The organism is Kineococcus sp. GCM10028916, from assembly GCF_042674865.1.
GTDB lineage: Bacteria > Actinomycetota > Actinomycetes > Actinomycetales > Kineococcaceae > Kineococcus.
Map to the genome: position 1 here is coordinate 1 of NZ_JBHTFM010000009.1, position 114,364 is coordinate 114,364.

General features: G+C 72.8%; 115 protein-coding genes and 2 tRNA genes. 52 read left to right on the forward strand and 65 right to left on the reverse strand.

Features of this window, described 5'->3' with window-relative positions:
• Positions 1-1,369 precede the first annotated feature (1,369 nt).
• Positions 1,370-1,768, reverse strand: coding sequence for an Lsr2 family protein (locus ACFQ46_RS10655; RefSeq protein WP_380259478.1), 399 nt, complete (start codon positions 1,766-1,768; stop codon positions 1,370-1,372).
• Between the two features lie 360 nt (positions 1,769-2,128).
• On the opposite strand from ACFQ46_RS10655, the gene ACFQ46_RS10660 reads away from it, so the two are divergent.
• Together ACFQ46_RS10660 and ACFQ46_RS10665 are read left to right on the forward strand one after the other, a co-directional pair.
• A complete protein-coding gene (locus ACFQ46_RS10660) occupies positions 2,129-2,527 on the forward strand; it encodes a hypothetical protein (protein WP_380259479.1) in 399 nt (132 codons plus the stop codon).
• A gap of 22 nt (positions 2,528-2,549) precedes the next feature.
• Positions 2,550-3,128: a hypothetical protein gene (locus ACFQ46_RS10665; RefSeq protein WP_380259480.1), complete on the forward strand. Its 579-nt coding sequence runs from the start codon at positions 2,550-2,552 to the stop codon at positions 3,126-3,128.
• A 1,354-nt stretch (positions 3,129-4,482) separates the two neighbouring features.
• On the opposite strand, the gene ACFQ46_RS10670 is transcribed toward ACFQ46_RS10665, so the two are convergent.
• A complete protein-coding gene (locus ACFQ46_RS10670) occupies positions 4,483-4,977 on the reverse strand; it encodes a hypothetical protein (protein WP_380259481.1) in 495 nt (164 codons plus the stop codon).
• On the reverse strand, positions 4,977-6,059 hold the full coding sequence (locus ACFQ46_RS10675; protein ID WP_380259482.1) for a hypothetical protein: 1,083 nt from the start codon (positions 6,057-6,059) through the stop codon (positions 4,977-4,979). Before ACFQ46_RS10675 ends, ACFQ46_RS10670 begins: the two co-directional genes overlap by 1 nt.
• A 224-nt stretch (positions 6,060-6,283) precedes the next feature.
• On the opposite strand from ACFQ46_RS10675, the gene ACFQ46_RS10680 reads away from it, so the two are divergent.
• From ACFQ46_RS10680 to ACFQ46_RS10690, 3 genes are read left to right on the forward strand one after another with little or no spacing between them, the layout of a single operon-like run.
• Positions 6,284-6,565: a hypothetical protein gene (locus ACFQ46_RS10680; RefSeq protein ID WP_380259483.1), complete on the forward strand. Its 282-nt coding sequence runs from the start codon at positions 6,284-6,286 to the stop codon at positions 6,563-6,565.
• Positions 6,562-7,947 carry a hypothetical protein gene (locus ACFQ46_RS10685; protein ID WP_380259484.1) on the forward strand — a complete coding sequence of 462 codons (1,386 nt, stop codon included), beginning with the start codon at positions 6,562-6,564 and terminating at the stop codon, positions 7,945-7,947. Before ACFQ46_RS10680 ends, ACFQ46_RS10685 begins: the two co-directional genes overlap by 4 nt.
• Positions 7,944-8,594, forward strand: a complete 651-nt coding sequence (locus ACFQ46_RS10690; RefSeq protein ID WP_380259485.1) for a hypothetical protein — start codon at positions 7,944-7,946, stop codon at positions 8,592-8,594. Before ACFQ46_RS10685 ends, ACFQ46_RS10690 begins: the two co-directional genes overlap by 4 nt.
• Before the next feature lie 4 nt (positions 8,595-8,598).
• Here the strand turns inward: ACFQ46_RS10690 and ACFQ46_RS10695 are convergent, their stop codons facing one another.
• From ACFQ46_RS10695 to ACFQ46_RS10705, 3 genes are all read right to left on the reverse strand, one after another.
• Positions 8,599-9,069 carry a hypothetical protein gene (locus tag ACFQ46_RS10695; RefSeq protein ID WP_380259486.1) on the reverse strand — a complete coding sequence of 157 codons (471 nt, stop codon included), beginning with the start codon at positions 9,067-9,069 and terminating at the stop codon, positions 8,599-8,601.
• 153 nt (positions 9,070-9,222) lie between these two features.
• Positions 9,223-10,350: a glycosyltransferase gene (locus ACFQ46_RS10700; RefSeq protein WP_380259487.1), complete on the reverse strand. Its 1,128-nt coding sequence runs from the start codon at positions 10,348-10,350 to the stop codon at positions 9,223-9,225.
• Positions 10,347-11,741 (reverse strand): sugar transferase, encoded by a 1,395-nt coding sequence (locus ACFQ46_RS10705; protein ID WP_380259488.1) that lies wholly within the window; start codon positions 11,739-11,741, stop codon positions 10,347-10,349. The genes ACFQ46_RS10700 and ACFQ46_RS10705 overlap by 4 nt, the downstream gene beginning before the upstream one ends.
• A 179-nt stretch (positions 11,742-11,920) precedes the next feature.
• Here ACFQ46_RS10705 and ACFQ46_RS10710 point away from each other — a divergent pair, with 179 nt between their 5' ends.
• Genes ACFQ46_RS10710 through ACFQ46_RS10720 form a run of 3 tightly spaced genes read left to right on the forward strand, consistent with a single transcriptional unit; the run spans position 11,921 to position 14,483 of the window.
• Positions 11,921-13,312 (forward strand): polysaccharide biosynthesis tyrosine autokinase, encoded by a 1,392-nt coding sequence (locus ACFQ46_RS10710; protein WP_380259489.1) that lies wholly within the window; start codon positions 11,921-11,923, stop codon positions 13,310-13,312.
• A 22-nt stretch (positions 13,313-13,334) separates the two neighbouring features.
• On the forward strand, positions 13,335-13,943 hold the full coding sequence (locus ACFQ46_RS10715; RefSeq protein WP_380259490.1) for a flavin reductase family protein: 609 nt from the start codon (positions 13,335-13,337) through the stop codon (positions 13,941-13,943).
• 3 nt (positions 13,944-13,946) lie between these two features.
• Entirely contained in the window at positions 13,947-14,483 is a 537-nt protein-coding gene (locus ACFQ46_RS10720; protein WP_380259491.1) for an SET domain-containing protein, read from the forward strand.
• Here the strand turns inward: ACFQ46_RS10720 and ACFQ46_RS10725 are convergent.
• From ACFQ46_RS10725 to ACFQ46_RS10745, 5 genes are all read right to left on the reverse strand, one after another.
• Entirely contained in the window at positions 14,480-15,418 is a 939-nt protein-coding gene (locus ACFQ46_RS10725) for a hypothetical protein (protein WP_380259492.1), read from the reverse strand. The two genes, ACFQ46_RS10720 and ACFQ46_RS10725, sit on opposite strands and share 4 nt — an antisense overlap.
• Before the next feature lie 49 nt (positions 15,419-15,467).
• Entirely contained in the window at positions 15,468-16,304 is an 837-nt protein-coding gene (locus ACFQ46_RS10730; protein ID WP_380259493.1) for a DUF4097 family beta strand repeat-containing protein, read from the reverse strand.
• Positions 16,301-16,969 carry a response regulator gene (locus tag ACFQ46_RS10735; protein ID WP_380259585.1) on the reverse strand — a complete coding sequence of 223 codons (669 nt, stop codon included), beginning with the start codon at positions 16,967-16,969 and terminating at the stop codon, positions 16,301-16,303. Before ACFQ46_RS10735 ends, ACFQ46_RS10730 begins: the two co-directional genes overlap by 4 nt.
• Positions 16,970-16,974: 5 nt before the next feature.
• Positions 16,975-18,270, reverse strand: a complete 1,296-nt coding sequence (locus ACFQ46_RS10740; protein WP_380259494.1) for a histidine kinase — start codon at positions 18,268-18,270, stop codon at positions 16,975-16,977.
• A gap of 131 nt (positions 18,271-18,401) precedes the next feature.
• On the reverse strand, positions 18,402-18,704 hold the full coding sequence (locus ACFQ46_RS10745) for an SdpI family protein (protein ID WP_380259586.1): 303 nt from the start codon (positions 18,702-18,704) through the stop codon (positions 18,402-18,404).
• 152 nt (positions 18,705-18,856) lie between these two features.
• Here ACFQ46_RS10745 and ACFQ46_RS10750 point away from each other — a divergent pair, with 152 nt between their 5' ends.
• From ACFQ46_RS10750 to ACFQ46_RS10780, 7 genes are all read left to right on the forward strand, one after another.
• Positions 18,857-19,474: a CGNR zinc finger domain-containing protein gene (locus tag ACFQ46_RS10750; RefSeq protein ID WP_380259495.1), complete on the forward strand. Its 618-nt coding sequence runs from the start codon at positions 18,857-18,859 to the stop codon at positions 19,472-19,474.
• A 126-nt stretch (positions 19,475-19,600) separates the two neighbouring features.
• On the forward strand, positions 19,601-20,236 hold the full coding sequence (locus tag ACFQ46_RS10755; protein WP_380259496.1) for an isochorismatase family protein: 636 nt from the start codon (positions 19,601-19,603) through the stop codon (positions 20,234-20,236).
• A gap of 151 nt (positions 20,237-20,387) precedes the next feature.
• Complete coding sequence (locus tag ACFQ46_RS10760) at positions 20,388-21,302, forward strand: ABC transporter ATP-binding protein (protein ID WP_380259497.1); 915 nt, start codon at positions 20,388-20,390, stop codon at positions 21,300-21,302.
• Positions 21,299-22,153, forward strand: a complete 855-nt coding sequence (locus ACFQ46_RS10765) for a hypothetical protein (protein WP_380259498.1) — start codon at positions 21,299-21,301, stop codon at positions 22,151-22,153. The genes ACFQ46_RS10760 and ACFQ46_RS10765 overlap by 4 nt, the downstream gene beginning before the upstream one ends.
• On the forward strand, positions 22,140-22,901 hold the full coding sequence (locus ACFQ46_RS10770) for a hypothetical protein (protein WP_380259499.1): 762 nt from the start codon (positions 22,140-22,142) through the stop codon (positions 22,899-22,901). The genes ACFQ46_RS10765 and ACFQ46_RS10770 overlap by 14 nt, the downstream gene beginning before the upstream one ends.
• A 53-nt stretch (positions 22,902-22,954) precedes the next feature.
• Positions 22,955-24,301 carry a sensor histidine kinase gene (locus ACFQ46_RS10775; protein ID WP_380259500.1) on the forward strand — a complete coding sequence of 449 codons (1,347 nt, stop codon included), beginning with the start codon at positions 22,955-22,957 and terminating at the stop codon, positions 24,299-24,301.
• A complete protein-coding gene (locus tag ACFQ46_RS10780; RefSeq protein WP_380259501.1) occupies positions 24,298-24,984 on the forward strand; it encodes a response regulator in 687 nt (228 codons plus the stop codon). Before ACFQ46_RS10775 ends, ACFQ46_RS10780 begins: the two co-directional genes overlap by 4 nt.
• An 8-nt stretch (positions 24,985-24,992) precedes the next feature.
• Here ACFQ46_RS10780 and ACFQ46_RS10785 read toward each other — a convergent pair whose 3' ends face one another.
• From ACFQ46_RS10785 to dnaA, 12 genes are all read right to left on the reverse strand, one after another.
• Complete coding sequence (locus ACFQ46_RS10785; protein WP_380259502.1) at positions 24,993-25,592, reverse strand: hypothetical protein; 600 nt, start codon at positions 25,590-25,592, stop codon at positions 24,993-24,995.
• A gap of 7 nt (positions 25,593-25,599) precedes the next feature.
• Positions 25,600-26,601, reverse strand: coding sequence for an ATP-binding protein (locus tag ACFQ46_RS10790; protein WP_328293693.1), 1,002 nt, complete (start codon positions 26,599-26,601; stop codon positions 25,600-25,602).
• 58 nt (positions 26,602-26,659) lie between these two features.
• Entirely contained in the window at positions 26,660-27,061 is a 402-nt protein-coding gene (locus ACFQ46_RS10795; protein ID WP_380259503.1) for a VOC family protein, read from the reverse strand.
• A 74-nt stretch (positions 27,062-27,135) separates the two neighbouring features.
• A tRNA-Ile gene (locus ACFQ46_RS10800) sits at positions 27,136-27,209 on the reverse strand.
• A gap of 71 nt (positions 27,210-27,280) precedes the next feature.
• Positions 27,281-27,643 carry a DUF3566 domain-containing protein gene (locus ACFQ46_RS10805; protein ID WP_380259504.1) on the reverse strand — a complete coding sequence of 121 codons (363 nt, stop codon included), beginning with the start codon at positions 27,641-27,643 and terminating at the stop codon, positions 27,281-27,283.
• A 146-nt stretch (positions 27,644-27,789) separates the two neighbouring features.
• A complete protein-coding gene (gyrA, locus tag ACFQ46_RS10810) occupies positions 27,790-30,528 on the reverse strand; it encodes a DNA gyrase subunit A (protein ID WP_380259505.1) in 2,739 nt (912 codons plus the stop codon).
• Positions 30,529-30,594: 66 nt separating this feature from the next.
• Positions 30,595-32,670 carry a DNA topoisomerase subunit B gene (locus ACFQ46_RS10815; protein WP_380259506.1) on the reverse strand — a complete coding sequence of 692 codons (2,076 nt, stop codon included), beginning with the start codon at positions 32,668-32,670 and terminating at the stop codon, positions 30,595-30,597.
• Between the two features lie 265 nt (positions 32,671-32,935).
• Positions 32,936-33,541: a DUF721 domain-containing protein gene (locus tag ACFQ46_RS10820; RefSeq protein ID WP_380259507.1), complete on the reverse strand. Its 606-nt coding sequence runs from the start codon at positions 33,539-33,541 to the stop codon at positions 32,936-32,938.
• Positions 33,534-34,709, reverse strand: coding sequence for a DNA replication/repair protein RecF (recF, locus tag ACFQ46_RS10825; protein ID WP_380259508.1), 1,176 nt, complete (start codon positions 34,707-34,709; stop codon positions 33,534-33,536). The genes ACFQ46_RS10820 and recF overlap by 8 nt, the downstream gene beginning before the upstream one ends.
• A 7-nt stretch (positions 34,710-34,716) precedes the next feature.
• On the reverse strand, positions 34,717-35,664 hold the full coding sequence (gene gnd / locus ACFQ46_RS10830) for a phosphogluconate dehydrogenase (NAD(+)-dependent, decarboxylating) (RefSeq protein ID WP_328293686.1): 948 nt from the start codon (positions 35,662-35,664) through the stop codon (positions 34,717-34,719).
• A gap of 26 nt (positions 35,665-35,690) precedes the next feature.
• Positions 35,691-36,818, reverse strand: coding sequence for a DNA polymerase III subunit beta (dnaN, locus tag ACFQ46_RS10835; protein WP_328293685.1), 1,128 nt, complete (start codon positions 36,816-36,818; stop codon positions 35,691-35,693).
• A gap of 964 nt (positions 36,819-37,782) precedes the next feature.
• Complete coding sequence (gene dnaA / locus ACFQ46_RS10840; protein WP_380259509.1) at positions 37,783-39,357, reverse strand: chromosomal replication initiator protein DnaA; 1,575 nt, start codon at positions 39,355-39,357, stop codon at positions 37,783-37,785.
• 525 nt (positions 39,358-39,882) lie between these two features.
• Here dnaA and rpmH point away from each other — a divergent pair.
• The 8 genes from rpmH to ACFQ46_RS10880 are packed head-to-tail and all read left to right on the forward strand — an operon-like array spanning position 39,883 to position 45,695.
• Positions 39,883-40,020, forward strand: a complete 138-nt coding sequence (rpmH, locus tag ACFQ46_RS10845; protein ID WP_012085693.1) for a 50S ribosomal protein L34 — start codon at positions 39,883-39,885, stop codon at positions 40,018-40,020.
• A gap of 19 nt (positions 40,021-40,039) precedes the next feature.
• A complete protein-coding gene (rnpA, locus tag ACFQ46_RS10850; RefSeq protein WP_380259510.1) occupies positions 40,040-40,405 on the forward strand; it encodes a ribonuclease P protein component in 366 nt (121 codons plus the stop codon).
• A complete protein-coding gene (gene yidD / locus ACFQ46_RS10855) occupies positions 40,398-40,673 on the forward strand; it encodes a membrane protein insertion efficiency factor YidD (RefSeq protein WP_380259511.1) in 276 nt (91 codons plus the stop codon). Before rnpA ends, yidD begins: the two co-directional genes overlap by 8 nt.
• 31 nt (positions 40,674-40,704) lie before the next feature.
• Complete coding sequence (yidC, locus tag ACFQ46_RS10860) at positions 40,705-41,721, forward strand: membrane protein insertase YidC (RefSeq protein ID WP_380259512.1); 1,017 nt, start codon at positions 40,705-40,707, stop codon at positions 41,719-41,721.
• 41 nt (positions 41,722-41,762) lie between these two features.
• A complete protein-coding gene (locus ACFQ46_RS10865; protein WP_380259513.1) occupies positions 41,763-42,359 on the forward strand; it encodes a protein jag in 597 nt (198 codons plus the stop codon).
• Positions 42,360-42,406: 47 nt separating this feature from the next.
• Entirely contained in the window at positions 42,407-43,171 is a 765-nt protein-coding gene (rsmG, locus tag ACFQ46_RS10870) for a 16S rRNA (guanine(527)-N(7))-methyltransferase RsmG (RefSeq protein ID WP_380259587.1), read from the forward strand.
• 20 nt (positions 43,172-43,191) lie between these two features.
• The gene (locus ACFQ46_RS10875) at positions 43,192-44,511 is read left to right on the forward strand and encodes a ParA family protein (RefSeq protein WP_380259514.1); all 1,320 of its coding nucleotides are present in this window, start codon (positions 43,192-43,194) and stop codon (positions 44,509-44,511) included.
• Entirely contained in the window at positions 44,508-45,695 is a 1,188-nt protein-coding gene (locus ACFQ46_RS10880; RefSeq protein WP_380259515.1) for a ParB/RepB/Spo0J family partition protein, read from the forward strand. The genes ACFQ46_RS10875 and ACFQ46_RS10880 overlap by 4 nt, the downstream gene beginning before the upstream one ends.
• Positions 45,696-45,755: 60 nt before the next feature.
• Here the strand turns inward: ACFQ46_RS10880 and ACFQ46_RS10885 are convergent, their stop codons facing one another.
• On the reverse strand, positions 45,756-46,703 hold the full coding sequence (locus ACFQ46_RS10885; RefSeq protein ID WP_380259516.1) for a D-alanine--D-alanine ligase: 948 nt from the start codon (positions 46,701-46,703) through the stop codon (positions 45,756-45,758).
• Complete coding sequence (locus ACFQ46_RS10890) at positions 46,700-48,067, reverse strand: PLP-dependent aminotransferase family protein (protein WP_380259517.1); 1,368 nt, start codon at positions 48,065-48,067, stop codon at positions 46,700-46,702. Before ACFQ46_RS10890 ends, ACFQ46_RS10885 begins: the two co-directional genes overlap by 4 nt.
• 141 nt (positions 48,068-48,208) lie before the next feature.
• Here ACFQ46_RS10890 and ACFQ46_RS10895 point away from each other — a divergent pair, with 141 nt between their 5' ends.
• Entirely contained in the window at positions 48,209-48,871 is a 663-nt protein-coding gene (locus ACFQ46_RS10895; protein ID WP_380259518.1) for a GNAT family N-acetyltransferase, read from the forward strand.
• Between the two features lie 52 nt (positions 48,872-48,923).
• Here ACFQ46_RS10895 and trxA read toward each other — a convergent pair whose 3' ends face one another.
• The 5 genes from trxA to ACFQ46_RS10920 form a co-directional block, all read right to left on the reverse strand.
• The gene (gene trxA, locus ACFQ46_RS10900) at positions 48,924-49,247 is read right to left on the reverse strand and encodes a thioredoxin (RefSeq protein ID WP_328293673.1); all 324 of its coding nucleotides are present in this window, start codon (positions 49,245-49,247) and stop codon (positions 48,924-48,926) included.
• Between the two features lie 36 nt (positions 49,248-49,283).
• Positions 49,284-50,324 carry a thioredoxin-disulfide reductase gene (gene trxB, locus ACFQ46_RS10905; RefSeq protein WP_380259519.1) on the reverse strand — a complete coding sequence of 347 codons (1,041 nt, stop codon included), beginning with the start codon at positions 50,322-50,324 and terminating at the stop codon, positions 49,284-49,286.
• A gap of 119 nt (positions 50,325-50,443) precedes the next feature.
• A complete protein-coding gene (locus tag ACFQ46_RS10910) occupies positions 50,444-51,205 on the reverse strand; it encodes a hypothetical protein (protein WP_380259520.1) in 762 nt (253 codons plus the stop codon).
• Between the two features lie 72 nt (positions 51,206-51,277).
• On the reverse strand, positions 51,278-51,874 hold the full coding sequence (gene sigM / locus ACFQ46_RS10915; RefSeq protein WP_380259521.1) for an RNA polymerase sigma factor SigM: 597 nt from the start codon (positions 51,872-51,874) through the stop codon (positions 51,278-51,280).
• A complete protein-coding gene (locus ACFQ46_RS10920) occupies positions 51,871-53,448 on the reverse strand; it encodes a hypothetical protein (RefSeq protein WP_380259522.1) in 1,578 nt (525 codons plus the stop codon). The genes sigM and ACFQ46_RS10920 overlap by 4 nt, the downstream gene beginning before the upstream one ends.
• Positions 53,449-53,612: 164 nt before the next feature.
• Between ACFQ46_RS10920 and ACFQ46_RS10925 the strand changes: the two genes are divergently transcribed.
• Positions 53,613-54,548: a hypothetical protein gene (locus ACFQ46_RS10925; RefSeq protein ID WP_380259523.1), complete on the forward strand. Its 936-nt coding sequence runs from the start codon at positions 53,613-53,615 to the stop codon at positions 54,546-54,548.
• 1 nt (position 54,549) lies between these two features.
• Here the strand turns inward: ACFQ46_RS10925 and ACFQ46_RS10930 are convergent, their stop codons facing one another.
• On the reverse strand, positions 54,550-55,701 hold the full coding sequence (locus ACFQ46_RS10930; protein ID WP_380259524.1) for a C40 family peptidase: 1,152 nt from the start codon (positions 55,699-55,701) through the stop codon (positions 54,550-54,552).
• A 92-nt stretch (positions 55,702-55,793) separates the two neighbouring features.
• Between ACFQ46_RS10930 and murJ the strand changes: the two genes are divergently transcribed.
• Entirely contained in the window at positions 55,794-57,473 is a 1,680-nt protein-coding gene (gene murJ / locus ACFQ46_RS10935; RefSeq protein WP_380259525.1) for a murein biosynthesis integral membrane protein MurJ, read from the forward strand.
• Here murJ and ACFQ46_RS10940 read toward each other — a convergent pair.
• Positions 57,450-59,618, reverse strand: coding sequence for a DUF6049 family protein (locus ACFQ46_RS10940; protein ID WP_380259526.1), 2,169 nt, complete (start codon positions 59,616-59,618; stop codon positions 57,450-57,452). The two genes, murJ and ACFQ46_RS10940, sit on opposite strands and share 24 nt — an antisense overlap.
• Positions 59,619-59,625: 7 nt before the next feature.
• Positions 59,626-60,102 (reverse strand): NUDIX hydrolase, encoded by a 477-nt coding sequence (locus tag ACFQ46_RS10945; RefSeq protein ID WP_380259527.1) that lies wholly within the window; start codon positions 60,100-60,102, stop codon positions 59,626-59,628.
• A gap of 124 nt (positions 60,103-60,226) precedes the next feature.
• Here ACFQ46_RS10945 and ACFQ46_RS10950 point away from each other — a divergent pair, with 124 nt between their 5' ends.
• The 3 genes from ACFQ46_RS10950 to ACFQ46_RS10960 all read left to right on the forward strand — a co-directional run bounded on the left by ACFQ46_RS10950 (position 60,227) and on the right by ACFQ46_RS10960 (position 63,967).
• Complete coding sequence (locus ACFQ46_RS10950; RefSeq protein ID WP_380259588.1) at positions 60,227-61,672, forward strand: CCA tRNA nucleotidyltransferase; 1,446 nt, start codon at positions 60,227-60,229, stop codon at positions 61,670-61,672.
• Between the two features lie 99 nt (positions 61,673-61,771).
• Positions 61,772-62,893 carry a class I SAM-dependent methyltransferase gene (locus ACFQ46_RS10955; protein WP_380259589.1) on the forward strand — a complete coding sequence of 374 codons (1,122 nt, stop codon included), beginning with the start codon at positions 61,772-61,774 and terminating at the stop codon, positions 62,891-62,893.
• Positions 62,894-62,920: 27 nt separating this feature from the next.
• Entirely contained in the window at positions 62,921-63,967 is a 1,047-nt protein-coding gene (locus tag ACFQ46_RS10960) for a diguanylate cyclase domain-containing protein (RefSeq protein WP_380259528.1), read from the forward strand.
• Here the strand turns inward: ACFQ46_RS10960 and ACFQ46_RS10965 are convergent.
• From ACFQ46_RS10965 to ACFQ46_RS10985, 5 genes are all read right to left on the reverse strand, one after another.
• A complete protein-coding gene (locus tag ACFQ46_RS10965) occupies positions 63,913-64,572 on the reverse strand; it encodes a class I SAM-dependent methyltransferase (protein WP_380259529.1) in 660 nt (219 codons plus the stop codon). The two genes, ACFQ46_RS10960 and ACFQ46_RS10965, sit on opposite strands and share 55 nt — an antisense overlap.
• A gap of 28 nt (positions 64,573-64,600) precedes the next feature.
• Positions 64,601-64,912: an AzlD domain-containing protein gene (locus ACFQ46_RS10970; protein ID WP_328293657.1), complete on the reverse strand. Its 312-nt coding sequence runs from the start codon at positions 64,910-64,912 to the stop codon at positions 64,601-64,603.
• Complete coding sequence (locus ACFQ46_RS10975) at positions 64,909-65,601, reverse strand: AzlC family ABC transporter permease (protein ID WP_328293656.1); 693 nt, start codon at positions 65,599-65,601, stop codon at positions 64,909-64,911. The genes ACFQ46_RS10970 and ACFQ46_RS10975 overlap by 4 nt, the downstream gene beginning before the upstream one ends.
• A 110-nt stretch (positions 65,602-65,711) precedes the next feature.
• The gene (locus ACFQ46_RS10980) at positions 65,712-66,323 is read right to left on the reverse strand and encodes a PilZ domain-containing protein (RefSeq protein ID WP_380259530.1); all 612 of its coding nucleotides are present in this window, start codon (positions 66,321-66,323) and stop codon (positions 65,712-65,714) included.
• 164 nt (positions 66,324-66,487) lie between these two features.
• A complete protein-coding gene (locus ACFQ46_RS10985; RefSeq protein ID WP_380259531.1) occupies positions 66,488-67,096 on the reverse strand; it encodes a VOC family protein in 609 nt (202 codons plus the stop codon).
• Between the two features lie 18 nt (positions 67,097-67,114).
• Here ACFQ46_RS10985 and ACFQ46_RS10990 point away from each other — a divergent pair, with 18 nt between their 5' ends.
• Positions 67,115-67,699, forward strand: a complete 585-nt coding sequence (locus ACFQ46_RS10990) for a hypothetical protein (protein WP_380259532.1) — start codon at positions 67,115-67,117, stop codon at positions 67,697-67,699.
• Between the two features lie 24 nt (positions 67,700-67,723).
• Here the strand turns inward: ACFQ46_RS10990 and ACFQ46_RS10995 are convergent, their stop codons facing one another.
• The gene (locus ACFQ46_RS10995) at positions 67,724-68,149 is read right to left on the reverse strand and encodes a ChaB family protein (protein WP_380259533.1); all 426 of its coding nucleotides are present in this window, start codon (positions 68,147-68,149) and stop codon (positions 67,724-67,726) included.
• Positions 68,150-68,210: 61 nt separating this feature from the next.
• Positions 68,211-69,794, reverse strand: coding sequence for an MFS transporter (locus ACFQ46_RS11000; protein WP_380259534.1), 1,584 nt, complete (start codon positions 69,792-69,794; stop codon positions 68,211-68,213).
• 78 nt (positions 69,795-69,872) lie between these two features.
• On the opposite strand from ACFQ46_RS11000, the gene ACFQ46_RS11005 reads away from it, so the two are divergent.
• Both ACFQ46_RS11005 and ACFQ46_RS11010 read left to right on the forward strand, forming a co-directional pair.
• Positions 69,873-70,445 carry a TetR/AcrR family transcriptional regulator gene (locus ACFQ46_RS11005; protein ID WP_380259535.1) on the forward strand — a complete coding sequence of 191 codons (573 nt, stop codon included), beginning with the start codon at positions 69,873-69,875 and terminating at the stop codon, positions 70,443-70,445.
• Positions 70,446-70,565: 120 nt separating this feature from the next.
• A complete protein-coding gene (locus ACFQ46_RS11010; RefSeq protein WP_380259536.1) occupies positions 70,566-71,777 on the forward strand; it encodes a diguanylate cyclase domain-containing protein in 1,212 nt (403 codons plus the stop codon).
• 55 nt (positions 71,778-71,832) lie between these two features.
• Here the strand turns inward: ACFQ46_RS11010 and ACFQ46_RS11015 are convergent, their stop codons facing one another.
• Together ACFQ46_RS11015 and ACFQ46_RS11020 are read right to left on the reverse strand one after the other, a co-directional pair.
• Entirely contained in the window at positions 71,833-72,498 is a 666-nt protein-coding gene (locus tag ACFQ46_RS11015) for a DJ-1/PfpI family protein (protein ID WP_380259590.1), read from the reverse strand.
• A 184-nt stretch (positions 72,499-72,682) separates the two neighbouring features.
• Positions 72,683-74,503 carry an ABC transporter ATP-binding protein gene (locus tag ACFQ46_RS11020; protein WP_380259537.1) on the reverse strand — a complete coding sequence of 607 codons (1,821 nt, stop codon included), beginning with the start codon at positions 74,501-74,503 and terminating at the stop codon, positions 72,683-72,685.
• Between the two features lie 71 nt (positions 74,504-74,574).
• Here ACFQ46_RS11020 and ACFQ46_RS11025 point away from each other — a divergent pair, with 71 nt between their 5' ends.
• The 3 genes from ACFQ46_RS11025 to ACFQ46_RS11035 all read left to right on the forward strand — a co-directional run bounded on the left by ACFQ46_RS11025 (position 74,575) and on the right by ACFQ46_RS11035 (position 77,589).
• Entirely contained in the window at positions 74,575-75,018 is a 444-nt protein-coding gene (locus ACFQ46_RS11025) for a MarR family transcriptional regulator (RefSeq protein WP_328293644.1), read from the forward strand.
• Between the two features lie 72 nt (positions 75,019-75,090).
• Entirely contained in the window at positions 75,091-77,085 is a 1,995-nt protein-coding gene (locus ACFQ46_RS11030; protein WP_380259538.1) for a SpoIIE family protein phosphatase, read from the forward strand.
• Between the two features lie 3 nt (positions 77,086-77,088).
• Positions 77,089-77,589 (forward strand): GNAT family N-acetyltransferase, encoded by a 501-nt coding sequence (locus ACFQ46_RS11035; RefSeq protein WP_380259539.1) that lies wholly within the window; start codon positions 77,089-77,091, stop codon positions 77,587-77,589.
• Between the two features lie 40 nt (positions 77,590-77,629).
• Here the strand turns inward: ACFQ46_RS11035 and ACFQ46_RS11040 are convergent, their stop codons facing one another.
• The 3 genes from ACFQ46_RS11040 to ACFQ46_RS11050 form a co-directional block, all read right to left on the reverse strand.
• Positions 77,630-78,442 (reverse strand): PHP domain-containing protein, encoded by an 813-nt coding sequence (locus ACFQ46_RS11040; protein WP_380259591.1) that lies wholly within the window; start codon positions 78,440-78,442, stop codon positions 77,630-77,632.
• A gap of 34 nt (positions 78,443-78,476) precedes the next feature.
• Positions 78,477-79,700: an MFS transporter gene (locus ACFQ46_RS11045; RefSeq protein ID WP_380259540.1), complete on the reverse strand. Its 1,224-nt coding sequence runs from the start codon at positions 79,698-79,700 to the stop codon at positions 78,477-78,479.
• Between the two features lie 251 nt (positions 79,701-79,951).
• Positions 79,952-81,046, reverse strand: coding sequence for a PucR family transcriptional regulator (locus ACFQ46_RS11050; RefSeq protein WP_380259541.1), 1,095 nt, complete (start codon positions 81,044-81,046; stop codon positions 79,952-79,954).
• An 89-nt stretch (positions 81,047-81,135) separates the two neighbouring features.
• On the opposite strand from ACFQ46_RS11050, the gene ACFQ46_RS11055 reads away from it, so the two are divergent.
• From ACFQ46_RS11055 to ACFQ46_RS11070, 4 genes are read left to right on the forward strand one after another with little or no spacing between them, the layout of a single operon-like run.
• Complete coding sequence (locus ACFQ46_RS11055) at positions 81,136-82,056, forward strand: proline dehydrogenase family protein (RefSeq protein ID WP_380259542.1); 921 nt, start codon at positions 81,136-81,138, stop codon at positions 82,054-82,056.
• A gap of 24 nt (positions 82,057-82,080) precedes the next feature.
• The gene (pruA, locus tag ACFQ46_RS11060) at positions 82,081-83,715 is read left to right on the forward strand and encodes an L-glutamate gamma-semialdehyde dehydrogenase (RefSeq protein ID WP_380259543.1); all 1,635 of its coding nucleotides are present in this window, start codon (positions 82,081-82,083) and stop codon (positions 83,713-83,715) included.
• Between the two features lie 46 nt (positions 83,716-83,761).
• Entirely contained in the window at positions 83,762-84,268 is a 507-nt protein-coding gene (locus tag ACFQ46_RS11065) for a phage holin family protein (RefSeq protein ID WP_380259544.1), read from the forward strand.
• On the forward strand, positions 84,265-84,588 hold the full coding sequence (locus ACFQ46_RS11070) for a DUF3618 domain-containing protein (protein WP_380259545.1): 324 nt from the start codon (positions 84,265-84,267) through the stop codon (positions 84,586-84,588). Before ACFQ46_RS11065 ends, ACFQ46_RS11070 begins: the two co-directional genes overlap by 4 nt.
• A 46-nt stretch (positions 84,589-84,634) precedes the next feature.
• Here ACFQ46_RS11070 and ACFQ46_RS11075 read toward each other — a convergent pair whose 3' ends face one another.
• The gene (locus ACFQ46_RS11075; RefSeq protein ID WP_380259546.1) at positions 84,635-85,675 is read right to left on the reverse strand and encodes an LLM class flavin-dependent oxidoreductase; all 1,041 of its coding nucleotides are present in this window, start codon (positions 85,673-85,675) and stop codon (positions 84,635-84,637) included.
• A 29-nt stretch (positions 85,676-85,704) separates the two neighbouring features.
• Positions 85,705-86,382, reverse strand: a complete 678-nt coding sequence (locus ACFQ46_RS11080; RefSeq protein WP_380259547.1) for a VOC family protein — start codon at positions 86,380-86,382, stop codon at positions 85,705-85,707.
• Positions 86,383-86,444: 62 nt separating this feature from the next.
• Between ACFQ46_RS11080 and soxR the strand changes: the two genes are divergently transcribed.
• Together soxR and ACFQ46_RS11090 are read left to right on the forward strand one after the other, a co-directional pair.
• Positions 86,445-86,930 carry a redox-sensitive transcriptional activator SoxR gene (gene soxR / locus ACFQ46_RS11085; RefSeq protein ID WP_380259548.1) on the forward strand — a complete coding sequence of 162 codons (486 nt, stop codon included), beginning with the start codon at positions 86,445-86,447 and terminating at the stop codon, positions 86,928-86,930.
• A gap of 20 nt (positions 86,931-86,950) precedes the next feature.
• The gene (locus tag ACFQ46_RS11090) at positions 86,951-89,011 is read left to right on the forward strand and encodes a SpoIIE family protein phosphatase (protein ID WP_380259549.1); all 2,061 of its coding nucleotides are present in this window, start codon (positions 86,951-86,953) and stop codon (positions 89,009-89,011) included.
• Here ACFQ46_RS11090 and ACFQ46_RS11095 read toward each other — a convergent pair.
• The 9 genes from ACFQ46_RS11095 to ACFQ46_RS11135 form a co-directional block, all read right to left on the reverse strand.
• Positions 88,998-89,411 carry a hypothetical protein gene (locus ACFQ46_RS11095; RefSeq protein WP_380259550.1) on the reverse strand — a complete coding sequence of 138 codons (414 nt, stop codon included), beginning with the start codon at positions 89,409-89,411 and terminating at the stop codon, positions 88,998-89,000. The genes ACFQ46_RS11090 and ACFQ46_RS11095 overlap by 14 nt on opposite strands.
• Before the next feature lie 31 nt (positions 89,412-89,442).
• Positions 89,443-89,515: transfer RNA gene (locus ACFQ46_RS11100), tRNA-Gly, on the reverse strand.
• A 17-nt stretch (positions 89,516-89,532) separates the two neighbouring features.
• Positions 89,533-90,504 (reverse strand): glycoside hydrolase family 6 protein, encoded by a 972-nt coding sequence (locus tag ACFQ46_RS11105; RefSeq protein ID WP_380259551.1) that lies wholly within the window; start codon positions 90,502-90,504, stop codon positions 89,533-89,535.
• A 127-nt stretch (positions 90,505-90,631) separates the two neighbouring features.
• Positions 90,632-91,195 carry a hypothetical protein gene (locus ACFQ46_RS11110; RefSeq protein ID WP_380259552.1) on the reverse strand — a complete coding sequence of 188 codons (564 nt, stop codon included), beginning with the start codon at positions 91,193-91,195 and terminating at the stop codon, positions 90,632-90,634.
• Positions 91,192-91,731, reverse strand: a complete 540-nt coding sequence (locus ACFQ46_RS11115) for a DUF6286 domain-containing protein (RefSeq protein ID WP_380259553.1) — start codon at positions 91,729-91,731, stop codon at positions 91,192-91,194. Before ACFQ46_RS11115 ends, ACFQ46_RS11110 begins: the two co-directional genes overlap by 4 nt.
• On the reverse strand, positions 91,728-92,138 hold the full coding sequence (locus tag ACFQ46_RS11120; protein WP_380259554.1) for an Asp23/Gls24 family envelope stress response protein: 411 nt from the start codon (positions 92,136-92,138) through the stop codon (positions 91,728-91,730). The genes ACFQ46_RS11115 and ACFQ46_RS11120 overlap by 4 nt, the downstream gene beginning before the upstream one ends.
• The gene (locus ACFQ46_RS11125; RefSeq protein ID WP_380259555.1) at positions 92,131-92,307 is read right to left on the reverse strand and encodes a DUF2273 domain-containing protein; all 177 of its coding nucleotides are present in this window, start codon (positions 92,305-92,307) and stop codon (positions 92,131-92,133) included. Before ACFQ46_RS11125 ends, ACFQ46_RS11120 begins: the two co-directional genes overlap by 8 nt.
• A gap of 32 nt (positions 92,308-92,339) precedes the next feature.
• Positions 92,340-92,648, reverse strand: a complete 309-nt coding sequence (locus tag ACFQ46_RS11130) for a hypothetical protein (protein ID WP_328293623.1) — start codon at positions 92,646-92,648, stop codon at positions 92,340-92,342.
• Entirely contained in the window at positions 92,645-93,127 is a 483-nt protein-coding gene (locus ACFQ46_RS11135) for an Asp23/Gls24 family envelope stress response protein (RefSeq protein WP_380259556.1), read from the reverse strand. The genes ACFQ46_RS11130 and ACFQ46_RS11135 overlap by 4 nt, the downstream gene beginning before the upstream one ends.
• A gap of 173 nt (positions 93,128-93,300) precedes the next feature.
• Between ACFQ46_RS11135 and ACFQ46_RS11140 the strand changes: the two genes are divergently transcribed.
• Positions 93,301-93,873, forward strand: a complete 573-nt coding sequence (locus tag ACFQ46_RS11140) for an RNA polymerase sigma factor (RefSeq protein WP_380259557.1) — start codon at positions 93,301-93,303, stop codon at positions 93,871-93,873.
• On the forward strand, positions 93,864-94,340 hold the full coding sequence (locus ACFQ46_RS11145) for a hypothetical protein (protein WP_380259558.1): 477 nt from the start codon (positions 93,864-93,866) through the stop codon (positions 94,338-94,340). Before ACFQ46_RS11140 ends, ACFQ46_RS11145 begins: the two co-directional genes overlap by 10 nt.
• On the opposite strand, the gene ACFQ46_RS11150 is transcribed toward ACFQ46_RS11145, so the two are convergent.
• From ACFQ46_RS11150 to ACFQ46_RS11165, 4 genes are all read right to left on the reverse strand, one after another.
• The gene (locus ACFQ46_RS11150; RefSeq protein ID WP_380259559.1) at positions 94,318-95,463 is read right to left on the reverse strand and encodes an RNA polymerase sigma factor; all 1,146 of its coding nucleotides are present in this window, start codon (positions 95,461-95,463) and stop codon (positions 94,318-94,320) included. The genes ACFQ46_RS11145 and ACFQ46_RS11150 overlap by 23 nt on opposite strands.
• A gap of 8 nt (positions 95,464-95,471) precedes the next feature.
• Positions 95,472-95,879 (reverse strand): YciI family protein, encoded by a 408-nt coding sequence (locus ACFQ46_RS11155; protein ID WP_380259560.1) that lies wholly within the window; start codon positions 95,877-95,879, stop codon positions 95,472-95,474.
• A 104-nt stretch (positions 95,880-95,983) separates the two neighbouring features.
• Entirely contained in the window at positions 95,984-96,997 is a 1,014-nt protein-coding gene (locus ACFQ46_RS11160; RefSeq protein WP_380259561.1) for a carbon-nitrogen hydrolase family protein, read from the reverse strand.
• Positions 96,998-97,177: 180 nt separating this feature from the next.
• Positions 97,178-97,711, reverse strand: a complete 534-nt coding sequence (locus tag ACFQ46_RS11165; protein WP_380259562.1) for a TetR/AcrR family transcriptional regulator — start codon at positions 97,709-97,711, stop codon at positions 97,178-97,180.
• A 131-nt stretch (positions 97,712-97,842) separates the two neighbouring features.
• Here ACFQ46_RS11165 and ACFQ46_RS11170 point away from each other — a divergent pair, with 131 nt between their 5' ends.
• Entirely contained in the window at positions 97,843-98,667 is an 825-nt protein-coding gene (locus ACFQ46_RS11170; protein ID WP_380259563.1) for an SDR family NAD(P)-dependent oxidoreductase, read from the forward strand.
• Positions 98,668-98,687: 20 nt separating this feature from the next.
• On the opposite strand, the gene ACFQ46_RS11175 is transcribed toward ACFQ46_RS11170, so the two are convergent.
• Together ACFQ46_RS11175 and ACFQ46_RS11180 are read right to left on the reverse strand one after the other, a co-directional pair.
• Complete coding sequence (locus ACFQ46_RS11175; protein ID WP_328293614.1) at positions 98,688-99,215, reverse strand: FBP domain-containing protein; 528 nt, start codon at positions 99,213-99,215, stop codon at positions 98,688-98,690.
• Positions 99,216-99,257: 42 nt separating this feature from the next.
• Entirely contained in the window at positions 99,258-101,969 is a 2,712-nt protein-coding gene (locus tag ACFQ46_RS11180) for a putative bifunctional diguanylate cyclase/phosphodiesterase (protein ID WP_380259564.1), read from the reverse strand.
• A 276-nt stretch (positions 101,970-102,245) separates the two neighbouring features.
• Here ACFQ46_RS11180 and ACFQ46_RS11185 point away from each other — a divergent pair, with 276 nt between their 5' ends.
• From ACFQ46_RS11185 to ACFQ46_RS11195, 3 genes are all read left to right on the forward strand, one after another.
• On the forward strand, positions 102,246-103,916 hold the full coding sequence (locus ACFQ46_RS11185) for an EAL domain-containing protein (RefSeq protein WP_380259592.1): 1,671 nt from the start codon (positions 102,246-102,248) through the stop codon (positions 103,914-103,916).
• An 86-nt stretch (positions 103,917-104,002) separates the two neighbouring features.
• The gene (locus ACFQ46_RS11190; RefSeq protein ID WP_380259565.1) at positions 104,003-105,085 is read left to right on the forward strand and encodes a spore photoproduct lyase family protein; all 1,083 of its coding nucleotides are present in this window, start codon (positions 104,003-104,005) and stop codon (positions 105,083-105,085) included.
• Between the two features lie 277 nt (positions 105,086-105,362).
• Positions 105,363-105,866, forward strand: coding sequence for a hypothetical protein (locus ACFQ46_RS11195; protein ID WP_380259566.1), 504 nt, complete (start codon positions 105,363-105,365; stop codon positions 105,864-105,866).
• 86 nt (positions 105,867-105,952) lie between these two features.
• On the opposite strand, the gene ACFQ46_RS11200 is transcribed toward ACFQ46_RS11195, so the two are convergent.
• Both ACFQ46_RS11200 and ACFQ46_RS11205 read right to left on the reverse strand, forming a co-directional pair.
• Complete coding sequence (locus ACFQ46_RS11200; protein WP_380259567.1) at positions 105,953-106,519, reverse strand: dihydrofolate reductase family protein; 567 nt, start codon at positions 106,517-106,519, stop codon at positions 105,953-105,955.
• A 98-nt stretch (positions 106,520-106,617) separates the two neighbouring features.
• Positions 106,618-107,325 (reverse strand): IclR family transcriptional regulator, encoded by a 708-nt coding sequence (locus ACFQ46_RS11205; RefSeq protein WP_380259593.1) that lies wholly within the window; start codon positions 107,323-107,325, stop codon positions 106,618-106,620.
• Between the two features lie 129 nt (positions 107,326-107,454).
• Here ACFQ46_RS11205 and hutH point away from each other — a divergent pair, with 129 nt between their 5' ends.
• From hutH to ACFQ46_RS11230, 5 genes are read left to right on the forward strand one after another with little or no spacing between them, the layout of a single operon-like run.
• On the forward strand, positions 107,455-108,999 hold the full coding sequence (gene hutH / locus ACFQ46_RS11210) for a histidine ammonia-lyase (RefSeq protein ID WP_380259568.1): 1,545 nt from the start codon (positions 107,455-107,457) through the stop codon (positions 108,997-108,999).
• A 20-nt stretch (positions 109,000-109,019) separates the two neighbouring features.
• The gene (gene hutU, locus ACFQ46_RS11215; protein ID WP_380259594.1) at positions 109,020-110,669 is read left to right on the forward strand and encodes a urocanate hydratase; all 1,650 of its coding nucleotides are present in this window, start codon (positions 109,020-109,022) and stop codon (positions 110,667-110,669) included.
• Positions 110,666-111,982 (forward strand): formimidoylglutamate deiminase, encoded by a 1,317-nt coding sequence (locus tag ACFQ46_RS11220; RefSeq protein WP_380259569.1) that lies wholly within the window; start codon positions 110,666-110,668, stop codon positions 111,980-111,982. The genes hutU and ACFQ46_RS11220 overlap by 4 nt, the downstream gene beginning before the upstream one ends.
• A complete protein-coding gene (gene hutI / locus ACFQ46_RS11225; RefSeq protein WP_380259570.1) occupies positions 111,979-113,151 on the forward strand; it encodes an imidazolonepropionase in 1,173 nt (390 codons plus the stop codon). Before ACFQ46_RS11220 ends, hutI begins: the two co-directional genes overlap by 4 nt.
• 50 nt (positions 113,152-113,201) lie before the next feature.
• Positions 113,202-113,816 (forward strand): hypothetical protein, encoded by a 615-nt coding sequence (locus ACFQ46_RS11230; protein WP_380259571.1) that lies wholly within the window; start codon positions 113,202-113,204, stop codon positions 113,814-113,816.
• A 1-nt stretch (position 113,817) separates the two neighbouring features.
• On the opposite strand, the gene ACFQ46_RS11235 is transcribed toward ACFQ46_RS11230, so the two are convergent.
• Positions 113,818-114,276, reverse strand: a complete 459-nt coding sequence (locus tag ACFQ46_RS11235) for a hypothetical protein (protein ID WP_380259572.1) — start codon at positions 114,274-114,276, stop codon at positions 113,818-113,820.
• Positions 114,277-114,364 lie beyond the last annotated feature (88 nt).

The following is a 114,364-nucleotide window of genomic DNA, read 5'->3' on the forward strand; positions in this document are numbered from 1 at the left end:
GCTGGGGAACCATGCGTCGTACTCGCGTTTGAGGTCGTACCCATGGGCCGGCCGCAAGGACAGCAGCGCGAGGTGAAGCTCAGCTAACGACATGAGAGCACTATGCACGCATAGTACAAACCAAGTGTCTAGCCATGGAGCTTGGGGGCTCTTCTGCACATCCCAACCCCGAGGGCAGCTTGACTGATGTAGTTGAGCATAACAAGAACCATTGAGGTCATTGACACGACCGCCTCTCGGGGCCAAGATCACAAGTGCGCTCTTCCGGTAAGGAAGGGTTTCATAAGTGTGCCGCAAACTACGAAACATCCCGAGTCGCGTCAGGGCCGGATCCCGCGAGGTTCGATCACGTATGCAACTAAACCTTGACTGCTTTGAGCTTCCCCTTGACACACCCTAAAGGTTTCTCCTAACTTCTCAAGAGCAAGATCGTCCAGATTGTTCTGACTCGGAGGTTCAGCTGTGAACGCACAAAAGAGGTTGGCACTGATTACGGCTGGACTGACGGCACTTGGCGGGTTTGCGGTGGCAGGTGCTGCTTCAGCAAGTGCGGCAGTTCCTTCCTGCGTGAGTAGCACTTACAGTGCAGGGCAGACCCTTCCGACACAGAAGGCCCCCAAGGTCACACTGAAGAACAACTGCTCGTCTACGCAGCGCGTGCAGGTCGCGTGGAGCATCTCTTCCGACTCGAAGTGCTTTGTTCTTGCGCCGGGTGGATCCGCTTTTTCGTCCGCCTCGAACACGCTTGCGAAGTTCCAGGGACTGAAGAGCTGCTAATCCAGTTCTTGCGTGGATCTTAAGGTTTGGCAAATGGGGTTGTATGGCTGATTCGTGCCATACAACCCCATTTTGTCTACTTAAGTAAAAATTACTAAGATGCAATTTCTAGCGGTATTTTGGAAATTATCACGTTTAGGGCGTATTGCGGCGTTCTCATCGGCTGACAGCTGAGTACCCCGTGACCCCACCGAAGCGACGGGCGGCCTGCGCCGCTGAGATAGAAACTGGGTCGCACCGATCACCGGCCCTCCGTCACGCCGTCACCGTCGCTGCCGGACCTGGCGCACCGCTGCATGAACAGCGATGGAAGACGAGGAGCCCGCCGAGTACAGCAGCGTTGACGACCTTGAAGCGTTCGCGCTGCGGTGGTCACGAACCTTCCGCGCGGTAGAGCAACGTCGGCGAAGGCCCAGCCGGCCCGCAGCGCCGAGGTCCAAACCGGCACCGGCCGGATCTAGTCAAGAGCGCATCACTTCACTCCCCCCAGCCGAAGCACCGGCTTGCCACCGTCAGCGACGTTGTGGGCCTGGCGCGCTGTGGTGAGCGACTGGCGATGTTGCCCCAAGGAAAAGAGGGCTGTGAGCGGGTCTCAGCCGTTGGCCTCCTGGAAGCGCACGATGAGGTCGTTGCTCAGCCGGCCCCGCTCAGAGACCTCGATGCCGTGCTCCTTGGCCCACTCCCGCACCTGCTGGGTGTTGGGCCTGTCGCCGCTGAACTGCGCGTCGGTCGGCTTGGACGCTGCCCGCTTCGTCACCGGGGTGCGGCGGCCGCTCAGCTTGCGGGCGTTGTCGACGTAGTCGGCGACGGACTCGCGTAACTGCCGGGCGTGCTCGTCGCTGAGGTCGATCTCGTAGGTGACGCCGTCGACGGTGAAGGTGACTGTCTCGTTCGCCTCCGAGCCGTCGAGGTCGTCGGTCAGCAGGATGCGCGTCGTCTGGGCCACAACGTCCATGATGCCGTCGGAGCTGCCCTCCTCCAGAAACACCACGACCCTCAGCTTGGTCATCCCGCGGTACGCGGACGCACCCTGCATGCGGCGAGGCTTGTCGGGCCCAGGTGTCCCAGCAACCAGTGTTTTCGGGACAGGACTGATGCGCGGGACAGGACTGATGCGCCTGACGAGATGATCATGGGTACCCAGAGAGCCGCCGACAGTGCGGCGCACTAGAGCCGTACGCACGCCAACCCGGCTTGGTGTCCCCAGCACGGCAAATCGATGTACGCCGCGGGCCCTGAGAGTCCTTATAGAGGATCCGAAAACTGACTCAAGGGATGAAGACGACAGCCGAACTACACTCATGGCATGATGTAGAGAAGCAGTCCGATGAGTGATCACGCAGGAGGAAGCATGGGCTTCGAGGTTTTCGAGAAGAAGAGCGCACCTCTTGCCAAGGTGCCCAACGTGACGATCCAGCGGCGAGGCCTCTTGTCACTGAACCGCGCCGCGTATGCACTCCTCAAAGACCCCGAAGCAGTTCTGCTGATGTGGGACGCCGATCGCAAGATCATCGGTTTGAAGGCTGCGAGCATTGAAGAGCCGAACGCCTACCCTGCACGTCCGCAGTCCACGAAGACGGGCAAGGGTCCGATCATGGTGGCCGGGACGTTGTTCACGCAGTACTACAAGATCGACACCACTGAGTCGCGCCGGTGGATCCCCTTCCTTGAAGACGACGTGTTGTGCATCGACTTGTCCAAGGACGGCCAGAAGGTTGTCAGCAACCGCAACGCAGCGTCCAACGACTGATCAAGCGCGAGGGAGGAGCAAGATGAGCGTCAACTCAAACGCGCTGCACTCCTTCGTCGACGAGTCGATGCGCCAGGACAAGGGGCTCTACCTGATGGCCGCCGTGGTCGCGGACCCCGACGAGTGCGACTCGGTCCGCGATGACCTGCGCAAGCTGCTCAAGGGCCGGCAGAAGCGGTTGCACTGGCGCGACGAGGACGCACCGCGGCAGCGCAAAATCGCTACCGCGGTCGGCAAGATCACGTTGTCGTCCGTCGTCGTGATTGGGGCACCGATGGACCCCAAACGACAGGAGCGCGCACGCCGGGTCTGCATGGAGAGGCTCTACATGGAGCTGTGGGAGCTCGGCGTGGGCAGCATCTTCCAGGAGCAGCGGACCCCGAGCCTCAACAAGCACGACCACAAGATGCGTGACGCACTGCGCAGCCAGAAGGCGATTCCGGACGAGCTGCGGGTGGAGTTCGCCCAGCCGAACGAGGAGCCGATGCTCTGGATCCCCGATGCCGTAGCGGGCGCCGTCGGGCAGTCGCGAGCAGGAGTCAACGACTACCTGGAGCTGATGGTGCACACCGTGCGAGAGATCGACATCACCTTGCGCTGAGGCGCGAGTGCCCCAAACAGCGCGAAGGCCAGGTCCCGTCGTCCGGCGGGGGTCCTGGCCTCACTTCCCGATCCTCCAGCGGAGGTGGGCAGGTACTAAGAGTGTCTCAAATTGGCCGTACGGTCAATCCGAGGCATAAATTGCATCGGCAGGATCGGACTGCACCTGAGCATGACCCGGTCTACTGGGGACGTCCGATCACTGCCCAGCGCTACCTCATCGTCAGTTCGAGCTGATCGACAGACCGCCGCATCCTCTGGCACAACTCGCTCAGTGCGTCCTTGAACGCATGAACGCCCGTGCCAATCGACACGGGCGTGATGCAACTTGAGCAGACTGCGAAGCGACATCACCGTAGTTCCATGATCATGAGAGTCGACCGTGGCCCTGTGTGATATGCTCCACAGTGGGAGCTACGAGTAGCACCCACGCGCAGTCTCTACAAGGAGACGAGGCCTCGAGAGAGGCTTCTGGGTTGCGCCTTCAGGCTAGCTGGTGCTGACACACCAGGGACGCCATTGAGGCACTTCTCACACGTTCGGACCAACTTTGCCGAACGTCGGACTGGAGCCATCGAGAGGCTCCCGCTTGGTGAAAGACAACGTCAATGTACAACATCGACGCACAACAGCGCAAAATGAAGTCTTCGGACGCATCTTGTCGCGGCAAGCGCATCGAGAGCACGCGAGCGACAAGTCGCTCTCGTGACTCCCCTGCACGCCTCTCCTTGGTCTCCCTGGACCAAGGAGGCGCATCGTGGACGAAGACTTCGACGATGTCGTTCGCACGGTCACAGGCGTCATCAACGCAGGAGCGAACATCGTTCGCGCCCTGACGTGGTGGCTCCGCCGTCGCAAGAGCGACAAGAAGTAGTCGCCGAGCTGGCGGCAGCCAGCCGTGACTGACCGGTCGCACCCCTTGGGGTGCTGACCGCGCCGGGCAAGGTAAGCCAACGCCCGATGCCCACGTCGTAGACGTGGGCCCGTACGCCAGTCGTAGTCGTCAGCCCCGACGGTCAGTCAGGGCTGGCGGCTACCTGGCGAGTGTTTCTGACCTCCTAGTGGCCCGGGCGGTCGCCGTCCGGCTCTGCTTACTCCTCGGGTTCGCCAGAGGTATGGGGTCGATGCCGGCACGGCGTAGGACAGAATTCGCCCGTGCGGCGGCCTGGCGCGAGGACGGGGTGTGCGGCAACGCGCACAGGAAGGCCCCGGTGTCGGGGTCGCTGACCTTCCAGTGCCCTGACCCGGCGGCGTGCTCGACGGTGAAGCCCTGGGCCGCGACGTGCTGCAGGACAGGCCGGATGGTGGCGCTGGCGCCTCGGAAGTTCATGGCTCTGCTCCAGTCCTTATGCGGCTCAGGTGATGCGAGGCCCGCGGCGCAACCCTTGGCCGGCGGGGCGCTTAGCGAACGGCTTGCCGCCGTTGTAGGTCTCCGCGAGGTCGGCCAGGGCCAGGTCGATGGCGTGCTCGAGGAAGCGGCCGGTGGTCCACTCCCCCGGCAGCACGTACAGCGCGTCCCGGGCGCGGTCGGCGTGCTCGGGGCTGACGTATCCGTTGAACTTCACTTTCTTGTCCGGGTCGACGACGGTCTTGGTCGGCGCTTCCTCCGGCGTGCTGGCTCGACCCGCGCGGATCGCCGTCTCGACGTGCTGGATGGCCTCGGGGGTGGGCCGGAGGTCGTGGCTCTCGTCCATCACGATCTGACCCGGTGCGGGGTCAGCCGTCGTCGGCGCCTCGGCCTCGACGGGCTCGGGGGCCGCCTGGGCTGTGCTGGGGACTGCGGCGGGGTCGGGGATGACCGCGTCGAGGGGGTTGCTGCGCAGGCCGCCGCGGCGGTTCTTGGGAGGCATCAGGGGGTCGCTCCTCGCTGGAGTATGGCGGTGGTGACCGCGCGGTAGTCCTCGGTGACGGGCTCGGTGGGGCGTAGGTGATCAGCGGTTCCTGCGCGGAGGGGGCCTCGCGCACGCGCACCGACTGGCGCACCGGGGTCAGGACGGCCTCGCCGAAGCGGGCGGCGCGCTCCGGGGGCCAGGATCGCCGCGAGTCCGGGGTGGTCGCGCGCCTGGACCTGCGGCACGCCTCGGCACTGGTCCGCGAGCTCCGTCTCGCGCCACGGGCCGGGCAGGCCCGCGCGGTGCCGCACGACCTGCGCGACCCGGTTCTCCTGTCCGCTCTCGAGTCGCAGGTGCAGCGCGCTCCCGTCGGCGAAGGTCAGCGCGAGGACGACCCGCCGGCTCTCCGAACCGTCCTGCCCCTTCGACGTGTCCAGCAACTCCGCCCCGGCGATCTCGCCGTAGGCCACCCGCCAGTCGGGTTCGCAGCGCGTCGGGACGGGCCGGGACGCGAGGACGTCGGTGGAGCGCCACCGGTAGCGACCCCGGGAACGGCGCTGGACGAAGAGTTCGACGTGCTCCTCCCCGGCCCTGAGCACGAGGCGCTCGCGCGGGAGGATCCCGCTCTTGTCGCTGCGCTTCACGTCGATGGCCTGCGGGAGCCCCGTCAGCACCCCGCCCTCGACGAACCGCAGCGCCGGAGCGTGCACCCACTCCACCTCACGACGTTCGGTCCACCGCCCCCACGACTCCGGCTGGACGAACTCGTCCTTGCCGGAGCCCCCCGAGGACCACCCGGTGGCCGCCCCGGCGGCGTCGCCGACCACCATCAACGCCACCAGCCCGAGGACTCCGACCCCGGCGACGACCACGCCACCGATCTCGAGCGCGGTGGTCAGGGCACCCGACCGGTCCTGCTCGGGAGGATCCAGCGGTGCGTCGTCCGCGGGGATGCGGGCCCAGCCCAGCACCCGGGGGTCGAGCCGGTCACCGGCGGCGTCGACGAGCCACGCGGGACGGAGCGAGGCGTCGAGGGTGACGCTCGCCACCGGCCGAGCGGTCGGCAGCCACTGCTCGAACGAGGGGAGTTCACGGGCCATGGCTCCAGGATGGAACAGCTCACCGCCGTCCCAGGGCCGAACGGGCGAGCGGCACCCGAGCGGGCGAAGACCCTGGCGTCACGAGGCGGGTACGAAACGTGATCGGTTCCCGACGGGTGGGTGAGGTCCGTTGCGCCATCGGGCGGACCGCGGGGGGATCGAGCCCCGCGAGACCGGCCCGCGGGTGACCGTGGTGGCCCAGCCACCCGTCCCGAGAGGTTCCCGTGTCCGACCTGCGCCTGACCGACGCCGCCGTGACCTCCCTGCGAGGTGACCTGCGTTGCGTCGCCGACGACCTCAGCACCGCCCGCCGCCGCCTCGGCGGCCACGACACCGCTGCGCTCGGAGCCCCGAAGCTGATCCGGCGCCTGGAGGACTTCTCCGACGACTGGAACCACGGCCTCGGCAGGCTCGCCGACCAGGTCGGGACGGCGACCGCCGACCTCGACGTCATCGAGAAGACGTTCGCCGACGTCGACACCAGGCTCTCGGAGTCGTGCCGGTGACCGTGCGCAGCTTCCCCCACCTCGGCGCCGACCCCACCCCGGGCGACGTCCACGGCACCGGCTCCCTCGCCGGCTCCCTGCGCGACCTGGCGGGCGGCCTCGGCGACACCGCCGGCCGGTTGCGCCGCATCGAGGCCGGCGAGTGGCGCGGCCAGGCGGCCCAGGCCTTCGTCGACCAGACCCACCAGGACCTCCTGCCGCTGGTCGAGCGGGCCCGCGACGCCTTCGACACCGGGCGTGACGCGCTGCTGCGCTGGCAGACCCAGCTCGCCGCGTTCCAGGCCGAGGCCGACCACCTCGAACGTGAGGCGGCCACCGCGGCGGCCGGGGTCAGCGCCGCGCAGGCCGCCCGGAACCAGCCCCGCGTCACGGCTCCCGAGGACACCGCGCGGGTCGTCGGGGAGCTCGCCGACGCCGTCGACTCCGCCCAGGCGGGACTCACGGCCGTCCGCAAGCGCTCGCTGGACCTGCACCAGCGCTACCTCGACGCCGCCGACGAGGTCGGCGTCGCGCTCGAGAAGGCCGCCGACCAGGCGCTGCAGCACCACCTCTGGCAGCAGATCGCCGACACCGTCACCGACGGCTGGGAGAAGACCTGGGACTGGGTGAAGGACCACGCCGACGACTTCGCCGCCGTCGGAGACGCGCTCTCGACGCTGTCGTCGGTGTTCGCGACCCTCGCGATCCTGACCGCGGCCATCGAACCCGTCGGCGCGGTCTTCGCGGCCGGAGCCCTGCTCACGAGCGCGGGGGCACTCGCCGCTCACGGCATCGCCGAGCTCGCGGGCGCCGACGTGAGCCTCACGACCATCGGGTTGGACGCTCTCGGTCTCCTTCCCGGGATCAAGGGTGTCGTGGGTGGGGTGAAGGCCGTCGGCGCCGGTACGGAGGGACTGGTGAAGGCCGCCGCCGCGTCGACCCGGCTCAGCGGAGCCGTCACGGTGGACAAGGCTGCGGCGAAGGTCCCGTGGGCGGCCAAGGTGTTCACCACCGAGCTCGCCGAGAAGGCTCCCGGTGTGCTGCAGAAGCCCCTCGGCACGATCCAGGAGGTGGTCGGTGGAAAGGTCGCGGCGGTGACGGTGAGACCCGGAGGGCTGGCCGACCGGGCCAAGTCCGTCGTCGCGAACACGCAGGTCGGTTTCGGCTCCGGTCAGATCGTCGGCACGAAGGGGATCAACGTCGTCGCGGGCCTGATCGGCAAGAAGGTCCCGGCCGTGGCGGGACTGGTGATCGAGGACACCGCGAGCGCCACCGCGAACCTCGTCGACGCCCACGTCAAGATGGCGACCACGGTCGCCGGAAAGGCCTGGGCCGCAGCGAACCCGCGCGAGCCCCACCCCAGCGACCCGTTCGTCGCCGCCGTCCAGGGAGCCTCCCGGTGAACCCCGTCGACGACCTCGGCCTGGAACTGGTCGTCCCGGCGGGTTTCCACGCCCTCCCCCTCGACCTCGACGCCGAGGGGATGCCCGACCCCGACGCGTTCGAGGACCTCGTGACCGGGCTGCTGCCGCACGGCGGCGACGAGCACCGCCTCGTCGTCGCGACCCGGATCCTGGTGCTGCTGCGCGCCCAGGCCGCGGCCCCGATCGAGGTCGGGTTCGCCGCCCTGGGGCTGCTCGGCGACGAGCAGGGCGGGATCGCCCCGGTGACGTTGTCGGTGTCGCGCTCGCCGTCGGCGCACGACGACCCCGAGGTCGCCGCCCGCGGCATCCTGGAACTGCTGCAGCGCAGGCACTCTCCGGCGGACGGCCCCGCGGACGTCCGCTGGCTGGACCTGCCCTGCGGGCCGGCCGTCGTCGACACCCGGTTCGAGCGGCGCAGTTTCGCGCCGGACCCCGCGCCCGCCGAGGACGGACCGTTCCTCGACCACGGGTGCTTCGACGTCCACATCCCGCACCCCGCAGGGGGCTCCGTCGTCGTCGTGACGATCGACTCCCCCGCCCTGCACGTCTGGGGCTCGGTGAGCAACCTCGCGGCTGCCGTCGTCAGCTCCGTCCGCTTCCTCGTCGCCGAGGTCGCGGCGGCCTGAGCTCTCAGCCGGCGGTCTCGGCGGGTCGCGGCTCGCTCCAGGACCCCGGCAGACCCGCCCGCCGGCGGACGAGCTGCCCCGCGGAGTCTCCGCGTCCGGTTTCGAGGTCCAGGTGCAGCGAACTCCCGTCGGCGAAGGTCAGCGCGAAGACGTAGCGCTCGACCTCGCTCCAGTGCTCACCCTTCGCCGACCGGAGGAGTTCCGCTCCGACGGTCTCCGTGTGCGGCACGCGCCAGCTCGGTGCACAGCCGTCGGGGACGGGCCGGGAGACGGGGACGTCGGTGGACTCCCAGCGGAAGCGGCCCCGCGAGCGCCGCACCGTGAACGGCTCCAGGTGGTCACGCCCGACCCGGAGCTCCAGCTCACGACCTCGACGGGACCGGGCTCCGTCGCTCACCACCGGGAACGCGGCCATCCCGAGGAACCCGATCCCGAGCACCACCCCGACACCGATCGTCGCCGCGGTCTCCAGCACGCCGGACGCCGGGCGTGGTCCAGGCCGACGGACAGCACGGGCTGGGCCGTCGCCGACCACTCCTCGAACGTGGGAATCCTCCGGGCCACCTCTCCAGGACGGATCAGGGCCCGACCGCTCCGGACGAGAACGGGAGGTCGCCACCCGGCCGACTCACGCCGCGAGCAGCGCCCCGGCGAGCGCCCGCAGTTCCCGTCCCCGCGAGGTCCAGTCCTGTCCCTGCGCCACCGCGGCGACGCGTTCGGGTCGCGACGGGTCGTCGACGGCGAGCACGTGCAGGACCTGGCGCACGAACGCCTCGCGGTCGGCGACGAACACCGCGCCCGGAACCGCGGTGACAGCCGGCAACGGTGTGCTCACGACGGGCAGTCCTGCGGCGAGGTACTCGAAGGTCTTCAGCGGACTGATGCCCACCGTGAGGGGCGAGACGAGGTAGGGCACGATCCCGACCGTGGCGGCGGCGAGTTCGTCGGCGAGCGCTACCGCGGGGAGGGCGCCGACGATCTCGGCGCCGGCGGCGATCAGCCGTGACCACGCGGGATCCGTTGCAGCGGAGTCGGTCACGGGTCCGATCAACCGCAGTCGCGCGGTCCCGAGGGAGGCGGCGAGGTCGGCCAGCAGGGCCAGGTCGACCTTGTGCGGGGCCAGCGTCCCGGCGAAGACGACCGTGGTTCCACGTGGAACACCGCGTCCGCGGGCCGCGGCGAAGAGGTCGACGTCGCACACGTTGGGGAGGCACGTCGTCCGGGCGAACCCCTGCGCGTCGAGGTGGGCCTGGACGAGGGGACTCGTCGCGACGGCCAGGTCGCTCCCGCGGGCGAGGACGCGTTCGGCCGCCAGCAGCCGTCCCCGGTGCACGCCGGGGTTCTCGTGCAGCAGGTCGACGAGGTGGTAGACGGCGGCGTCGGCGTGACGTTCCAGGCCGTAGGTGAACGGGGTGTAGCTCCAGAGCAGCCGCGGCCCGTCGTGCTCGATCCAGCGCCGGACCTGGCGGCGCAGCAGCCGGGCGTTGACCGGGCGGGTCGAGGGGGCGTGGTGCGGGACGAGCCGCGTGCTCACGACCTCGAGCCCGGCCGGGAGCGCACGTCCGGCGACGGGGACGGACGGACGCAGCCGGTGCAGGACGCGACGGGCGTCGGAGAGCCGCAGTCGCCGGGTGCCGGCTCCCTCGGTGAACACGACCGGCCAGCGCTGCGCGAGGGCCGCGCTGACGTGGTGCTGGTTCGTCGCGATGACGGCGTCCCAGTCGGCGGTGCCCAGCACCAGGACGAGGGGCTTCACCGGCCGGCTGCCGTGACGACCTGGACGACGGTGCGCAGCAGGATCTTGACGTCGAGCCACAGTGACCAGTTCTCGACGTAGTGGTTGTCGAAGCGGGCGCGCTCGGAGATCGAGGTGTCGCCGCGCAGGCCGTGGACCTGGGCCCATCCGGTGACGCCCACGGGCACGCGGTGGCGCCAGAGGTAGTCGTCGTAGTCGACGGTGAACTTCTCGACGAAGTGCGGACGTTCCGGACGCGGTCCGACGAGCGACATGTCGCCGCGCAGGACGTTCCACAGCTGGGGCAGTTCGTCGAGGGAGAGGCGGCGCAGCCACCGGCCGACGGGACCCACCCGACTGTCCTCGCCGACGCTCCAGCGGGTGTCGGACTCGGCGTCGTCCACCCGCAGGGTGCGCAGCTTCAGCAGCGGGAAGTGCCGGCCGTCCATGCCGACGCGCTCCTGGCGGAACAGGACACCGGGGCCGACCTCGAGGCGCACGGCGAGCGCGCACGCGGCGATGAGCGGACTGAGGACGAGCAGCCCGATCGCGGAGGCGGTCACGTCCATGACCCGCTTCAGCCGCCAGCTCTGGGCGCGGAACGCGGGGCGGCGCAGCCGGACGAGCGGGACGCCGCGCACGGACTGCACGAAGCGGTGGGTGTTGGTGACCTGCCAGAACCGGGGGACGGTGAAGATCTCGACGTCGAGGCCCTGGCACCCGCGGAGCACGTCGACGACGACCATCTCGGGGGCGTTGGAGTAGGCGATGACGACGATCTGGACCTCGTGCTCCGCGACGAGCCGTTCGAGGTCGGCGATGCCGCCCAGGACGGGCAGCGGTCGCACCGCGGCGGGCAGGCGGGGGTCGTCGTCGATGAAGCCGATGGGCAGCAGTCCGTGCTCGCCGGAGCCGAGGATCTCGACGAGCTGGGCGCCGAGGCCGCCGCAGCCGACGACGAGGGTGCGCAACGCGACGCGGCGGGACAGGCGGTGGCGGAGGCGGACGGAGTACACGACGGTGCGGGCGACGGTGAACAGCGCGGTCTGGACGAGGACGGCCCGCAGCGCGGTCCCGTCGACCTGCCCGATCCCCAGCGCCCCCTGGGCGATGGAGGCGAGACCGACCGCGGCGATGGCCGCGCCGAGCAGGAGGGGCAGGTCGTCGAGGATGCTGAGGTCGAGGCGGGGCTGGTGGAGACCCGCGAAGGCGTGGACGACCAGCACGGCGGGGGAGAAGACCAGGACGGCGGGCTCGTCGTGGCCGAGCAGCAGGACGACGGCCAGGACGCAGACGGCGTCGGTGGCCAGCAGCAGCAACCCCAGCTGGGACCTGGGTCCGTGGGTGCGACCGATCCCGGACGCGACCCAGCGATCGGCCGGGCGCACACCCGTGCTCGGTTCACTGGCCATGGTCACGCGGTCCTCCAGATCGGACGCCCGGTAGCACGAAGCCCGGGCCTGACCCCGTGATCGTCGTCCCCCCGGCGTGTCGACTTGAGGCCCGAAGCCTCCTCCGTCGCGCCCGGGGCTCCGGGTCCCGGCCCCGGAGCCCGGGGTCAGGTGCGGACGGGGACGGCCGATGGACGTCCGTGGAACTCGTCGACTACCTGCGCGCGCTGCGCAAGCACTGGATCCTGGTGATCCTCTCGGTGCTGCTCGGCGCCGGGGCGGGCGTCGGGGCCTTCAGCGCGAGCGCACCCGTCTACCGCGCGGACAGCCTGCTGTTCGTGTCGATGTACGACACCGGGAACGCGACGGCGCTCATGCAGGGCAGCATGTTCACCCAGCAGCGGGTGCAGTCCTACACGGGCGTGCTGACCAGCCCGAAGGTGCTGCAGCCCGTCATCGACGAGCTCGGACTGAAGACGACGGCCCGTGCGCTGGCGAGCCACGTGAACTCCAGCGCGCCGCTGGGGACGGTCCTCATCGAGGTCACCGTCGACGAGTCCTCGCCGAGGCTGGCGGTGGACGTGGCGAACGCGATCTCCAAGCACTTCGGGACCGCCGTCAGCGAACTCGAGCAGGCCACCCCCGACACGATGAGCCCGGTCCGGGTCAGCGTGCTGCGGCCCGCGGTCGTCCGCGAGGACCCGATCGCGCCGAACCTGCCCCGGACGCTGGCCCTCGGGCTGCTCGCCGGTGTCGTCCTCGGGACCGGTCTCGCCGTGCTGCGCGAGGTGCTCGACACGACCGTGAAGTCGCTGACGACGATCACCGACCACGGCGCTCCCGCCCTCGGGTCCGTCCCCGACGGCCCGGGCGGTCCGCGCCCCGAACTCGTGCTGGAGGGGTCGCGGTCCCCGCAGTCGGAGGCGCTGCGCCAGATCCGGACGAACCTGCAGTTCGCCGACGTCGACCACCCGCCCCAGGTGCTCGTCGTGACCTCCGCGCTGCCCGGGGAGGGCAAGAGCACCACCGCGGTGAACCTCGCCCTGACGGCCGCGACGGCGGGGATGCGGGTCATCCTCGTCGAGGGCGACCTGCGGTTGCCGAAGGTCGCCGACTACCTCGGGGTCGAGGACAGCGCCGGCCTCACGACGGTGCTGGCCGGCCGCGCGGACCTCGACGACGTGCTGCAGCCCTACGGCGACACCGGGTTGTCCGTTCTGGCCAGCGGTCCCATCCCGCTGAACCCCGCGGCCCTGCTGGGGTCGCGGCACATGGCGGACCTGCTGACGCGGCTGCGCGAGCGCGCGGACCTCGTCATCATCGACTCCCCGCCGCTGCTGCCCGTCGCGGACGCCGCCGTGCTGGCCCGTCAGACCGACGGGGCGATCATGGTCGTCAAGCACGGCAAGACGACCCGCGACCACCTGACCCGCGGCCTGGAACGGTTGCGCGCCGTCGACGCGCGAGTGCTGGGCGGGGTGCTGACGATGGTCCCGGCGAAGGCGTCGGAGTTCTCCTACGCCTACGAGTACGGCTACGGGTACAAACCGACCGTCCCCGAGGACGCCGAGGCCGTCGTGCTGGAACGCTGAGACGCGGCTAGCGTCGCGGCTCGTGCACTCCTACCGACCCCGCGAAGGCCACCGCCTGGCCCACGACCCCCTGAACTCGATCGTGGCGCCGCGCCCCATCGGGTGGGTCTCGACGCAGGCGGGCGACGGGACGCTGAACCTCGCGCCCTACAGCTTCTTCAACCTCTTCGCCTACCGCCCGCCGATCGTCGGGTTCTCCAGCATCGGGCGCAAGGACAGCGTCGCCAACGCCGAGGCGAGCGGCGAGTTCGTCTGGAACCTGGCCTCGGCCCACCTGGCCGAGCGGATGAACGCCACCTCCGCCGCGGTCGGCCCCGAGGTCGACGAGTTCGCCCTCGCCGGGTTGACGCCGGAGGCGTCGCTCGAGGTGGGTCCGCCGCGGGTCGCGGAGAGCCTGGTGTCCTTCGAGTGCCGGGTCAGCGGGGTGCAGGAGCTGACCGACGCCACCGGGGCGGGGGTGGACGCGTGGCTGGTGCTCGGTGAGGTCGTCGTCGTGCACGTCGACGAGAGCGTGCTCGTCGACGGGGTCTTCGACACCCTCGCCGCGGATCCGCTGCTGCGCGGCGGCGGACCCAGCGACTACTTCACGATCAGCGCGGAACGGCGGCTGCGGATGGACCGGCCCGCCTGAGTCGTGACACCGTCACTGCCACTGCCCCCGCCCGGACCCGACTGCCGGCTCACCCCGCCGGCCCGGGTCGACCGCTCACCCATCGAGGGGGACGGCCTGTTCGCGACCGCCCCCCTCCCCGCCGGCACGGTCGTCAGCCGGTTCGGTGGGCGCCTCGTCTCCGACGCCGAGCAGCACCGGCTCTTCGCCGACGCGGCCAGGTCCGGGGCCTACGTGGACACGCTCTCCGTCGGGGCGGACCTCAACCTGGTCCTGCCCCCGGACGCACCCCAGCGCGCGGGCAACCACAGCTGCGACCCGAACACCTGGTGGGTCGACCCGTACACCGTCGTCGCGCGGCGGGACGTCGCCGCCGGCGAGGAACTGACCCTCGACTACGCGACGATCACGGACGACCCCGACTTCGTGATGCCGTGCTCGTGCCGGGCGCCGTCCTGCCGCGGTCGGGTCACCGGCCGGGACTGGCGCCTGCCCACGCTGCAGGTGGAGTACGGGCCGCACTGGGTGCCGGTCCTGCGCGAGCGCATCGCCGGTTCCTAGCGTCCGCGGCCGGACGGGGACGCGGGTCCGGGGTTGGTCCCCTCGAGGCCGGCGAACAGCCGGTGCAACCGCCCGCACGCCCGGTCGAACTCCGCCGCGGACCGGTGCTCGACCCACCAGGCGAGGTTGTCGTACGTGACCGCCACCACGCACCGGGCGAACACCGCCGGCCCCGCCACGCCGCACGCCGCCGCCCGCAGGAGGTCCCGGCCGTCGCCGTCCACCCCGGGGTGCAGGAAGGTCTGGCGGTAGAGGTCGGCCAGGTCACGCACCCGGCTGCCCCGCCCGACGGTCTGGCAGTCGACGAGGGTGGCCGTCAGCTCACCGCGGTCACGGTCCAGCAGGACGTTGGCACTGCTGTGGTCACCGTGCACCAGGTCGTCGCGGGGGATGCTCGCCCGGCCGACCCGGGCCACGACCTCGTCACCGTGGCGGACCAGCGCGGCGCCCGCCGGCGTGAACCCCGCCACGTCGGCCTTCCACGGGTGGTCACCCACCAGGACGGCGTCGAGGTGGTCGGAGTCGTCGCGGGCGTCGGGGAACGCCAGCCCGCTCTGCGTCTCGTTGGCCGCCAGGACGGCCCGGGCCGCGGCGAGGTCGAGGCGGGTCATCGGGGTACCGGGCACGTGCTCCTGGAGCAGGAACGTCCCGCCGCCGGCCAGTTCCCCCCAGGTCAGCCACCTCGCCGCGGCCCAACCGCCCGCGATCGCCCGGACCACCACCGGGAAGGCCCGGCGGAGCTGGTCGGACCTGCGACCCGGCGGCTCCCACGTGAGCACGACGGACCGGCCGCGGTCGACGACGACGTGCGCTCCGCCCTGCTCACCACCGTCCAGCCGCCGACACCACCGGTAGTGCGTCCCGATCCGGGCGTTCACCTCCGCCAGGACCGTCTGCTGATCGGCGGGCGACGTCGTTCCGCGGTGCTCGGGCACCCGGCCAGTGTCTCGAGCGGGCGGCTCGACCCGTCGGCGCACGTCGGGGTCAGTGCACGTCGAGGACGGCGCTGCCGGTGTCGGTGGTGGCCACGAGTCGGGGTGCGGAACCCGTTCCGCTCGACGCCGTCCTGGGCACACCGACGCGCGATGCGCCCGTGTCGCTCGTCGCGGTCGCGGCGTAGCGGGTGCCGTCGTCGGGGACCAGGACCCGCACGTCGCCGGTGTCGTTGGTGGCCGTGACCTCGGTGGGGGCCTCGTCGAGCGCGACCCGGACCGCGCCGGTCCGGCCGGCGAGCTGCACGGTGGGGACGACCCCCTGCACCTGCACGTCCCCGGTGTCGACGCGTCCGGTCAGCGACGTGCCGCGCGCCGCGGTCCAGGACACGTCGCCGGTCCCGGAGTCGAAGCGGACGGCGCCGAAGGTGCCCGTCAGGTCCTGGTCGCCGGTCCCCGTGCTGAGGTCCAGGTCCAGTCCTTCCGGCACGGTCACCTCGAAGGCCGCCGAGCACGGCCCCGGCCACACCCGGCCGCACGACGAGCGCAGCTGCAGCGCACCCCCTTCGGCGACCGCGGAGGCCTCCACCGGGGACCAGCCCCCGACGGTGGTGATCCGCACGGTGGCCCGCGTCGCGTCCGGGTCCGCGCGGACGGTCACGTCGCCGACCCCGCCCCGCACGACCACCGAGGTCAGGGCGTCGTCGACCACGACGTCGCGGGTCTCCCGCTCGGCCGTCATGGCGCCCAGGGCGCTCACGGCCACCCCGCCGGTCAGGACGAGGGCGACGGCGGCGGTGACGATGCGGCCGGTGCGCCGCGGACGACGCAGACCCGGGTCGAGGACCGCGCGGTGGTCGGTGGTGAGGAGTGCGGTGGGGCTGTTCACGGGGTGCTCCTGGGGTGGGCGGCGGACTCGAGGTGCCGCAGCACGGCGAGGACGCGACGGTGGTCTTCGGCGTCCGGCGCCAGGCCGAGCTTGGTGAAGATGTTGGACACGTGCTTCTCCACGGCCTTGTCGCTCACGACGAGGCGGGCCGCGACAGCGGCGTTGGTGCGGCCCTCGGCCATCAGGGCGAGGACTTCCAGCTCCCGCGGGGTGAGGCTGGCGAGGGGGTCGTCGCGACGGGCGCGCGAGAGCAGCTGCGCCACCACCTCGGGGTCGACGACCGTCCCGCCGGAGGCGACGCGCTGCAGCGTGGCGACGAACTCCTCCACGTCCGCGACGCGGTCCTTCAGCAGGTACCCGACCCCGCGCGCCCGACCGCCCAGCAGGTCGGCGGCGTAGCGCTCCTCCACGTACTGCGAGAGCACCACCACGGCGGTCTCCGGGTACTGGCGGCGCACGACGAGCGCCGCGCGCAGCCCCTCGTCGGTGAACGACGGCGGCATCCGCACGTCGGTCAGCAGCAGATCGGGACGGTGTTCCCCGACGGCCCGCAACGCCTGGTCCGCGTCGTCGACGGCCGCCAGCACCTCCACGCCCTCGGTGCGCAGCAGCTGGACGAGGCCTTCGCGCAGCAAGACGGAGTCCTCCGCCAGCACGAGGCGCAACGCGTTCACCGCGGGCCTCCGGCGGTCCAGGGGATGCGGACGTCGAGGCGGGTGGGTCCCCCCGGGGGTGAGTCGATGCGCAGCGATCCCTCGACCGCGGCGACCCGGTCGCTCATGCCCCGCAGTCCGCTGCGGCCCTCCGCGACGGTGCCGTTGCCGACGTGCGCGCCGCCGCGGCCGTCGTCGCTGACCTCGACGTGCAGGACGGGATCGCCGGCGGCGACGTCACGGCGGACCGTGACGGACACCCCCCGCGCGGCGGCGTGCTTGGCGACGTTGGTCAGCGCCTCGGAGACGCAGAAGTAGGCGATGGCCTCGGCCGTCGGGGTCGGCCGGTCGGCGGGATCGAGGTCCACGCCGAGGTCCACGGGAACCGGCACCGAGGCCGCGAGCGCCGACAGGGCGGCGTCCAGTCCCCGGTCGGTGAGGACGGGTGGGTGCACCCCGCGGGCCACCGAGCGCATGTCGGCGATGGCCGCACCGGCGGAGGTGCTGGCAGCGTCGAGGAAAGGCCGCGCGGCGTCGGGTCCGGAGCGGTCCAGCGCTCGCTTGGCCATGCCCAGCTGCATCGCCAGGGAAACCAGGCGTTGCTGGGGGCCGTCGTGCAGGTCGCGTTCGATGCGCCGCCGCTCGGCCTCCACGGAGTCCACGGCCCGCTCGCGGGTCTCGGTGAGGGTCTCGACCCGGGCCCGCAGCTGGGCCTCGCGCTGGGCGGGGACGGGTCCCAGCGACCAGGGACCCGAGGCCCGCTCGGCGGCGGTCAGGGCGTGGGCGAGGACGGGGACGAGCAGGACCAGGACGACACCGCTCGTGACGAGCAGGCCGTCGCCGATCGTCACGGTGCCGGGGATCCCGTAGGGCCACGACAACGTCCCGGCGCCGGCCCGCAGGGACGGGGCGAGCACCGCGGCGACACCGGTCCCCGCCAGGCCCAGGACCACGGCCCCACCGACGAGCCCGGCGCTCCCCACGACGGCCAGGTGCCCGACGGTGCGCCAGGGGCCGGGGTCCAGCAGGGTCCGTCGCCACCAGGCGCCGACGCGCGGCACGCGGTGCGGGGGCGCCACGTCGACGCCCACCCACCCCAGCCGACGTCGTTCGAGGCCCGCCGCACCGCTCAGCAGGAGCCGGGCCAGCAGCAGGACCGGGATCCCGACCCCGAGCACGGGGGTCAGCACCGTGCCCAGGACCAGGAGGACCAGCAGCAGCCACCAGAAGACGGACAGGACGACGTCGAGACCGAGGTGCGCGGCGCGCCACCACCCGAGGGCCCACCAGCGCAGAAGACGTGTTGCTCTCACAACTCGAACCTAGGACCCGGTCCAGGTCCGACGGCACAGGGCAGGCTCCCCGAACCCGGGTGGGGAGAACCCCACCACCAGCGCCACGACACGCCCCCGCTGCCCTCGACGTGAGCTCGGCGGAGTCCGGCTCAGCCGGGACGGGAGGAGTCGTCCTCCGCCCCGACCGCGGCAGCGTTCGCCCGCCGGGTGACGAGCACCAGCGCCACCACTGCCGCGAGCCCGCCCACGGCCGCCGCGATGAGCACCACCTGCTCGCTGCCTCCGGCCAGGGCCAGTCCGAGGAGCACCACGGTGGACACCGCGCAGACCACCGCGCACCAGCGCGCGGGGCGTTCGGCGGCCCGGTGCCCCGCCGCCCACGCCGCGTCGCTGCGGGTGGTCGCCCGCGTCCGGATGCCGACGAGACCCCCGCGCCAGGTCGCCGCGGGCAGCGGCGCGGGTGGTGAGCCACACGACGAGCCCGACGATCACGAAGGCGGGGAGCACCCCGGCGGCAGCAGCGAGCCCGTCCACGTCGTCACCCTGGAACCACCTGGGACCGTCTCGCCTCCTCACGGACGATCGGCGGTGTTAGCGTGAACCAGTGCCTGAACCGCTGATCGCGTCCACCCCGCCGCTGCCGCCGGCGCCGGGTACCGCGGCCCACGTGGGGTTGGAGCTCGCGAACAGCACGCTGCGCGTCGCCGGCCGGGGGGGCGCCGGTCACGAGGTGGTCGAGCTGCTGCCCACCCCCGCCGCGGCCACCGCCTGGCTCATCGCCCACGACCTGGCCCCCCGCGACGCGCAGTTGCAGCGTCACTGCGCCGACCGGCTCACCGCTCTGCGCGACGCGGTCCGGGACCTGCTGTCGGCGGCCCTCGCCGACGAGGCGCCGTCCGCCGGCGCGGTGGAGGCGCTGAACGACGCCCTGACCCGCACGCCGGCGGTCCGGCTGCTGCGCTGGGGATCTCCGGCCGGGTTCACCAGCGAGCTGACCCACCCGGCGACCCAGGTCGTGGAGCACGCCATGGCCGCGATCGCCGCCGACGTCGTGGACGTGCTCACCGGCGCCGACGCCACCCTGCTGGCGACCTGTGCGGCCGCGCCGTGCGACCGCTTCATGCTGCGCACCCACGGCCGGCGGCAGTGGTGTTCCACGCGTTGCGGCGATCGCGTCCGGGCGGCACGTTCCTACGCCCGCCGGACCGGTGCACCCGCCTGAGCAGGAACCGCGTCTCACGGAGAAGTACTTCTCTTGGCGTGATGTGCAGGTAGCGTGGGGACGTCCCCACCCGGGGAGCCGGGCCGATCACCACCCTGCCCCACGACCACCTCACCAGGAGCGACCATGACCTCCCCCCGCCGCGCCCTCGTCGTCGTCGACGTCCAGCAGGAGTACTTCAGCGGTCCCCTGACGATCCAGCACCCCGCACCCGAGGACGCGCTGGCCAACGTCGTCCGCGCGGTCGAGACCGCCCGGGCGCACGACGTCCCGATCGTGCTCGTCCAGCACGCCATGCCCGCCGGAGCACCGATCTTCGCGGCCGGATCCCCCGGCTTCGACCTGCACCCCGACCTCCTCGCGGTCACGGACCCCCGGGACGAGCGGATCAGCAAGTCCTTCGGCAGCGTCTTCGCCGGCACCGGCCTCGCGGACCGGCTGCGCGAACGCGAGGTCGACACCGTGACGATCGTCGGGTTCATGACCAACAACTGCGACCTGGCCAGCGCCGTGGAAGCGGAGGGCCTGGGGTTCTCCGCCGAGGTCCTCTCCGACGCCAGCGGGGCGATCGACCTGGACAACGCCGTCGGCCACGTCCCCGCGGCGGTGCTGCACGAGACCCTCATGGTCCTGCTGCACTCCAACTTCGCCGCGGTCGCCACCACGCAGCAGTGGGTCGAGGCGGTCGCCGGTGCGCAGCCCCTGCCTCTGGACAACCTCGTCGACTCCGCGGTCCGCGGCCGCGCACGCGTCGGCGGGTGATCGCGGGCCGTCCGGGTGGGGCTCCTCCTCCTCGAGGAGGAGGAGCGGGGACCTCCGATCTCCTCTTCGAGCAGGTCCTCACGCCCCGCGGCCGTTCGTAGCGTCGCTCTCGACGGGCCGGTGACCACCGGGCCGCGGGCGAGGAGGACGCATGATCACGGCAGAGGCGCTGACGAAGCGCTACGGGACGACGACGGCGGTGGACGGTCTCTCCTTCACCGCCCACCCCGGGACGGTGACGGGGTTCCTCGGCCCGAACGGCGCCGGGAAGTCCACCACCATGCGGATGGTCCTCGGCCTGGAACGTCCCACCGCCGGGACGGTCACGGTCGACGGGCGCCGCTACGCCGACCTGCCCGCACCGCTGCACACGATCGGCGCGATGCTCGACGCCCGGTCCGTGCACCCCGGCCGAACGGCCTTCCGCCACCTGCTCGCGCTGGCCCGCACCCACGGGATCTCGCGCTCGCGGGTGGAGGAGGTCATCGGCCTGACCGGGCTGGAGCCGGTCGCCGGGCGGCGGGTCAGGACCTTCTCCCTCGGGATGGGCCAACGGCTCGGCATCGCCGCGGCGCTCCTCGGGGACCCCGCGACGTTGATGCTCGACGAACCCGTCAACGGTCTCGACCCCGACGGGGTGCTGTGGGTGCGCCGGCTCGTGCGGGACCTCGCCGACGAGGGCCGCACGGTGTTCCTGTCCTCCCACCTCATGCACGAACTGGCGCTCTGCGCGGACCGGGTGGTCATCATCGGCCGCGGCCGGCTGCTGGCCGACGCGTCGGTCGAGGACGTCCGGCGCCGGTCGCGCAGCGCCGGTCTGGTCCGCGTCCGCAGCACCGACCCCGACGTCCTGGCGCGGGCGCTGACGCAGCTGGGCGCCGAGGTGGTCGGGCAGCACGACGGTGCGCTGCACGTCCGGGGCCTCTCGGCCGAGGAGGTCGGGGCCGCCGCCGGCCGCGCCGGGACGGTCGTCCTGGAGCTCGGATCCGAGGGCGGTTCCCTGGAGGAGGCGTACCTGGACATCACCAGCGGTGCCGTCCAGCACCACGCGGGAGGTTCCCGATGAGCGCCTCCACCACGGCCGCACCGGCCCGCACCGGCCCGTCCTTCGCCCGGGTCGTCTCCGCGGAGTGGACGAAGCTCCTCGGTCTGCGGTCCACGACGGTGATCGCCGTCGTGACCGTGGTGGCGACCGGGGCCCTGACCTTCCTGTTCGCGAGCGCCGCGTCGGGCGACCCGGGCTTCGTCCCGACCCGCAACCTGACGGACGCGCTGCCCCTGGCCTTCATCGGCCCGCTGGTCCTGGGGGTGCTCGTCGGGACCGGCGAGTTCAGCACGGGGACGTTCCGCTCGACGTTCGCCGCGGTGCCGCGACGCGGACCGGTGCTGGCCGCGCAGGTCGTCGTCACGGCCTGCTCCGTGCTCGGGATCGCCGTCCTGACCGTGGCCGCGGCGGTGCTCGGGATCCTGCCCTCGGCGGCGGCGCGGGACGTGGACGTCGACCTGCTCGGGGCCGGGGCCCCGCAGATCCTCCTCGGATCGGTGTCCTTCTTCGTCGGCACGGCGCTGCTCGGTCTGGCCGCCGGGGCGCTGCTGCGCCGGACGGTGCCCGCGCTGGTCACGGTGTTCGGGGTCCTGCCGGTCCTGCCGGTCCTGCTGTCGCTCGCGGTGGACTTCACGACCGACCCGCTGGAGGCCTCGACGTCGGGAACGACGCCTCCGGGCACGGCCGCGGTGAACACGGTGGAGACCTTCACCCCCGTCGGTGCCGGTGGGGTGCTGACGACGCCGGACGGTTCCGGGCTCGACGGGGCTCCCCGGCTCGGTGCGGCGGGGGCCACGCTGGTCCTGGCCGGGTGGGTGGCGGTCCCGCTGGCCGCGGCCGCGTACCGGTTGCGTCGTCGTGACCTCGTCTGAGACCGGTGCGGTGCGGCGCCGGGCGGTGACCCTGCCGCGGGTGCTGCACGCGGAGTGGACGAAGCTCGCGAGCCTGGCCTGGCCGGTGTGGGTCGTCGTCGGGACGGTCGCGGCCGCCGGCTCGCTGGCGTTCGTCCTGGGCCTGTTCGTCGGGCCCGGGGACGCGGTGACGGGGACGTCGCTGGCCACCACGGGGAACCTGCCGGCCCTGCTCGGGGTGCTGGTCCTCGGGGTGCTGGTCGGGACCGGGGACTTCGCCACCGGGACGTCGCTGGTGGTGTTCGCCGCGGTGCCGCGCCGCCTGCCGGTGCTCGCGGCGCAGGTCGTCGTCGTCGCGGTGGTGTCCCTGGTCACCGCCGTGGCGGCCCTGGCGGTGTCGGTGCTCGCGACCACCCCGGCACGCGCCGGTGCCGGGGTCTCCTGGGAGCTGACCGATCCGGCGACCCGGCACGCCGCCGTCGGGTACGTGCTGTTCCTGACCGGTGTCGGGGTCCTCGGGGTCGGCCTCGGGGTGCTGCTGCGCCGTCCGCCGGCGGCGCTGACGAGCGGCGTCCTCCTGTTCGTGGTGGTCGACCAGGTGCTGGCCGCCAACCCCGGGCGGGTCACCGACGCGGTCCGCGCCCTCCTCCCCGCCGGCGCGACCCGGCTCTTCGCCGACGGCGCCGGCGGCGGACCCGTGCTGGCCACCTGGTGCGCCGCGGTGGTCCTGCTCGCCGGGTTCCGGTTGGTCCGCCGGGACGTCACGTGAGCGGCCCACCGCCTCCGACCCGCCCCGGGGGTGCTCGGTGGGAGTCTGGGGCGGTGACCACCCACCCCGTCGGCTCCGGGGAGCGCGCGAGCACCGGCCGGTTCCTCGCCTCCCCGTGGACGGCGCACTCGGCGGTGGTCGCGGTGGTGCTGCTGACCGGTGCGGCCACGGCGCTCCTCGCCGCGGAAGCGGTCCGGGGGGCGACGACGCTCGGGCTGTTCCTGCCTGGAGCAGGGGTGCAGGAGCGGGTCGTGCGGACGTGGCTGACCGGCACCGCGCTGGGGGCCGTCGTGCTCCTCGCCCGGCGGCGGCACCCGCTGGTCGTCCTGGCGGTGCTGACCGGGCTGGCGCTGCTGTCGTTGCGGGTGGCCGGTGTGCTGGGGGTGCTGGGCCTCTGCCTGGCCTGGGGACTGCGTGCGGTGGCGGTCCGGCACAGCACCCGCACCGCGTGGACCGCCGGGGCCTGCGCGCTCGCCGTCGTGACCGTCGCGGTGTGGTCGTGGCAGGACATCGGCCTCGGGGAGGTCCTGTTCTGGAGCGACGAGGTGGGGGCCGTCCCCGGCCCCTTCGCCCGGCAGCTGACCCAACCGGAGTTCTCGGCGGGGCGCCGGTCGTGGACGGTGCTGCTGCTGCTCGTGCTGCTGCTGCTGGGCGGCGTGACCGGCGCGGCCGTGCAGACCCGCCGCCTGCACGCGGAGGACCTCGTCGAGCGCTACCGGGCCGTGGCCCGCGAGCGCGACGCCGGTGCCGCCCTGGCCCGCTCCGCCGAACGCGCCCGGATCGCCCGGGAGATGCACGACATCGTCGCCCACAGCGTCTCGGTGATGGTGGCCCTCTCCGACGGTGCGGCCGCCGCCCTCGACCGCGCTCCCGACGCCTCGCGCCAAGCCCTCGCCGAACTGTCGCGGACCGGGCGGGACGCGCTGCAGGACATGCGCAGCGTGCTGGGTCCGCTGCACGGGGACGGTGACGGTGGTGACGACGTCCCCACCTCCCCCACCGAGACGGACCTGGCCGCCGTCGTGGAGCGCTTCCGCGCCGCCGGCCTCCCCCTGACGGCGAGCGGCCTGGAGACTCCCCTGCCCCACGACACCGCCCTGCGCCTGGCCGTCGTGCGCATCGTGACCGAGGGACTGACCAACGTGCTGCGCCACGCCCCGGGGACCCCCTCCGCCGCAGTGGCGTTGCGGCGCACCGGCTCGGCCGTCGAGGTCGAGGTCGTCGACGCCGGCGGCACCCGCGCGGGGGAGGACGAGGGGACCCGGCGCGGCCTCATCGGCATGCGCGAACGCGCCGCGCTCCTGGGCGGCGACGTCCACGCCGGTCCCGGGGACGGGGGAGGCTGGCAGGTCCGCGTCGTCCTGCCGACCCGCGGGAACGACGAGGAGGGACACCCGTGACGACCGTGCTGCTCGTGGACGACCAGGCGCTGCTGCGCATGGGCTTCCGGTTGGTCATCGGGTCGGAGGACGACCTCGACGTGGTCGGGGAGGCCGCCGACGGTGCCGTCGCGCTGGAGCAGGTCCGTGCGCTGGCCCCGGACGTCGTCCTGATGGACGTCCGGATGCCCGGGATGGACGGCATCGAGGCGACCCGGCGCATCGCGGCGGAGCACCCGACCTCGCGGGTGCTGGTGCTGACCACGTTCGACGTCGACGAGTACGCCTTCGAAGCGCTGCGGGCCGGGGCGAGCGGTTTCCTCGTCAAGAGCGCGGAACCCGCCGAACTCGTCGACGCCATCCGGATCGTCGCCGCGGGCAGTTCCGTCGTGGCACCGCGCGTGGTGCGGCGCATGCTCGACCTCTTCGCCCCGCACTTCCCCACCACGACAGGGCCCGACGACGGTCTGGACCCCCGGCTGCGTTCCCTGACCCCGCGCGAGCTCGACGTGCTGCGCTGCATCGCCGACGGGTCCTCCAACGCCGAGATCGCGGATCACCTCGTCCTGTCCCTGACCACGGTCAAGACCCACGTGAGCAACGTCCTGGACAAGCTGGGGCTGCGCGACCGGGTGCAGGCGGTCATCGCGGCCTACGAGTTCGGGCTCGTCGGGACGGGCGAACGGCGGAACCGGCCGGCCTGATCGACGCGCTACGCGAGAGGCGCGGGCAACGCGGCGACGAGCGCCGCGAACGCCTCGTCGAGGCGACGTCCGGCCTTGAGCTGCTCCTCGAGCTTCTGCCCGTGCACGTCGGCGACGTCGTCGGAGGCCTGGTCCCGGGGGGCGGTCGGCCCGCGCCAGGCGGGCGCCGCGGTCACCAGCGAGCGCAGACCGGCGGCGGGGGCGGCGCTCGCGGGCAGCCGGTGGTCCTCACCGAGGCGGCGGGAGATCCGGGCCAGTTCCAGGACGGTGAACACGCGCCGCTGCACGGGCGGGACGATCGTGATCACGTGCGCGCGCTGGTCCCGGGTCATGGTCAGGACGAGGTCGGCCGCGCTGACGAGCTGCGGGTCGACCTGGCGGGCCGGGGTCGGCTCGGGGACGGGACGCCGCAGCGCACGCAGCACCTCCGCCACGGCGCGGTCGGTCGGTTCACCGACCAGTGCGATCGTCCCGGCCGAAGTGACCCGGATCGTCGCGGCGGCCTCGCCGAACCGCGCGCCCAGGTGGTGGCGCAAGAGGGCAGCGGCCATCGGTGAGCGGCTGATGTTGGCCGTGCAGACGACGAGGACCTCGAACCGGGTCCTCACGAGGGGCTCACGGAGCCATCTTGAGCATCTGCCGTCGTTCGCGCAGCGCCGCCAGCAGCGCGCCCGTCTCGACCTGCGGCGCGCCGTCGAGGATGCACTGCTTGGCGGCCAGCGCCGCCGCGGCCGCCACCTGCTCGTGGCTCAGCCCGCTGGCCGTCGAGGCGACCCGGGGCCACTCCACGGTGCTCAGGTCGAACCCGCGCAGCCGGCGCAGCACGATCTCCTGCACGACACCGGTGCTCGGCAGCGGGTAGTCGATGACGGTGTCGAAGCGACGCAGCACCGGCCGGTCGAGCAGTTGCGGACGGTTCGTCGTGACGACGAGCACGCTGGCCGAGGCGTCGAGTTCCAGCATCCCGGTGAACGCGCGCAGCACGTCGCGCAACCGGGAGCGGCTGCGCTCACCGCCGTCGGGGTCGATGAGGGCGTCGACGTCGTCGAAGAGGCAGACGCCGCGGCTCTGGGCCAGCAGGTCGAAGACCAGGGACAGCTTCGCGATGGCGTCCTCGGCGGCGAGGTCGGCGAAGACGTCGAGGCGGACCGCGAACACGGGCAGGGCGAGCTCCGCGGCCAGGACCTCGGCCGTCATGGACTTGCCCGTCCCGGACTGCCCGGTCAGGAGCAGCTTGCGCAGCGGGTCGAACCCCTTGGCCCGCAGCGTGTCCGCGTGTCGTTGTTCGGTGAGGACCCGGTGCAGGCGGGCCATGACGTCACTGCCGAGGGCGAGGTCGGCCAACCCGACGGTGGGCAGCGAGACGGTGAGGACCTGGGCGAGCTCTCCGCGGGGCTGCGCGACCGAGGACGGCGCGGCCGGCTGCGGGGGCGCCTGCGGGCGGACGCTGGCCCGGCGGGTCTCGAGCAACCCGCGCAGCTCCTCGACCTCCTTGGAGCGCCCGGCCTTCTCGAGGACCTCGGCGACGGCAGCACGGAACCGCACGTCGTCGCCCGCGCTGTGACTCTCCACGAGTGCCCTGACGTGCGCCGCGGTCGCCAGCAGCCGTGCCTCCACCCCAACAACTTACCGTGAGTCACCCCACGTCACACCAGTGTCGCGAGCACCGAGCCCGTCACCCCACGAACAGGCAGAACGGGTGACCCGCCGGGTCGGCGTGCACGTACAGCGGTTCCTCGGGATCGTCGGTGCGGTCCAGCAGCACCTGCGCGCCCAGGGCCAGCGACCGGGCGTGGTGGTGCTCCAGAGCGGCCCGGTCGGGGACGGTGAAGTCGAGGTGCACCTGCATCGGGACGTCACCCGCCGGCCACGTGCTGCGGGCGAGCTGCTCGGCCTGCTGGAAGGCCAGGACCCGCGCACCGTCGTCGTCGAGGAGGACGAGCCACTGCGCCGGCCCGGTCCCCTCGTCGCCCGGGCGGTAGCGCAGCCCCAGCAGCTCCCGGTAGAACTCGGCGAGGCCGCGGGCGTCGGTCGTGTCCAGGACGGTGTGCAGCAGCCGGGGGAACGACGTCGTCATCGTCCCAGGGTGCACCGCACGCTCACCGCAGGCACGAGAAAACCCCCGGAGAACGATCTCCGGGGGTTCCAGGGTGGGCCTAGGAGGACTTGAACCTCCGACCTCTTCCTTATCAGGGAAGCGCTCTAACCAACTGAGCTATAGGCCCTTGTGCCACCCGCTCTGCGCGCGCGGCATCATCAACCTTACCCGACCCGGGGCCGTGCTCCGAACCGGGATTCAGTCGTCGGACAGGGTGACGTGCAACCCGCCGACCAGCGCGGACGAGACGTTGTAGAGGAAGGCGATGATCGTCGACAGCGCCGTGAGCAGCACGACGTCGACGACGGCGATGACCGTGGCGAGCGAGATGACCTTGCCGAACCCGACGTAGTCGAGCAGGTTGAACTTCACCTCGTTGCCGACGACGTCCTTGAGCAGGCCGTTGAGGTCGGTGAAGACGCTCATCCCGTTCAGCACGCTCCAGATGACGGCGGTCGCCACCACCAGGGCGATCCCGACGGCCACCGACAGCAGGAACGACAGCTTCGTCACCGACCACGGGTCGACCCGCGCCAGCGTCAACCGCACCCGACGGGGCACCGAGTCCACGCCGTTGCGGGGGCGGGCCTGAGCCTGTCCCGCGGTGCTCGCCTGTGCTGCTGAGGGCTGTCCTGCCGAGGACGTCGCGGACCTAGCGGCCTGACTGGCCGACTGGGCCGACGACGCGGTCGCGCGTTCGGCGGGGGTCACTCGTCACCTCCGGGTTCGTCCTCGCTGTCCGAGGCCTCCGGCGACGGTACGCCATCGACTGCCCCACCCACAGGGTCGTTCGCCGGTTCCTGCACAGGTGCTCCACCGTTCGGCAGCTCATCCACCCCTTCGGCGGCCGCGAGGTCGTCCCCGGAGCCGGCGATGTCCGGGTCCGGTTCGCCCGTGACGGGGTCGGCGCCGTCGTCGGCGCCGTCCGTGTCGTCCGTTCCCAGCTCCACGTCGATCACCCGCTCGACGTTGCGGGCGACGGCGAGGATCTTGTCGCCCTTCTCCGGCTTGGCGAACGTGACACCCATGGTGTCGCGGCCCTTGGCCGGCACCTCGTCCACGCGGGAGCGCACGACGCGGCCGGCCTGCATGACGACGAGCACCTCGTCGTCCTCGGCGACGGTGAGCGCCCCGACCAGGTCACCGCGTTCGTCGGTCAGCTTGGCGACCTTGATGCCGAGGCCACCGCGTCCCTGCTTGCGGTACTCCGCGATCGCGGTGCGCTTCGCGTACCCGTGCTCGGTGACGACGAAGACGTAGAGGTCGTCGCGGGCGACGGCCATCGCGAGGAGCTCGTCGTCGCCGCGGAACTTCATCCCCGTGACCCCGGAGGTGGCCCGGCCCATCGGACGCAGGTTCTCGTCGGTCGCCTCGAACCGGACGCTCATCCCCTTGCGCGACACGAGGAACAGGTCCTCGTTCTCGCTGACGAGGGTCGCACCGAACAGTTCGTCGTCGACCTCCTCCTCGCCCTCGGCCCCGGCGTGGGAGCGGAGGTTGATGGCGATGAGACCACCCGAACGGTTGGAATCGTACTCGGAGAGCTTCGTCTTCTTGACGATGCCGCCCCGGGTCGCGAGCACCAGGTACGGCGCCTGCTCGTAGTCCTCGATGTCGAGAACGGCGACGATCTTCTCGCCCGGCTGGAAGGCCAGCAGGTTCGCGACGTGCTGCCCCCGTCCGTCCCGACCGCCCTCGGGCAGTTCGTAGCCCTTGGCCCGGTAGACCCGGCCCAGGTTGGTGAAGAAGAGCAACCAGTGGTGGGTCGTCGTCGTGAAGAAGTGCTCCACGACGTCGTCCTCGCGCAGGCTCGCGCCGCGCACCCCGCGCCCACCACGCCGCTGGGCGCGGTAGAGGTCGGTCTTGGTGCGCTTGGCGTACCCGCCGCGGGTGACGGTGACGACGACGTCCTCGACCGGGATGAGGTCCTCGACGGTCATGTCGCCCTCGAAGGGCAGGATCTGCGTCTTGCGCTCGTCGCCGTAGCGCTCGACGAGTTCGGCCAGCTCGTCGGCCACGATCTGCCGCTGACGTTCCGGCCGGGCGAGGATGTCGTTGTAGTCCTCGATCGCGCGCATGAGTTCGTCGTACTCGTCGGTGATGCGCTGACGTTCCAGCGCGGCGAGGCGGCGCAGCTGCATCTCGAGGATCGCGCGGGACTGGATCTCGTCGATCTCGAGCAGTTCCATCAGGCCGTCACGGGCGATCTCGACGGTGGCGCTGGCCCGGATGAGGGCGATGACCTCGTCCATGGCGTCGAGGGCCTTGAGCAGGGCGCGCAGGATGTGCGCGCGTTCCTCGGCCTTGCGCAGCCGGAACCGCGTGCGGCGCTGGATGACTTCCAGCTGGTGGGTGATCCAGTGCTTCAGGAACGCGGTGATCGGCAGCGTGCGGGGCACGCCGTCGACGAGCGCGAGCATGTTCGCGCCGAAGTTCGTCTGCAGCTGGGTGTGCTTGTAGAGGTTGTTCAGCACGACCTTCGCGACGGCGTCGCGGCGCAGGATGATGACCAGGCGCTGCCCGGTGCGACCGGACGTGTGGTCCTGCACGTCGGCGATGCCGGTGAGCCGGCCGTCGCGGACGAGGTTCGCGATGTTCTCCGCGAGGTTGTCCGGGTTCACCTGGTACGGCAGTTCGCTGACGACGAGGCAGGTCCGGCCCTGGATCTCCTCGACCTCCACGACGGCGCGCATCGTGATGGAGCCGCGGCCGGTCCGGTAGGCGTCCTGGATCCCCCGCTGACCGAGGATCAGTGCGCCGGTGGGGAAGTCCGGGCCCTTGATGCGCTGCAGCAGCGCGGCCGTCTGCTCGTCGTCGGAGGCTTCGGGGTTGTCCAGCAGCCACTTCGCGCCGTCGGCGACCTCGCGCAGGTTGTGCGGCGGGATGTTGGTCGCCATGCCGACCGCGATGCCGGCGGAACCGTTGACCAGCAGGTTGGGGAACCGGCTGGGCAGGACGTCGGGTTCGGTGGTGTGGCCGTCGTAGTTCGGGGAGAAGTCGACGGTCTCCTCGTCGATGTCGCGGACCATCTCCATGGCCAGCGGCGCCATCCGGCACTCGGTGTAGCGCGGGGCCGCGGCCGGGTCGTTGCCGGGTGACCCGAAGTTCCCCTGTCCGTCGACCAGCGGGTAGCGCAGCGACCAGTCCTGGGCGAGCCGGACGAGGGCGTCGTAGATCGAGGTGTCACCGTGCGGGTGGTAGTGACCCATGACGTCGCCGACGACGCGGGCGCACTTGGAGTACCCGCGGTCGGGCCGGTAGCCCCCGTCGTACATCGCGTAGAGGACACGGCGGTGGACGGGCTTCAGACCGTCGCGCACGTCCGGCAGGGCGCGCGAGACGATGACGCTCATCGCGTAGTCGAGGTACGACCGCTGCATCTCTGCCTGCAGGTCGACCTGTTCCACCCGGTCGCCGGTGGGGGGTTCGGTGGTGCTCTCGCTCACAGCGGGGTTCTGCCTCTCAGGTCACGGTCTCGACGGTCGGTGCTCCACGTGGTTCCACGTGGAACATCAGACGTCGAGGAACCTCACGTCGCGGGCGTTGCGCTGGATGAAGCTGCGTCGGGACTCGACGTCCTCACCCATGAGCGTCGAGAACACGGCGTCCGCGGCGGCGGCGTCCTCGAGGGTCACCTGCAGCAGGGTCCGGTGGGCCCGGTCCATCGTCGTCTCGGACAGCTCGTCCCAGTTCATCTCACCGAGACCCTTGTAGCGCTGGGTCTTCCCCTCCTTGGGGAGCTTCCGGCCGGCGGCGAGACCGGCCTCCATGAGGACGTCCCGTTCACGGTCGGAGTAGGCGAACTCGTGGTTCTCCGCACCGCCCAGCCACTTGATCCGGTACAGCGGCGGCTGCGCCAGGTACACGTGACCACCCTCGACGAGGGGGCTCATGTAGCGGAAGAGCAGCGTCAGCAGCAGGGTCCGGATGTGCTGACCGTCGACGTCGGCGTCGGCCATGATGATGATCTTGTGGTAACGGAGCTTCTCGAGGTTGAAGTCGTCCCCGATGCCGGTACCGAACGCGGTGATGAGCGCCTGCACCTCCTGGTTGCCCAGGGCGCGGTCCAACCGGGCCTTCTCGACGTTCAGGATCTTCCCGCGGATGGGCAGGATGGCCTGGGTGCGCGGGTCACGACCGCGGGTGGCCGAGCCACCGGCGGAGTCCCCCTCGACGATGAAGACCTCGCACTCGACGGGGTTGTTGGACTGGCAGTCCTTCAACTTCCCCGGCAACGAGTTGCGCTCCAGCAACGACTTGCGGCTCGCCTCACGGGCCTTGCGCGCCGCGGACCGCGCGACCGAGGCGGCCTGCGCCTTCTTCGCGATCGTCCAGGCTTCCTTGGGGTTGGCCTGGAACCAGTGCCCGAGGTGCTCGCGGACCTGGGCCTGGACGAAGGTGCGGGCCAGGGTGTTGCCCAGCTTGGTCTTCGTCTGGCCCTCGAACTGCGGTTCCGTGAGCTTGACCGAGACGATCGCGGTCAGGCCCTCGCGGATGTCCGACCCCTCGAGGTTGTCCTTGTCCTCGAGGATCTTCGGCTTCGCCGCACGGGCGTACTCGATGACGAGGTTGGTCAGCGCCGTGCGGAAACCCGCCTCGTGCGTCCCGCCCTCGGAGGTGTTGATGTTGTTGGCGTAGGTGAAGACCGCCTCGGAGTACGACGTCGTCCACTGCATCGCGATCTCGACCGCGATGCCCTTCTCCGTGTCCTCCGCCTCGAGCGAGATCACGGTGTCGTGCAGCGGTTCGTTCTTCTTCAGCGCGTTGATGTGCTTGACGTAGTCGATGAGACCGTCGTCGTAGCGGTAGCTCGCCGCGCGGACCGGCTTGTCGTCCGCAGCGCCCTCGGCGGCGTCGTCCTCGGGGTAGGCGCGCTCGTCGGTGAGGTTGAGGGTGAGGCCCTTGTTGAGGAACGCCCGCTGCTGGAAGCTCGTGCGCAGGGTCTCGTAGGAGTAGTCGGTGGTCTCGAAGATCTCGTCGTTGGCCCAGAACGTGATCGTCGTCCCGGTCCGATCGGTCTCCTCGCCCTTCACCAGCGGCGCCAGCGGTACACCGTTCGCGTAGGACTGGCGCCAGGCGAAGCCCTGCCGGAAGACCTCGACGTCGAGGCGGGTGGAGAGGGCGTTGACGACGGAGCTGCCGACGCCGTGCAGACCACCGGACACCGCGTAGCCACCGCCACCGAACTTGCCGCCCGCGTGCAGGACCGTCAGCACGACCTCGACGGCCGGCCGGCCCTCGCCCGGCATGACGTCGACGGGGATCCCCCGGCCGTTGTCGACGACCCGGACGCCGCCGTCGGCGAGCAGGGTCACGTCGATCGTGTCGCAGTACCCCCCGAGCGCCTCGTCGACGGAGTTGTCGACGATCTCGGAGACGAGGTGGTGCAGACCGCGTTCACCGGTGGAGCCGATGTACATGCCCGGACGCTTGCGGACCGCTTCGAGACCCTCCAGGACCTGGATGGCGTCGGCGCCGTACTCCGGGTTCGGCTGACCGTCCGGGGTGACGGCATCCGCGAGCGACGCGGCGTCCTCCGGAGCGGGCTGTGCTTCCTGGCTGTCCTCGGGACGTTCCTCGTCTGGCACGAGCGGGTGCTCTCCCTCCGCGTCGAGGCGGTCGGCGCGGCCCGCGGACGGCGCGCACCCACAGGGCCGGACGTACGTGGCCGAGCAGTACGAGGACGTGCGCCCTCTGACCGCCTGGTTCACCGCACAGTCTACCCCGAAGAGACCAGGGCCTCTCACTCAGCGCGCCTCAGCGCGCCCCCTGAGCGGTTCGACCCCCGTTGTCGTGGGGGACCACACGAGAGGGGTGCCGGAGGTTTCAGCGCCAGATCTGGGCCAGGACTCCTCAGCCGTAGGTGTCGCGGGGTCCGCGACCGCCCGGGGCGGTGCGACCCCCCTTGCGCCACGACGGCCCCTGCGGCCCGCGGACGACGACCTTGGTCACGACCCCGTGGCCGAGCTCCTCGTCCAGGCGCCGCACGAGGTGGCTGGTGAGGAGGCGGACCTGGGTGGCCCAGGCGGTCGACTCGGCGCGGACGACGAGCGTGCCGTCCTTCAGCGTCTCGGGGGTGCAGTGCCCGGCGAGCTCGGGGCCGACGACGACGTCCCAGCGGCCGAACGCACCGCCGACGGCGACGGGCTGCTCCCACCCGCGCTCCCCGACGAGACGCCCCAGCGTGGAGTCCAGGGACTGCGGGTCGCGGGCGTCGGGGTGGGCCCCGGACCGCCCGGCCGTGTTGCGCCGGGCCTCCTTCCACTCCTCGCGCGTCTTCGGACCGCCCAGCGGGACGCGTCCCGGGCGCAGCCCCTTGGCCGCCGCGGCAGCGCGGGCCCGACCCAGCGCGGTCCGGGCGAGGTCGGCACCGAGGGTGTCGTCGAGCTCCTCCTCGGGACCCGGCTCCGCGCCCTCGCTCTCCGCGTCCCCGGTCTCGGCGCCGGGCTGGTCAGTCACCGCGGACCGCCACCCCGGTCGTGACGTGGACCCGGTCGGCGTGCTCCCCCTGCAGCGCAGCGGGCACGTCCTCGGGGACGGCGGCGGTGACGAGGACCTGCTCGGCGTCGGCGACGATCGCGGACAGCCGTTCGCGGCGGCCGGCGTCGAGCTCGGCGAAGACGTCGTCGAGGATCAGGACCGGTCCCCCGGGATCGTCCATCTCGTCGTCGGCGAGCAGCAGCCGGTAGCTCGCCAACCGCAGGCCGAGCGCCACCGACCAGCTCTCGCCGTGACTGGCGTAGCCCTTGGCCGGCATCCCGCCGAGGGTCAGCACCAGGTCGTCGCGCTGCGGGCCGACGAGGCAGACCCCGCGGTCGAGCTCGGCCTTGCGGTTCTCGACCATCGAGACCAGCAGGCCCTCGCGCAGCTCCTCGCGCGTCGGCACCTCCCCGCCCGGGGTCGTGGCGACCCCCTCGGCCAGCAACGGCAGCGCCGAGCGGTACCCCAGTTCCAGGTCGCCCTGGCCCCCGCTCACCGACCGGTAGGCGGAGTCGGCGGGCGCACGCAGGTCGGCCAGCAGCGCCAGGCGGGCCGACAACAGCTCCGCCCCCGTCGTGGCCAGGTGCTCGTCCCAGACGTCGAGGGTGTGGGTGTCCGCCCGGCCCGAGCGCATGGCCGCGCCGGCGGACTTCAGCAGGGCCGTCCGCTGCCGCAGGATCCGGTCGTAGTCGGCCCGCACCCCGGCGACCCGCGGCCAGCGGGTGACCAGCAGTTCGTCGAGGTAGCGACGCCGCTCGCCGGGGTCGCCCTTCACGAGGGCGAGGTCCTCGGGGGCGAAGAGGACGGTGCGCAGCACGCCGAGCACCTCACGGGTCCGGCGGACCGGGTTGCCGTTGAGGCGGGCCCGGTTCGCCTTGCCCGGCGTGATCTCCAGCTCGACCAGCGCCCGCCGGCCGCCGCGCTCCAGCTGAGCGCGGACGACGGCACGCTCCGCCCCCTGCCGGACGAGGGGCGCGTCACCGGAGACCCGGTGGCTGTCCAACGTCGCGACGTACCCGATGGCCTCGACCAGGTTGGTCTTGCCCTGCCCGTTCAGCCCGACGAAGGTCGTCGTGCCGGGGCGCAGGTCCAGTTCGAGGCTCGGGTAGGAGCGGTAGTCGACGAGCGAGAGGTGCGCGACGTGCACGCGAGGGTCAGTCGTTCACGGAGCCCGTGCCCGAGGAGGGCCCGGCCTGCGTCACTGCGTGCCCGCCGAACTGGTTGCGCAGCGCGGCGACGGCCTTGATGGAGGGCGAGTCCTCCTGGCGCGAGGAGAAGCGTGCGAAGAGCGCGGCCGCGAGGACCGGCATCGGGACGGCGTTCTCGATCGCCTGTTCCAAGGTCCAGCGGCCCTCACCGGAGTCCTGGGCGTAGCCGCGGATGTTGTCCAGCTTGGGGTCCTCCTCCAGGGCGCGGACCATGAGGTCCAGCAGCCAGGAGCGGACGACGGTGCCCCGGGTCCAGGCCTTGAAGACGGCCGGGACGTCGTGGATGATCCCCTTCGCCTCGAGGAGCTCGTAGCCCTCGGCGTAGGCGTGCATCAGGCCGTACTCGATGCCGTTGTGGACCATCTTCGAGTAGTGGCCCGCCCCGACGCCGCCGGCGTGGACGAAGCCCTCTTCGCGCGGACCTTCGGGACGCAGCGCGTCGAAGATCGGCATCGCGAGGTCGACGTGGCCCTTGGCGCCACCGGCCATGAGGCCGTAGCCGTTGTCCTTGCCCCACACGCCGCCGGAGACGCCGCAGTCGAGGTAGCCGGTGCCGCGCTCGGCGAGGAGCTTGGCGTTGATCTCGTCGTCGGTCCACTTCGAGTTGCCGCCGTCGATGACCAGGTCACCGTCCTTGAGCAGCGGAGCCAGGTTCGCGACGGTGTCACGGGTGATCTTGCCCGAGGGGACCATCACCCAGATGACGCGCGGCGAGGGCAGCGCCTCGACCAGGGCCGCGAGGCTCGCGACGTCGGTGACGTCGGGGTTCGGGTCGTACCCGGTGACCTCGATGCCCTTGTCGCGCAGACGGGAACGCATGTTCCCGCCCATCTTGCCGAGACCGACGAGACCGATGTGCATGCCAGACGTTCCCTTCTCGTGCCCGGCCTTCACACCGGGCTCATGTGGACTGACCGGGCTCAGCCGGCGAGCCGGACCGGCATGAGCAGGTACCGGTAGGTGTCGTCGTCGTCCCCTTCGAGGTCCGCCTGGCCGGTGAGGACCGCCGGGCGGGTCGACTGGGTGAACGACAGTCGGGCGAACGGGGCACCGAGTGCCCCGAGGCCGTCGAGCAGGAACTGCGGGTTGAAGGCGATGGCGATCGATTCACCGACGAGCGCGGCCTCGAGGGCCTCCGTCGCCTGTGCGTCCTCGCCCTGGCCCGCTTCCAAGGAGAGCACGCCGTCCTCGAAGCGCAACCGTACGGGCGTGTTGCGCTCCGCGACGAGGGCCACGCGTTTGACGGCCTCCGTCAGGGCGGCGGTGGAGACGACCGCGTGGGTGGACGATTCGGCCGGGAACAGCGCCCGGACCTTCGGGTACTCACCGTCGACGAGCAGCGAGGTCGAGTAGCGACCGCCGGCCTGGAAGCCGATGAGGTCGCTCTTGCCGTCGGCCATGGCCATCGTCAGCGAACTCGTGGAGCCCAGCGAACGGGCGACGTCGGACAGCGTCCGGGCCCGGACCAGGGCCACGGCGGACATGTCGGGGCTGCTCGGGTTCCAGCGCAGTTCGCGCACCGCGAGGCGGTAGCGGTCGGTGGCCAGCAGCGTGAGCCGGTCGCCCTCGATCTCCATCCGGACACCGGTGAGGATCGGCAGGGTCTCGTCCCGGCTGGCCGCCACGGTCACCTGCGCCACGGCCTCGACGAACTCCGCTCCCGGCACCTCGCCGGAGGAACCCGGCAGGGACGGCAGGGCGGGGTACTCGTCGACCGTCATGGTCAGCAGGGTGAAGCGGCTCGCCCCGCAGGTCACGACGACCTTGGAGCCCTCGGTGGTGAGGGTGACCGGACGGTTCGGGAGGCTGCGCGAGATGTCGGCCAGCAGCCGTCCGGAGACCAGGACGCGCCCGGCGGTGCGGACGTCGGCCGGCAGCTCGACCCGGGCGGACACCTCGTAGTCGAAGGTCGACAGCTTCAGGGAGCCCTCGTCCGTGGCTTCGAGGAGGACGCCGGCCAGGACGGGTACAGGAGGCCGGGAGGGCAAGGCCCTGGCTGCCCACGCGACGGCGTCGGCCAGCACGTCGCGCTCGACCTGCAACTCCACCGGGCACCGCCTTCTCTCGAACCTCTGTCGCGTCCCCCGTCCGGCAGGGAGCAGGACGAGCGGCTTCCGACAGTAGTGGAGACCGTCGACGCCGGTGCACGCGCCTCCACAGGGTCGGGGAGATCCGTCGTCCCAGACTTCTAGAAGTCTCTCGCACCGAGGTCACGCTGCGTGATCAGCGTACCCAGGGGTGCCGCACACCTTGTTCGAACAGGGTCAGGCCTCTGGGCTCTCCAGTCTTCCTCCAGGTCGCCCTTCCCCACAACCTGTCCACACTGGACGTGGGCTGACGGGATTCACCATGGATAGATCAGTCGTAGTCGTAACCCTTGTGGACCCTGTGGACAACTCGGCGTCGTCGCAGGTCAGAGGGCTTTTGACCCCCTCTTGGGGGTGTGGAGGGCATGGGGACGGGCGAACCGGGTCATCCACAGGTCGGCACTTCTGAGGCGGTCTGTCCACCGCTGTCCCCAGGTTGTCCCTGCTGGATCCACCTCTCGTCCACCGGGTTGTCCACGGGTGTGGGCTTCTTTGTCCACAACCCTGTCCCCAGCATGTGGACAACTGTGGAGAACTTTTCCGACGGGGTCTGACGGCGCCCGGACCGACTCTCCGTCAGCGATGAGAAGAACGGGGACCTCGAGCGGTCGTCCGTTCAAGACGGCTCGACGGCCGATGCCAGGCACGCATCAGCACACGGCGGACGGGCTCGAGCGCAGACGGCCGGAACGGGAGCGTCAGGAGGCCGCTGGAGACGTCGTGGGCCCCGCCGCGGTGGCAGGGGGCGGATCTCGTCCACGGGCGGATCGGAGGTGCGCCCGTGGACGTCAGGAGGAGTGGCGGTGCGACCACCACGCCGTGTGCCCGGTCGCGCCGGATCCCACGCTGGATCCGGCGCGACCGGGGCGGTCACGTCCCTGCGTCGCCGGCCCCGGACCTGTCGTCGTCGGGGCTCGACGTCGGGTCAGGCGCCCGCTTGCTTCTTGATGCGGTTGGTGAGCTCGGTGACCTGGTTGTAGGTGCTGCGCCGCTCGGCCATCTGCTGCTTGATCTTGCGTTCGGCGTGCATGACCGTCGTGTGGTCCCGGCCGCCGAAGTGCTGACCGATCTTCGGCAGCGACAGCTCGGTCAGCTCGCGGCAGAGGTACATCGCGATCTGGCGGGCGGTGACGAGGGTCCGCGAACGGGACGTCCCGCAGAGGTCCTCCAGCGTGATGCTGAAGTACGACGCCGTCTGACCCATGATCGCGGCGGCCGTGATCTCGGGGCTCTCGTCGTTGGGGATGAGGTCGCGCAGCACGATCTCGGCCAACTGCATGTCGACGGGCTGCCGGTTCAGGCTGGCGAACGCCGTCACGCGGATGAGGGCGCCCTCGAGCTCACGGATGTTCGAGGAGATCTTCGACGCGATGTACTCGTTCACGTCGTCGGGGACCTCGAGGCGTTCCCCGATCGCCTTCTTGCGGAGGATGGCGATGCGCGTTTCCAGGTCCGGGGGCTGGACGTCGGTGATGAGGCCCCACTCGAAACGGCTCCGCATGCGTTCCTCGAAGCCGGACAACTGCTTCGGCGGCAGGTCGGAGGTGATGACGACCTGTTTGCTCGCGTTGTGCAGCGTGTTGAACGTGTGGAAGAACTCTTCCTGCGTCTGGACCTTGTTCGACAGGAACTGGATGTCGTCGATGAGGAGGACGTCGACGTCACGGTGCCGGCGCTGGAACGCCTGGGCCTTGTCGTCGCGGATCGAGTTGATGAAGTCGTTGGTGAACTCCTCGGAGTTCACGTACCGGACCTGCACCCCGGGGTAGAGGTTCTGGGCGTAGTGCCCGATGGCGTGCAGCAGGTGCGTCTTTCCCAGTCCGGACTCCCCGTAGATGAACAACGGGTTGTAGGCCTTCGCCGGTGCTTCGGCGACGGCCACCGCGGCCGCGTGCGCGAAACGGTTGCTGGCGCCGATGACGAAGGTCTCGAAGATGTACTTCGGGTTCAGCCGGGCGTTCTCGATCTTCGTCGTGGAACGGTTCCGCGGGGCCTGACGGCCCGTTCCGGCGCCCCGGTCGACCTTGTAGCCGGTGAACAGCAGGTCGGGGTCGGAATCGTCGAGCGGGGAATCCTCCTCGACGGCGCTCAGGTGACGCTCGTCGGTGCGGGAGTACCGACCGGGATCACCTTCACCGTCGATGCCGCGCAGGGCCGAGACCCGTTCGCGCTCCACGCTGGGGACCCCGTCGAGACCGTCGACGAGCTCGCCGGTGCGTTCCGGGGTGAGCACCTGCCCGATCGAGGGGTCCACCGTGACCGCGAGGCGGATCGCCGAGCCGTAGACCTCCGACAGGGCGCGGGTCAGCGGCTCGCGGACCTTCTGCTCGATGACGTCCTTGGTGAGGTCGTTCGGCACGGCGAGCAGAGCTGTCCCGTCGAGCAGTCCGAGGGGTCGGGTCAGGCGCACGAACGCCCGCTGGTGCTGAGTGACGCTGTCGTCCAGTTGGGCGATGGCACGCTCCCAGACGCTGGGGAAGTCCCCGCTGTCGGTCTCCACTCGAGCCCTCTCCCGTCGTACCGGATCCGTCGGACGGGTCTCGTCCACAACCCTGTCCACAGCTGTGGAAGACGGTCGGGGCACACGAGATGTCCGTCGCAGCACCTCGAGCGGTGCGGGCGTCGGTACGTCGAGCGGGACCGTAACAACGCGACGGCCACTGTTCAAGTGGCGTCCTCCCCGACGACGTCCGGCCGCCACTGCCACGCCCGTCCCCGTCGAGCGGGGCCTGGAGCGGCGCCTGTCGAGGACCGCGGTCCCGGCGGGTCGTCTCCCACCGGACCTGACGGGAACGGTACCTTCCCGGCGTCCCCCGGAGGGCCCGCTCGCGCGTCCTGTGGACGGCGGTCGCGCCGTCGTCGCCGGGTGGACCCTGCGCGCTTTGACCGCAGTCGGTTCGGGACCGTACCCTGCTGGGGATTGCGCTCCGCATCGCCGCCCGTCCCCGGGTTCGTCCGGGTCCACGGTCCGGCAGTACGGCGGGGCCCGCCCGTACGAGTCCCGCCCGAGTCTTGGAGTACTGACGTGAGCAAGCGCACCTTCCAGCCGAACAACCGTCGTCGCGCCAAGGTGCACGGTTTCCGTCTTCGCATGCGGACCCGTGCCGGCCGCGCCATCCTCTCGGCGCGTCGCACCAAGGGCCGCGCGCAGATCTCCGCCTGACGCCGTTCCCCCAGCCCGCGTGCTGTCAGCGGAGCACCGCCTTCGCCTCAAGGACGACTTCACCGTCGCCCTGAAGCACGGCACGCGTGCCGGAACCCGTCGTCTGGTCTTGCACTGGACGGCGACCGACCGAGCCCACCCCACGCGGGTGGGCTTCGTCGTGTCCAAGGCCGTGGGCAACTCCGTCGTCCGGCACCGCACGCAACGCCGGCTGCGGCACCTGGCGTCCGCCCGACTGACCGTACTGCCCCCCGAGGGCGGTCTGCTGGTCGTGCGGGCGCTCCCCGCGGCCGGCGACGCCACCTCGGCCGAGCTCGCCGCCGACGTGGACAAGGGCTTGCGCCGGCTGGGTCTCCTCCCGGTCGAGGCGACGGCTCGTGCCTGACCGACACTGGTGGCACCCGTTGCGCTGGCCGGCATCGCTGCTGGTCGGGCTGGTGCGCGTCTACCAGCTGCTCGTCTCGCCCGTCCTGGGCCCCACGTGCCGCTTCTACCCCTCGTGTTCCGCCTACGCCGTCGAGGCGTTGCGCACCCGAGGTGCTCTCGTCGGGACCTGGCTCGCCGTCCGACGACTCCTCCGCTGCCACCCGTGGAACCCTGGTGGGGTGGACCCCGTTCCGCCGAAGGGCCACTCGCGGGTGAAGGCCCCGTGAGCCCGACCCCTGTGAGAGGACAAGCCGCACGATGATCGATTTCTTCTACCAGCTGCTCCATCCCATCCAATGGGTGGTGGCGTGGATCATGGTGCGCTTCCACGACCTGTTCACAGCCATCGGGTTCAACCCCGCCGGCGGTGCGGCGTGGTCGCTGTCGATCGTCGGCCTCGTGGTCGTCATCCGCATCCTGCTGATCCCGCTCTTCGTGAAGCAGATCAAAGCCATGCGGGGGATGCAGGTCATCCAGCCCGAGATGCGCAAGATCCAGGCCAAGTACAAGGGTAAGAACGACCCTGCGTCCCGCCAGGCCATGCAGCAGGAGATGATGGCGCTCTACCGTGAGTCGGGGACGAACCCGATGGCGAGCTGCCTGCCGATCCTGCTGCAGTCCCCGATCTTCCTGGCGCTGTTCCACACGCTGAACGGCATCGGCCAGGGCAAGTCCATCGGGCCGTTGAACCAGACCCTGGTCGACCAGGCGGACAAGGCGACGATCTTCGGCTCCCAGTTGTCCGACATCTTCATGAAGTCGTGGGCGACGCACGAGTGGAACACGATCGTCCTCACCGCAGTGATGATCATCCTCATGTCGGCGTCGCAGTTCATCACCCAGCGCCAGCTGATGGCGAAGAACACGTCGTCGGCATCGATGGAGGGCAACCCCTTCGCGCAGCAGCAGAAGCTGATGCTCTACGTGCTGCCGATCATCTTCGCCGTCTCCGGCGTCAACTTCCCGATCGGTGTCCTCCTGTACTGGCTCACCACGAACATCTGGTCCATGGGGCAGCAGTTCTTCGTGATCCGGCGCATGCCCAACCCGGGCTCGTTGGCCGAGAAGGAGCTCGAGGAGCGCAAGGCTCGTCGTGCCGCTCGCCGCGGTCAGGTCCTCACGACCGACACGTCGGGCCCGTCCGGCACCGGTGTGACCGCCGAGCACACCACCAACGCCCCGGCCCGCCGGCAGCGTCAGCAACCCAAGCGCGGCGACAGCCGTGAGCAGCGCCGTCCCGGCGGTCCGCGCTCCAGCCAGGGCCCGAACCGCTGAACACCTCAGAACCAGCTGCACAGCGAGACCCAGGAGGACCTGTGAACGGCACGACGGACGCGGTCGAGGAGACCTCGGTGGCAGAGACCGAGGCCTCCGCCGCGACGGAAGAGGCTCCGAAGCGCGGATCGGCCAAGTCGCGACTCGAGGAGGAAGGCGACATCGCCGCCGACTACCTCGAAGAGCTCCTGGACATCACCGACCTCGACGGTGACATCGACATCGACATCGAGAACGGCCGTGCGTCGGTCGCGATCGTCGCGGACGAGGCCGGTACACCCGCCCTCGAGAAGCTGGTCGGTGCGAGCGGCGACGTCCTCGAGGCGCTGCAGGAGCTCACCCGCCTGGCCGTCCAGGCTCAGACCGGAGATCGCACACGGCTCATGCTCGACGTCGCCGGGCACCGCCTCACCAAGCGCGGTGCCCTGGTGCGCCTCGCCGGTGAGGTCGTCGCCCGGGTCCGCGCCAGCGGTGCGGCCGAACGCCTCGAACCGATGCCCGCGTTCGAGCGCAAGGTCGTGCACGACGCCGTGGCCGCGGCCGGTCTGCTCAGCGAGTCCGAAGGCGAAGAGCCCCGTCGCCGCGTCGTGGTGCTTCCCACCGTCATCGAGAGTGGTCCACAGGGCGACGACGACTGAACAGGCAGGCTCCCGTCAGCCGATAGGGTGAAGGGGTGTCTGATGAGGTGCCTGAGGGCGGTGGTGTTTCACGTGAAACGCCACCGCCCTCCGTCGTTTCCGAGAGTTCCTCCGAGGTCCCGACCGAGGCGGTGTCACGCGTCTTCGGGGACCGCGCCGAGCGCGCCGCCGCTTACCGCGACCTCCTTGCGACGGCCGGTGTCGAACGGGGGTTGATCGGGCCGCGTGAAGTCCCGCGGCTCTGGGACCGGCACATCCTCAACTGTGCTTACCTCGGTGAAGTCATCGACGAGGGGTCGTCGGTCATCGACATCGGCTCCGGTGCGGGTCTACCAGGCATTCCGCTCGCCCTCGCCCGCCCGGACCTCCACATCCGCCTCGTCGAGCCGCTGGAGCGGCGCTACACCTTCCTCCGCGAGGCGATCGCCGAACTGGACCTCCGGGACCAGGTCGCGGTCGCGCGGGGTCGTGCTGAGGACGTGCGGGGTGAATTCTCCGCCGCGGTCGTCACCGCACGAGCCGTCGCTCCGCTCAAGACCCTCTACGGCTGGGCGCTGCCGCTCGTTGTGACCGGCGGACACCTCATCGCCATCAAGGGCCGGAGCGCCTCCGAGGAGATTGCCGCCGCAGCTGCGACCCTGCAGCAGATGGGCATCACGACGGCCCCCGAGGTGCTGAGCGTCGGACCCGATGACGGCACGGGGACGACCGTGGTGCGGGTGGCCCGAGGGCACGGCCCGCTGCGCGCCGCACCGGTACCTGGCGCGCCGGCCGCGGCGAAGCGTCGCCCCGGCAAGGGCAACCGGCGATGAGTGAGGGAGAGGGACGAGGAGTGGCACAGCTCGGCTGGTTCAGTAGCTCGCGACCGGCGGCGAACGGCTCGGGGCGCCTGGGGTGGTTCTCGGTCTCCTCCCTGATGCTCGATGAGCCTCAGGTCGTCGGTGTTTCACGTAAAACCGAGGTGCACGTCGATACCATCGACGTCGATGTTTCACGTGAAACCCTGCTCGTCGACGTTGAGCCTGTTGTGCCCGTTTCACGTGAAACCGAGCCGCAGTCAGAGTTGGTGGACGTTTCACGTGAAACGCCCACCGCTCCGCCCATCCTGACGACGGTGGAGACCCTCCCGGTACTCGACGAAGTCGACGAGCTCGAGGAAGCCGAGGAGGAGCTCCCCCCGGTTCCACGTGAAACACGGCGCGCGACCGTGTCGGAGCGCTTCCCGCTGCCGACGGAAACCCGTGTCATGACGATCGCGAACCAGAAGGGCGGCGTCGGCAAGACGACGACCGCGGTCAACATCGCCTCGGCACTGGCGGCGGCAGGGCTGAAGGTCCTCGTCCTCGACCTCGACCCGCAGGGAAACGCCTCGACGGCCTTGGGGATCGACCACCACCAGGACGTGCCCGGTGTCTACGAGGTCCTGGTCGAGGGCAAACCCCTGGCCGATGTCGTCCAGCGCTGCGACGAGGCTCCCGACCTCTGGTGCGCGCCGGCGACGGTCGACCTCGCCGGTGCTGAGATCGAGCTGGTCTCCATGGTCGCTCGTGAGATGCGTCTGCAGCGTGCGCTCGCCAAGTACCTGAAGGCGTTGGAGAAGGCCGGGGAACGGCGCATCGACTACGTCCTCATCGACTGTCCGCCGAGCCTGGGCCTGCTGACCATCAACGCCTTCGTCGCGGCTCCGGAGGTTCTCATCCCCATCCAGTGCGAGTACTACGCACTCGAAGGGCTGAGCCAGCTCCTGGCGAACATCGAGTTGATCCAGGAACACCTGAACCCGGACCTCGAGGTCACCACGATCCTGCTGACCATGTATGACGGCCGCACGCGGCTGGCCGCCCAGGTCGTGAACGAGGTTCGTCAGCACTTCGGACAGCAGGTCCTGAGGTCTCTCGTCCCCCGTTCGGTGCGGATCTCGGAGGCGCCGAGCCACGGTCAGACGGTGATGGCGTACGACCCGTCGTCTTCCGGTGCTCTGGCCTACCTCGAGGCGGCGCGTGAGATAGCCCAGCGTGGCGTCCACGAAACGGTCGCACCTGCAGGGGATGCTGCCGTGGGAGCGCCGCCCGCTGTGGCGGACCCGTGGGCGCGGTGGAGTGATGGAACGGGGACGCGACGTGGGTTCGCGTCGAAGGAAGGTGGAGCGTGAGCGACAAGCGACGTGGACTCGGCCGTGGACTCGGTGCCCTGATCCCCAGCGGTGGACCGACGACCTCGAGTCGGGTCGGCATGGGGACCGCCACGCTGCCCCCGGCGATGCGCACCGGTGGACGTCCGGTCGACCTCTTCTTCGACCAGCGCTCCGACGAGACCGACGCAGCGCCCGATGAGACGCCTGACGCGCCGGAGAGCCACGAGGAACGCGTCGGCGACCTCGCGGTCGTCACGACGGAGGAGGCCCCCGCAGAGGCGTCCCTGGAGCCGGAGATCACCCCGGAGGTCGAGGCCGAGCCCGCCCCGACCGACGCCACGACCGACGCCACGACCGACGCCACGACCGACGATGGCCTGGTCGACGTCCCCGGGGCGCGCTTCGCCGAGGTCCCCGTCACCGCGATCGTGCCGAACTCCCGTCAGCCCCGCACGGTGTTCGACGAGGACGAGCTCGCCGAACTCGTGCACTCCATCCGCGAGATCGGGGTGCTGCAGCCCATCGTCGTCCGGTCCTCGGACCCGGCGGAGGACGGCAGCCAGCGCTTCGAGCTCGTCATGGGTGAGCGTCGGTGGCGAGCCGCGACCGAGGCCGGCCTGGAGACCATCCCGGCGATCATCCGCGACACCGCTGACGACGACCTGCTCCGTGACGCGCTGCTGGAGAACCTGCACCGCAGCCAGCTGAACCCGCTCGAAGAGGCGGCGGCGTACCAGCAGCTGCTCGAGGACTTCGGCTGCACGCACGAGGAACTCGCCTCGCGCATCGGCCGCTCACGTCCGCAGATCAGCAACACGCTGCGACTCATGAAGTTGCCTCCGCTGGTGCAGCGCCGGGTGGCGGCGAACGTCATCTCCGCCGGCCACGCTCGTGCGCTGCTGTCGCTCGAGGACGGCGCGGCGATGGAGCGTCTCGCCCAGCGGGTCGTCGCCGAAGGCCTCTCGGTGCGCGCCGTGGAGGAGATCATCTCCCTCGGGGACGCGGACCACGAGCCGCGACGACGCAACCCCGCGCAGGCGCAGCCGGAGCTGGACGACCGCGCCTCCACGTTGGCGGACCGGCTCGACACCCGGGTGAAGATCAGCATGGGACGCACCCGCGGGCGCATGACGGTGGACTTCGCCGGCCTGGAGGACCTCGACCGGATCCTCCGCCTGCTCGACGCCACACCCACCCCCTGAGCACGGGCGGCGCGCCGGTGACCCCCCCACCCGACGCGCCGCCCGTAGCACGTCCGCAGGTCAGCTCCGGAGCGCGCTCTCCACGATGGAGCGGTACACGGAGTCGAGTTCCAGCCCCGCGGCCTCCGCCGCCTGCGGCAGCAACGACGTCTCGGTCATCCCCGGGGCGGCGTTCGCCTCGAGGAACACCGGGTCACCGGAGTCGGTGACGATGAAGTCGATGCGCGACAGGTGGCGCAGCCCCAGCGCCTCGTGCGCACCCCGGGCCGTTCCGGCCAGTCGCTCGGCGTCGTCGACGGACAAGCGGGCCGGTGCGAAGAACTCCGTGGTCCCGGCGGTGTAGCGGGCCGCGTAGTCGTAGGAGCCGCCGTCGGCGACGATCTCGACGGCGGGCAGGACCTGGACCTCCCCGTCGATCTCGACGACGGAGACGGCCACCTCCACCCCCGGGACATGCTGCTGGACCAGCGCGGTGTCGCCGTAGGCGAACGAGTCCACGACGGCGCGGGCGAGGTCCCGTGGTTCCCCGACGACGGCGACCCCCAGCGCCGAGCCTCCCCGGCTCGGCTTCACCACGAGCGGGAACCCGGCCCAGTCGGCGGCCGCGGCGAGGACGGGCTGAGCTCCGAGGTCGCGGAAGGTGGCGTGCGGCAGCGCGATCGAGGGCGGGACGCTGATCCCCGCCGCCGCGACGATGCTCTGCGCGATGGGTTTGTCCCAGGCCAGTCGACAGGCCCCCGGGCGGGCGCCGACGTAGGTGAGCCCGAGGAGTTCCAGGACGTCGCGCAGCGCGCCGTCCTCCCCGATCGCCCCGTGCAGCACCGGCCACACGACGTCGGGGCGTTGAGCGGCCAACGTCGGCAGCAGGTGCGCGTCCGCGTCGAGGACCGTCACCTCGCAGCCGGAGGAGCGCAACGCGTCCGCGACCCGGCGACCGGAGCGGAGGGAGACGTCCCGTTCGTGGGAGAGACCGCCTGCGAGGACGGCGACGTGCAGGTCGCGGGTCATGCCAGCTCCGGTCCGGGGTTGTCGTGGCCGGCTCGACCGGCGCGCGGGGTGACGGGGCCGAAGGTCTCGGCGACCTCCAGTTCGTCCTGCACGACGGCGGCGAGGCGGCGGACACCCTCACGGATCCGCTCGGCCGGCGGGAAGCAGTACGACAACCGCACCGACCGGCTGCCGCTCCCGTCGGCGTAGAAGGCGCCGCCGGGGACGTAGGCGACGCGGCCGGTGACGGCGCGCGGCAGCATCGCCTTCGCGTCGAGACCCTCGGGCAACGTCATCCAGACGTAGAACCCGCCGACGGGGCGCGTCCACGTCGCTCGGGGGAGGTGCGTGGCGAGGGCGTCCAGCATGGCGTCGCGCCGCTCGCGGTAGAGCTCGCGGAAGACCTTGACCTGGCCCATCCAGTCGTAGCTCGAGAGGTACTCGGCGATCGCGAACTGGCCGAAGGAGGTCGGGCAGAGGATCGCCGACTCCGAGGCCAGCACGAGCTTCTCCCGCACGGCGTGCGGCGCGACGGCCCACCCCACGCGGTAGCCCGGCGCGAACGTCTTGGAGAAGGACCCCAGGTGCACGACGTGCTCGGGGTCCATCGAGCGGAGCGCCGGCAGCGGGTCGCCGTCGAAGCCCAGCAGCGCGTACGGGTCGTCCTCGAGGATCAGCAGCTCGTGGCGTCGGGCGATGGCCAGGACCTCCCGCCGCCGTTCCAGCGAGAGCGTCACGCCCGCTGGGTTGTGGTGGTTCGGCACCGTGTAGAGGAACTTCACCCGCTTGCCCTCGGCCCGGAGGCGGACGAGGGCCTCCTCGAGCGCCGCGGGCTGCAGCCCGTCGTGGTCGAGGGGCACGTGCACGACCTGCGCCTGGTAGCTGCGGAACACCCCGAGGGCACCGACGTAGCTGGGCGCCTCGGCGAGGACGACGTCACCCGGGTCGAGGAAGATCCGGGACACGAGGTCGAGAGCCTGCTGGGACCCGGTCGTCACGACGATGTCGTCGGGGTGGGCCTCGATGCCCTGAGGGCGCATGACCTCGACGATCTGCTCGCGCAGCACCTCCTCACCCTGACCGGAGCCGTACTGCAGGGCCACGGCACCCTTCTGGGAGATCAACCGCGCGGAGATCTCGGCGATGGCGTCGAGGGGGAGCGCGGGCAGGTAGGGCATGCCACCGGCGAGCGAGACGACCTCGGGCCGGTTCGCCACGGCGAACAGCGCCCGGATCTCCGACGCGGTCATCGAGGCGGTCCGTTCGGCGTAGGCGGACCGCCACCGGTCCAACCTCCGGCCGGTTCCAGCCCCAGCCCCGGCCCCGGCCGCCGCCGACGCGGGGGACGCGTCACCGGGACTCGAGGGCGGGCGGTGCTGGCTCATGACGGCCTCCTGGGACACGGGTGCTGGGTGGACGAGTGCTCGTCGCACTCTCCGAGACTGCCACTTAGGATGCGTTCGACGCGTGGACGCAACGCGGACGCGTCGTCGAGACGCCGAGCGGAACTGGGGAGGCTGACGCCGGTGGGTCGTCGGATGGCGCCGTTGACGCTCGACACGCTCGCCGACCTGCCCAAGCAGTCGCGGCAGTGCGTCTTCTGGGAACTCGACGCCGAAGCCGCCCAGCGGGCCGCCGCGGCGGGGTACCCGGACTTCGAGAAGGAGGCCTGGATCTCCAGCGTCCTGCTGCAGTGGGGTCCGTGCGGACGGCTCGTCTACGTCGACGACCAGGCGGCCGGGTTCGTCATGTACGCCCCGCCGGTCTACTCACCCCGCTCGACGGGTTTCCCCACCTCGCCGGTCAGCGGTGACAGCGTCCTGCTGACGACGGGCTGGATCGAACCGGCCTTCCGGGGCGAAGGGCTGGCCCGGATGCTGCTGCAGGGTGCGGCGAAGGACCTGACCCAACGCGGGGTGAAGGCCGTCGAGGCGTTCGGCGGGGCGGCGGCGGCCGTCGGCGGTGACGGCAGCGAGGAGTCCCCGCACGACCACGGCGACCCCTGCGTGCTCCCCGCGCACCTGCTGGAGTCGGTCGGGTTCACCGTGGTGCGTCCCCACCACCGCTACCCGCGGTTGCGGCTGGAGCTGAAGACGGCGCTGAGCTGGCGCGAGGACGTCGAGGCGGCGCTCGAGCGGCTGCTCGGCAGCATCCGGGTCCAGACCCTCACCGGGGTGGCCCACCCCTGACAGCGGAGAGCGCCGGCCCCCACGAGGGGACCGGCGCTCTCCGCGAACGGGATCAGCCGACGAAGTCGTCGAGCTCCTTCAGCAGCACGGGCTTGGGCCGCGCGCCGATGATCGTCTTGACGACCTCACCACCGGAGTAGACGTTCAGCGTCGGGATCGACGTGACGCCGTACTTCGCGGCGATCTTCGGGTTCTCGTCGGTGTTGACCTTCACCACGGTGATCTTGTCCGCGTTCTCGGCGGCGATCTCCTCGAGGATCGGGGCGACCTGACGGCACGGGCCGCACCAGGGCGCCCAGAAGTCGACGAGGACGGGCTTGTCGGACTGCAGGACCTCGGCGTCGAACGTGTCGTCGGTGACGTGCGTGGTGCTCACGCGTACCTCCAGTGTCGTGGGGTGGGAAGGGGGGGGTCAGACCCGCGGCTGCGGGCGGTCGACGGTGTCGGAGTCCGCGACGTCGGGCGTCAGGGTCTCCTCGCGCGGGGGCTGCTCGTCCTGCGCGACGTCACCGCGGGCGGCGAGGAACTTCTCGGCGTCCAGGGCGGCCGAGCACCCCATGCCGGCGGCGGTGATGGCCTGCATGTACTCGTGGTCGACGACGTCACCGGCGGCGAAGACGCCGGGGAGGTTCGTGCGGGTGCTGCGACCTTCGACGAGGATGAACCCGTTCTCGTCCAGGTCGACCTGCCCCTTGACGAGATCGGTGCGCGGTTCGTGGCCGATGGCGATGAAGAGGGCGGTGGCCGCGATCTCGCTCGTCTCACCTGTCACGGTGTCCTGCAACGTGAGGCCCTCGACCTTGTTCTCGCCCAGGATGCCGGTGACGGCGGAGTTCCAGACGAACTTGATCTTCGGGTTGTCCTCGGCGCGCTTCGCCATGATGCGCGAGGCGCGGAGCTCGTCCCGGCGGTGCACGATTGTCACGGTGCGGGCGAAACGGGTGAGGAACGTCGCCTCCTCGACCGCGGAGTCCCCGCCGCCGACGACGACGATGTCCTGCTCGCGGAAGAAGAACCCGTCACAGGTGGCGCACCAGCTCACGCCACGACCGGACAGCCGCTTCTCGTCCGGGAGGCCGAGCTGACGGTAGGCCGAACCGAGCGCGAGGATCACCGCGTGGGCGCGGTAGGTCTCACCGGAGCCGGTGACGACCTCCTTGACGTCGCCCTCGAGGCGGACGTCGACGATGTCGTCGGTGATCAGCTCGGCGCCGAACCTCTCGGCCTGCTGGCGCATGTTGTCCATCAGGTCCGGGCCCATGATCCCTTCCGGGAAGCCCGGGAAGTTCTCGACCTCGGTGGTGTTCATCAGCGCACCGCCGGCCGTCACCGATCCTTCGAAGACCAGCGGCCGCAGTTCCGCACGGGCGGCGTAGAGCGCCGCGGTGTAGCCCGAGGGGCCCGAACCCACGACGATGACTTCGCGGATCTCGTTCGTGGTGGCGTCGCTCACCTGTGCGGACCTGCTTCCTCGATCGGTGCCGACCCCGCGGTCACGGGGCTCCGGCGTTGCTGCTTCTTCAACCGATCGTAGGGGTGCGCTGTTCCCGGCGCCGAACCCTCACACCACGCTCAGGAGCCGTTCGGGAGGGGCACGTCGACCCGGCTGTAGGCGGGGTCTCCGGGGACGCAGTCGAGGGCCACGACGACGACCTCGGCCCCGTCGGTGGTGGTGTGGACCACGAGGGCGGCCGGTGTGGTCCGCCAGGTCGCGATCTCGACGGCGAGGACGGAGTCCGGGTCGACCCCGAGGCTCTTCGTGCAGGCCAGGGCCTTCTCGGCGGCCGGGCGTTGCGCCGGGTCGCTCGTCGCGGACTCCGTGTCCTGCGGTGCCATCAGCGTCGTCCGCCCCTTGTCGGCCGCGTCCAGGCCCGGGGTCGCGTCGGGCGCGGAACCGCCGGAGGGGGCGCCCTCGTCGAGGGTGTCCTCGGCGAGGTCCTGCACGGCGGTGGCGTCGGTGTAGTCCTTGCCGCTGAGCAGCACCTTCGCCGACGGCGGTACGGACTCGCCCATCGCCACCGAACCGGCGTCGGCGCTCGAGGAGGACGCCCCGGACAGCGAGTGGTCCTGCGAGAGCCAGAAGCCGCCGCCACCGACGACCACGACCGCGGCCGCCGCGGCCAGCAGCCGGGGCCACCGCGACGGGCGCCGACGGGCGGCCAGCGAGGCGACGGGGGTCTCGAGGCGTGCGGCCGCGAGCGCCGCGTCGAGGCGGGCCACGACGTCGTCGGGCATCGGACCGAGGTCGGCCGCTCCGCGCAACCGGTCACGGACCCGTTGCTCCTGGGGGCTCAGCACCTCGTCCTCGGTGCTCTCCTCGAACTCCTCGCTCACCGCGGACCTCCTCCCGTCTCCCGAACTCGACCAGGGGTGTGACGTCGTGCGACGTTCAACGGTTCCCCGCGCTCACACGCGATCGCCGAGGAGCTCGGCCAGGGTCACCCGCCCGCGCGAACACCGCGACTTCACCGTGCCCACCGCGACGCCGAGGATCTCGGCGGCCTCGGCGACCGGGACGTCGTACATGTCGACGAGGACCAGAGCCGCCCGCTGGGCCTCGGGGAGGCGGGCGAGGGCGCGGGTGACGTCGAGCCCGGCCTCCACGTGCGGGGTCGCGTCCTCGACGACGGCCAGCGCCGCCCCGGTGCGGGCGTTCTCGTCCCCGCCGGGACCGACCTCCTCCTCGAGGGGACGGGTCGGGCGGACGGCCCTGCGCCGGGCCCGGTCGAGGCAGGCGTTGACGACGATCCGGTGCAACCACGTCGTGACGGCGGAGTCGCCGCGGAACCGGTCGGCCGCGCGCAGGGCCGAGACGAGGGCGTCCTGGACGGCGTCGGCGGCCTCCTCGCGGTCGCCCGTCGTGCGCAGCGCCACGGCCCACAACCGGTCGCGGTGCCGGCGGACGACCTCGCCGAAGGCCTCCGGGTCCCCCGCGACGTGCGCGGTGAGGAGTTCCGCGTCGGTGCGCGGGTCCACCGGCGCACCGGTTCCCGCCGGGGTCACGGTGCCGGGGTGGGGATCGTCCCCGTGACGGCGATCTCGGCCACGCGGGCCCGGAAGACGCCGTCGGTCGTCGGGAGTTCGGTGAACCAGACGACGAGGTAGCGGCTGCGGACCGGCTGCGCGGGGGTCAGCGTCTGCGCCCCGCCGGCCGGGGCGCTCGCGACGGGTGCGGAGCCGTCGAGGGCCGGGCCGGGAGCCGTCAGCAACGACACCGACCCGCCGTCACCGCCGTCGGTGAGCTGGACCTGGCTGACGTCGGCCTCGACGCCCAGGTCGAGCACGAGGCCCATGCCGTCCTTGAGGCCGGCGAACGTCGCGGAGTTGTAGCGCTGGCTCTCCCACGCCGTCCCCGGGTCGCCGTCGACCGCCCGCGGAGCCGTCGCCGAGGACTCCCCGCCGCCCTGCGGGTCGAGGGCGGCGATGGAGGTCACGGGCAGCACGATCGGCGTCACCGGCGGCGGGGCGGCGGCACTGGGCGAGACCGCGGGGGCGCTCGTCGCGGCGGGCGCCGAGGTCGTCGCGGGGGCCGGGGCACTGGAGGCACTGGTCGGGATGGCGGGCACGGCGATCCGGCTCAACTGCCACAGCGCGAGCACCAGCCCGACGACGATGACCGCGCCGACGATGGCCAGCACCAGGCGGGAGTCGTCGCGCGGGGGTCGGGCGGTGGTGTGCGGGCGGGTGAACGGGACGGGCGGCTCCTCCTCGGGGACCACCTCGTCGCGGTTCTTCAGCCGACCCCGGAACTCCTTGGTCGCGGCCTCGCCGCGCATCCGGCGCAGGGTCTCCTCCCAGGGCGCCATCGTCCACGGCGCGAGCTGCAGGGCGAGCTCCGCGGGGTCGCGCGGACCGTCCTCGTGCGGGCCGAACGTGACGCTGCACAAGGTGTCCAGGTCGTTCGGGACGTCGGGGCGGATGTCCTTGGGCGGCAACGGTTGACCGTCGGCGGTGGGAGACTGCGGGAGGCCGGCGTGCGGGGCCAGCGACTCCAGCGCGGGCCAGCGCGCGACGAGGCCGGCGTAGACGAGCGCGACGAGCGCGACGGCGTCGGCGCGGTTGGCCAGCACCGCCGCGCGAGCCGGGGAGAGCGCGGGCGGGTCGATCTCGAGGGCCGCCTCGATCCCCACACCGCGGACCCGCACGACCCCGTCGGGGCCGAGGACGACGTCGTCGGGGGTGAGGCGGGTGTGGTGCAGTCCCCGGCGGGCGGCGACGTCGAGCGCGGAGGCGACCTCGCCGACGAGGGCGCGGACGGCGGCGGGCTTCATCGGACCGGACCGCAGCAGGTCGCTCATGGAGCGCCCCTCGACGAACTCCTCGACGACGAAGACCGTGGCGGTGCCGTCGGCGGCGGTCAGGTCGGTGCCCGCGTCGAGGATGCGGGGGATGCGCGGATCGGTGATCATGGCGGCGCGGCGGGCGGCGTCGAGGAACTCCTCGGCCCGGGCGTCGGCGGCGGGCAGCGTGCGGACGCGGACAGGCCGGTCCAGCGTCAGGTCACGACCGCGGAACTCCCGCGTCCCCAGCTCGGTGGCGACCGACAGCTCCCGGTCCAGGGCGTAGCGGTCGGCCACGAGCTCGTCGCCCGCGTTGCGGCCTACCCCGTCCAGACGTACCCCCCGGTGACCCGTGCGTGATCGCGAGGCCGCGTGCGCGGTCCCGGGCACCATGCTAGGGCGCGATCGGTACGGGACGGTCCGGGCGCGCGGACCGGCGTCCCGGGACCGAGCATGTGACCGTGAACTCCAGCCGAACCTCCCGTGGCCTCCTCGGTGGACTCGCCGCCGGTGCCGTGGGCACCGCGGTCCTGAACGCCGTCACCTACGCCGACATGGCCTGGCGGGGACGTGACGCCAGCACCGTGCCGGCGGACACCGTCGAGGCGCTCGCCGATCACCTCGGTCGGCCCGTCGGTGGGTCCGCAGCCCAGCGCGGCAACCGGCTCACCGCACTCGGGGCGTTGTCCGGCACCGTCGCCGGGCTGGGCGTCGGTGCGCTCGTCGGCACCGCCCGCGCGGCGGGGCTGCGACTGCCCCGCGGGGTCGGTGCGGTGGTCACCGGGGCCGCCGCGATGGCCGCCACCGATCTGCCCGCCGCCGCCCTCGGGGTCACGGACCTGCGGGAGTGGACCCCGCAGGACTGGGTCTCCGACGCCGTGCCGCACCTCGCGTTCGGGGTCGCCGCGCACTCCACGCTGCGTCTGGTCGACCCGGGTGTCCGCCGGGGCTCGACCGCCGTCGTGGACCGGCCCGCGAAGGCCTCCGCCGGTCTCGTGGCGCGCTCGGCCCTGCTCGGGGTGGCCACCGGCGGCCGCAGTTCGCTCGGGTTCGCCGGACCCGCGCTGACGGGGTCGTCGTCACCCGCGAAGGTCCTCGCTCTCGCCGGGCTCGGGTTCGAGCTCTACCAGGACAAGCAGCCCGCCACCCCGAGCCGGCTGTCCGCCGCGGGGCTGCCCGCGCGGATCGCCTCCGGGGCCGGGGGTGCCGTGGCGCTGGCTCGTCGTGAGCACCGGCGGGTGGCGCTGCCCGTGCTCGCCGGGGCGTTCGGTGCCGTCGTCGGGTCGATCGCGGGAGCGTCCTGGCGGTCCTGGGCCGGCGAGTTCGTCCCGGACTGGCAGGCCGCGGTCGTCGAGGACGTCGCGAGCGTGACCCTCGCCGTCCTCGCGTCCCGGTGAGTCAGGCGGCCGAGGGGCGGACGGCGCCGAAGAGGCCGGACATCGCGACGCCCGCCTCGCGGACGACGTCGCCGGTGTGCGGGGCGTGCAGGACCTTGCCGTCGCCGAGGTACAGCGCGACGTGGTGGATGCTCGACGGGTCGCTGCCGTTGGCGTAGAACACCAGGTCACCGGGCTGCAGCTGGTTCAGCGGCACCTTCGGGAGCCCGGCGTACTGCTGACGCGACGTCCGCGGGATGGAGACCCCGGCCTGGGCGTAGGCCCACTGCGTGAGGCCCGAGCAGTCGAACGTGGTCGGCCCCGTCGCCCCCCACACGTAGGACATCCCTTCGCGGGTCCAGGCGGCGGCGATCGCCGCCGTGGCCGTGCTCGAGGCGCCCGCGACGGCGTCCGCCACCGAGGAGGTGTCCCCGGCCGAGGAGGTGTCCTTGGCCTGCGCGTCCGCGACCCCCGCGGCGGCGGCCTGCTGGGCGGCCGCGGCGAGCGCGGCCTGGCGGGCCTGCTCCTCCTCGTCCGCGACGGCCTGCGCCACCGCGGTGTCGGCCGCCGCCAGCAGCGTCCGCTGCTGGGCGAGAGCGGTGGTGACCTGCTCCTCCGCCGTCTTCGCGGCCGCCTGGGCGGTGGTCTTCGCGACGCGGACCTGCTGCAGGTGCGCCTCGGCGGCGGCCGCGCCGGCGCGAGCCGTCGCGGCGGCGGTGACGGTGGTGGTGTCGTCGGCGACGACGCTGCGGGCGAGGAGCGCGCCCCGGGCGGTGGCGTCGACGTCGTCCAGGTCGCCGCTCGACAGGACCCGGCTGATGCCGCCGGTCAGCGACGCGGAGCCGCCGCTCATGTAGAGGGAGCGGACCCGGCGGGTCGCGTCCTGCGTGGCGGTGGCGCTGTCACCGGTGGCGGCGTCGAGCGCCGACTGCGCCCGGACCTCCTCCGAGATCGCGGTGGTGGTGTCCTCGACGGCGGTGTCGTAGGCCTCGGTGGCGATGGACTGCCGCAGCTGCAGGGCCTCGACCTGGGCGCGCAACGCGTCGGCCTGGGTCTTGAGGGTCTGGCTGCGCAGCGCGAGCGCGGGGTCCGCGTGGGCGAGGCCCGCGGAGCTGAGCGGTGCGAACAGGGCGAGCGTCAGCACACCCGTCGACACGACCCGCCTGACGCTCATCACCTGTTCTGAGTCGTCACCGCGTGTGAAGACCTTGACGCGACGGGGGAGTGATGACCCGGTTGGCGCACCGATCCGCCACCATCGTCGGTGTGAGTGCACCGCAGAACCAGAGCACGGCCACGCCGGACGAGCCCGCGGCGAGGGACTCCCTCGCCCGGTCGAGCGCGCTGATGGCGAGCGGGACGCTGGTGTCGCGGTTGCTCGGGTTCGTGCGGGTGGCCCTGCTGGTCGCCGCCATCGGCGGCACGGCGAAGGGCGTCGGCGGTCAGGTGTTCGACGTCGCCAACAAGGCGCCGAACAACTTCTACATCCTCGTCGCCGGCGGGGTCCTCAACGCTGTCCTCGTGCCGCAGATCGTCAAGGCGTTCCGGTTGCCCGATGGCGGGAAGGACTTCGTCGACCGGCTCGTCACCCTCGCCCTGCTGGTGATGGCCGCAGCAACCGTCGTCATCACCGCGGCGGCACCACTGGTCGTGCGCCTCTTCACCGACGGCTGGAGCGACGACTGGCTCGCGTTGGGCACGGCCATGGCGTTCTGGTGCCTGCCCCAGGTCTTCTTCTACGGCCTCTACACGGTGCTGGGGCAGGTGCTGAACGCGAAGAGCAGCTTCGGGCCCTTCATGTGGGCCCCGGTCCTGAACAACCTCGTGGCCATCGCGGGCATCCTGGTCTTCCTCGCGATCGTGCCGGACGGCGAGCGGTTGACCGCGGTGCAGTGGACCCCGTCGATGATCGCCCTGCTGGCGGGGACGGCGACGCTCGGCGTGGCCCTGCAGGCGCTCGTCCTGCTCTGGCCGTTGCACCGCATCGGCTTCCGCTACCGTCCGCGGTTCCGCTTCCGCGGCATGGGCTTGGCCAGCGCCGGCCGGGTCGCGGGTTGGACCTTCGCCGGCGTGCTCGTGGGGCAGCTCGCGTTCGTGCCCACCTCGAAGGTCATGACGTCGGCCGGGCACGCGCTGTCGTTGGCGCGGATCGACGGGGCCTCCAGCAACTCCTACACCAACGCCTACCTGCTGTTCATGCTCCCGCACTCCCTCGTCGCGGTGTCCCTCGTGACGGCCCTCTTCACGCGGCTGAGTCGCGCGGCCGTCCGCGGGGACGTGGCGGCCGTCCGGCGCGACTTCTCCTCCGGGGCCCGTACGGTGGCGGCCGCCGGGGCGCTGGCCACCGCGGCGTTCCTCTCCCTCGGGCCGTCGATCGCCGGAGCCCTCTTCGGTGGCCACCCGATCGGGTTGGTCCTCGTGGCCATGACCGTCGGTCTCGTCCCGTTCAGCGTCACCTACCTCGTGCAGCGCGTCTTCTACGCCTACGAGGACGCCCGGACCCCGTTCGTCGTCCAGGTCGTCGTCGCCGTCGTGACGACCATCGGCAACGGCGTCTGCTACTTCGTCCTCGAACCGCGCTGGCAGGTGATCGGCATCGGCGCCTTCATGAGCCTCGCCAACGTCGTGGGCTGCGTCCTCGGCCTGACCCTCCTGCGCCGCCGCTTCCACGCCCTCGACGGTGGCGGCATCGACGGGTCCCTGCTGCTGCGGACGCTCGTCCGCCTGGCGATCATCGCCGTCGTGGCCACCGCTGCCGGGTTCGCCGTCGCGCAGGGCGGTGGGTCGCTCGGCAGCGGCCGGTTGGTGGACGTCGGTGTCGTCCTCGTCGGTGGGGTCGTCGTCCTGGCCGTCTTCGTCGCCCTCAGCCGGGTGATGCGGGTCCGCGAGCTCGAGGACCTCGTCGCGCCGCTGCTGCGGCGGCTACCCCTGCCCCGTCGGCGCTGACTCGTCCTCGTCCTGGTGGGCGGGGGCGGGGGCGGGGGTGACGTCGGCGTGCTCGGCCTCGTCGACGCGCCGCCGGCCCTTCTTCACGGCGCGGACCACCCCGAGCACGAGCAGCGCGGCCGCCCCACCGCCGACGACCCCGCTGATCCAGTTCTCCACGTCGGCGCGGACGTTGAGGTCCACCGCGACGGGCGCCCCGATCGCGCTGCCGGCGGGGGTCCGCAGCTGCGCCTCGACGACGACGCTGCCGTTGGCCAGCGCGCGCACCGGCACCCCGACGCGCTGCTGGCTGCGGGCGGGGACGGTCTGACGGGGTACCGCGTCGAGCTGGACCCGCGGGCTGCGGGGCGTCAGCACGAGGTCCACCTGCACCGGCACGTCCAGCTCGTTGACCAGCGTGATCGGCAGCTCGCTGCGTTCGGCGGCCAGGTTGCGGACGCTGCCGCCGGCGATGCTGATGCCCGTCGTGAGGGAGGCGATCGTCCGTTCCAGCGTCTCGCGCGCGGCGGGGAGCTCGTCGGTGTGTCCCCGCCAGGACGCCCCCAGCAGCAGCAACGCGGCCCGCTGCTGGGTCAGCAGCTTCGCGTCGGGCCGGCCGTCGGTGGTCTGCAGGGCGCTGGAGAAGTCGTCGACCTCGGTGAGGGCCGACTCGACGTCGGCGACGTGGCGGGCGGGCAGCGCGGCGCGGGCGGTGGCCGTCGCGATCTCCGGGCCGGAGCGCGACCCCGGCCCGGGGTCGGTGGCGATGAGGTCGGTCAGCGACTGCCAGCTCGCCCACCCCGACGCCTCCACGTCGGCGACGAGCGTCTCGATCGCCCCGGCGACGGGGTTGAAGCTGCGCGGCGCCACCAGCAGCTGACCGCGCGCGTCGCTCGGGCGCTGCAACGTCGTCGTCGCGGCCTCGGCGATGAGCCGCTGCCGCACGAGCACCACCTGGTCGGCGTCCACGGAGTCCGCCAGCACCGACGACATCGTCCGGTCCGCCACCACCGCGTCGACGACGGAGTCGAGCACCGTCACGCTCGCCCGCCCCGCCGGGGTGTAGGTGAGGTCCGCGTCGGGCGGGAGGCAGACGTCGTCCAGGACGACCGTGGAGGCCCCGACCCCCAGCGCGAGCGCCAGCAGGTCGTCGTCGGCGGCTTCGTCGGCGGGCCAGGCGACGTCGCGGACCACGACCGCGCCGAGGTCGTCGAAGGCCCCGGCCCCGGCGGCGACGCAGCGTCCCAGCAGGTCGGGCCCGTCCTCGGAGCGGTCCAGGGCGGCGAGGTCCGGGTCGCCGTAGGGCAGGGCGACGACGACGCGGCCGGTCGCGGCGGCCCGCAGGTCGGCCAGCCAGACCGAGACGGTCCGGCTCTCGTCCAGGGTGGGTTGCGGGGTGCTCGGGGCGGTCGGCTGACCGCTCGTCCCCGCCGTCGTGACGTTCGCGGCCGCGGCCAGCAGGGCCGGGTCGAGCGCCCACGCGACCCGGGGGTCGGCGCTGGCGCCGACCAGCGGCGCGAGGCGGCCCTCGACGGCGCTCGCGAGCCCGCTCGCCGAGCCGTCACGGCCGGCGACCAGCGGCAGCAGCAGCGTCAACGGCGTCGGCGTGACGCCCTGCGGGGCGGAGACCAGGAACGTGCGGGCGCCGCCGACCTTGCCGCTCTTGTCGGAGACCTCGACGGCCGCGAGGTGCGCCCCGACCCCGTTGCCCAGCGCGGCCGCCGGCAGGGTCAGTTCGACCTCGGCGCTCTCGTCGGCGGCGAGGTCACCGGTGCCGACGACGACGTCCTCGGAGCTCGCCGAGGAGCGGGTGATGGACGTGCGCTCCGACGCGCGGGCCCAGCCGTCGAGGGCGGAACGGGCCACCGACGGCGAGCGCTGCGCGACGAGCCGGGCCGTCAGACCGGTCAGGGCGTCGCTCCCGGTGTTCTCCACCCGGGCCCGCACGAGGATCGTCGAGCGGGCGGGATCGGCCGCGGAGTAGGCCGACGGGGTGACCTCCAGCAGGACGACGCGCGCCGGCAGGGCGCTCGCCGTGGTCTCCGTCGTCTCCTTCGGGGTGGGTTTCGCGGTGCTCGCCCGCGCCGGTTCGGCGGAGGCGAGCAGGGCACCACCGCCCGCGAGACCGGCGAGCAGCTGCCGCCGACTCGGGCCGTTCCCGCTCATGCGGTGGTCACGCCAGTTCGCCCAGCCGTGCGGTCGCGGCGAGGGCGGCCCGACGCTCGTTGGGGAAGGCGAGCCGCGCGTCGAGGTCGCTGAACGCGATCCACTCGACGTCGATGGCCTCGGCGTCCGGGTCGTTCTCCACGGTCAGGGTGCCGCCGGTCGCCTTGAGCAGGAACAGGTGCACGACCTTGTGGATGCGACGGCCGTCGGCGGAGAACCAGTAGTCGATGCTGCCGAGGTCCTCGACGATCTCGCCGCGGATCCCGGTCTCCTCCTCGATCTCGCGCACCGCGGCCTCTTCGAGGGTCTCCTCGCCTTCGAGGTGGCCCTTGGGCAGGCACCACTCCTGGCGGCCCGCGCGGTTGAGCCGGCAGATCACCGCGGCCCGCGGGACCCCGGTCGAGAGGTCGACGACGAGCCCACCCGAGGACGTCTCCTGCACGGTGGGCAGCCGGCGACGCGGCTCCCGGGCAGGCTTGACCATCGGCTCACTCTAGCCAGCAGCGCGCACGGCTTCGGGCGCAGACGTGGCAGGCTTGCACCCCGTGCTGCCAGACCCGCTCGCTCCAAGCGCCCCGACGGATCCGAAGACCGCCCTCGAGCAGGCGATGGAGCAGGCCAGGACGCGCGCGATCACCGCGCTGGAACCGGTCATGCCGTTGCTGGTCGACCTCGGCCGCGTCTTCGAGCGGGCCGGGTTCGAGCTGTCCCTCGTCGGCGGACCGGTCCGCGACGCCTTCCTGGGTCGCCGCTCCGCCGACCTCGACTTCACCACCGACGCCCGCCCCGACGACACCGTCCGGCTGCTGAAGGCCTGGGGTGACGCGCACTGGGAGATCGGCCGCGACTTCGGCACGATCGGCGCGCGCAAGAAGGACCTCGTGGTCGAGGTGACGACGTACCGCTCCGAGAGCTACGACGTCGACTCCCGCAAACCCGAGGTCGCCTACGGCGACGACCTCGTCGGCGACCTGTCGCGGCGCGACTTCACCGTCAACGCCATGGCGATGCGGTTGCCCTCGCTGGACTTCGCCGACCCCCACGACGGCCTCACCGACCTCGCGGCGGGCATCCTGCGCACCCCGGGGACGGCCGAGCGGTCCTTCTCCGACGACCCGCTGCGGATGATGCGGGCGGCCCGGTTCGCGGCCCAGCTGAAGATGCGGGTCGCGCCCGACGTCGTGGCCGCGATGACGGCGATGGCCGAGCGGATCACCATCGTCTCGGCCGAACGCGTCCGGGTGGAGCTGGAGAAGATGCTGCTCGCGGTCGACCCGGTGGCGGGTCTGCGGCTGCTGGTGGACACCGGTCTGGCCGAGCGGGTGCTGCCGGAACTGCCGGCGCTGCAGCTGGAGATCGACGAGCACCACCGGCACAAGGACGTCTACGAGCACTCCCTGACCGTGCTGGAGCAGGCGATCGCCCTGGAGGGCGCCGGCCCCGACGACGAGGTGCCGGGCCCGGACCTGCTGCTGCGGCTGTCCGCGCTGCTGCACGACATCGGCAAGCCCCGCACCCGCCGGTTCGAGGAGGGCGGCGGCGTGAGCTTCCACCACCACGAGGTCGTCGGCGCCAAGCTGGTGGCGAAGCGGTTGAAGGCCCTGCGCTTCGACAACGACACCATCAAGAACGTCGCGCGCCTCACCGAGCTGCACCTGCGCTTCCACGGCTACGGCGACGGGGAGTGGACGGACTCCGCCGTCCGCCGCTACGTCACCGACGCGGGCCCGCTGCTGCCGCGGCTGCACAAGCTGACCCGCAGCGACTGCACGACCCGCAACGCCCGCAAGGCGAAGCGGCTCTCCGACGCCTACGACGACCTCGAGACCCGGATCGCCCGGCTGCGGGAGCAGGAGGAGCTCGACTCGATCCGCCCCGACCTCGACGGCACCCAGATCATGGCGCTGCTCGGCATCGGACCCTCCCGCGTCGTCGGCCGCGCGTACCAGCACCTGCTGGGCCTGCGGATGGACCGCGGCCCGCTCGGGGCGGAGGTCGCGGAGCAGGAGCTGCGCGCGTGGTGGGCCGAGCAGCCGGAGTCCTCCGGGTCCTGAGGTCTCGCGGAAACAACACTTTCCGCCCTCGAAGGGCCTTCTGGGGGCGGAAAGTGTTGTTTCCGCGCGGGACCGGCGGCCCACTATCGTGACGCGGTGATCCCGCCCGTCTTCGACGTCCTCCGGCGCCGGCCCGACATCGAGGCGCCCGAACTCGTCGCGGTCGACGCGGCGGACCGGCTCCTGCTCGACGAAGCCGCTCCGGCGCTCGCGGGCGCCGACGTCGCGGTGATCGGCGACGACTACGGGGCCATCACCCTCGGTGCGCTCGCGGGCCACCACCCGGCGCGGGTCCGCGTCCACCAGGACCGACTGTCGGGGGAGCTCGCCCTCGCCGCGAACGCCGCGACCCTCGGCCTGGACGGGTTCCGCTCCCACCCCGTGCCGGACGCCGCGCTGGTGGCCGGCGCGGGCGTGGTGCTGGTGAAGCTGCCGCGCAGCCTCGAAGCCCTCGACGCCACCGCACGGCTCATCGCCCGCCACGCCGCGCCGGACGTCCGCGTGTTCGCGGGTGGTCGGGTCAAGCACATGACGCGCGGGATGAACGACGTCCTCGGGCACGCGTTCACCGAGGTGGACGCGAGCCTCGGCCGGCAGAAGGCCCGGGTGCTGCGTGCGTCCGGGCCCCGCGCCGACGTCGCCGAGGCCGCACCCCGCCGGGTCCACCACGACGACGTCGGGCTCTGGGCCTGCGCGGTGGGCGGGGCGTTCGCGGGCGCCGGCATCGACATCGGGACGCGGGTGCTGCTGGAGCACCTCGACGTCGTGGCCCGGTCGGCTCCCGGCACCGTCCTCGACCTCGGCTGCGGCACCGGCCTCCTCGCCGCCGCGGCCGCCCGGGTGTTCCCCGCCGCGCGGGTCCTCGCCACCGACGAGTCCGCGGACGCCGTCGCCAGCGCGGAGCTGACGGCCGCGGCCAACGGGGTCGCCGTCACCGTCACCCGCGACGACGCCGGTGCGCGCATCCCCGACGGCAGCGTCGACCTGGTGCTGCTGAACCCGCCCTTCCACGCGGGCGCGACGGTCCACGCGGCGATCGCCTCGAAGGTGTTCCGGGCGGCGGCCCGCGTGCTCGCGCCCGGTGGCACGCTGCTGACGGTCTGGAACTCCCACCTCACCTACCGCGGTGAGCTCGAGCGCGTCGTCGGCCCGACCCGCCAGGTCGCCCGCACCCCGAAGTTCACCCTCACGCGGAGCACTCGGGTGGACTCGGCTCAATGAAGGGCCCCGGCCGGTCGAAGAGATCCCATGACGTGCACTGGCGTGGGTGAGGAGGCCTCCTCGACCCTGCTGTCCTTCGCCGAGGCCGCGTCCCGAGTGCTGGAGCACCTCGAGGCGCACCTCCCGCTGGGGATGTGGGCGGTCACCCGCCGCGACGGGGAGGAACAGGTCCTCCTCGAGGTCCGCGACCACTTCCACGGCTCGGTCAGCGGTGACCGGGTCCCCTGGCGGGGGTCGCTGTGCGAGGCGATGACGCAGGGACAGGCCGGGTCCACCGGAGCGACCCTCCTCGTGCCCGCCTACGCGGACAGGCCCGCGGTCCGGGAGTGGGGCGTCCGCGCCTACGTGGGCGCGGCGATCCGCACCGACGTCGAGGTCTTCGGAACCGTCTGCGGCTTCCACCAGCAGGAGCTCGACCCGGTCACCGTGCGGGGACTGCAGCCGTTGCTGGACCTGCTGGCGGCCCTGCTCGGTCAGATCCTGGTCGCCGAGAAGCTGCGCGAACGGGCCTTCGCGCGCGAGGCCGAACTTCGTCGCCTCGCCACCCGCGACCACCTGACCGGGTTGGCGACGCGGGCGGTGTTCGCCGACCGCCTCGGGCACGCCCTGGACCTGCACCGCAGCACCGGCCGGGCCCTGACCGTCCTGCTCTTCGACCTCGACGACTTCAAGACCGTCAACGACACCCTCGGCCACGCCGCGGGCGACGAGGTGCTGGTGGCGCTGGCGCAGCACTGGCAGCCGATCATCCAGTCGGGCAACACCCTGGCGCGGTTGGGCGGTGACGAGTTCGCCCTGCTGGTCGAGAGCGGGCTCAGCGTGGGCGAGGTGTCGAAGCGGGCCAAGGCGGTGCTGGCCGGCCGGCACGAGATCGCCGGCACGGCGATCACCGTCGGGGTCAGCGTCGGGCTGGCGCACCTCCCCGGGCAGGCACCCACCCTCGACGCCAAGGAGTTCCTGGGTCGCGCCGACGCCGCGATGTACGCGGCCAAGCGGGCCGGCAAGGGGCGGCTCGTCGACTACGACACCCTGGGCGATCCGTCCCCGTCCGCGCGCAGCTCCCACAACCCGTAGCGCACGACGTAGGAGTACTCGTCGTGGCGCCAGGCCGGCACGAACCGGTACGACCACGGCGACAACCCCGCTGCGGTGATCGCCGCCAGCTGCGCGGTGGCGTCGTAGGCGTGCATGTCGATCCCGGGCAGCCCGTCCTCGGAGAACGCGCGCCGCGAACTGCCCGGTGTGGTGCGGTCCTCGACGATCCCGACCAGCACTCGCGCCCCGGGCGCGCACGCGTCGGCGAGGTTGCCCAGCGTCGCCGGCAGGTCGCGGCAGAACTCCAGGCAGCCCACGGCGACGACGACGTCGAAGCGTCCCCAGGAACCGGGCAAGGGGTCGTGGAAGTCGTGCTGCTCGTAGCGACCGTCGGGCCGGCCGAGGTTCGCCTCCGCGAGCATGCCGGGGGAGAGGTCGGTGCCCGTGACGTGGACGTCGGGGGCGAGGTCGCGGGTCAGCTGCCCCGGCCCGCAGCCGACGTCGAGGACGCGGCACTCCGGGGTCACCTCACGCAGCAGGAAGTCCGCGACGAGCGGGCCGTAGTGCTCCAGCGACCGCCAGCCCGGCACGTAGTGCGGGGCGAAGTCGTCGTAGTAGAGCTCGATGGCTTCGCTGTCGTCCATCTCCCGACCATCCCAGGCCGCACCCGGATCAGCCCCACCCGAGGGCGCGCAACCCCGCCGCGGTCACGGCGGCGAGCACCACGACGACGATGAACGGCGCCCGGCAGACCAGGGCGACCACCGCGACGGCGAGCCCCGCGGCCCGGGCGTCGAGGACGAGGTGCGGTCCGGTCGTGAACGTCTGCAGCACGACGAGCGAGGCCAGCAACGCGGCGGGCAGCACCCCCGTGACCCGACGCACGCGGGGTTCCTCGAGGACCGCCGGCGGCACGACGTAGCCCGCGAACTTGGCGGCGAAGGCGATCGCCGCGGCCGCGAGCACGGCCACCCAGACGCTCACGCGGCAGCCTTCCCGCGCCAGCACCACGCGAGCACGGAACCCGCGAGCGCCGCCGCGATCACCGGCAGCCCCGGCGGGACGACGGGGACGAGGGCGGTGGTGAGCAGGGCGCCCACGACGGCGATCGCGACGGGTTCCCGCGCGCGCAGCCGCGGCCAGAGGAGCCCGGCGAACGCCGCCGACGCGGCCGCGTCCAGGCCGAAGCGCTTCGGGTCCCCGAGGGCGTTGCCGGCCAGGGCACCGACGAGGGTCATGACGTTCCACCCGACGTAGACGCCGAGCCCGGTCACCCAGAAACCGACCCGCCGAAGCGCCGGGGCGGTCTGCGCGACGGCGACGGCCGTGGACTCGTCGATCGTCAGCTGGGGCACGACGATCCGCTGCCAGCCGCGCGGTCGCAGCGTCGGGTTGAGCTGCAACCCGTACAGCGCGTTGCGCAGCCCCAGCAGCGACGACGCCGCGACCGCCGCCCCGACGCTCCCGCCACCGCCGAGCACCCCGACGAGCGCGAACTGCGACCCGCCGCTGAACAGCAGCAGCGAGAGCAGGCAGGTCTGCAGCACGCTCAGTCCGCTGGTGACGCTGAGGGCCCCGAAGCTGACGCCGTAGAGCCCGGTCGCGAGGGCGACGGAGAGGCCTTGCCGGACGACCGCCGGACGGTCGGGGGGCGCGGGGGCGACGTCGCTCACGGCACCAGGATGCCCGGCTCGTCGCGGGCGACCACGCACCGGTCGGGGTCAGCTCTGGGGAACGCGGAGGCGCCCGCCGGTCCGGGAACCGACGGGCGCTGCGGGGTGACTCAGCCGCGCGACTGCTTGGCCAGCTCGCTCAGCACGCTGCGTTCCAGCGCCTGCGCGGCACCCTCCTCGAGTTCGACGAAGCGCACCACGGCCTCGCCGGACTCCTCGTCCACGCGCAGCACCTCGCCGCGGGCGTGCACCTCGAACCCGTCGCCGAGTTCCAGGGAGACGTCGACGTCGGTGTGGGCGGGCATGTCCATCGCGCCTTCGATGCGCATGCCGGTGCGGGAGTAGTCGATGGTGCGGACGTCGGCGACGCCTTCGGCCATCGTCAGGTGCGCGGGGACGGAGGCGGGGGCGCGGACGGCGCCTCGTCGGGTCTCGGAGGCGAGCAGCATGACGCCGGTGAGGGCGAGTTCGTCGTCGCGGTGGGCCTGGGCGACGGCCTGGAAGACGGCGTGGGGGGTGACGGAGCCGGAGTCGCCGGCGTCGGTGCTGACCCAGACGCGCTGGCCGTCGAGGGCTTCGACGGTGTCGGGGGTCGCGCTGACGTGGCTGGTGATGACGAGGCCGGCGGCTCCCGCCGTCCAGGAGCGCACGGTGCCGGTGTGCCAGACGGCCGCGGAACCGGACGTCGTCGTCGTGGGCATGAGCGTGACCGTGGTGTCCACCGCCGGTCCTTCGGTCATGAGCATGCCGCCCTGCGCGCCGTCCATGCGATCCCCCAGCTGTGTGCGAATGTGTAACCGACTCAGCACGCTACGTCACATAGAAGGCCCACTCGACCCGAACGTCGCAGGTCACCGGCGATCGCGACCACGCAGAGTCACACACGTCACTCTGTTCTCAGCGGTCCCACCTCCGCGGGCGGCGGGCTGTTCTCCTCCCACGCCGAGCGCAGCAGTTCCTCGACGTGGTCGGCGCTCGCCGTCGCCAGCTCGACGCGTGTCACCCCCTGCACGTGGACCTCGGCGACGCCCGCCGACACCCGCACCAGCCACGCCCCGCCGGCGCGGCGGAACTCCGCCCGCCCTGCGGAGTCGACCAGTTCGACGACCTCCGGGAGGGCCAGCGCCAGGGCGCGGACGTCCGGTTCCAGCAGCGAGCCGGCCGGCCCCTCCAGGACGAGCTCGTACCCGGCGGGGGTCTGCAGCCGTATCGTCCACTCGCCGCCACGTCGCTGGGGTTCCTCGGCCACGCCCAGCCCCGCCTCCAGGGCCAGCGCCAGCACGGCTGTGACGTCGTCCACCTCCAGCTGCCAGGACAGGCCCGGCGGCGGGACCGCCACCTCGGCCGACCGCAGGCCGAACAGCACCGCGTCGCGCTGCAGGGCGGCGAAGTCGTCCTCGCGGTGTTGCACGTGGAACATCAGGGCCTCGTAGAAGGCGATCTCGGCGTCGAGGTCGTGGACGGGCAACACCGGGAGGGCGCGCAGGAACTCCATGGGGGTTAGCGTCCTCCTGTGCTGCAGATCCCCTCCGTCGCCCTGCTGTCAGGTCGCCGATCGGCCCAGGGGGCCGCCGATCCGGCGCTGCGCGCCTACCTCAACGAACAGCTCGCCGCCGTGACCGGTGTCGCCGAGCAGCTGCGTCGCGCCGCCGCCTCCGACGCGCTCATCGCCGAGCGCACGACCCTGCTCCGGGTCCGCCGTGACGTGGCCGCCGACCGCGCCGCCCTGCGCACCGCCATGCGGCGCCTCGGCGCCTCGACCGACTGGGCCGTCGTCGGCTTCAGCTGGCTCTCCGCCTACGCCGGCCGCCTCAGCCCGCTGCTGCAGCGCGTCCCCGCGGTCGACCGGGTGGCGAGCGTCATCCCCACCCACCCGACCCGCGAGTCGGTCGTCGAGGGTCTGCTCGCCCTGGAGGACGTGCTCGGCAGCCTGCACCGGCGCGCCGTCGCCGCCCGCCTGCTCGGTGAGCTCGTCGCGGGCGATCGGGCCGACTGGACCCACCCCGTCCGCGGGCTGGCCGACCGCGCCCAGGCCCAGCTCGACGAGGTCGAGGCCGCCCACCGCCGGTGCGCGGCCCCGTTGCTGCGCCGCGCCTGACCCCGCGACCCCGACCGGCTGAGGTCAGTCCCGCGCCTTCGCCGTCGCCGCGTCGTTGGCCTTCCGGATCGCCTGCACCAGCTCGGCCTTGGTCATCGACGACCGTCCGCGGACGTCGAGCTCGCGGGCGATCCACAGCAGGTGCTCCTTCGTCGCGTGCTCGTCGACCCCGCCCGAGGAGCGTCGGTGGGTGTCGACGTTCCCCTCGGACTGCGGGTCCGACGGGCCCTTCCGGCCGTCCTCCTTGGGCTTCCAGTGGTCCCCGACCTTCTCGTGGGTGTGCTTGACCGCACCCCACGCGACCCGGTTGGCCCGGCCGCCGTCGTGGTACTGCTCCTCGGCGGAGTCGTGGGCCTGGGCGAACGTGTCCTTGGCCTTCTGGTCCGAGCGCTGCAGCGTGCTCGGCAACTCGCTCTCGACGGGCTTGCCCGATCGCGTCGTCTTCGGCATGGTCCCGACGGTAGGACGGGGTCGCGCTGGCGACATCCCGAGACCTCCGGGCGGGCTCCGTTCAGCGCGTGGTGACCGGTACCTCGGCGTGCGCGCGCGGCCGCAGCGAACGCCACACCACCAACGCGGCACCCGCGGTGAGCAGGGCCCCGGCCACCGCTGTCGCGTCCAGACCGTGGGCGAACGCCGTCCGCGCCGAGTCCAGCAGCACCGATCCGTCGGGCAGGGCCGCCGACACCTCGACCGCCCCGCCGAGGGTCTCCCGCGCGGCGGACACCTGCTCCGGGGACGCGCTCGCAGGGACCTCGATCCGGCTGCGGTAGAACGCGTTCAGCACGCTGCCCAGCACCGTCGTCCCGAGCACCGCGCCGACCTCGTAGGCCGTCTCCGAGATCGCCGACGCCGCACCGGAACGTTCCGCGGGCGCCGCGGAGAGGATCGCGTCGTTGGTCAGCGTCTCGGCCAGACCCGCCCCCGCGCAGAGCACCACGAACGCCACGGCGAGCTGCAGCGCCGCACCCGAACCGGAGCCCGACCCCAGGAACGCCATGATCACGTAGCCGAGCGTCCCCAGCAGCAGACCGGTCGCGATGAGCAGGTCGAGGCGCAGGCGACGAGCCAGGCGCGCCGCGAGCAGCCCCGACCCGAAGGTCACCACGGCACCCGGCAGCAGCAGCAGCCCGGCGGTCAGCGGGCGCAGCCCCAGGACCAGCTGCAGGTACTGCGAGACCGCGAACAGCATCCCCGTCATCCCGCAGATGCTCATGAGGTTGGCCAGCACGGAGCTGCGGAAGACCGGCAACCGGAACAGGTCGACGTCGAGCAGGGGGTCGGCCAGCGTCAGCTGCCGGCGCACGAACACCACGCCCAACCCGACGCCCAGGGCGATCGTCGCGACCGGGGTCGTCTGGACGCCGTGCTCGGCGAGGGTCTTGATCCCGTAGACCAGCGCGGTCAGCGCCAGGATCGAGACGACCACGCTCAGCACGTCGATGCGGCCGTGCGCGGCGGCCGTGGGGCGCTCGCGGACGAGCAGCGGCACGAGCACCAGCAGCGCGACCATGAACGGCACGTTGAGCAGGAAGACCGAACCCCACCAGAAGTGCTCCAGCAGCCAGCCGCCGACGATCGGGCCCAGCGCACCACCGGCGGCGAACCCGCCGGCCCAGACGGCGAAGGCCGTCCGGCGCTGCTCGCGGTCGGTGAAGGTGCTGCGCAGCAGCGACAACGTCGACGGCATGAGCGTCGCACCGAAGACGCCGAGGGCGATCCGGGCGGCGATGAGGGCCGTCGCGGTGTCGGCGAAGGCCGCGACGAAGGAGACGACGCCGAACCCGGCGCCACCGATGAGCAGCATCCGCCGCGCGCCGTAGCGGTCACCGAGCGTGCCCATCGTGACGAGCAGACCCGCGATCGCCAGCGAGTAGCCGTCGACGATCCAGAGCAGCTGGGTACCGGTCGGAGCCATCGCCTCGCTGATGGCCGGCAGCGCGAAGCTCAGGACGGTCATGTCGATCGAGATCAGCAGGACGGGCAGGACCAGCACCGCGAGCGCCGCCCACTGCCGACGCGTCGTCGCGGGCACGCCCGGGTCCACCGGGAGCTCGGCGGGACGGCGTGCGGAGTGCTGGGTGGGCGGGGTCATGCTCTCGTTCCTCGAGTCGATGGTCCTTCTACTGTACCGTCCGGACGGTACAGTGCAAAGTCGTTTACCCTGCTCCGAATGGCCCGTGACCCCGCCGCGACGCGCGACCGCCTCGTCGACGCCTTCGCCGAGATCGTCGTCGGCAGCGGTGCCCGTTCCGCCACGCTGGAGGCCGTCGCCGCCGCGGCCGGCGTCTCCAAGGGCGGGCTGCTCTACCACTTCGGGTCCAAGGACGCCCTCGTCGACGGTCTACTGGAGCGGCTGCGGAAGCTGGCCGCCGAGGACCTCGAGCAGATGCGCACCGCCCCCGAGGGACCCGCCGTCTACTACGTGCGCACCTCCGCCACCGAGGGCCTGCAGGGTGACGAGGTGGTGGACCCGCTGAGCCGGGTGATCATCGCCACCATGCGGCTGGCCCAGGAGGGCGACACCCGCACGGTCTCGGCCTACGCGGCGATCAACGAGGCCTGGCGCCAGCTCATCGAGGTCCAGGTCGGCGGTGACCGCGTGCTCGCGCGCCTCGTGCAGTGCATCGGCGACGGCCTCTGGGCCTCCTCCTCGATGGGCATCCCCACCCCCGACCTCGACGACGTCGTCGCCCGCGTCCAGCAGCTCGTCGAGTCCAGCCGACACGGCGACGGCGGGGCCTGAGACACCCGTTCAGCCCCTCGCGCCGCGACGCGCCGCCGCCGAAGTTCCAGGGGTAGGGCCTCTCGGGGTCACGGATGGACTCCACGAGGGGGCGACGCGGTGCAGCTCGAGCAGCGGGACGTGGCGAGCCGCTTCCTCGACCGCTTCCCGGACCCCACCTGGTCGCTCGACCACGACGGGCTCCTCGTCGGCTGGAACACCGCCGCCGAGAACGTCTTCGGCCGCACCGCGGCCGAGGTCCTCGGCACTCCCGTGCTCGACGTCCTCGGGCAGGTCCCCCCGAGCACCGGTCCCGTCGAGCTGCACGACTCCCTCGGCCGGCTCGTCCACGGGGCCGTCGTCACCTGGAGCGTCGACGAGGTCCACCACACCGCGCTGCGCGTCTCGACGGGCGACGCCGGGGTCGTCAGCCGCCGCCTCCTGGAGGGGTTGCTGGAGCACGTCAGCGACGCGATCGTCACCGTCGACGCCGACGGTCTCGTCCTGTCCCTGAACAAGGGCGCCGAGAAGCTCTACGGGGTCACGGCCCACGACGCGACCGGTCAACCGGCCCGCAGCCTCGCGCGCAGCGTGGGAAACCCCGGTGACCTCGACGCGATGCGGACGGCGCTCGTCGCGGGGGAACCCTGGTACGGCGTGGAGGTGCAGCTCACGACCCACGCCGGCCGCGAGATCGTCGTCGACAGCGCGGCGACCGCCGTCCTCGACCCCGGCGGTGCCTACGTCGGCGCGATCCTCGTCAGCCGCGACATCACCCCGGTCCGCGAGCTCGAGCAGTCGTTGCGCGCCGCGACCCGAGCCCTGCGTGACCGGGCCTCGCAGATCGCCAAGGCCACCCACCGCGACTCGCTCACCGGCGTCGCCGCCCGCAGCCTGCTGCAGGAACGTCTCGCCGCGGCCCTCACCGCCGCCGCCGAGAACGACGAACCGGTCTGGGTGCTGGCGACGGACCTCGACGGCTTCCGCGCGGTCAACGACTCCTACGGCCTGGCCACCGGCGACGCCGTCCTCATCGCCTTCGCCGCGCACCTGCGCGCCGCGTTGCCGCCGAGCGCGACGGCCGGTCGCCTCGGCGCGGACGAGTTCGCCGTCGTGCTCCCCGGCCTCGACGAGGAGGAGGCCGCCCGCCTCGCCCGTGCGGTCACCGGCTGGACCCCGCCCACTCCGCTGCCCACCCGCGGTCGACGCAGCGACGACCCCGACGTCGGCGTCACCGTCGCCGTCGTGCGCGCCACGCCGCTGGAGTGCCGCTCACCGTTCGACACCGGCGTGCGTTCGCTGTTGCAGCGGGCCGAGGACGCCGTCGCGGCGGCCAAGCGCCCCACCCTCTGATCCGGGCCCGCCGCGGTCGCGGAACGCGGGTCCGTCGTCGCCGTGCCCGGTGCGTTCACGCCGAGGCGCTGGTCTCGTCCGGGTCCTGGCGCCAGGCGTAGTCCATCTGGCGTGCGGTGGCCACGGCCAGGTCGTGACCGGCGAGTCGGGCCACCAGGTGCAGGGCGAGGTCGAGGGCGGCGCTGATGCCGGCGCTGGTGGCCAGGTCGCCGTGGTCGACGAAGCGCACGTCGTCCCGCACCTGCAGGTGGGGCCAGCGGGCGCGCAGGTCGTCGACGTCCTCCCAGTGGGTGGTGACGGGGCGGTGGTCGAGCAGTCCGGCGGCCGCGAGGACGAAGGCGCCGGTGCACACGGAGGCGATCACGCGGGCGTGGCGGCGGCTGCGCTGCAGCCACGCCAACAGCTCCCGGTCCCGGGCCGCGTCGTCCACCACGCCGCCGGGGACCAGGACCACGTCACAGGTGGGGGCGTCGTCGAGGTGGTGGTCGGCGCCCAGTCGCAGCCCCCCGCGTGCCCTCGCTCCCGGAGGCGCGTCGACGCGCCCGCCGGTGGCGACGAGGGCCACCTCGAAGGGGGCGGGTCGCCCGGCGCGGGCGGCGAGGCGGTTGGCGACGCAGAACACCTCGAAGGGGCCGCAGGCGTCCAGCACCTCCACCTCGTCGAAGAGCACGATGCCCACGCGGACCGGTTCGTGGGCAGCAGGGGCCGAGGTGGCCGGCAGGGCGGGCGCGGGTCCCGGAGTGGGGGAGGTCACGAGGTCAGCGTGGTGGACGTCGCCGGCGGGGAGGAGGGGCAGGAACGCCGTGTTCGGTCGATTTCCTGCCACGTCTTCCTGCCACGTCGCGTCGTGCGCACCCTCGACGAGGGCGGCGCGGAGCCGGGGAGACCGCCCCCCGGGGCACCTCCTACTGGACCAGTTCCGCGCGCGCCTCGTCGGCGGCGACGAGTTCGGCGTAGCGCCCACCCGCGGCGAGCAGGTCCGCGTGCTTCCCCCGTTCGACGATCCGGCCGTGGTCGAGGACCACGATCTGGTCCGCGTCGCGGACGGTCGAGAGCCGGTGCGCGATCGTCACGGTGGTGCGCCCGCTCGACAACCGCTCCAGCGCAGCGGCCATCGCCCGCTCGGTCCGGGTGTCCAGCGCGGACGTCGCCTCATCCAGCAGCAGCACCGGTGGGTCGCGCAACACCGTGCGGGCCAGCGCGATCCGCTGCTTCTCGCCACCGGAGAACCGGTATCCCCGTTCCCCCACGACGGTGTCGTAGCCCTGCGGCAGCGCGCTGATGACGTCATCGACCTGGGCGATCCGGGCCGCGTTCCGCAGCTCGTCGTCGGTCGCGTCGGGCTTCGCGAAGCGCAGGTTGTCGGCGACGCTGGCGTGCAGCAGGAACGTCTCCTGGGTGACGACGCCGACGGTGTCGGACAGCGAGCGCGCGGTGAGTTCCCGGACGTCGTGCCCGTCGATCGTCACCGCGCCGGAGCCGACGTCGTACAACCGCGACAGCAGGTACCCGAGCGTCGTCTTCCCCGAACCGGTCGCGCCGACGACGGCCAGCGAGGAACCCGCCGGCACGTCCAGGTCGATCCCGGTCACGGTGTCAGTCTCGGCGCTGGGGTAGGCGAAGGTGACGTCGGAGAACCGCACGTGCCCGCGGGGGTCCTCGAGGGCGACCGCGTCGGGACGTTCGACGACCTCGGGCGGGGTGTCCAGGTACTCGAAGACCCGCGCGAACAACGCCATCGAGGCGTGCAGGCGCACGACGATCCGCAGCAGCGCCCCCAGCGGCCGGAACAGCTGCCCCTGCAAGGTGACGAGGGCGACGAGGGTCCCGATGCTCAGGGCCGTGCCGGTGCCCCGGATCCAGCCGCCGAGGAGGTAGGTCAGGGCGGGGACGGCCGCCATGGTCAGGGTGATGAGCGACCACTGCCAGCGGCCGGCCATCTCCGACCCCACCTCGAGGGCGGCGACCTCGTCGGACTGCCGGGTGAAGCGTTCGACGACCTCGGGGGTCCGCCCGGTCGTGCGGGTCAGCAGGATCCCGGAGATCGAGAGGGTCTCCTCGACGGTGGCCGACATCTCCGCGAGCTGGCGCTGGCGCCGGGCCGTGATGCGTCGGCGCAACCGCCCGACCCGGCGGTTCAGCCACACCGAGAAGGGCAGTACGCAGAACGAGAACAGCGCGAGGCGCCAGTCCAGCGCGAGCATGGCGACGACGGTGACGACGACGGTCGCGAGGTTCTGCACGAGGTCCGCGCCCGTGGAGGTGACGACGGTCTGCATCGCGCCGATGTCGTTGGCGATGCGCGACTGGACCTCACCGGTGCGGGTGCGGGCGAAGAACCCCAGCGACATGCGCTGCAGGTGCGTGTAGAGCGCGGTCCGCAGACCGTGCATGACGGCCTGCCCGACCCGGGTCGTGAGCAGTCCCTGCACGACGTCGAGCGCGGTGCTGACCGCGACGATGCCGATGAGCCCGGCCGCGAGCCAGGTCAGCAGGTGCAGGTTCCCGTCCGGCAGGGCGACGTCGACGACCTCGCGGATGAGGAACGGTGACGCGACGCCGGTGACGGCGGAGAAGACGATGAGGACGCCGACGACGGCCAGCGTCCGGCGGTGCGGGTGGAAGAGCCGCAGGACCCGGCGCACCTCGTCGCGCTGGGGACGGCCCGGGTCGGACGTGTCGGCCTTGCCGGGCCGGAAGGGATCGCGGTCGGGATCTCCGCGCACGGGCCCACCTCCAAACAGATCGTGTGGATACCTCACGATGAGGCTACCTCACGATCCGGTAGGGTGTCGACGTGGACGACCTGGACGGCGAACTCCTCGAGACGCTGCGCTCCGTGCAGTGGCGCCTGCGCCGACGCAGCCACGGCGACGTCGAGGACCTCGCCATCACCCCCGCCCAGGGCCGGGTCCTGCGCGTCGTCGGCCGCTGCGCCACCCCGCCCCGGATGGGCGAGGTCGCCGCCCGCCTGCACATCGCACCGCGCTCGCTCACCGACCTCGTCGACCCGCTCGAGGAGGCCGGCCTGCTGCGCCGGGCCACCGACCCCGGGAACCGTCGCTCGCTGCTGCTGGAACTGACCCCCGCGGGCACCGGGGTCCTCGAGGAGCTGGGCCGGCGCTCGCGGGACAGCGCGGCCCGGGCCTTCGCGGTCCTCGAACCCCCGGACCGCCGTTCGCTGCTGCAGCTGCTCCGGCGGGTCGAGGAGGCGCTGGGCGAGGAGCCCGGGTCCGCCTGAGAACCCCGGGAGGAGCTCGTCCGGCCAGTACAGTCGGCAGGTCACGCGAACCGTGAGGGAGGTACGACGCCCGTGCTGGACCCGACCCGCGTCCGTCTCGACCTGGCCATGGAGGCCGCGGGAGTCGCGTCGTTCGAGTACGACCTCGGCGCGGCCCGACTCGTGGCCGACGACGCCCTCGCCGCGTTGTTCGAGCACCCCGAGGACACCACGGCTCGGGGCTACGAGGCCCGCCTGCAGGACGTCGTCGTCGCCGGCGACCTCGTCGAGTTCCGCGACGCCGTCACCACCGCCGTGCGCACCGGTGAGCCGCTCCACCACGAGTTCCGGTTCCGTCGTCGCGACGGGAGCCTCGGCTGGATGGGGGTCCGCGCGCGCGTCCTGGTCGAGGGTGGTGTCCCGCAACGGTTGCTCGGTGTCGCCTACGACACCACCCGCGACCACGTCCTCGGTCTCGCGAGCGCCCTCGAGTCCCTGCCCGCCGCCTACTACGCCCTCGACGGCGACCGCGTCCTGCGCCACCTCAACGCCGAGGCCGAACGGCTGATCGGGCGACCGCGCCCGGAACTGCTCGGGCGGAACTTCGGGGACGTCTTCCCGCTGTCGGCGGGTTCGCAACTCGACGCCGTTCTCCTCGAGGTCGCGCGCACGGGGAACTCCGCGAGCCTGGAGCTCCTGCACCCCGAACCGCTGGCCATGTGGTGCGAGCTGCGCGCCTGGCCCGACGGGGCGGGGACCAGTGTCCTGCTGCTGCCGGCCGCGGCCCGGCGTGCAGCCGAGGAGGCCGCGGAACGTGCCGTGCTGCAGGTGCAGCTCCTCGCCGGCGTCGGTGCGCACCTGTCCGGGACGCTGGACGCGGAGACGGCCGTCGCGCGGCTCTCCGGGGTTCTCGTCCCGGTGCTGGGGGACTGGTGCATCGTCACCCTCGTCGACGAGAACGGCGAGCTGCGCGACGTCGGGACCCAGCACGTCGACCCCGCCCGGCAGGGGCTCATCGAGGACTACGCGCGCACCCGGTTGCGGTCGCTGCGCGGTGGCGACCGCACCTCCTACGTGCAGGACGCCATCCGCAGCGGCCGCCCCGTGGTGCTGCCCGAACCCGCGGTCGACGCGATCTGCGCCGTCCTCGGCCCCGGTGAGGCGCAGGACCACGCCCGGGCGCTGGACCCGCGGTCGGCGATCGTGCTGCCGTTGCGGGCCCGCAGCCGGACCGTCGGCCTGGTCACCCTGGCCCGGGGTCGGCAGCGACGGGGTTTCGACTCCGAGGACGTCGCCACGGCTTCCGGGGTCGCCGAACGCGCGGCGCTGGCCCTGGACAACGCCCGTCTCTACGGTCAGCAGCAGCGCATCGCCGAAGGTCTGCAACGGGACCTCCTCACCCCGCCAGCGCAGTCCCCGCACTGGCAGACCGCCGTCCGCTACCTGCCCGCCGCCCAGGCCGCGCAGGTCGGCGGCGACTGGTACGACGCGTTCCCCCAACCCGACGGGGCGACGACGCTGGTCATCGGTGACGTCGTCGGCCACGACATCGGGGCCGCCGCCGCGATGGGCCAGTTGCGCAACCTGCTGCGCGGCATCGCCTTCGCGGCTCCGGACGGACCGTCCGGGCTGCTCTCGCGGTTGGACGCGGCGATCGAGGGCCTCGGGGTCGAAACCCTGGCCACCGCCCTCGTCGGACGGCTCGAACCCCGGCGCGACGGGGTGTTCCTGGAGTTCTCCAGCGCCGGTCACCCCAGCCCCGTGATGCTGCGCGCCGGTGGCGTCGTGCTGCCCCTCGGCGTCGCCGACGGTCGCGACGGCCCCGACCTGCTGCTCGGCATCGACCCCACCACCGCCCGCCACGACGGTGAACTCCTGCTCCGCAGCGGCGACACGATCCTGTTCCACACCGACGGCCTCGTCGAACGCCGCGACCAGTCCGTCGAGGTCGGCACCGGGCGCCTCCTCGAGGCGGTCTCCCGCCACGCCGAGCTGGGTCTGGAGGAGTTGTGCGACGTGCTGCTGCGCGAACTGCTCCCCGCCCACCCCGAGGACGACGTCGCCCTCGTCGCCGTCCGGATCCGCTGACCCGTGGACCGCGGGGTCGTCCTGCGCGGGTTCCGCCTCGACGACGCCGCGATGGCGGTGGAACTCGCGAGCGACCCCTACGTCCCGCTGACCGGTTCGTTGCCCGCGAACGCCGACGAGGCGCAGGCCCGGGCGTGGGTCGAACGCCAGCAGGGGCGACTGGCCGAGGGGGTCGGGTGGTCGTTCGCGATCGCGGACGTCTCCTCCGACCGGGCCCTCGGCTCGGCCGGACTGTGGTTCACGGACTCCCCGGAGGTCTTCACCGTCGGGTACGGGGTGGTCCCTTCGGCTCGCGGCCGTGGGGTGGCGACCGAGGCTCTGGAACTGCTCGTGGAGTTCGCGGGGAACCTCCCCGCGGCCCGGCGACTCGTCGCCCACGTCGAACCCTGGAACTTCGCGTCGGTGCGGGTGGCGGAACGGGCCGGGTTCCGTGAGGAGGGGAGGACCCGGCACGAGATCGGCGGCGGGTTCCGGGAGGTCCTCGTGCTGGTCCGGGAACGCTGACCTCAGCGGACCGGTCGCCGCACGTCCTCCCACCACGGGGTCACCCCAGGACCCACGGGTCCTCGATCCGTGACGCCGGGACGAAACCGGCCGCCCCGGCGGCGTCCGCGGCCGCGGCGAAACCCGTTCCGACCGCCTCGGGGACGTGGGCGTCGCTGCCGAACGTCAGCAGCCGCCCACCCTCCTCCGGCCACCAGCCCAGGATCGTCGGGTGCAGCGGCAACCTCGTGTTGAGTTCCAGGGCTCGTCCCCCCGTGGCGAGGGACCGCAACGCGGCCCGGAGTTCCTCCTCGAACTCCCACGGGTCGAACTCCCCGGGCCAGCTGCGCACCGGGTAGTCGATGTGCGCGAACGTCGCGAACGCGTCCGACCCCGCGACCATCCGCGGGATCTCGGCGAGGTACTCGCGGAACACCTCGGCCGGCTCCCGGTGCTCGAACAGCAACCAGGGTTCGGCGTGGGAGTCCCCGTCGGGCAGGCAGTGCAGCGAGCCGACGACCCGGTCGAAGCGGCCGCGGCGCAGCAGGTCGGCGACCTCCTCGCGGTGCAGGTGCGGTTGCCCGACCTCCATGCCCGTGAGGATCGCGAGGTCGGGGAACCGGTCGCGACACTCCTCGACCGCGGCGAGGTACCCCTCGACGTCCAGGGGCGGCGCGTGCAGGATCCCGTCGGTGACGAGGTCGGGGTGCTGGTCCACGAGGAACCCGGCCCGGAACGGCGTGAAGTCGACGTGCTCGGTGAAGGCGAGGGACGGCAACCCGATCTCGACGGCGCGGGCGCAGGTCGCCGTCATCGATCCGACCTTCCGCGCGTCCCAGGAGAACTGGCTGTGGACGTGACCGTCGGCGGGCAGCACCTCCTCATCCGACTCCCGGTGGCTGCCGGTGTCAAACTCCGCGCCGACGGTCCTGCGCCCGCCGTACCCAGGCCCCCGCACCGGCGACGCCCGCGACCACGGCGGCCGCCCGGAACGCGTTCGCGCTCCCACCGGACTCCACGAGGAGACCCGCACCCGCGGTGCCCAGGGACGCCCCGAGGTTGGTCGCGGCGTTCACCCAGCTCGTCGCCTCCGAACCACCGTCCTGCCCGCCCAACCGGTCGGCGGCGGTGTAGGCGACGACCGCGAGGGGCGCGCTGGCGGAACCCACCACGACCAGGGCCACCACGAGGAGCACCGGCCCGGACCCGAAGGCCGCGACGACTGCCGCGAGCGCGGTCACCGTCGCCAGGACGGCCAGCACCGTCCAGTCGGACGCCCGCCGCAGCGGGGACCAGCGGCCGACGACGTGACCCCACGCGAGACCGGCGACCGCCGCCGAGACCGACAGCACCGCCAGCAGCAGGCCCGCGGTCGCGGCGGAACCTTCCTGTCCGCGCGCGACGACGGCGACCTCGAGGGGATCGTTCGCGAGTCCGGTGCCGAACGTGAAGAGCAGCAGGACGGCGAACCCCGGTCGGGTCAGCGGGCCCAGGAGGTTCCGGGTGCGGGACGGCCGGGCGGTGGTCGCAGCGGACACCGCGACCCGCGTCAGCAGGGGGGAACGGGACATCAGCACCGACCCCAGCACGTGGGTCCCGGCGGTGACGGCGAGCGCCCCCGCCGGTCCCAAGGTCACCACCGTCGCGCTCGCCACCACCGGACCGACGGCGAAGAGCGCCGACTCGACCACGGCGTCCAGGGCGTAGGCCCGCTGCCGGGCGGGCGGTCGGGGCGTGAGCCGGGCCCACGCGGCCCGGACCGTGGGCCCGACGGGCGGGGCGGCCACTCCCGCGGCGACGGCGGCCGCGCAGCACAGGACCGGCGAGGACGTGCGGGTCAGCGACAGCACGGCCACGGTGAAGCCGACGCTCATCCACGGGAGCACCCGGCGGGCTCCGCGCCGGTCGAGGAACCGGGACTTCAGCGGCATGGCGAACCCGGTGACGCCGTAGGCGCCGAGCGCGGTGCCGGCCACCGCGTAGGAGCCGGTGGCGGTCTGGACCGTCAGCAGCAGGGACAGGACGAGGGTGGCGTAGGACAGGCGGACGAGACTCGAGGCGGCGAACACCAGCGGCACTCCGGGCAGGGCCAGGAGCGTGCGGCGGTCCGCCACCCGTTCGGGGTGGGACACGGGGGGAGATCTCCTCAGGGCAGGCCGGAACGCCGGCGCGGCCGGTCGTCCCGACGGGGGGTCGGATGGCTCGTGCGGCGAGCCCGACCTACCCCTGGAGCGTGATCACCCCTCCACGCTAACCGAGCAGCGCGCCGGTCCCGTCGTGGAGTGAGCCGTCGGTGGGACGAACCGGGCGTCAGGACGCCGCGATCGGCGCACCCAGACCTCACCCCACGTGGTGACACCGGTGGGTGCGACGCCGCGACCGCTCACCCGAGCACCAGCGCCAGGTGCAGCGCCAGCCGGTCCCGCCCGTCGTCCAGGTCGTACCCGCTGACCGCCGCGATCCGGCGCAGCCGGTGGTAGAGGGTCTGGCGGTGGATCGACAACGCGGCGGCGGTGCGTTGCGCGCTGCCGGCCAGGTCGAGGTAGGTCCGGGCCGTCTCCACCAGCTCCGGTTCGGCGGTGAACAACCGCGCGGCCCGTTCGTCGCGCACGACGGTGGACAGCGCGACCGGGTCGGCGAGCGCGTGGAGCCGCAACGCCCCCAGCCGTTCCCACTCGCGCACGCCGGCGCCCCCGGAGCGCAGCGCGGCGTCGGCCTGCTGCCACCCGGTGTGCGCCTGGGTCGCGTTGACGATCCCGGAGACCCCGACGGCGACCCCCGCGGGGTGCTGGGACGACAGCGCGCCCGCCGCGCGCGCCGCGATCCCCGCCCCGTCGAGCGTTCCGGGGACGACGAGCGCCGCGCGGTGCCCGACCGCGGACACGAGCACCGAGCGGGGCAGCAGCCACCCGTTGACCGTTCCGGTCGGGCCCCCGTCGGCGGGGGCGAGGGCCACGACGGTCACGACCGGGGGCAGCAGTCCGTCGCGCTGCAGCTCCTCCACGGCCTGGGCCCGCGAGCCCGCGTCGCTGGACAGCAGTTCCCCGACGGCCCACGTGGTGCGGTCGGCGGCGCGGGCCCGGGTCGCCAGGTGCGCCGCGACGAGGTCGAGGGCGTCCCGGACCCGGTCCAGGTGGGTGGCCCGCACCCGTTCGTGCGGGTCCAGCAGCCACAGGTAGCCGTAGGTCACGCCGCGCCAGCGCACCGGTACGCACCAGCGGGGGAGGCGCCCGGCGCCCGGATCGCCCGGGATCCGCAGCGGCCCGGTCGCGCGGGCGATGCCGAAGCCCGCGAACAGCTGCTGCACGACCGGGTCGGAGCGCCGGCGCAGGATCGAGCTGCGGCGCACGTCGTCGATGACCTCGTCGTGACCGGAGGAGGCCACCAGCAGCAGGTCCCGGTCCTCCAGGGTCACCGGCGCCCCCGTCTGCTCCGCGACGGAGTCGACGAGGTCCTGGAGCTGGTCGGCCGGGTTCACTCGGCCATCATCCACCTGTACGACGAGAACGGCCGAAGGTCTGACGATCGTCAGTGGCCCCGGAGCCCGCGGGGTCCTAGCGTCGAGGTGTGTTCGGACAACTCCTCCTCGGCGTCGCCGGCAACCGCGGCGTGCGGTCCCTGGTGACCGGCAGCAGCCTCAGCCGCCCCGTCGTCGCCCGCTTCATCGCCGGTGACGACGTCGACGCCGCCACCGCGGCGGTGCGCGACCTGCACGGCGACGGCATCGCCGTCAGCCTCGACCGCCTCGGGGAGGACATCACCGAGGCCGGCCAGGCCGACGAGACCGTCGCGGGGTACCGCGACGTGGTCGAACGCCTCGCGGCCGAGGGGCTGGCCGCGGGCAACGAGATCTCGATCAAGCTCTCCGCGCTCGGTCAGGGCCTCGGCCCGACCGGCCCGCGAGCGGCCACCGAACGGGCCCACGCCCTCGCCGAGCTCGCCCACGCGCACGGTGTCGACGTCACCGTCGACATGGAGGACCACACCCGCGTCGACGACACCCTCGAGACCGTGCGCGCCCTGCGCCGGGACTTCCCCCGCACCGGCTGCGTCCTGCAGGCCATGCTGCGCCGCACCGAGGGCGACGCCCGCGACCTCGCCGTGCCCGGTTCCCGGGTCCGCCTCGTCAAGGGCGCCTACAACGAACCCCCCGAGGTCGCGTACCCGGCGAAGGCCGACGTCGACAAGGCCTACGTCCGCTCCCTGAAGGTCCTGCTCGACGGCGGTGCCTACCCGATGATCGCCACCCACGACCTGCGCCTCGTGAACCTCGCCGAGTCGCTCCTGCAGGGCCGTCCCGAGGGGACCGCCGAGTTCCAGATGCTCTACGGCATCCGGTCCGGGGAGCAGCTCCGCCTCGCGCGGGCCGGGCACACCGTCCGCGTCTACGTGCCCTACGGCACCGACTGGTACGGCTACTTCTCCCGTCGTCTCGCCGAACGCCCCGCGAACCTCGCGTTCTTCGCCCGCTCCCTCGTCGCCGGCTGAACCCGGCCCGGAAGGAAACCAGACGTGCACTCCGTGACCGACGTCCCCGCCCCCCGCAACGAACCGATCCACGGCTACGCCCCCGGCAGCCCCGAGCGGAAGCTGCTGCTGGAGTCCCTCGCCGAGCAGGCGGGCAACCCCGTGGAACTCACCCAGACCATCGGGGGGAAGCCCGTCCTCGGCGGCGGCGAGAAGGTCGACGTCGTGCAGCCGCACCGGCACGCGAGCGTCCTCGGGACGTTCGGGACGGCCACCAGGGAACAGGCCCGGCAGGCGGTGGACGCGGCGCTGGCGGCCGGTCCGGCCTGGGCCGCGATGGACTACGACGACCGCGCCGCGGTGTTCCTGCGCGCGGCCGACCTGCTCTCCGGTCCGTGGCGCGAGAAGATCGCGGCCGCGACGATGCTCGGGCAGTCCAAGACCGCGCAGCAGGCCGAGATCGACGCGCCCTGCGAACTCGTCGACTTCTGGCGCTGGAACGTCTCCTTCGGGCGCCGGCTGATCGCGGAGCAGCCGGTCAGTTCCCCCGGCGTCTGGAACCGGATGGACCACCGTCCGCTCGAGGGTTTCGTCTACGCGATCACCCCGTTCAACTTCACCGCCATCGCGGGGAACCTGCCGACCGCGCCCGCGCTCATGGGCAACACCGTCGTCTGGAAACCCTCTCCGACGCAGACGCTCTCGGCGTGGTGGACGCTCAAGCTGCTAGAGGCCGCAGGACTCCCCCCGGGGGTGATCAACCTGCTCACCGGTGACGGCCGGGACGTGTCCGAGGTCGTCCTCGCGGACCGCGACCTCGCCGGGATCCACTTCACGGGGTCCACGGCGACGTTCCAGCACCTGTGGCGTGCGGTGGGCGAGAACATCGCGAACTACCGCACCTACCCGCGACTCGTCGGCGAGACCGGGGGCAAGGACTTCGTCCTCGCGCACCCCTCGGCCGACCCGGCGATCCTGTCCAACGCCATGCTGCTCGGCGCCTTCGAGTACCAGGGGCAGAAGTGCTCCGCCGCGTCCCGCGCCTTCGTCCCGCAGTCGGTGTGGGACGTCATGGGGGAGGAGTTCCTCGCCAAGGTCGACTCGCTGCGCTTCGGCGACGTCAGCGACCTCTCGAACTTCGGTGGCGCCGTCATCGACGCCCGCAGCTACGCCAAGAACGTCGCCGCGATCGAGCGCGCGAAGGCGACACCCGGCCTGACCGTCGCCGCCGGCGGGACCTACGACGACTCCGAGGGCTACTTCGTCCGCCCCACCGTCGTCCTGGGCCAGGACCCCACCGACGACGTGTTCTGCACGGAGTACTTCGGTCCGGTCCTCGCCGTCCACGTCTTCGACGACGCGCGCCCCGGGGCCTGGGAGGAGACGCTGCGGACGGTCGACGCGGGTTCCCCCTACGGGTTGACCGGTTCGGTCATCGCGACCGACCGCGCCGCCGTCGCCCACGCCTCCGAGGCGCTGCGCTTCACCGCGGGCAACTTCTACGTCAACGACAAGCCGACCGGCGCGGTCGTCGGCCAGCAGCCCTTCGGTGGGTCCCGGGCCTCGGGCACCAACGACAAGGCGGGTTCGATCCTCAACCTGCAGCGCTGGACCAGCCCGCGGGCGCTCAAGGAGACGTTCGTGGCGCCGACGGACCACGTGTACCCGCACATGCGGTGATCGCCCCGAGGTGTGGCCCGGCCCCGCGGGGGGTAAGCCTGTGACCATGAGCCAACCCACCACGGGGCCCAGCGGGCCCACCGGCCCCGGCGGGTCGACCCGCGTCGACGACCTGAGCGTGACGCACGGCCCGGGGCCGGTGGCCTCCTCGGCCACCCGGACCACCCGGGCCGACGAGTCGGTCGGTCAGCTCGTGAGCCAGCTGACCGAGCAGATGTCGCGCCTCGTCCGCGACGAGGTGCAGTTGGCCAAGGTCGACCTGGCCGCCAAGGGCAAGAAGGCCGGTATCGGCCTGGGGATGTTCACCGGGGCCGGGCTGCTGGCCTTCTTCGGCGTCGGCGCCCTCGTCACCACCGCGATCCTGGCGCTCGCGAAGGCCGTCGACGGCTGGCTGGCCGCCCTGATCGTCGGGGTCGTGCTCTTCGCGATCGCCGCGCTGCTCGCCCTGGTGGGCAAGAAGGAGGTCGAGCAGGTGGGTTCGCCGGTCCCGCAGGCCGCCGTGGACGGGCTCAAGGAAGACGTCAACACCGTGAAGGAGGGTTTCCAGCGATGAGCGACCCGTCGACCCCTCCGGTCCCCACCGACCGCGCTGGACTCGAGAAGGACATCGCGGAGACGCGCGCCCGCCTCGCCGAGACCGCCGACGCCCTCGCGGCGAAGGCCGACGTCAAGGGCCAAGCCCAGGCCAAGGTCGAGGACCTCAAGGTCACTGCGCAGCACAAGGTCGCCGACGTGCGGCAGCAGGCCACCGCAAAGGTCCACGACGTCAGCGCCGGCGCCCCCGGTTCGGCCAAGCAGCAGAGCGGTGCGCTGATCGCCGGGATCGTCGTGGTCACCGCCGTGGCCGTTTGGCTGGTCGTCCGCAAGCGCTGACCCGCTGGGGGAACGGTCGTGCCGGGAGCCCCGGCACGACCGTTCGTCAGTTCTCCAGCGCCTTGCGCACGAGCGGAGCGACCTCGGTGCCCAGCAGTTCGATGGCCCTGAGGACGTCGGCGTGCGGCATGGTCCCGGCGCTGACGTGCAGCATGAACCGGTCGATCCCGAGCTGTTCGTGCTGCTTCACGATCTTCTCCGCGACCTCCTCGGGCGACCCGACGAGCAGGGCGCCGCGGCGGCTGCGGGCCGCCTCGTAGCTGGTGCGGGAGAAGTGGTTCCAGCCGCGCTCACGGCCGAGTCCGTTCATGACGGCCTGGTAGGGCTTGAAGTGCACGTCGGTGGCCTGCTGCGTCGTCGGGGCCACGAACCCGTGGGAGTGGGTCGCGATCCGCAGCGTCGACGGGTCGTGGCCGGCCCGGGCGCCCGCTTCGCGGTAGAGGTCGGCCAGCGGCGCGAACTGCTCGGGCATCCCGCCGATGATGGCGATGGCCAGCGGCAGGCCGAGGGTCCCCGCACGCACGACGGACTGCGGGTTCCCGCCCACCGCGATCCACACCGGCAGCGGCTGCTGCACGGGCAGCGGGTACACGCCGAGACCGGGGACGTCGGCTCGGAACTTCCCGCCGGACCAGTTCACGCGCTTGGGGTTCTCGCGGATCTTCAGCAGGAGGTCGAGCTTCTCGGCGTAGAGGTCGTCGTAGTCCTCGAGGTCGTAGCCGAACAGCGGGAACGACTCGATGAAGGACCCGCGGCCGGCCATGATCTCGGCGCGGCCGTCGGAGAGCCCGTCGAGGGTGGCGAACTGCTGGAACACCCGGACGGGGTCCTCGGAGCTCAGCACGGTGACGGCGCTGGAGAGCCGGATCCGCGTGGTCCGCGTGGCCGCCGCGGCCAGCACGACGGCGGGGGCGGACGCCGCGTAGTCGGGACGGTGGTGCTCGCCGAGACCGTAGACGTCGAGGCCGACCTGGTCGGCGACCTCGATCTCCTCGACGATCTCGCGCAGCCGTTCCGCGTGGCTGAGCAGGGCGCCCGTCTCCGGGTGCTCGGTGGTCTCCGCGAACGCGCTGACGCCGATCTCCACGACTTGCCTCCAGGTAAGTGCTTGAAGTCTCAAGCATACCTCATCAGCGTGCCGGGGTCGAGCACCAGTTCGCCGCGGCCCCGTGTGCCCGAGAGGTCCACCACCAGTCCCGCCGGCCGGGCCAGGTGGTCCCGCGTCGGGAACCAGGCCCGGCCGGGCGCGACGAGCACCAGCAGACCGTCGTCGTCGCCGACGGCGCTGAACGTCTCCGACCCCGGACCCCCGAACGGTGCCGCTCCCGCCGCACGCGCCAGTCGCCGCCGGGCCTCCGCCACCGACGCCACCGGGATCCCCACCTCGCTGATCGCCAGCAGGTGCCCGGGCCCGAAGTCGTCACCGCCGAGACGTTCCGGCCGTCGCCGGCGCGCGATCAGCTCCAGGACGGTCCCGTCGGCGCCGGGGAAGTAGCTGGAGCAGGCGTCCCAGGACGGTGGCGCCTCGAACAGGTCCTGCCCGTCCTGCCCGTCGTGGCCGAGGAGCTCCACCCGCTGCGCCAGCCAGTCGTGCGCCGCGCGGCCCGCGTCGCCCGGTACCGAGAACGCCAGGTGCTGGGTCGCGTGGACCGCGTCGGCGGCGGGAACCAGCCGCAACCGGCTCCGGCCGACCTGCACGAGCCCCCCGTCGACGGGCAGGCCCAGCACGTCGCGGAAGAAGGCGGCGCCGGCGGAGACGTCCGGCACGGGGAACTGCACGTGGTCGATGCGCACGCCGACACGACACCAGCTCAAGCGAGCTTGAGGTCAACCCCCTCGTGCCGGATGCTGCCCGGGTGAGCGCGCGGGACGACCTGCTGAGCATCGGCACCGTGGCCGAACGCGCGGGACTCAGCGTCCCCGCGTTGCGCTACTACGAGGAACGCGGGCTGCTCAGCCCGGTCCGCGACGCCGGGGGACGACGCCGCTTCCCCCGTCACGTCCTGCGGCGCCTCGCCGTCATCGCCGCCGGACAACGCGTCGGCCTCTCCCTGGCCGACATCGGCGAGGCCCTCGACACCCTGCCCGCCGACCGGGCCCCCTCCGCCCGGGAGTGGTCGCGGGTCGGGGAGGTCTGGCAGCGGCTCCTCGACGCGCGCATCCGGGAACTGCAGGCCCTGCGCACGTCGCTGACCGGGTGCATCGGCTGCGGGTGCCTCTCCTTGACCCGCTGCACCCTGGTCAACCCCCACGACGCCGCCCGCGACGAGGGCAGCGGCTCGCGCTGGTTGCGGGACGCCGAGCACGGCGCAGCGGAGCTCGGGAGTGAGCCCGGGCCCTAGATCGCCGTTACATTGCGAGGGTGGTGTTCAGTCTGCCCTTCGGGTCCGCGGCAGACCTGCGGTCGGCCTACGAGGCCGTCGACTGGTCCGCGACGTCCCTGGGGACGCCGGACGACTGGCCCCGCACCCTCCGCCGAGCTCTCGAACTGGCCCTCGAGACGCGGTTCCCGGTCCTCATCGTCTGGGGCCCCGACCTCACGATGCTCTACAACCAGGCCTACGCCGACAGCATCGGCCGCAAGCACCCCGCGCTGGGACGTCCCGTCCACGAGGTCTTCGCCGAGACCTGGGCGGAGCTGGAACCCCTCTTCGCTCGGGCGATGACCGGGGACGCCGTCTGGTTCACCGACATGCCCGTGATGATGGACCGCAGCGGGTTCCTGGAGGAGACGTTCTTCACGTTCTCCTACTCCCCCGTCCGCGACGACCGGGGGGACATCGCCGGGGTGGTGGACATCGCGGCGGAGACCACCCGCCAGGTGCAGGACCACCGTCGCCTCGAACTCCTCAGCCGCCTCGGCGACCTCGCCACCGAGCTGCAGCCGCCGCTCGAGCTCGCGAAGCGCGCCCTGGACGTGCTGACGACGCTGCCCGCGGACCTGCGGGCCGTCGACCTCCAGCTGCCCGGCCACGAGTCGACGTTGCCGCCCCCGCCGTCCGTGCTGAGTCCCCGCCAGGTCCTCGTGCAGGACGAACCGGGTGCGCCGAGACTCGCCTGGGTCCGCATCCCGGCGGCCCTCGGGGGCGAGTCCGCGGGGGTCCTGGCGGCCGTGCTCAGCGACCACATCGCCCTCGACGCCACCTACCGCGACTTCCTGCGCCTCGTCGCCGCCACCGTCGGCGACGCCCTGTCCGCCGCCGCGTCCTACGAGGCCGAACGTCGCCGCGCGGACCTGCAGCAGTGGCAGGCCCGGCGCCTCGCCGGTCTCGTCGCCGTCGCCCAGGCCATGCCCGACGCCCAGGACGAGCACGACGTCCTGCAGGTCCTCGGCCGCGGCGCGGTCGGCCTGCTCGAGGCCGACGGCATCGTGCTCGGGGTCCTCCAGGACCGCAACCTGCAGGTCCTGGGTGACGTCGACGACCCCGCGGCCGCCGCGCTCGCGGGAGCCCTCGGCGGGGCACCGGTCGTTCGCGACGACGGTCCCGGCACCAGCGTCGCCTGGCCGCTGCGCCTGACCGACCGCGTCGTCGGCGCCCTCGGTCTCTCCTGGCGCCGGGACCGCGTGCTCACCGCCGAGGACGACGACCTCCTCAACGCCCTCGCCGCCTCCACCGCGCAGGCGCTGGACCGGGTCCGGGCGCTGCGCTCCGAACGCAAGGCGGCCGCCGCCGTCCGCAGCCTGGCGGAGACGTTGCAGCGCAGCCTGTTGACGTCGGCGCCGCTGCCCCAGCACCTCGAGATCGCCGTCCGCTACCTCCCGGCCGCCGAGCACGCGCAGGTCGGCGGCGACTGGCACGACGCCTTCCTCACCGCCTCCGGCACCACCTGCCTGGTCATCGGCGACGTCACCGGTCACGACCAGGACGCCGCCGCCGCGATGGGTCAGGTCCGCAACCTGCTGCGCGGCATCGGCTACTCCCTGGAGGTCTCGCCCGCCGCGGCGCTCGCCGCCCTGGACCGGGCGATGCGCGACCTCGGCGTCGGTGCGCTGGCGACCGGCGTGCTGGCCACGATCGAACCCCTCGACGGGTCGCAGGACTGGCGGTTGCGCTGGTCCAACGCCGGCCACCCCCCGCCGCTGGTCGTCTCGCCGGACGGTTCGAGCCAGCTCCTGCGGACCCGGCCGGACCTGCTGCTGGGCCTGGAGGCGGAGTTCGTCCGGGCCGACCACGTCCACGGCCTCCCGCCGGGCGCGACCGTCCTGCTCTACACCGACGGGCTCGTGGAACGTCGTGGCGCCTCCCTCGACGACGGCCTGCAGTGGCTCGCGGACACCGCCGCGGGGTTCGCCGACCGCTCGCCCGCCGAGATCTGCGACGCCGTGCTGGAACACGTCGCCGGTCACGCCGAGGACGACGTCGCGGTCCTGGCGGTGCGGGTCCGCCCGGAACCCCTCGACGAGGTCGTCATCCCCTCCTGAGGCCCGGCCCCGGGGTCGGCTGCGGGTGTCGGTAGCCGCCGTCCTCGAGCCCCGCCCAGCGTTCGAAGACGTTGTGGTGCGGGCGGTTGCGGGTCACCAGCGCGTTCAGGCCGTAGAGGGCGAGGAACGGCGTGGCGCCGAGCAGCGCGTACTGGTCGGCGTGACGGAGCTCGTGGCGCCGGCGCTGCGGCCCGCCCAGCCCGCCGTGCAACCAGACGTTGCCGACCGTCGTCCCGCCCCGGCCGTAGCTCCCGCGCGGCATCCCGGAGCACTCGACGAACAGGTCGTCGCCGAGGGCGATCGTCGCGCCGTGCGCGCGGGCCCAGAGGAGGGCGAGGGTGCTGACCGGCAGGTTCCGCCAGGCGCGGAACGCGGTCCAGAACGCAGAACGGCCCCTCATGAGAGGGACCGTACCTGCTGTGCTGCGTGAGAGCGGACGACGAGACTCGAACTCGCGACCCTAACCTTGGCAAGGTTATGCGCTACCAACTGCGCTACGTCCGCAACGTGCGTGCCCGACTCTACACGGCTGCGAGCGCCAGGGCGTACTCCGGCCACCACTCCCCGGCCGGGGGTTCACCCGGTCGGCAGGCGCCGTCGGACTCCCCGGGACGCTTCACCCAGAGCCACGCGTCGACGAGGCGCTCGCCCGTGGAGGTGCTCGGACCCCGCCCGATCGTGGCCCCGGCGGGGTTGCACCACGCGAACTCGTCACCCGTGTCGGGGGCTCCGGAGCCGTTGCGGCTGGTGTCGACGACGAAGTGCGCACCGCCCGAGAGCTTCGACAACCGGCGACCGTAGGCGACGTTCGCGGCGGTGGTCTCGAAGTTCGACACGTTGAGCGAGAAGCCCGCGGCCCGGTCGATCCCGCTGGCCTGCAACGCCACCGCCAGGACCGAGAGGTCCTGCACCCAGTCCGGGTGCCCGGCGTCGAGGTAGACGTGGGTCTGCGGCAGGGCGGTGAGGACCTCGACGGCCTGACGCAGCAGGCCGTAGCGCGTCCGCGGGTCCAGGTGGGGGCACCCGGTGATCGAGAGCGGGATCGCGTCCGGTTCGAGGACGACGACGGCGGGCCGGTCCCCGATCCCGGCGGCCAGTTCGCGGATCCAGTCGAGGTAGGCCGCTCCGTCGGCGGCACCACCGGCGGACTGCGACCCGCAGTCCCGGTCGGGGATGTCGTAGGCGACGAGGACGGGCAGGCTCCCCGTCGCCGCGGCCGCCGTCGTCAGCCGTTGCGCCGCCGCACGGGGCGGGTCCCCGGTGAACCAGGTCGCCGTGGGCTCCTGCGCGAGGGGCCGGAGCTGCTCGGCGAGCGCGGTCCGGCCCTCGGCCTCGTAGGCCGCGAGCTGGCGCAGCGCCGGGGAGTCCGGGTCCGTGTGCAGGGACTGCCCGCTGAGGGGTCCCGCTGTCTCACCGACTCCGCCGCCCCCGCAGGTCAGGGCGACCAGCAGACCGCCGACCACCCCGAGCGCACTCGTGCGACGACGAGCCACGACACCCCCAGCACGCACAGCGGCGGGGCCGTCCCGCGGTCCCAGTAGACCCGGACGACCCCGCCCCGTGACGCTCCGTCACCTGCACGGCCCCCACTCGCCCCCCGAACAGCCCTCACGGGTGGGGTCAGGCGACGCGGGCCCCACGGTCGGCGCGGGCGACGCTCAGGCGCACCCGGCCCACGACGTCGGGCCGGCCGAGGACCTCGAGCAGCTGGCCACGGATCTCCGCCGCCGCGGCCGCGACCTCACCGAGGTCCGCGCGGGGTTCGACGGTCGCCGAGAGCTCCGCGACGAGGTTCCCGCGGTCGTGCACGAGTCGGCCGCTGGCCGAGCGGACCCCGGGAACACCCGTGAGGACCTGCGCGGCGGCCCGGGTCGGGCCGTCGCCGTTGACCTGGAACGTGCCCCGACCACCGGAACCGGGCAGCAGCACCGCCCCGATCCTGCGCTGCGGCAGGTGCGCGAGCAGCCACCACAGCGCCAGCAGCGCGAGGACGACGGCGGCCGCCCCGCAGGCCGCGGGGAACCACCCGGCGTCGAGCGCCGAGGTGACCGAGCCGGTGTCGAGGGTGGTGTCGGGCAGCAGGTCACCCGTCCACCAGGCCAACCCGGCGACCCCACCGGCGAGCAGGACGAGACCGAGGAGGACGGCGAGCGTCCGGTCCAGGGCGAGGACTCCGCGTTTCACGACAGCACCTCCGGTGCGTTGACCCGCACCCGGACGCGGGGAGCGCGGGACAGGGGGGCGAGCTGGGCCGCCACGGCCCGGGCGACGTCCTCGCGGACGTCCGCGGACGTGGCCTGCACCGCGACCGACACGGTCTTGCGCGACGCGGTGGTCTTGGCCTCGAGCACCCCGTCGCAGCGACGGGCGGCGCCGGAGGCGAGCCGGGCGACGTCGCGGGTGGAGAGGTGGACCCCGGCCGCGCCGTCGACCGAGATCGCGCGGCGGGAGCGGCGACCGAAGCCGGTCACCACCAGCCACGCGCCCAGCACGATCGCGACGCAGCACACCGCGACGAGGGCGCCGGACGGCGCGAGACCGTCCAGGGACTTCGCGAGGGACGGGAGCCAGCGGCCCCCGCCGAACCAGCCCAGGCCGATCCCGGCCTCCCGGCCCAGCACGACGGCCAGCGCCAGCAGCAGCACGGCCAGGACGGGACCCACGGCGCCGATGCGACCGGAGCCGGTGCGCGCGGCGGCCGCGCGTTCGGGACTGCTCACAACACCCTCCTGGTGGTCTCGGGCTGGTCGGTCACGTAGGTGGCGACGACGACCGACACGTCGTCGGCCGTCATCCCGGCGTAGCGGTCGAGGGCCTCGGTGACGGCGGCCTGCACCCGCGCCGCGACCTGCGGGGCGGGCACCGGCCACACGGCGGCGACCTCGACCTTCACCCGCGCCCGGCGACCGGCCACGGTGCAGTCGACGTCGGGGTAGGAGCGCCCGAGGACGCTGTCCACGACGCCGGAGACGGCCGCCGCCGCGGTGCGGGGGTTCGCGCTCGAGGTGCGCCGGGTACCCGCGACGGTGGCCGCGGCCTCGACGATGCGCGACACCGCGCGCTCGGAGACGACGAGGCGCCCCCGCTCACCCGCTTCGACGCGTTCCGGCGCGAGGGTGTCAGCCACGACGGCCCGGCAGCAACGACGTCAGGTCGATCCGCCCCTCCAGGTGGGCACCGATCAGGTAACCGATCGCACCGAGCAGGACGCCCAGCAGCAACCAGCCGAAACCGGCGGTCGCGCCGATGAGGGCCAGCAGCAGGCCGGCGATCAGGCCCGTGGTGGAGGAGGACATGACAGTTCCCTTCGAGGGGGTTTCAGAGGTCTTCACGCGAGGTCGTCCACGTGGACGCGGACCTCGGGGCGGGCGCCCGCCGCGGTGAGGAGTTCACCGGCGGCGACGTGCACGGCCTGGGCGACCGTGCGGAGCGGCACGTCCGGCTGGAGCACGACGTGCACCTCGGTCGGTGCCTCGGTGCTGCCCAACCGGATGCCGGCGACGCGGCGACCCGGGAGGTAGGTGCCGATCTCACCGAGCGCTCCGGCGTTCAGCCGGACGACGCCCGGGACCTGGAGCACGGCGGCCGCGAGGGCGTCGGCCAGTTCCGGGACGTCGCTGGGATCGGCGGGTGTCACTGGACGCGCGTGGTGGTGGTGCGCACCTGGGTCTCCTCGGCGTCGTCCTCGTCGGGCAGGTGCACGTCGGAGACCTCGAGGTTGACCTCGGTGACCTCGAGCCCGGTCATGCGCTCGACGGAGTTGATGACGTTGCGGCGCACCGCGGTCGCGAGGTCGGCGATGGCGACGCCGTACTCGGCGATCAGCTCGATGTCGACGGCGGCCTGGCGCTCGCCGACCTCGACGGACACGCCCTGGGAGTGGTTGGTGCGGCTGCCGGGGATGCGCTCGCGCAGGGCGCCGACGGCGCGGGCGGCGCCGCCACCGAGGGCGTGGACACCGGAGACGTCCTTCGCGGCGAGCCCGGCGATCTTCGAGACGACGGTGTCGGCGATGGTCGTCACACCGTTCGGGGAGGCCAGGCTGGAGGGGGCGGTCGAGGTGCTGGTCGCCCCGGTGGAGGTGATGGTCGACTTCAGGTCGGCGGTCTGGGCCATGAGTTTCTCCTCGTGTCGTCCCGCGGCGTGGTCGCCGCGTTCACAGGGGTAGAGGGGTTCGCCGGAGAAACGTCACGGAACCTCGACTGTGACCTGCACCACAGGTTTCGACGGGTGCTCGATCGGCGCACGTGCTCTGATGCGGCAGGACGGGACGGGGGCCAGGCAGGTCGATGCACGACGGATCCACGGACGGGACCAGGGACGACGCGACCCTCACCGCGCTCGCCGCGATGGGCGACCGCGACGCCTTCGCCGAACTCGTCGAACGCCACGGCCCCTCCCTCTACCGCTACGCCGCGAGGCTCCTCGACGACCGCAGCCAGAGCGACGACTGCGTCCAGGAGACCTTCCTCGCGGCCTGGCGCGGTCTCACGAAGTTCCGCGGCGACTCCTCGGTGCGCACCTGGCTGTTCACCATCTGCCGCCACGAGGTGTTCCGCCGTTCCCGGCGCAGGAACGACGACCTCGTCCTCGACGTCGAGCTCGACGAGGTCCGCGATCAGATCCGTGACCTGCGCGCCGACCCCGCCCGGACCAGCGAGGCGGCCGCGCTGCGGGAGGCGCTCGACCTGGCCCTGCGGCTGCTGCCCCCGCGACAACGCTCGGCCTGGATCCTGCGCGAGGTCGAGGAACTGAGCTACGAGGAGATCGCGGAGGTCCTCGGCACGACGGGCACCGCGGTCCGTGGTCTCCTCGAACGAGCGCGCACCGCGTTGGCGAGCACCCTGGAGGGATGGCAGTGAACCGCGAACCGCGATCTGGTGACGAGGCGTTGGCCCTCGCGACCGCCGCGTTGCGCGCCCACACCGAGACGGGGTGGGTGGCCGTGCGCGCCGCCGTCCTCGACCGCGTCCGTCGCGCCTTCCGCCCCGCGGACCCCGTCGTCGGCGCCCACGAGCTCGGCGAGTTCGTGCTCAGCGGCGACGTCCTCGTCACCCAGCTGCGTCCCGCCGTCGACGCGGTGACGGGGGTCTCGGCGCTCGCGATCAGCTGCGCCACCGATGACGAGCACCACCTCGAGACGGTCGTCGTCGACGTCTCCGCCGGCTACGGCGTGCACCTGCCGTCACTGGGTCGTGAGGTCCGAGGTGCTGTGCTGCAACGACTCCGGACGGTCCTCGGCGACGCGGCCCCGCGGGCGGACCAGGTGCTCGTCGACGTCCACGTCGCCGACGTGTCGCGGGCTCTCAGCCGCGGGAGCGAGCGTTGAGCCGGGCGGCCTGACGGGTCAGGTGATCGCGTTCGGCCAGGTTCCCGGCCGCGAGCGCCGCCTCGGCGTAGAGCCGCGCGGCGCCCGCCAGGTCGCCGTCGCGTTCGTGCAGGAACGCCGCCACGGCCGCGTGGCGGGGGGTCGCGGGGTCGACCTCGGCGAGGGCGGCCAACCCGGCCCGCGGCCCGTCGGCCTCCCCGAGCGCGACCGCGCGGTTCAACCGCACGACGGGGTTCGGGGTGAGGCGCAGCAGTTCGTCGTACCACTCCACGACCTGGACCCAGTCGGTCGTCGCGGTGCTCGTCGCGTCGGCGTGCAGGGCGGCGATGGCGGCCTGGGCCTGGAACTCGCCCAGGCGGTCCCGGGCCAGGGCGGCCTGCAGGATCGTCACCGCCTCGGCGATCGCGCCCGTGTCCCAGCGCGAGCGGTCCTGCTCCGCCAGCGGCACCAGCGACCCGTCGGAGGCGGTCCGCGCGGCGCGGCGCGCGTGGTGCAGCAGCATCAGGGCCAGCAACCCGCGGACCTCGGGGTGCTCGACGGCGAGCGAGAGCCGGCGCGTCAGCCGGATCGCCTCCGCGGCGAGGTCGACGTCACCGGAGTACCCCTCGTTGAACACCAGGTACAGCACCCGCAGCACGGTCGCGACGTCGCCGGGGGTGTCGAACCGGACCCCGGCGACCGTGCGCTTCGCGCGGCTGATGCGTTGCGCCATGGTCGTCTCCGGGACGAGGTACGCCGCGGCGATCTGCCGGGTGGTCAGTCCGCCGACGGCGCGCAGCGTGAGCGCCACCGCCGAGCTCGGGGTCAGCGACGGGTGCGCGCAGAGGAAGTACAGCTGCAACGAGTCGTCCCGCGACGTCGTCGGGCCGGGGGCGGGTTCCCGGTCCCGGCGTTCCTCCCGCCGCCGGCGGGAGGACTCGGCGCGGGTGGCGTCGAGGAACCTGCGCCAGGCCACCGTGACGAGCCACCCCTCCGGGTCCCGCGGAGGCTCGGACGGCCAGACCCGCACCGCCTCGATCAGCGCCTCCTGCACCGCGTCCTCGGCCACGGCGAAGTCGGCCCCGCGGCGGACGAGGACGGTCAGCACCCTCGGGGTGAGGGTCCGGAGCAGGTCCTCGTCCACCGCCGCGCTCAGTCCCCGGTCGTGGTCGGGTTGGCCAGGAACGGGCGCAGTTCGATCCACTCGTGGATCGGCCGTCCCCCCGCGCCCGGGGCCGCGGACAGTTCCCCGGCGAGTTCGACGGCGCGGTCGTGGCCGTCGACGTCGATGACCATCCAGCCCGCGATGAGGTCCTTGGTCTCGGCGAACGGCCCGTCGGTGACCGGCGGCCGCCCCTCCCCGTCGTAGCGGACCCAGGTCCCCTCGGGCGCCACGGCCTGACCCTCGACGAACTCACCCGACCCCACGAGGCGTTCGGCGAAGTCGTTCATGTACGTCATGTGCGCCGAGACCTCCTCCGGGGTCCAGCGGTCCATCGACACGTCGTTCACCGGGGCCGGCGCGCCGCGGTAGTGCTTGAGCAGCAGGTACTTCGCCATCGTGGGTCTCCTTCGTCGGCGTGACCTCCACCGGTCACGGTCACTGCGGGGACGGAGCCGGTCCCGCGTTCTCGACATCGTGCTCGACGTCGTGGTGCACCCCCTCAGAACGCGGCACGCTCGCGGCTGCGCGGGTCGTCCACGGGAGCCGCGGTCGACGCCTGCCGGGCCACCCGGCGCCACGGCCGCGCCTTCGTCACCGCCACCTCGACGTCGGGGGCGTCCTCGTCGAGCTCGACGGTGACCAGGTCGGTGCCCAGGTCGGTGCCCGGCGAGCACTGCCCGAGCCACCGGCCCCCGGGGGCGACGACGCCCGAGCTCGCCGACGCGTCCGCCTGCGGCGGCACGGCGAAGCTCACCCAGAACCCGTTGGCGGCGGCGTGGCCCCGGCACTCCAGCGCGAACGTCGCCGCGTTCCCCGCACCGTCGCCGGTGCTGGAGAACAGCACGCAGTCCACGTCGAGCCGTTCGTACTCCCCGAACACCTCGGGGAAGTGGCACTCGATCCCCAGCGCGCAGCCGAAGCGCCGGCCGTCGACCTCGAAGGTGACGGGTTCGCGGCCGGGGGAGTACATGAACGTCGTCTTCGTGTGCGACAGGAACCGCTCGTCGTAGCGGGTGTGGACCGCACCGGCGGCGGAGAGGACGTAGAGGCTGTTGTGCGGACGCAGCGGCGGGGTGAGCCGGTGCGTCGAGCCGAGGACCGTCCAGAGCGACAGTTCGCCGGCGAGAGCAGCGGTCTGCTCGAGTTCGGCGTGGAGGACGTCCCACGCGGTGGTGCTCCAGTCGGCCGGCCCGGGAGCACCCGGGGTGCTGGACACGACGAGCTTGTGCGGGAAGCACGTCGCCCCCTCGGGCAGGTGCAGCAACCGGGCGCCGCTGCGGTGGGCCCGCTGCATGAGGTCGCGGATCCGGGTCCCGGCGTCGCGCAGGGCGGCGACGTCGGTGGGGTCGCCGTGCACGGGCAGCTGCCCGACGGCGAGACGGAACGGGTGGTGGTCGGTCACGGTGGTCTCCTCGACGGTGGGGAGGAAGTGCCGCAGGGCAGCCGTGTAGGACTCGCCGGTGCGGGCGGCGCGCGCACGCACGAGGCGCTTGAAGTTCTTGCGGGCTGTCACGTGGGCCTTCCGCGCCTCGAACCGGTGCCCCCCAGCGACGCGGCCGAGACGGAACGGACCACGACAGCGGACCCGAGGTGCGAACCCCTTTGCCTCCGCGGTGGGCCGAGCTGGGGTCGGCCGAGGAGGTTGGGCGTGAGCCACGCCGGACCTCCACCCTGCCCCGTCGGGGGGAGGTCGTCAACGCTCTCCTCGGTCCAGTCCCAGGAGGGTGGCGAGGGAGCGGGTCATCACCTCCCGCGGGTCGGGGTCCTCGGAGCCGGCCCACCGCACGAGGGAGGTCGACACCGCGGCGAGGACGGCGCGCGCGACGGAGTGCGCGACGGCGTCGACGTCCGCGGTCCCCCGGCGCTCGGCGACGAAGGCCGCGACGACGTCGGCGGCGGACTCCTGCTCCACCAGCAGGTGGGCGTGCAGCGACGGCGTCCCGCCGATGACCCGGAGCCGCTGACGCAGCAGGGCGGTGTCGTCTCCGGGGTAGCGCAGCGTGCGCGGCAGCGTCTGCACCAGGGCCTCGCGCCAGGGGAGCTGCTCCGGAACGGCCCGCAGGGCGTCCCGGATCGCGTCGTCGGCCTCCTTGCGACCCTTCCAGACGATGGCGCTCTTGCCGGGGTAGTAGGTGAACAGGGTCCGTCGGGCGATGCCGACCCCGCGGGCGACGTCGTCCATCGTCGTCGCTTCGAAGCCCTGCTCGACGAACAGGGCCAGCGCCACGGCGGCGATCTGCTCGGCGGACGTCGCGGGGGGTCGGCCAGGGCTGCGCCGAGGGGGTGGGCTCCCCGCGGTCGGTTGATGCACTGAGTGCTTCAATGTGCTCACCACGTCCGATCGTCGAAGGAGACACCATGTCCACCACGCCTGCCGGTGCCGCTGCCCCGGAGTTCCCGCCGCAGTCTGCAGCGTCCGCGCCCGTCCCCGCGCACGTGCCCGGACGCTTCGCGGGGAGGACCGCCATCGTCACCGGCGCCGGGTCGGGCATCGGCCGCGCCACGGCGCTGCGCCTGGCCACCGAGGGCGCGCGGGTCGTCGCCGCGGACGTCGTCGCCGAGCGCCTCGAGGCGCTGGTCGCCGAGCACCCCGACCTGGACCTCGTCCCCGTCGTGGGCGACATCACCGGCGAGGACGGCGTGCGCTCCGTCGTCGACGCCGCGGGCGGTCGCATCGACGCGCTGGCCAACGTCGCCGGCATCATGGACGCCTTCCTGCCCCCCGCCGAGGTCGACGACGCCACCTGGGACCGCGTCCTCGCCGTCAACCTGACCGCCCCGATGCGGCTGATCCGCGCGGTGCTGCCCGTCATGCTCGAGGCCGGCCGCGGCGCGATCGTCAACGTCTCCTCGGAGGCGAGCCTGCGCGCCTCGGCCTCCGGGGTGGCCTACACCGCGTCCAAGCACGCCGTGAACGGGCTCACCAAGAGCGTCGCCGTCTTCCACGGCCAGCAGGGCATCCGGTGCAACGCCGTCGCTCCCGGGGCCGTCGCCACGAACATCGAGGCGCCGATGAGGTCCGAGCACGCCGCGCGGGTCGTGGGCCCGATCCTGGCGACCGTCGTCCCCGCCCCGGCCACGGCCGAGCAGCTGGCCGCGAGCATCACCTGGCTGCTCAGCGACGACGCAGCCAACGTCAACGGCGTCGTGCTGCCCTCCGACGGGGGCTGGTCCGCCATCTGAGCGGGCCGCCGGACCCGGGTTCAGACGGTGGCGAGGACCTTCTCGGCGAAGGCCGCCGCGCGCTCGCGCAGCGCGGCCTCGCGCTGGGAGATGCTCAGACCCGGGTCCGGCTTCAGCGTCGGCGTCGGGCGCAGCACGCGCACGTTGTCCGCGCAGGCGAGGTCGGTGCAGACGTAGGTGCCGACGGTGTTCAGCTTCCGGCCCGAGGCACCCGCCCGGGCGGCGACGAACAGCGACACCTCGCCGGGAGCGCGGGTCGTGCGGCACAGGTCGCACATCGCGGTCGTGCGGACGCCCTTGCCCGGGGTGGCGCGCAGCGCCAGGCCCACGACGGCCCGGCCGAGCGGGACGAGCATCCAGCCCCGCTCGGGCGACTTCGGGTCCCGCCAGCCGACGACGTCGTGCGCGGGGTCGCTCCCGTGCACCCACTCGGGGACGCGCATGCGGTGCGCCTCACCGCGCGAGCAGTTCGTCATCGTCGAGCGGATCGCGTCGTCGGTCACGTGACCGGCGTCCAGGGCCGAACCGTTGTGCGGCAGAACTGACACGTCATCTCCCTCGGAGGAAAAACCTCCGCGAGAGTACGCCCGTCAGCTCGCCGTCTCGAACCGGCAGGTCTCGTCGAAGATCTCCTGGCAGCCGCGGACGGCTCCCTCGAGACGGTCCGCCGGGACCGGGCGGGAGAAGTAGAAGCCCTGGACGGTGTCGCACCCGGTGGCCTGCAACGCGTGCACCTGCTCCGGCTGCTCGACGCCCTCGGCGACGACCCCGAGGCCGAAGCTGCGGGCGGCGCCGACGACGAGGCGCACGAGTTCGACCGTCCGGGGGTCGTCGGAGTCCACGAAGCTCTTGTCGATCTTCAGGACGTCGACGGGTACCCGGGCCAGCTGCCCGAAGGAGGTGTAGCCCGTGCCGAAGTCGTCGATCGCGACGCGGACGCCGATCGCGCGCAGCTCCGCCAGGCGCGACCAGGCACCCTGGTCCTCGACCATGACGGTCTCGGTGATCTCCAGCGTGAGGCGGTCGGGGGAGGCCCCGGCGAGCGCGAGCGCCTCCCGGACGTCGTCGACGAGGCGGGGCGAGCGGAGGTGGCGCCCGGACACGTTGACGGCCACGCGCAGTCCCGCGCACTTCCCGCCGGCGGCGTCGAAGGCCCGCAGCTGCTCCAGCGACGTCTTCAGCGCCCACCGGCCGAGGTCGCAGATGAGGTCGGAGCTCTCCGCGATCGGGATGAACCTCCCCGGCGGGACGAGTCCCTCACCGGGCTTCTCCCAGCGGACGAGGGCCTCGACGCTGCGGACGCGGCCCGTCGCGAGGTCGGTGACCGGCTGGTAGTGCAGGACGAGCTCGTCGGCGACGAGGGCGTGACGCAGTCCCTCCTCGACGGCGGCCTGGTTGGCCAGGGCCTGGCGCAGTTCGTCGTCGTAGACCTCGACGCGACCGCGGCCGGCGGCCTTGGCGCGGTAGGCGGCGGTGTGCGCCTCCTGCAGGAGGCGGTCCGCGCCCAGGTTGTCGTCGAGCGCCTCGTCGGGGCGGCTCAACGCCACCCCGATGCTGGCTCCGACGCGGGCCTGGGTCTCGCTGGACCCGGCGAGGCCGATCGGTGCGGACACCGTCTCGATGAGGGCGTGCCCGAGGTCGAGCAGTCCCCTCTCGTCCGGGACGGGTTCCACGAGCACCAGGAACTCGTCGCCGCCGAGGCGGGCGACGACGTCGACGGCGCGGACGCGTTCCCGCAGCCGTTCGGCCACCGTGCGCAGCACGGCGTCGCCCGCGCCGTGACCGAGGGAGTCGTTGACCGTCTTGAACTGGTCGAGGTCGATGAACAGCAGTCCGACGCGCTCGCCGGTGCGGCGGGTGCGGCGCAGGGCCCGGTCGGTCTGGGCGAGGGCCTCGGCCCGGTTGGGCAGGGTCGTGAGGGCGTCGTGGGTGGCCTGGTGGGCCAGGTCCTCCTGCAGCTGCTCGCGTTCGTGCATCGCCCCGAGGATCTGCTGGACGGAGGCGTGCACGACGCGACCGAGCGGGCCGCCGACGGGACGTCGCAGGATCTCGTCGTCGAGGTCGCCGTCGGCGACGGCCTGGGCCTGGGCCTGCACGGAGCGCAGGCTGGCCACGGCCGCGCCGAGACCGCGGGCGACGGTGCGGGTCTCGGGCGGTCCCTCCACGACGACGTCGACGAGTTCCCCGAGGCTGATCGCCTCGGCCGCCCCGGCGAGGCGGGCCAGCGGCCCGCCGATCGAGCGGCTGGTGTAGAGCGTGCCGCCGACGGAGAGCACGAGCAGGACGGCGGTGATGAGGGCGTACTTGACGAGTTCCTCGTGGGCCTGCGCGCGGTAGGCCTCGGCGGCGGCGACGGCCTGGCCGGCGGCGATGTCCAGCGTCGCGCGCAGGGCGTCGTCGCGGCCGACGACGGCGCGGCTGAGGGTCAGCAGCACCTCGGCGTCGGGCACCGTGGCGGTCGGGCTGGCGACGGCTGCGGCCAGGGTCTGGTCGATGGTCCGGGCGTCGCCGTCCGCGAGTGCCGCGATCCACCCCGACCGGACCTTCGCCTGGGCGGCGTTCAGGACCTGGTCGGAGGCGAGGCGGAACCCGGCCCAGCTGCCGAGGAACAACTGCCGGGCGGGGCCCTCGCTGCCGACGGGGGCGGCGACCAGGCCGAGGTAGTAGGGGATCTCCTCACCGGCGAGCGTCGTCGCCCGGGCCGTCCACTGCAGGTCGGCGACGGACTGCTGGATCTGCTGGTCGGCCCCCTCGTCGGCCGCGAGGGCCAGGTGGCGGTCCACGGCCGTGCTGAGCGCGTCGACGAGGTAGCGGTACTTGTCGAAGAGCTGACGGTTGTTCGTCGTGCGCTGGCTGGGGGTCTCGCCGGCGCCCCAGGAGGCGCGGACGGCGGCGAGGCGGCCCGCGGTGGAGTCGACGGCGGCACGGGCCAGGGCGTCCCGGCGTGCCGAGGTGACGGTGGCGTCCGTGCGGGCCGTGGCGCCGCTGTAGAGGGTGTGCAGGCTCACGGCGAGGTCGTTGCGTTCCCCGGTGGTGCCCTCGGGCGTGCTCAGTTCGAGCATCTCGACGCTGGAGACCAGCGGGATGGCCTCTTCCGCGATGCGGGCGCGCAACCCGTCCAGGGCCACGGCGGCGCGGACCTGGCGGACGGCGTCCTCGGCGGCCTGGACCCGCTGGAAGCGGTGGGTGACCAGGATGGAGGCGAAGGCGGAGAAGCCGATGAGGGGCACGAGGACGAGGACGAGGAGCCTGGTGCGCAGGCTGATCGTGCGCCGGTCGCGCTGCTCGGGAAGGTCCGCCACCTGACAGGGATCGACCGGCACGGGCCTCGCCCTGAGCCCGACGCGCCGGGGTGCGGGTTCCGTCGCCCGTTCGGCCCATCGACGGACCAGGTAGTTGCTCTGAGTGACGGAGTGGGGGCTGTGGGAAGCGGTGGCCCGGTGAGGTTTGTGCCACGGCCCGCGAAGCGGCAGACTCATCGATCAGCTGGATTCTTCTAGAAGATCCGGTGATGGGCTGCGGCCTCGAGGGGGTGTGCCGTGCAGGACGGATCGACGGGCGTTGACCTGGCCCAGGTGGTGATGTCCGCTGCCGTGGGGCTGGCGGTGACCGACCTCCACGGCCGGCTGGTGCGGGTGAACGACGCGTTCGCCGCGCTGCTGCACAGCAGCGTCGACGACCTGCTGGACCGCAGCACCACGGAGGTCCTGTCCTCCGTCGAGGGCGCCCACGACGTCGACGGGACCGTGGAGCAGCTGCTCCAGGGGATCCCGACCGTCAGCGGTGACGTCATCGTCCACCGCCGCGACGGGTCGCTCCTGCACGGCCAGATGCTGTCCTCGCTCGCCACGACCGGTGCGGGGGCCTCCGTCGTGCTCCTGCAGCTGCTCGACGCCGGCAGCCGCGGCCGTCGCCGGCCCGTGGGCGACCACGACGCCCTGACGCACCTGCGCAGCCGCTCGGCCGTCGTCGCCGACCTCACCACCCGGTTGCCGGCCCGGTCGGGACTCGTCGGGGTCCTGACCTGCGACCTCGACCGCTTCCGCGTCGTCAACGAGAGCCTCGGCCACCGCGTCGGCGACGAGGTGCTCGTGGGCGTCGCCCGCCGGCTGCTGGCCGGGGTCCGTGGCGGCGACGTCGTCGGGCGCCTCGGCGACGACGAGTTCGTCGTGGTGCTGGGCGGCCTCACCGACGTGGCCGAGGCCGTCGACGTGGCCCACCGGCTGACCCGCAGCCTGGCCGCGCCCCTGGAGATCGAGGGGACCGACGGGTCGCGCGAGATCCGCTGCGCCGTCAGCACCGGCCTCGTCGTCGTGGACCTCGCGGCGCCGCCCTGCCCGAAGGCCGGGCCCGGGGTGCCGGCCCTCGACGCAGCGGCCCTGCTGCGCGACGCCAACACCGCCCTCGACGCCGCGAAGGCGGCCGGGGGCGGGTGCTGCCGGGTCTTCACCGGGGCCATGCGGGAGGAGGCGATCCGTCGCCTCACGGTCGAGAACGATCTGCGCCGCGCCCTGGAACGGGGTGAGCTGCGGGTCCACTACCAACCCGTCGTCCGCCTCGCCGACCGCCGGCGCACGGGGTTCGAGGCGCTCGTCCGCTGGCAGCACCCGGACCGCGGGCTGCTGCTCCCCGCGGAGTTCCTGGACGTGGCCGAGGACTGCGGGCTGGTCACGGCCATCGACGCCGTCGTCCTGGAGGAGGCGCTGGACTTCCTCGTCCGCCACCCCGGGGACCGCGTGGCCGTGAACACCTCCGCCCGCCGGCTCGACGGGACCTTCGCCACCGCCGTCGCGCGCGGCCTGCTGCGCCGCGGGCTGGCGCCGGAGCGGCTCGCGGTGGAACTCCTGGAGACCTCGCTCGTCTCCGGTGACGCCACCACGGAAGGCGAACTCGCCGACCTGGCCCGGCTCGGCGTCGCGGTCCTGCTCGACGACTTCGGCACCGGCTACTCCGCGCTGTCCTACCTGCGTCGCCTGCCCGTCTCCGGTCTGAAGCTCGACCGCTCCTTCGTCTCCGACCTGCCCGACGACGTGACGTCGGACCGCATCGCGGCCGCCGTCGTCGGCCTCGCCGACAGCTTCGGGCTGAGTTCCGTCTGCGAGGGTGTCGAGACCGCCGCCCAGGCCGCCCACCTCGCCGCCCAGGGGTGGGAGTCCGCCCAGGGTTTCCACTTCGGCGTCCCCGCTCCCGAGGAGAGCTGGTTCCCCCGCGTCGACGCACCGGTCGCCACCGTCCAGGTCTCCGTCTGACCCACCCCGCGGCCGTCGACGTGAGGTGACCGAGGGCACACCCACCCCGTGGATGGCCCCGCCGCCCGGTGGCGTTGAAACGGGTGATGGACACCGTCGCCCGCACGAAACCCGTCCTCTGGGTTCCCCGCCACGTCCTCGTCACGGCGTCCGCGCACGCCGAACCGCACGGCCGCGCGATCCTCGACCGGCTCGTCGCCGCCGGCGTCGAGGACGTCCGCGTCCTGACCGCCGACCGGTTGCCGCCGTTGCGCGGCGACGACGAGCGCAGCACCTACGCCCGCGCGAAGCGCACGCTGGCGATCGTCACGAGTTCGCCCACGAAGCGCCGTCCGACCCCCATCCCGCCCAGCGCGGACTTCTCGTTCCCGCTCGCCGAGGGGTGCCCCGGGCACTGCCAGTACTGCTACCTGGCCGGTTCGCTGTCCGGTCCGCCGATCACCCGCGTCTACGCCGACCTCCCGCGGATCCTCGCCGGTCTCGACGAGGTCGTCGGGCGGGGTGGGGTGACGACCGGCACCGAGGAACGCGGTCACGAGGGGACGACGTTCGAGGCGTCCTGCTACACCGATCCGCTCGCCCTGGAACACGTCACCGGGTCGCTGGCCGCGACGATCACCCACTTCGGCACCCACGACTGGCCGGGTCCCGTGCAGTTGCGGCTGACGACGAAGTACGACGACGTCGAACCCCTCCTCGACCTCCCGCACGGGGGCCGGACCCGGATCCGCGCCTCGGTGAACGTCGCCGAGGTGGAACGTTTCGAGGGCGGCACGGCGAAGGTTCCCGCCCGGTTGCACGCGCTGGGCCGACTCGCCCGCGCCGGGTACCCGGTGGGTCTGACCATCGCCCCGATCATGCCCGTCGAGGACTGGCCCGCCCGGTACGCGGAACTCCTCGACGCCGCCGCGGCGGAACTCCCCGCCGACGCCGACCTGACCGTCGAGTGCATCACCCACCGCTTCACCCCGAAGAGCAAGGACGTCCAGCTCGACTGGTACCCCCGGACCAAGCTCGACCTCGAGGAGTCCACGCGGTCGCGCAAGCACGGGAAGTTCGGCGCGGTGAAGTACGTCTACGACCGCGACACCATGCGTTCCTTGCGCGGCTGGTTCGAGTCCGCGATCGCCGAGCGACTGCCGGCGGCCCGGTACCTGTACTGGACCTGACGGTCCGCTCCCCGGGGGCGGACCGCGACGCCGGTCTCCGATCGCGCCCGCCGCGGATCTGTGGTCCTCTGGTGAGGACGTCGAGGAACCGCTCGTCGGACGCCCTCTGGAAGCGACGGAGCGCAGTCCGGGTTCCCGGCCCCCGCCGCGGAGGATCTCCATCCGTCCGCACCGCGAGCACGCCGACGTCCTCCCCGACACCCGTGCGGTACCGGTGCGCGCCACGACGCGACCACCGGGAGCCGCGCGGCACTTCAGCGACCCACCAGGAGTTCCCATGTCCACCGCCCGCCCCCACGCCTCCACCGACAACGACCTCGACGTCGACCACGACCGCCGCACGGCAGGCAAGGCCGGTCTCGGTCTGGCCGCCGCCGGGATCGTCGTCTTCAACGTGGCGCCCTTCCTCGACTGGGTGCACCTCGAGGACTCCGACCACTCCCGCGTCGGGTACGAGACCGATTCCCTCGTGCCGTTCACGGCCTACCTCGGGCTCGGGTTGCTGGTGGCCATGCTCTACGCCGGCAAGCGTGCCCGTCGCGGTCAGCACCGCGGGCTGACCCTCGTCTCCATGGCCGTCGCCCTGGCCGCGACCATCCAGTGCATCGCCTTCGCGCTGAACCCCATGGGTGGGTTGGAACGCGGCGACCAGCTCTCCGCGCAGATCGGGGTGTACGTGGGCATCATCGGTGCGGCGATCTGGGCCATCGGGTCCGGTCTGCTGGCCAAGGAGGTCGAGGGTGACGACCACCGCGGCGACGTCGCGGACCTCCGGAACTGACGACGACCGGTTCTCCGCCCGCGAAGGACGGAGTTCCGCACGAAGGGCCGGACCCGTTGCGGGCCGGCCCTTCGCGTCGTGGACGGTCAGCCCGCGGTGCGCACCGCGTGGCGCACGTGCACGACACCGTTGCCGAACCGCCGGTGCTCCAGCAGTTCGAGGTCGACCCGGACGCCCCGGGGCAGCGCCGGCTTGCCGCCGCCCACGACCACCGGGCACAGCAGCAGCACGACCTCGTCGACCAGACCGTGCCGGAACGCCTCTCCGGCCAGCGTCGCGCCCCCGATGCTCAGGTCCGCGCCGGAGGCGTCCTTGAGCGCCCGCACCGCGTCAGGATCGAAGGTCCGCTCGATCCGCGTCCGTGCCGTGGACACCTCCTCAAGGGTGGCGGAGTAGACGACCTTGTCGGTGTCGCGCCAGATCTCCGCGTACGCGCGGACGACGTCCGGTTCCCCCCGCAACCACTCGTCGTCCTCCCAGACGCGCATGGTCTCGTACATCCGCCGGCCGTAGAGCGAGGTCCCGACGCGGCGTTCGTGCTCGTTCCAGAAGGCGTGCACCTCCTCGTCGGGCACCGACCAGTCGAAGGCGCCGGTCTCGTCCTCGAGGTAGCCGTCCAGCGACGTGTTCGCTGCGTAGACGAGCTTGCCCACGGGTGCCTCCCGGCCGACGGAGGGCTACAGCCTCCAGCGTCGAGGCGTCAGCGGCAAGAGCCGACGCGCACCCACCCCGCCGGTGGCGGCCACGGCGATCACTCCCCGTGGAGCCGTCGCCGGAGTTCCGCCGCGTGCCGTTGCAGCGCCTCGACCAGTTCAGCACGGCGGGCCTCGTCGACGTCCTCGTGCCGGAACGTCAGCGCGAGGCTGCTGGTCGGCCAGCCGCTGCGGTCCAACACCGCGACCGCCACCGACGCCAACCCCTCGGTGATCTCCCCGTCCTCGCTCGCCCAGCCCCGGGCCCGGGTCCGGACCAGTTCGGCGCGCAACCCCGCGTGCGTCTGCGTCGTCACCCCGCGGCGGGTGAACGCCGACGCGTCCGGGAACAGCGCCCGCACCTGCTCGCGCGGCAGGGCGGCCAGCAGCGCCCGCCCGCTCGCCGTCAGGTGCGACGGCAACCGCACCCCGACGTCGGTGACCAGCGCGGGCCGCCGGGGCGCGCGTTCCTCGACCAGGTACACGACCTCGCGGCCGACGAGCACGGCCAGGTGCGCGCTCTCACCGACCCGGTCCACCAGCGTCGCCAGCACCGGTCGCCCCAGCCGCGTGATCGGTTCCTGCCGGACGTAGCCCGAGCTCAGCTCGAACGCGGCGATGCCCAGCCCGTAGCGCCGGGCCTCGGGGAAGTGCAGGACGAAACCCTGCTCGGCCAGCGTGCTCAGCAGCCGGTAGACGCTGGAGCGCGGGAGTCCCAGCGACCGGGCCAGCGTCGCCGCGGCCACCGGACCCTGCTGCGCGGCCATGAACGACAGGATGCGCAGCGCCGCCGCGACGGTCGGAGCCTCCGCGCTGGTCACCACGCCGTGAAGTGTCCAGCACCCTGGACACCAGTGCCGCGCCGGGCGGCGACGTGCCCCGCGAACCGGTGTCTGATGGCGGGTGTGAACACCGTCATCGTGTCGTCCGGACCGGTCTCGCCGGCCGACGTCGTCGCCGTCGCCCGCCACGGCGCCCGGATCGACCTCGACCCCGCCGCCCTGACCGAGGTCGGGACCTCACGCCGACGCATCGAGGCGCTCGCCGACGACGTCGAACCGCACTACGGCATCTCGACGGGTTTCGGCGCGCTCGCGACGAAGCACATCCCCACCGAGCAGCGGACCCAGTTGCAGCGCAGCCTGGTCCGCTCGCACGCGGCGGGTTCCGGTCCCGAGGTCGAGACCGAGGTCGTGCGCGCGACGATGCTGCTGCGCCTCTCCACCCTGATGACCGGGCGCACCGGCGTCCGCGTCGCCACCGCCGAGGCCTACGCCGCGCTGCTGAACGCCCACCTCACGCCCGTCGTCTTCGAGCACGGCTCGCTGGGCTGCTCCGGTGACCTGGCCCCGCTCGCGCACTGCGCGCTGGCCGTCATGGGTGAGGGCACCGTCCGCACCCGCGACGGCGAGGAACTCCCGGCCGCGCAGGCCCTCGCGGCCGCGGGTCTGGAACCCGTCGTCCTCGCCGAGAAGGAGGGCCTGGCCCTCATCAACGGCACCGACGGCATGCTCGGTCAGCTCGTCCTGGCCCTCGACACCCTCGAGACCCTGTTCGCGACCGCCGACCTGGCGGCCGCGATGAGCGTCGAGGCGCTGCTCGGCACCGACGCCGTGTTCGCCGACGACCTGCAGGCGCTGCGCCCGCAGACCGGCCAGCGCATCGCCGCGGGCAACATCCGCCGCGCCTTGGAGGGCTCGCCCATCGTGGCCAGCCACAAGGGCCCGGAGTGCACCCGCGTGCAGGACGCGTACTCGCTGCGCTGCGCCCCGCAGGTCCACGGCGCCGGCCGCGACACCGCCGCCCACGCCCGGAACGTCGCGACCGCGGAACTCGCCGCGGCCGTCGACAACCCCGTGGTGACCCCGGACGGGCGCGTGGAGTCGAACGGGAACTTCCACGGTGCCCCCGTCGGCTACGTCCTCGACTTCCTGGCCATCGCGGTCGCCGACCTCGCGAGCATCTCCGAACGTCGCACCGACCGGTTGCTGGACACCAAGCGCAGCCACGGCCTGCCCGCGTTCCTCGCCCACGACGCGGGCGTCGACTCGGGGTTGATGATCGCGCAGTACACCTCCGCGGGGATCGTCAGCGAGCTCAAGCGCCTCGCCGTGCCCGCCTCGGTCGACTCGATCCCGAGTTCGGCCATGCAGGAGGACCACGTCTCGATGGGCTGGTCCGCCGCCCGCAAGTTGCGTCGCGCCCTCGACGGCCTGACCCGCGTCCTCGCCATCGAGGTCATGACCGCCGCCCGCGGTCTGGACCTGCGGTCACCCCTGCAGCCCGGACCGACCACCGGAGCGGTCCTGGCCCGTGTCCGCGAGACCACCGCAGGTCCCGGACCCGACCGCTTCCTCGCCCCGGAGATCGAGGCCGTCGTGGCCGCGGTCGTCTCGGGCGAACTGCTCGCCGCCGCCCGTTCCGTCACCGAGATCGCCTGAGGAGAACCGCCGTGGAACACCTGCCCCGCCCCGTCCGCGCCCAGCGCGGCAACGCACTGCAGGCCAAGAGCTGGCAGACCGAGGCGCCGCTGCGCATGCTCATGAACAACCTCGACGCCGAGGTCGCGGAACGCCCCGACGACCTCGTCGTCTACGGCGGCACCGGCAAGGCCGCCCGCTCCTGGGAGGCCTACGACGCGATCGTCCGCACGCTCGAGACCCTGGAGGACGACGAGACGCTGCTGGTGCAGTCCGGCAAACCCGTCGGGGTGTTCCGCACCCACGAGTGGGCGCCCCGCGTCCTCATCGCGAACTCGAACCTCGTCGGCGACTGGGCGACCTGGCCGGAGTTCCGCAAGCTGGAACAGGCCGGGCTGACGATGTACGGCCAGATGACGGCGGGTTCCTGGATCTACATCGGCACCCAGGGCATCCTGCAGGGCACCTACGAGACGTTCGCCGCCGTCGCCGACAAGAAGTTCGGCGGAACCCTCGCCGGCACGATCACCCTCACCGGCGGGGCCGGCGGCATGGGCGGTGCGCAACCGCTCGCGGTGACCCTCAACGAGGGTGCGGTCATCGTCGTCGACGTCGACCGCGCCCGGTTGCAGCGTCGCGTCGACCACGGCTACCTGGACGAACTCAGCCTCGACCTCGACGACGCGCTCGCCCGCGTCGTGGCGGCCCGCGACGAACGGCGCGGCCTCTCCGTCGGGGTCGTCGGCAACGCGGCGACCGTGTTCACCGAACTCCTCGACCGGGGCGCACCGATCGACGTGGTCACCGACCAGACCTCCGCGCACGACCCGCTCAGCTACCTCCCCGAGGGGGTCACCGTCGAGGAGTGGCACGACCTCGCCGCCAAGGACCCGGAGGGTTTCACCCTCATGGCCCGGGCGTCGATGGCCAAGCACGTCAAGGCGATGGTCGACTTCCAGGACCGCGGGGCCGAGGTGTTCGACTACGGCAACTCGATCCGCCAGGAGGCCGTCCTCGGCGGCTACGACCGCGCGTTCGAGTTCCCCGGTTTCGTCCCGGCCTACATCCGCCCGCAGTTCGCCGAGGGGCGCGGGCCGTTCCGCTGGGTCGCGCTCTCGGGCGACCCGAAGGACATCGAACGCACCGACCGCGCGATCCTCGAACTGTTCCCGCACGACGAGAAGCTCCGCCGCTGGATCACCGCGGCGGGGGAGAAGGTGCACTTCGAGGGCCTGCCCGCACGGATCTGCTGGCTCGGCTACAAGGAACGTCACCTCGCCGGGCTGAAGTTCAACGAGCTCGTCGCGAACGGCGAGATCTCCGCACCCATCGTCATCGGCCGCGACCACCTCGACTCCGGTTCCGTGGCCTCGCCCTACCGCGAGACCGAGGCCATGGCCGACGGTTCCGACGCCATCGCGGACTGGCCGCTGTTGAACGCCCTGCTGAACACCGCCTCCGGCGCGACGTGGGTCTCGCTGCACCACGGGGGCGGCGTCGGCATCGGCCGTTCCATCCACGCCGGTCAGGTCACCGTCGCCGACGGCACCGACCTCGCCGCGCAGAAGATCGAACGTGTCCTCACCAACGACCCGGGGACGGGCGTCATGCGCCACGTCGACGCCGGGTACGAACGCGCCGCGGAGGTCGCGCGCGAACGTGGCCTGCGCGTCCCCATGTGGGAACAGTGAGTTCCTTCTGGTGCGAGTCGGCGTGGCTCGACGGAGGTCCTGCGCGCGGGGTCCGCGTCGAGTCCACGAACGGCCGCACCACGTCCGTCACCCGCGAACCCCGGCCGCTCGACGGTGACCGGGAACTCCGGGGCCTGGTGTTCCCGGGGTTCGCCAACGCGCACTCCCACGCCTTCCACCGCGGACTGCGTGGGCGCACCCACCAGCGCAGCGGGACGGACGGGGGCACGTTCTGGACCTGGCGCACCGCGATGTACGCCCTCGCCGGCCGTCTCGACCCCGACGGCTACCGGGAGCTCGCGACGGCCGCGTTCACCGAGATGGTCCTCGCCGGCTGGACCGCCGTGGGGGAGTTCCACTACCTGCACCACCGCCCCGACGGAACCCCCTACGACGACCCGAACGCGTTCGCCCTGGCCCTGCGGGACGCCGCCCGCACGGCCGGGATCCGCCTCACCCTGCTCGACACGCTCTACCTGACCTCCGCCCCCGGGAAGCCTCCGCTGGCGGAGCAGCGCCGGTTCTCCGACGGCACCGCGCAGGCCTGGGCGGCCCGCGTCCGGGCGATCCCCACCGACGAGTTCTTCCGGGTCGGGGTGGCTGCGCACTCGGTGCGGGCCGTCGGTCCCGCCGACCTCACCGTCGTCGCCGAGACGGGCTGGGACCTCGGGGTCCCGGTGCACGTCCACCTCTCCGAGCAACCCGCCGAGAACGAGGCCTGCCGGCAGGCCTACGGCTGCACGCCGACGGAACTCCTCGACCGCGCCGGGGCCCTCAGCCCGGCGCTCACCGTCGTGCACGCCAACCACGTCACCGACGCCGACGTCGCGCTGCTGGGCGCCCGCCAGGTCTCCGTCGCGGCCTGCCCCACGACCGAGGCCGACCTCGGCGACGGTGTGGGGCGCAACCGTGCGCTGGCCGACGCGGGGGCGGTCCTCGCCCTCGGCACCGACCAGCACGCCGTGATCGACCCCTTCCTCGAGACCCGCGGTCTCGAGGCCGCCGCCCGGCTCGGGTCGTTGCGCCGGGGGGTGTTCGACCCGGCGGAACTGCTCGCCGCGCTCACCACCGGCGGCCACCGCGGCCTCGGCCTGGAGGGCGGGTCGATCGTCGTGGGCCAGCCCTGCGACCTCGTCGCCGTGGACACGGGTTCGGTCCGCACAGCCGGTTCCGACCCGGCCCAGGTCCCGATGACGGCGACCGCGCAGGACGTCACCGACGTCGTCGTCGCGGGGGAGTTCCGCGTCCGCGGCGGGCAGCACGAGACCGTCCCCCGCGAGCGCGTCGCCGAGATCCTGCGGAGCCTGACGTGAGCACCGTCTACACGGGGATCGGCGAACTCACCACCAACGATCCCGAGGTCGGGGGCCCCGCAGGTGACCACGACCTGCTCGCCCGCATCCCCGATGCCGCCCTCGTCGTCGAGCACGGCCGGGTCGCCTGGACCGGTCCCGCCGCCCAGGCCCCCGCCGCCGACGACCGCGTCGACCTCGGCGGCCGCGCCGTCCTGCCCGGCTGGGTCGACTCCCACTCCCACCTCGTCTTCGCCGGCGACCGCACGAGCGAGTTCGAGGCCCGGATGGCCGGGAAGCCCTACGCCGCGGGCGGTATCGCCACGACCGTCACCGCTACCCGCGCCGCCACCGACGACCAGTTGCGCGCGGGACTGCGCCGGCACGTCGCCGAGGCGCTCGCGCAGGGCACCACGACGCTGGAGACGAAGACCGGTTACGGGCTGACCGTGGCCGAGGAACTCCGCGCGGCGCGGCTGGCGGCCGAGGTCACCGACGAGGTCAGCTGGCTCGGCGCCCACATCGTCGCCCCCGGCGTCTCCCCCGAGGACTACCTCGCCGAACTCGTGGGCCCCCAGCTCGAGGCCGTGGCGGGTCACGTCCGCTGGGCCGACGTGTTCTGCGAGACGGGCGCCTTCGACGAGGAGCAGTCCCGCGCCGTCCTGCTCGCCGCGCGGGGCGCGGGCCTCGGCCTGCGCGTCCACGGCAACCAGCTCACGCAGGGACCGGGCGTGCGCCTGGCCTGCGAACTCGACGCCGCCAGCGTCGACCACTGCAACCACCTCGCCCCGGCCGACGTCGACGCCCTCGCCGCCTCGGACACGGTGGCGACCGTCCTCCCCGCCTGCGACCTCTCGACGCGACAACCCCTCGCGCCCGCCCGGCGGCTCCTGGACGCCGGCGCGCAGGTCGCGATCGCCGCCAACTGCAACCCCGGTTCCAGCTACACCAGTTCCGTCGCGTTCTGCGTCGCGACGGCGGTCCTGCAGATGCACCTCACCGTCGCCGAAGCCGTTCACGCCGCGACCTTCGGCGGGGCACAGGCCCTGCGCCGCACCGACGTCGGCCGGCTCACGGTCGGCGCCCGGGCCGACCTGCACGTCCTCGACGCCCCCTCGGTGACCCACCTCGCCTACCGCCCCGGCGTCCCCCTCACCCACGCCGTCCACCGCGCTCACCGGCCGGACTGACTTCTCCGAACCGGCAGACCGCAGCCCTCGTGCCGGTCCATGCTGACCCCGTGACCGACGTGTTCGACGCCCCCGACGTCCTGCTCCACGAGCACCGGGGGACCTTCTCGGTCCGGCACCGCTACGAGATCGTCCTGCCCGACGGAACCCCCGCCGCCGCCGTCGAGGAGACCCTCGCCGCCGGCGGCGCCTTCTTCGGCAGGGTGGTCTCCTCGCGCTACCTCGTCCAGGACGCCAGCGGGGTCCTGCTGGCGATCGAGCGCCCCGGCAGCTTCGGGAAGTCGGAGTTCTTCGCCACCTGGGCCGACGGCCGACCACTCGGCCGGGTGCGGCAGGAGAACAGCTGGGCCGCGCCCCGTTTCGAGTTCGCCCTGGCCGACGGCCGCCACGGCCGGATGACCGGCGGCGGCTGGGGGAGCCGCGACTGGGACGTCGCCCTGCACGGTGACCCGCGCCCCGCCGGCTCGTGGAAACCGGGCGACGAACCCCGCCGCATCGCCGCCGTCCACCGCGAGCGCCGTTCCTTCGACCGGGTCCTCGTGGACGCCGACGCCTTCGCCCTGTCCACCGACCCGACCCTCGACCGCGACCTGCGGGCCGTCCTGCTCGTCGGGGTCGTCGCCCTCGACGCCGTGCGCGACGCCCGGAAGAACTCCGGCGACTGACTCAGGCCGGGGCGTCCGGGTACGAATCCCGGTACTCCAGCAGCGTCATGCCCAGCTCTCGGGCGCTCGCGGTGTCCTCCTCGTCGGCGAACGCGTTCCAGTCGTCGACGACGCGCTGGGTCAACGGCGAGCCGTAGGAGCCGCAGAAGTACGTCCCGTCCTCGGGCACGTCCGGTGGCGGGGCGCACTGCGGCTCCTCCGTCCAGAAGTCGTCCGGGTCGAAGCAGCTCATCCACGTCAGGTCGGAGTACGCGAACTCGTCCTCGGGATCGGCCGTCGCGAGTTCCTCGTCGGTGGGCTCGTGGGTCACGCACGTCCGGGTGGGCATCGAGGTCGCCATCGGGCCACCGGCGAGCCACTCGTCGTAGTCCGCCCGCTCGTGCTCCGAGGCGGACTCGGCGGGCCGTGTCGTGGGGCCGACGTGGGCGTGGACGCAGTGGGCGCCGACTCCGCACCGCACGCCGCCAGCGTCACCACGAGGGCGAACAGGGGCAGGACGACACGACGCACCGCAGCACGCTCCCAGTCCCCGCACGGCTCGCAGGGCG

Bases quoted from the DNA above. Each gene is read 5' to 3' on its own strand.
- ACFQ46_RS11205 (WP_380259593.1), bottom strand. From the start codon at position 107,325: ATGGCCGCGCAGCAGGGTCCGGTGGCCGCGGCGACGCTGGCCCGGTCG.
- ACFQ46_RS11095 (WP_380259550.1), bottom strand. From the start codon at position 89,411: ATGAGGGGCCGTTCTGCGTTCTGGACCGCGTTCCGCGCCTGGCGGAAC.
- ACFQ46_RS11140 (WP_380259557.1), top strand. From the start codon at position 93,301: ATGCACGACGGATCCACGGACGGGACCAGGGACGACGCGACCCTCACC.
- ACFQ46_RS10985 (WP_380259531.1), bottom strand. From the start codon at position 67,096: ATGGAGTTCCTGCGCGCCCTCCCGGTGTTGCCCGTCCACGACCTCGAC.
- ACFQ46_RS10765 (WP_380259498.1), top strand. From the start codon at position 21,299: ATGAGCGCCTCCACCACGGCCGCACCGGCCCGCACCGGCCCGTCCTTC.
- yidC (WP_380259512.1), top strand. From the start codon at position 40,705: ATGATCGATTTCTTCTACCAGCTGCTCCATCCCATCCAATGGGTGGTG.
- ACFQ46_RS11155 (WP_380259560.1), bottom strand. From the start codon at position 95,879: ATGGCGAAGTACCTGCTGCTCAAGCACTACCGCGGCGCGCCGGCCCCG.
- ACFQ46_RS11065 (WP_380259544.1), top strand. From the start codon at position 83,762: ATGAGCCAACCCACCACGGGGCCCAGCGGGCCCACCGGCCCCGGCGGG.
- ACFQ46_RS10670 (WP_380259481.1), bottom strand. From the start codon at position 4,977: ATGCCTCCCAAGAACCGCCGCGGCGGCCTGCGCAGCAACCCCCTCGAC.
- ACFQ46_RS11190 (WP_380259565.1), top strand. From the start codon at position 104,003: ATGGACACCGTCGCCCGCACGAAACCCGTCCTCTGGGTTCCCCGCCAC.
- ACFQ46_RS11070 (WP_380259545.1), top strand. From the start codon at position 84,265: ATGAGCGACCCGTCGACCCCTCCGGTCCCCACCGACCGCGCTGGACTC.
- ACFQ46_RS11135 (WP_380259556.1), bottom strand. From the start codon at position 93,127: ATGGCCCAGACCGCCGACCTGAAGTCGACCATCACCTCCACCGGGGCG.
- ACFQ46_RS10660 (WP_380259479.1), top strand. From the start codon at position 2,129: ATGGGCTTCGAGGTTTTCGAGAAGAAGAGCGCACCTCTTGCCAAGGTG.
- ACFQ46_RS10675 (WP_380259482.1), bottom strand. From the start codon at position 6,059: ATGGCCCGTGAACTCCCCTCGTTCGAGCAGTGGCTGCCGACCGCTCGG.
- hutH (WP_380259568.1), top strand. From the start codon at position 107,455: ATGGCGGGTGTGAACACCGTCATCGTGTCGTCCGGACCGGTCTCGCCG.
- ACFQ46_RS10755 (WP_380259496.1), top strand. From the start codon at position 19,601: ATGACCTCCCCCCGCCGCGCCCTCGTCGTCGTCGACGTCCAGCAGGAG.
- ACFQ46_RS10795 (WP_380259503.1), bottom strand. From the start codon at position 27,061: ATGACGACGTCGTTCCCCCGGCTGCTGCACACCGTCCTGGACACGACC.
- ACFQ46_RS11125 (WP_380259555.1), bottom strand. From the start codon at position 92,307: ATGTCCTCCTCCACCACGGGCCTGATCGCCGGCCTGCTGCTGGCCCTC.
- ACFQ46_RS10940 (WP_380259526.1), bottom strand. From the start codon at position 59,618: ATGAGCGGGAACGGCCCGAGTCGGCGGCAGCTGCTCGCCGGTCTCGCG.
- ACFQ46_RS10890 (WP_380259517.1), bottom strand. From the start codon at position 48,067: ATGAGCCAGCACCGCCCGCCCTCGAGTCCCGGTGACGCGTCCCCCGCG.
- ACFQ46_RS10885 (WP_380259516.1), bottom strand. From the start codon at position 46,703: ATGACCCGCGACCTGCACGTCGCCGTCCTCGCAGGCGGTCTCTCCCAC.
- ACFQ46_RS10760 (WP_380259497.1), top strand. From the start codon at position 20,388: ATGATCACGGCAGAGGCGCTGACGAAGCGCTACGGGACGACGACGGCG.
- ACFQ46_RS10665 (WP_380259480.1), top strand. From the start codon at position 2,550: ATGAGCGTCAACTCAAACGCGCTGCACTCCTTCGTCGACGAGTCGATG.
- ACFQ46_RS11145 (WP_380259558.1), top strand. From the start codon at position 93,864: ATGGCAGTGAACCGCGAACCGCGATCTGGTGACGAGGCGTTGGCCCTC.
- ACFQ46_RS11170 (WP_380259563.1), top strand. From the start codon at position 97,843: ATGTCCACCACGCCTGCCGGTGCCGCTGCCCCGGAGTTCCCGCCGCAG.
- ACFQ46_RS10960 (WP_380259528.1), top strand. From the start codon at position 62,921: ATGACGTGCACTGGCGTGGGTGAGGAGGCCTCCTCGACCCTGCTGTCC.
- ACFQ46_RS10945 (WP_380259527.1), bottom strand. From the start codon at position 60,102: ATGGTCAAGCCTGCCCGGGAGCCGCGTCGCCGGCTGCCCACCGTGCAG.
- ACFQ46_RS10965 (WP_380259529.1), bottom strand. From the start codon at position 64,572: ATGGACGACAGCGAAGCCATCGAGCTCTACTACGACGACTTCGCCCCG.
- ACFQ46_RS11005 (WP_380259535.1), top strand. From the start codon at position 69,873: ATGGCCCGTGACCCCGCCGCGACGCGCGACCGCCTCGTCGACGCCTTC.
- ACFQ46_RS10705 (WP_380259488.1), bottom strand. From the start codon at position 11,741: ATGGCCAGTGAACCGAGCACGGGTGTGCGCCCGGCCGATCGCTGGGTC.
- ACFQ46_RS11000 (WP_380259534.1), bottom strand. From the start codon at position 69,794: ATGACCCCGCCCACCCAGCACTCCGCACGCCGTCCCGCCGAGCTCCCG.
- ACFQ46_RS11195 (WP_380259566.1), top strand. From the start codon at position 105,363: ATGTCCACCGCCCGCCCCCACGCCTCCACCGACAACGACCTCGACGTC.
- ACFQ46_RS10950 (WP_380259588.1), top strand. From the start codon at position 60,227: ATGGAGCAGGCCAGGACGCGCGCGATCACCGCGCTGGAACCGGTCATG.
- ACFQ46_RS10995 (WP_380259533.1), bottom strand. From the start codon at position 68,149: ATGCCGAAGACGACGCGATCGGGCAAGCCCGTCGAGAGCGAGTTGCCG.
- ACFQ46_RS10930 (WP_380259524.1), bottom strand. From the start codon at position 55,701: ATGAGCGTCAGGCGGGTCGTGTCGACGGGTGTGCTGACGCTCGCCCTG.